The sequence below is a fragment of the Streptomyces sp. NPDC051452 genome (assembly GCF_044454765.1).
GTDB lineage: Bacteria > Actinomycetota > Actinomycetes > Streptomycetales > Streptomycetaceae > Streptomyces.
Window position 1 is genome coordinate 1 of sequence record NZ_JBITEB010000002.1, and the last position, 115343, is coordinate 115343.

At 73.7% G+C, this 115343-nt stretch carries 68 protein-coding genes, 1 tRNA gene and 1 riboswitch (1 of these 70 running past the window's edge); of the genes, 14 read left to right on the top strand and 55 right to left on the bottom strand.

The window, feature by feature from the left end:
* From ACIBA9_RS05415 to ACIBA9_RS05490, 16 genes are all read right to left on the bottom strand, one after another.
* Positions 1-1512 (bottom strand): type I polyketide synthase (locus tag ACIBA9_RS05415; protein ID WP_399360028.1); only part of this gene is annotated, 1512 nt, incomplete at its 3' end.
* 14 nt (positions 1513-1526) lie between these two features.
* Positions 1527-10043, bottom strand: a complete 8517-nt coding sequence (locus ACIBA9_RS05420; RefSeq protein ID WP_399360029.1) for a type I polyketide synthase — start codon at positions 10041-10043, stop codon at positions 1527-1529.
* 148 nt (positions 10044-10191) lie between these two features.
* The gene (locus tag ACIBA9_RS05425) at positions 10192-11307 is read right to left on the bottom strand and encodes a zinc-binding dehydrogenase (protein ID WP_399360030.1); all 1116 of its coding nucleotides are present in this window, start codon (positions 11305-11307) and stop codon (positions 10192-10194) included.
* Positions 11304-12113: a phytanoyl-CoA dioxygenase family protein gene (locus ACIBA9_RS05430; protein ID WP_362157999.1), complete on the bottom strand. Its 810-nt coding sequence runs from the start codon at positions 12111-12113 to the stop codon at positions 11304-11306. The genes ACIBA9_RS05425 and ACIBA9_RS05430 overlap by 4 nt, the downstream gene beginning before the upstream one ends.
* A gap of 105 nt (positions 12114-12218) precedes the next feature.
* Entirely contained in the window at positions 12219-12959 is a 741-nt protein-coding gene (locus ACIBA9_RS05435) for an SDR family oxidoreductase (RefSeq protein ID WP_362158002.1), read from the bottom strand.
* 4 nt (positions 12960-12963) lie between these two features.
* Positions 12964-13806 carry a proline hydroxylase gene (locus tag ACIBA9_RS05440; protein WP_399360031.1) on the bottom strand — a complete coding sequence of 281 codons (843 nt, stop codon included), beginning with the start codon at positions 13804-13806 and terminating at the stop codon, positions 12964-12966.
* A gap of 116 nt (positions 13807-13922) precedes the next feature.
* On the bottom strand, positions 13923-14729 hold the full coding sequence (locus ACIBA9_RS05445) for a thioesterase II family protein (protein WP_399360032.1): 807 nt from the start codon (positions 14727-14729) through the stop codon (positions 13923-13925).
* Complete coding sequence (gene panD / locus ACIBA9_RS05450; protein ID WP_362158010.1) at positions 14726-15142, bottom strand: aspartate 1-decarboxylase; 417 nt, start codon at positions 15140-15142, stop codon at positions 14726-14728. Before panD ends, ACIBA9_RS05445 begins: the two co-directional genes overlap by 4 nt.
* A 67-nt stretch (positions 15143-15209) precedes the next feature.
* Positions 15210-15410: an MbtH family NRPS accessory protein gene (locus ACIBA9_RS05455; protein ID WP_362158013.1), complete on the bottom strand. Its 201-nt coding sequence runs from the start codon at positions 15408-15410 to the stop codon at positions 15210-15212.
* Positions 15407-16306: a methyltransferase domain-containing protein gene (locus ACIBA9_RS05460; protein ID WP_362158016.1), complete on the bottom strand. Its 900-nt coding sequence runs from the start codon at positions 16304-16306 to the stop codon at positions 15407-15409. Before ACIBA9_RS05460 ends, ACIBA9_RS05455 begins: the two co-directional genes overlap by 4 nt.
* Before the next feature lie 36 nt (positions 16307-16342).
* Positions 16343-20779 (bottom strand): amino acid adenylation domain-containing protein, encoded by a 4437-nt coding sequence (locus ACIBA9_RS05465; RefSeq protein ID WP_399360033.1) that lies wholly within the window; start codon positions 20777-20779, stop codon positions 16343-16345.
* Complete coding sequence (locus ACIBA9_RS05470) at positions 20776-23868, bottom strand: type I polyketide synthase (protein WP_399360034.1); 3093 nt, start codon at positions 23866-23868, stop codon at positions 20776-20778. The genes ACIBA9_RS05465 and ACIBA9_RS05470 overlap by 4 nt, the downstream gene beginning before the upstream one ends.
* Positions 23861-30520 carry an amino acid adenylation domain-containing protein gene (locus tag ACIBA9_RS05475; RefSeq protein WP_399360035.1) on the bottom strand — a complete coding sequence of 2220 codons (6660 nt, stop codon included), beginning with the start codon at positions 30518-30520 and terminating at the stop codon, positions 23861-23863. Before ACIBA9_RS05475 ends, ACIBA9_RS05470 begins: the two co-directional genes overlap by 8 nt.
* Complete coding sequence (locus ACIBA9_RS05480) at positions 30517-32754, bottom strand: acyltransferase domain-containing protein (RefSeq protein ID WP_399360036.1); 2238 nt, start codon at positions 32752-32754, stop codon at positions 30517-30519. The genes ACIBA9_RS05475 and ACIBA9_RS05480 overlap by 4 nt, the downstream gene beginning before the upstream one ends.
* Before the next feature lie 17 nt (positions 32755-32771).
* The gene (locus ACIBA9_RS05485; protein WP_399360037.1) at positions 32772-33200 is read right to left on the bottom strand and encodes an ester cyclase; all 429 of its coding nucleotides are present in this window, start codon (positions 33198-33200) and stop codon (positions 32772-32774) included.
* Between the two features lie 384 nt (positions 33201-33584).
* A complete protein-coding gene (locus ACIBA9_RS05490; protein WP_362158028.1) occupies positions 33585-35159 on the bottom strand; it encodes an MFS transporter in 1575 nt (524 codons plus the stop codon).
* Positions 35160-35382: 223 nt separating this feature from the next.
* Between ACIBA9_RS05490 and ACIBA9_RS05495 the strand changes: the two genes are divergently transcribed.
* On the top strand, positions 35383-36390 hold the full coding sequence (locus ACIBA9_RS05495) for an AIR synthase-related protein (protein ID WP_399360038.1): 1008 nt from the start codon (positions 35383-35385) through the stop codon (positions 36388-36390).
* A gap of 104 nt (positions 36391-36494) precedes the next feature.
* Here ACIBA9_RS05495 and ACIBA9_RS05500 read toward each other — a convergent pair whose 3' ends face one another.
* On the bottom strand, positions 36495-37931 hold the full coding sequence (locus ACIBA9_RS05500) for an MFS transporter (protein ID WP_399360039.1): 1437 nt from the start codon (positions 37929-37931) through the stop codon (positions 36495-36497).
* 275 nt (positions 37932-38206) lie between these two features.
* Between ACIBA9_RS05500 and ACIBA9_RS05505 the strand changes: the two genes are divergently transcribed.
* The 4 genes from ACIBA9_RS05505 to ACIBA9_RS05520 all read left to right on the top strand — a co-directional run bounded on the left by ACIBA9_RS05505 (position 38207) and on the right by ACIBA9_RS05520 (position 46300).
* Positions 38207-39235 carry an AfsA-related hotdog domain-containing protein gene (locus ACIBA9_RS05505; protein ID WP_399360040.1) on the top strand — a complete coding sequence of 343 codons (1029 nt, stop codon included), beginning with the start codon at positions 38207-38209 and terminating at the stop codon, positions 39233-39235.
* 10 nt (positions 39236-39245) lie between these two features.
* Complete coding sequence (locus ACIBA9_RS05510; protein WP_399360041.1) at positions 39246-42065, top strand: BTAD domain-containing putative transcriptional regulator; 2820 nt, start codon at positions 39246-39248, stop codon at positions 42063-42065.
* A gap of 111 nt (positions 42066-42176) precedes the next feature.
* Positions 42177-44555 (top strand): ATP-binding protein, encoded by a 2379-nt coding sequence (locus ACIBA9_RS05515; RefSeq protein WP_399360042.1) that lies wholly within the window; start codon positions 42177-42179, stop codon positions 44553-44555.
* Positions 44552-46300, top strand: coding sequence for an AMP-binding protein (locus tag ACIBA9_RS05520; RefSeq protein WP_399360043.1), 1749 nt, complete (start codon positions 44552-44554; stop codon positions 46298-46300). The genes ACIBA9_RS05515 and ACIBA9_RS05520 overlap by 4 nt, the downstream gene beginning before the upstream one ends.
* A gap of 719 nt (positions 46301-47019) precedes the next feature.
* Here the strand turns inward: ACIBA9_RS05520 and ACIBA9_RS05525 are convergent.
* Together ACIBA9_RS05525 and ACIBA9_RS05530 are read right to left on the bottom strand one after the other, a co-directional pair.
* The gene (locus tag ACIBA9_RS05525; RefSeq protein ID WP_399360044.1) at positions 47020-47979 is read right to left on the bottom strand and encodes a hypothetical protein; all 960 of its coding nucleotides are present in this window, start codon (positions 47977-47979) and stop codon (positions 47020-47022) included.
* 310 nt (positions 47980-48289) lie between these two features.
* Positions 48290-51283, bottom strand: a complete 2994-nt coding sequence (locus ACIBA9_RS05530) for a LuxR C-terminal-related transcriptional regulator (protein WP_399360045.1) — start codon at positions 51281-51283, stop codon at positions 48290-48292.
* 442 nt (positions 51284-51725) lie between these two features.
* Here ACIBA9_RS05530 and ACIBA9_RS05535 point away from each other — a divergent pair, with 442 nt between their 5' ends.
* Complete coding sequence (locus tag ACIBA9_RS05535) at positions 51726-52391, top strand: 4'-phosphopantetheinyl transferase superfamily protein (RefSeq protein ID WP_362158051.1); 666 nt, start codon at positions 51726-51728, stop codon at positions 52389-52391.
* Between the two features lie 56 nt (positions 52392-52447).
* Here ACIBA9_RS05535 and ACIBA9_RS05540 read toward each other — a convergent pair whose 3' ends face one another.
* Entirely contained in the window at positions 52448-52657 is a 210-nt protein-coding gene (locus ACIBA9_RS05540; protein WP_399360046.1) for a hypothetical protein, read from the bottom strand.
* 197 nt (positions 52658-52854) lie between these two features.
* On the opposite strand from ACIBA9_RS05540, the gene ACIBA9_RS05545 reads away from it, so the two are divergent.
* Positions 52855-53928 carry a LuxR C-terminal-related transcriptional regulator gene (locus tag ACIBA9_RS05545; protein WP_399360047.1) on the top strand — a complete coding sequence of 358 codons (1074 nt, stop codon included), beginning with the start codon at positions 52855-52857 and terminating at the stop codon, positions 53926-53928.
* Here ACIBA9_RS05545 and ACIBA9_RS05550 read toward each other — a convergent pair.
* The 8 genes from ACIBA9_RS05550 to ACIBA9_RS05585 are packed head-to-tail and all read right to left on the bottom strand — an operon-like array spanning position 53900 to position 64938.
* Positions 53900-54751 (bottom strand): 4'-phosphopantetheinyl transferase family protein, encoded by an 852-nt coding sequence (locus ACIBA9_RS05550; protein WP_399360048.1) that lies wholly within the window; start codon positions 54749-54751, stop codon positions 53900-53902. The two genes, ACIBA9_RS05545 and ACIBA9_RS05550, sit on opposite strands and share 29 nt — an antisense overlap.
* Positions 54748-54897, bottom strand: coding sequence for a phosphopantetheine-binding protein (locus ACIBA9_RS05555; protein WP_362158061.1), 150 nt, complete (start codon positions 54895-54897; stop codon positions 54748-54750). Before ACIBA9_RS05555 ends, ACIBA9_RS05550 begins: the two co-directional genes overlap by 4 nt.
* Positions 54898-54940: 43 nt before the next feature.
* Positions 54941-56959 carry an HAD-IIIC family phosphatase gene (locus tag ACIBA9_RS05560; protein WP_399360049.1) on the bottom strand — a complete coding sequence of 673 codons (2019 nt, stop codon included), beginning with the start codon at positions 56957-56959 and terminating at the stop codon, positions 54941-54943.
* Positions 56946-57962, bottom strand: coding sequence for a 3-oxoacyl-ACP synthase III family protein (locus ACIBA9_RS05565; protein WP_399360050.1), 1017 nt, complete (start codon positions 57960-57962; stop codon positions 56946-56948). The genes ACIBA9_RS05560 and ACIBA9_RS05565 overlap by 14 nt, the downstream gene beginning before the upstream one ends.
* A gap of 1 nt (position 57963) precedes the next feature.
* The gene (locus ACIBA9_RS05570; RefSeq protein ID WP_399360051.1) at positions 57964-61041 is read right to left on the bottom strand and encodes a type I polyketide synthase; all 3078 of its coding nucleotides are present in this window, start codon (positions 61039-61041) and stop codon (positions 57964-57966) included.
* Positions 61041-61331 carry an acyl carrier protein gene (locus ACIBA9_RS05575; protein WP_399360052.1) on the bottom strand — a complete coding sequence of 97 codons (291 nt, stop codon included), beginning with the start codon at positions 61329-61331 and terminating at the stop codon, positions 61041-61043. Before ACIBA9_RS05575 ends, ACIBA9_RS05570 begins: the two co-directional genes overlap by 1 nt.
* Positions 61332-61360: 29 nt before the next feature.
* Complete coding sequence (locus tag ACIBA9_RS05580) at positions 61361-63124, bottom strand: acyl-CoA dehydrogenase (protein ID WP_399360053.1); 1764 nt, start codon at positions 63122-63124, stop codon at positions 61361-61363.
* Positions 63121-64938, bottom strand: a complete 1818-nt coding sequence (locus ACIBA9_RS05585; RefSeq protein WP_399360054.1) for a fatty acyl-AMP ligase — start codon at positions 64936-64938, stop codon at positions 63121-63123. Before ACIBA9_RS05585 ends, ACIBA9_RS05580 begins: the two co-directional genes overlap by 4 nt.
* Before the next feature lie 335 nt (positions 64939-65273).
* Between ACIBA9_RS05585 and ACIBA9_RS05590 the strand changes: the two genes are divergently transcribed.
* The gene (locus ACIBA9_RS05590; protein WP_399360055.1) at positions 65274-66071 is read left to right on the top strand and encodes a DUF4097 family beta strand repeat-containing protein; all 798 of its coding nucleotides are present in this window, start codon (positions 65274-65276) and stop codon (positions 66069-66071) included.
* Positions 66072-66161: 90 nt separating this feature from the next.
* Here ACIBA9_RS05590 and ACIBA9_RS05595 read toward each other — a convergent pair.
* Positions 66162-66248, bottom strand: a tRNA-Leu gene (locus tag ACIBA9_RS05595).
* Positions 66249-66640: 392 nt separating this feature from the next.
* Between ACIBA9_RS05595 and ACIBA9_RS05600 the strand changes: the two genes are divergently transcribed.
* Together ACIBA9_RS05600 and ACIBA9_RS05605 are read left to right on the top strand one after the other, a co-directional pair.
* Positions 66641-67411 (top strand): ABC transporter ATP-binding protein, encoded by a 771-nt coding sequence (locus ACIBA9_RS05600; protein ID WP_399360056.1) that lies wholly within the window; start codon positions 66641-66643, stop codon positions 67409-67411.
* The gene (locus tag ACIBA9_RS05605; protein WP_399360057.1) at positions 67411-69939 is read left to right on the top strand and encodes an ABC transporter permease; all 2529 of its coding nucleotides are present in this window, start codon (positions 67411-67413) and stop codon (positions 69937-69939) included. The genes ACIBA9_RS05600 and ACIBA9_RS05605 overlap by 1 nt, the downstream gene beginning before the upstream one ends.
* A 62-nt stretch (positions 69940-70001) precedes the next feature.
* Here the strand turns inward: ACIBA9_RS05605 and ACIBA9_RS05610 are convergent, their stop codons facing one another.
* The 14 genes from ACIBA9_RS05610 to ACIBA9_RS05675 form a co-directional block, all read right to left on the bottom strand.
* Positions 70002-71303: a class I SAM-dependent methyltransferase gene (locus ACIBA9_RS05610; protein ID WP_399360058.1), complete on the bottom strand. Its 1302-nt coding sequence runs from the start codon at positions 71301-71303 to the stop codon at positions 70002-70004.
* Positions 71304-71559: 256 nt separating this feature from the next.
* On the bottom strand, positions 71560-72942 hold the full coding sequence (locus ACIBA9_RS05615) for an NAD(P)/FAD-dependent oxidoreductase (protein ID WP_399360059.1): 1383 nt from the start codon (positions 72940-72942) through the stop codon (positions 71560-71562).
* A gap of 502 nt (positions 72943-73444) precedes the next feature.
* A complete protein-coding gene (locus ACIBA9_RS05620) occupies positions 73445-74386 on the bottom strand; it encodes an exopolyphosphatase (RefSeq protein ID WP_399360060.1) in 942 nt (313 codons plus the stop codon).
* Positions 74383-74922, bottom strand: a complete 540-nt coding sequence (locus tag ACIBA9_RS05625; RefSeq protein WP_399360061.1) for a DUF501 domain-containing protein — start codon at positions 74920-74922, stop codon at positions 74383-74385. The genes ACIBA9_RS05620 and ACIBA9_RS05625 overlap by 4 nt, the downstream gene beginning before the upstream one ends.
* A 28-nt stretch (positions 74923-74950) precedes the next feature.
* Positions 74951-75427: a septum formation initiator family protein gene (locus ACIBA9_RS05630; protein WP_362158111.1), complete on the bottom strand. Its 477-nt coding sequence runs from the start codon at positions 75425-75427 to the stop codon at positions 74951-74953.
* A gap of 99 nt (positions 75428-75526) precedes the next feature.
* Positions 75527-76813 (bottom strand): phosphopyruvate hydratase, encoded by a 1287-nt coding sequence (gene eno / locus ACIBA9_RS05635; RefSeq protein ID WP_362158114.1) that lies wholly within the window; start codon positions 76811-76813, stop codon positions 75527-75529.
* Between the two features lie 363 nt (positions 76814-77176).
* Positions 77177-77905 (bottom strand): transglycosylase family protein, encoded by a 729-nt coding sequence (locus ACIBA9_RS05640; protein ID WP_399360062.1) that lies wholly within the window; start codon positions 77903-77905, stop codon positions 77177-77179.
* Between the two features lie 4 nt (positions 77906-77909).
* Positions 77910-78082, bottom strand: a riboswitch (cyclic di-AMP (ydaO/yuaA leader).
* A gap of 182 nt (positions 78083-78264) precedes the next feature.
* Complete coding sequence (locus ACIBA9_RS05645; protein WP_399360063.1) at positions 78265-79359, bottom strand: transglycosylase family protein; 1095 nt, start codon at positions 79357-79359, stop codon at positions 78265-78267.
* A 123-nt stretch (positions 79360-79482) separates the two neighbouring features.
* Positions 79483-80805, bottom strand: coding sequence for a cytochrome P450 (locus ACIBA9_RS05650; protein WP_399360064.1), 1323 nt, complete (start codon positions 80803-80805; stop codon positions 79483-79485).
* On the bottom strand, positions 80802-81857 hold the full coding sequence (locus ACIBA9_RS05655) for a nucleoside triphosphate pyrophosphohydrolase (protein ID WP_399360065.1): 1056 nt from the start codon (positions 81855-81857) through the stop codon (positions 80802-80804). The genes ACIBA9_RS05650 and ACIBA9_RS05655 overlap by 4 nt, the downstream gene beginning before the upstream one ends.
* Before the next feature lie 114 nt (positions 81858-81971).
* Positions 81972-82622, bottom strand: a complete 651-nt coding sequence (locus ACIBA9_RS05660) for a SurA N-terminal domain-containing protein (RefSeq protein WP_399360066.1) — start codon at positions 82620-82622, stop codon at positions 81972-81974.
* Between the two features lie 158 nt (positions 82623-82780).
* The gene (locus ACIBA9_RS05665; protein ID WP_399360067.1) at positions 82781-83404 is read right to left on the bottom strand and encodes a hypothetical protein; all 624 of its coding nucleotides are present in this window, start codon (positions 83402-83404) and stop codon (positions 82781-82783) included.
* A 23-nt stretch (positions 83405-83427) separates the two neighbouring features.
* On the bottom strand, positions 83428-83799 hold the full coding sequence (locus tag ACIBA9_RS05670; protein WP_399360068.1) for a hypothetical protein: 372 nt from the start codon (positions 83797-83799) through the stop codon (positions 83428-83430).
* A 43-nt stretch (positions 83800-83842) separates the two neighbouring features.
* Positions 83843-84673, bottom strand: coding sequence for a glycoside hydrolase domain-containing protein (locus tag ACIBA9_RS05675; RefSeq protein WP_399360069.1), 831 nt, complete (start codon positions 84671-84673; stop codon positions 83843-83845).
* 504 nt (positions 84674-85177) lie between these two features.
* Between ACIBA9_RS05675 and ACIBA9_RS05680 the strand changes: the two genes are divergently transcribed.
* Positions 85178-85546, top strand: a complete 369-nt coding sequence (locus ACIBA9_RS05680) for a hypothetical protein (protein WP_399360070.1) — start codon at positions 85178-85180, stop codon at positions 85544-85546.
* A 118-nt stretch (positions 85547-85664) separates the two neighbouring features.
* Here the strand turns inward: ACIBA9_RS05680 and ACIBA9_RS05685 are convergent, their stop codons facing one another.
* From ACIBA9_RS05685 to ACIBA9_RS05725, 9 genes are all read right to left on the bottom strand, one after another.
* Entirely contained in the window at positions 85665-86396 is a 732-nt protein-coding gene (locus ACIBA9_RS05685) for an SMI1/KNR4 family protein (RefSeq protein ID WP_399360071.1), read from the bottom strand.
* A gap of 108 nt (positions 86397-86504) precedes the next feature.
* Complete coding sequence (locus ACIBA9_RS05690) at positions 86505-87044, bottom strand: hypothetical protein (protein ID WP_399360072.1); 540 nt, start codon at positions 87042-87044, stop codon at positions 86505-86507.
* Between the two features lie 190 nt (positions 87045-87234).
* The gene (locus tag ACIBA9_RS05695) at positions 87235-87399 is read right to left on the bottom strand and encodes a hypothetical protein (protein ID WP_399360073.1); all 165 of its coding nucleotides are present in this window, start codon (positions 87397-87399) and stop codon (positions 87235-87237) included.
* Positions 87400-87501: 102 nt separating this feature from the next.
* Positions 87502-87816: a hypothetical protein gene (locus ACIBA9_RS05700; protein ID WP_399360074.1), complete on the bottom strand. Its 315-nt coding sequence runs from the start codon at positions 87814-87816 to the stop codon at positions 87502-87504.
* Positions 87817-87977: 161 nt separating this feature from the next.
* Positions 87978-99026 (bottom strand): LamG-like jellyroll fold domain-containing protein, encoded by an 11049-nt coding sequence (locus ACIBA9_RS05705; RefSeq protein WP_399360075.1) that lies wholly within the window; start codon positions 99024-99026, stop codon positions 87978-87980.
* Between the two features lie 247 nt (positions 99027-99273).
* The gene (locus tag ACIBA9_RS05710; protein WP_399361214.1) at positions 99274-100026 is read right to left on the bottom strand and encodes an HNH endonuclease family protein; all 753 of its coding nucleotides are present in this window, start codon (positions 100024-100026) and stop codon (positions 99274-99276) included.
* A 326-nt stretch (positions 100027-100352) separates the two neighbouring features.
* Entirely contained in the window at positions 100353-103886 is a 3534-nt protein-coding gene (gene mfd / locus ACIBA9_RS05715; RefSeq protein WP_399360076.1) for a transcription-repair coupling factor, read from the bottom strand.
* Positions 103887-104049: 163 nt separating this feature from the next.
* Entirely contained in the window at positions 104050-106632 is a 2583-nt protein-coding gene (locus ACIBA9_RS05720; protein ID WP_399360077.1) for an ABC transporter permease, read from the bottom strand.
* Entirely contained in the window at positions 106629-107417 is a 789-nt protein-coding gene (locus ACIBA9_RS05725) for an ABC transporter ATP-binding protein (RefSeq protein WP_399360078.1), read from the bottom strand. The genes ACIBA9_RS05720 and ACIBA9_RS05725 overlap by 4 nt, the downstream gene beginning before the upstream one ends.
* A gap of 277 nt (positions 107418-107694) precedes the next feature.
* Between ACIBA9_RS05725 and ACIBA9_RS05730 the strand changes: the two genes are divergently transcribed.
* Positions 107695-109191, top strand: coding sequence for an MFS transporter (locus tag ACIBA9_RS05730; protein ID WP_399360079.1), 1497 nt, complete (start codon positions 107695-107697; stop codon positions 109189-109191).
* Between the two features lie 31 nt (positions 109192-109222).
* Here ACIBA9_RS05730 and ACIBA9_RS05735 read toward each other — a convergent pair whose 3' ends face one another.
* The 3 genes from ACIBA9_RS05735 to ACIBA9_RS05745 all read right to left on the bottom strand — a co-directional run bounded on the left by ACIBA9_RS05735 (position 109223) and on the right by ACIBA9_RS05745 (position 114170).
* Complete coding sequence (locus ACIBA9_RS05735; protein ID WP_399360080.1) at positions 109223-110110, bottom strand: cellulose-binding protein; 888 nt, start codon at positions 110108-110110, stop codon at positions 109223-109225.
* A gap of 342 nt (positions 110111-110452) precedes the next feature.
* Entirely contained in the window at positions 110453-113110 is a 2658-nt protein-coding gene (locus ACIBA9_RS05740; protein WP_399360081.1) for an SUKH-4 family immunity protein, read from the bottom strand.
* Between the two features lie 7 nt (positions 113111-113117).
* A complete protein-coding gene (locus ACIBA9_RS05745) occupies positions 113118-114170 on the bottom strand; it encodes an SMI1/KNR4 family protein (RefSeq protein ID WP_399360082.1) in 1053 nt (350 codons plus the stop codon).
* Positions 114171-114433: 263 nt separating this feature from the next.
* Between ACIBA9_RS05745 and ACIBA9_RS05750 the strand changes: the two genes are divergently transcribed.
* Together ACIBA9_RS05750 and ACIBA9_RS05755 are read left to right on the top strand one after the other, a co-directional pair.
* Positions 114434-114949: a YwqJ-related putative deaminase gene (locus ACIBA9_RS05750; RefSeq protein ID WP_399360083.1), complete on the top strand. Its 516-nt coding sequence runs from the start codon at positions 114434-114436 to the stop codon at positions 114947-114949.
* Positions 114950-115073: 124 nt separating this feature from the next.
* Positions 115074-115343 carry the 5' portion of an SUKH-3 domain-containing protein gene (locus tag ACIBA9_RS05755; RefSeq protein ID WP_399360084.1) on the top strand. 225 nt of this gene lie beyond the right edge of the window, so 270 of the gene's 495 nt are visible here — the first part of the coding sequence; it begins with the start codon at positions 115074-115076; the stop codon falls past the right edge of the window.

The window sequence follows — 115343 nt, forward strand, 5'->3', positions numbered from 1 at the left end:
CAGCAGCCGTGCCGCCTGCGCCCGCAGCGCCTCCTCGCCCCGCGCCGACACCGGCCACACCCACGGCGCCGACTCCAGCACCGGCACCGGCACCGGCACCACGTCCGACCCCTCGGCCGGCGCCGGTGCGGGCGCCTGCTCCAGGATCACGTGGGCGTTGGTACCGCTGATACCGAAGGACGACACGGCGGCCCGCCGCACCCGACCCGCATCCGGCCACACCCGCGCCTCGGTGACCAGCTCCACCGCACCCGCCGACCAGTCCACATGCTCCGACGGCTCGCTCACATGCAGCGTCGCCGGCACCACACCGGCCCGCAACGCCATCACCATCTTGATCACACCGCCCACACCGGCAGCCGCCTGCGTATGCCCGATGTTCGACTTCAACGACCCCAGCAGCAACGGCCGGTCCACCGGACGCCCCTGCCCATACGTCTCGATCAACGCCTGCGCCTCGATCGGATCACCCAGCGTCGTCCCCGTACCGTGGCCCTCCACGGCGTCGACGTCCTCGGGGGTGAGGCCCGCGTCGGCGAGCGCCTGGCGAATGACGCGTTCCTGGGCGGGGCCGCTGGGGGCCGTCAGTCCGTTGCTGGCGCCGTCCTGGTTGACCGCGCTGCCCCGGACCACCGCCAGCACCCGGTGGCCCGCGCGGACCGCGTCCGACAGCCGCTCCAGGACCAGCACGCCCGCGCCCTCGCCCCAGCCGGTGCCGTCCGCGTCGGCGGAGAACGCCTTGCAGCGGCCGTCGGGAGCGAGGCCGCGCTGCCGGGAGAACTCCAGGAAGATGGTGGGGGACGGCATCACCGCTGCGCCACCTGCCAGGGCCAGCGAGCACTCGCCGCGCCGCAGCGAGCGGACCGCCATGTCCAGGGCGACCAGCGAGGAGGAGCAGGCCGTGTCGACGGTGACCGCCGGGCCCTCCAGGCCGAGGGTGTAGGCGACCCGGCCGGAGGCGACGCTGGAGGAGCCGCCGGTGACGCCGTAGCCCTCGTACTCCTCGGGCAGCGGGCCGATGCGGGCGGTGTAGTCGTGGTACATCAGGCCGGTGAAGACGCCGGTGGCGCTGCCGCGCAGGCCGGTGGGGTCGATGCCCGCCCGCTCCAGCGCCTCCCAGCTCGTCTCCAGCAGCAACCGCTGCTGCGGATCCATCGCCGTCGCCTCACGCGGCGAGATACCGAAGAAACCCGCGTCGAACTCCGCCGCCGACCGCAAAAACCCACCCTCGCGGACATACGACCTACCCGCCCGACCCGGCTCCGGATCGTACAGACCCTCCAGATCCCAGCCCCTATCCTCCGGAAAACCACCCACCGCGTCCGCACCCGACACCACCAGACGCCACAAGTCCTCCGGCGAACGCACCTCACCGGGGAACCGGCACCCCATCCCCACGATCGCGATCGGCTCACCCTCGCGCTCCTCCCGCTCGCGCAGGCGCTGCCGGGTGAGGTGGAGGTCGGTCGAGACCTTCTTCAGATAGTCGCGGAGTTTGTCCTCGTGAGACATCCGGCCAACGCTCCTCATGAGATGCCGAGTTCGCTTTCGATGAACTTGAAGATTTCGTCGTCGCCCGCCGACTCCAGCTCCGCCAGGACGGCGTCCGGTTCCGGCCCGCGCGGCGTGGACCCCGCGGGCTGCGGCGGCTCGGGGGGCTCGGTGGGGGCGAGCCGGTCGAGCACACGGTCGGCGACCGCGGCCGGGGTCGGGCAGTCGAACAGCAGGGTGGTGGGCAACCGCAGGCCGGTGGCGGCGTTGAGGCGGTTGCGCAGCTCGACCGAGGTGAGCGAGTCGAACCCGAGCTTGGAGAAGGCCCGTTCGGGATCGACGGCGTCGGGGCCGCCGTGGCCGAGCACCAGCGCGGCGCACTGCCGGACCAGGTCGAGGACGGTGTGCCGGCGCGTCTGAGCGTCCAGGCCGCGCAGCCGTTCCGCGAGGCCCGCCGGCCCCTCGGCCGGCGCGGCCGGCTGCCCGGCGTCCCGTTCGGCGCGGCGGGCCGGTGTCCGCACCAGCCCGCGCAGCATCGGCGGGACGCCCCGGTCGGTGGCGGCGGCCCGCAGCGCCGCGATGTCGAGGGCGGCGGGCACGAGCAGGGGATCGTCGCCCGCGAGCGCCGTGTCCAGCAGCCGGAGTCCCTCGGTGGAGGAGAGCGGTGCGACGCCGGAGCGGGACATCCGGGCGAGGTCGGTGTCGGACAGCCCGCCGGTCATGCCGCTGGCCTGCTCCCACAGGCCCCAGGCGAGCGAGACCGCGGGCAGTCCCTCGGCCCGGCGCCGGTGGGCGAGGGCGTCCAGGAAGGCGTTGGCGGCGGCGTAGTTGGCCTGGCCGCCGAGGCCCAGGGTGCCGGCCACGGAGGAGAACAGCACGAACGCCGACAGGTCCGCGTCCCGGGTGAGCCGGTGCAGCTGCCACGCCGCGTCGACCTTCGGGCGCAGGACCCGTGCCAGCGCGTCGGGGGTGAGCGCGGGCACGGTGGCGTCGTCGAGCAGTCCTGCGGCGTGCACGACCGCGGTGAGCGGATGCCGGGGGTCGATGCTCCGCAGCGTGTCCCGCAGCGCCACCGGGTCGGCGGTGTCGCAGGCGACGACTCGGGCCTCGGCCCTCAGTGCGGCCAGTTCGGCGACCAGGTCGCCGGCGCCGGGCGCGGCGGCGCCCCGACGGCTGGTCAGCAGCAGGTGCCGTACGCCGTGCGCGGTGACCAGGTGGCGGGCGACCAGCACGCCCAGGGTGCCCGTGCCGCCGGTGACCAGCACCGTGCCCTCGGGGTCGAGGGGGCGGCGGGCCGGGGCGGCGGAGGGCTCGGCGGGCGTGAGGCGCGGCACGAGGGCCGTGCCGTCGCGCAGGGCGAGCTGCGGTTCGTCGAGGGCGAGCGCGGTGGCCACCGCCCTGGGCAGGTCGGCGGTCGAGGCCCGGTCGGTGTCCAGCAGCAGGCAGCGGCCGGGCGCCTCGGTCTGCACCGTGCGCAGCAGGCCCCACGCGGTGGCCGCCGCGAGCGCGCCGGCCTCGTCCTTCGGGTCCGTGGCGATGGCGCCGGAGGTCACCGCCACCAGCCGGGTCCCGGCCAGCCGCTCGTCCGCGAGCCACTGCTGGACGGTCGCCAGCAGCCGACGGCTCAGGGTGTGGGCGGCCCGGACGGGGTCGGTGTCGTGATCGCTGCCGGTGCCGGTGTCGGTGTCGTCGGTGAGGGTGACGAGCAGCAGCTCGGGTGGGGCGGCGCCCGTGTCGAGGGCCAGGGTGAGGGCGGCCGGGTCGGCGTAGGCGACGGTGTGCGGCAGACGCGGTTCGGTGTCCGCGCGGCCCAGGAGCGCCGCGGTGTCCGTCGGGTACGGTGCCGCGCCGAGCGGTACGGGCGTCCAGTCGACGGTGAACAGGGCGTCGGAGCGGTGCGCGAGGCCGGCCAGGCGCCGCGGGTCGACCGGGCGCATCACCAGGGCGTCGGCGGTGAGGACCGGACGGCCGGCCGGGTCGGCGACCGACACCGACACCGCTCCGTCGGCGGTCGGCGCCAGCCGGACCCGCAGGGTGCCGCCGCCGAGGGCGTGCAGGCGCACTCCGGTCCAGGCGAACGGCAGTGGGGGCCCGCTCGCGGTGTCCGGCTCGGCGGCCGGCAGCAGGCCCACGGCGTGCAGGGCGGCGTCGAGCGCGGCCGGGTGCACGCCGAAGCCGTCGGCCGCCGGTGCCGTGGCGTCCACCGTGACCTCGGCGAACACCTCCTCGCCGCGCCGCCAGGCGGCCGTGAGGCCCTGGAAGGCGGGACCGTACTCGTAGCCCTGGGCGAGCAGGTCGGTGTAGCGGCCGGTGAGGTCGAGGGGGGTCGCGTCGGCGGGTGGCCAGACGGTGGCGTCCGGTGTCGCGGGCGGTGCGGCGGTCAGCCGGCCTTCTGCGTGCCGGGTCCAGGGGCGCGCGGTGGCCTCGCCGGAGGGCTGGGGCCGGGAGTGCACGGAGACCGGTCGGCGGCCCTCCGGGTCCGGGTCGCCCACCAGGACCTGGAGCTGTACCGGGGTGTCGTCGGGGAGCACCAGGGGCGCCTGGAGCACCAGTTCCTCGACGGCAGGCAGCCCGACGGCGGCACCGGCGTGCAGGGCCAGGTCGACGAAGGCGGTGCCGGGCAGCAGCACCGTGCCGAGGACGGCGTGGTCACGCAGCCAGCGGTGTTCCCGCGGCGGGATCCGCCCGGTGAAGACCGCCGGGCCCCCGTCGGCCAGGTCGACGCGGCCGCCGAGGAAGGGGTGTCCGGCCGTCTCCAGGCCGAGGTCGCGCGGGACGGTGGGGCGCCGGGCGGGCGTCAGCCAGTACGGGGTGGACTCGAAGGCGTACGTCGGCAGGTCCACGGGCGCCGGGCGGTGACCCGGGTGCAGGGCGCCGAAGTCGACGGGGCAGCCGCGTACCCATGCCTCGGCGGCCGAGGCGGCGAACCGGCGCGGCCCGCCGTCGTCCCGGCGCAGCGAGCCCACCGCGAGCAGCGGTTCGGCTCCGGTGGCGGCCTCCACCGTCTCCTGGACGCCGGCCGACAGCACGGGGTGCGCGGCGGCCTCCACGAAGCAGCGGTGCCCCTCGGCGGCGAGCAGCCGCACGGTCTCCTCGAAGCGGACGGGGGAGCGCAGGTTGCGGTACCAGTAGGCGGCGTCGAGGGGCTCGTCGGTGACCCGGCGGGCCAGGAGGGTTGAGTAGAAGGGGATGTCGGGCGTGCGCGGGGTGACGGGCGCGAGCTCGGCCAGCACCTCCCGCTCGATCGCCTCGACATGGGCCGAGTGCGAGGCGTAGTCGACGGGGATCAGCCGCGCCCGGACGCCGTCCGCCTGGCACTGCTCCACCAGGGCGGTGACGGCCTCGCGCGGGCCGGAGACGACGGTCAGGCCGGGGCTGTTGTACGCGGCGACGCCCACTCCGCCGCCCACGGCGGCGACGCGGCGCCCGGCCTCGGCGGCGGGCAGGTTCAGCGAGGCCATGGCGCCGTGTCCGGCGAGGCCGCGCGCGATGACCCGACTGCGCAACGCCACCACCCGCGCCGCGTCCCGCAACGACAACGCACCCGCCACACACGCCGCCGCGATCTCACCCTGCGAATGACCCACCACCGCCGCGGGCTCCACACCCCACGACCGCCACACCGCCGCCAGCGACACCATCACCGCGAACGACACCGGCTGCACCACATCCACCCGCTCCAACCCCGGAGCACCCACCCCCTGCCGCAGCACATCCGACAACGACCAGTCCACGAACGGCGCCAACGCCGCCTCACACGCCTCCACCGACCGACGGAACACCGGCACACAGTCGAGGAGCTCACGACCCATCCCCGCCCACTGCGCACCCTGACCGGGGAACACGAACACCACACCGTCACCGGGCTCGGCGGCGACGCTTCCGGTCAGGACCGTGGCGCTCTGTCTGCCCTCCGCCAACGCCCGCAGACCGGACTCCAGTTCGGCGCGGTCGTCGCCCAGGACCACCGCCCGCCGCTCGAACGCCGACCGCGTCACCGCCAGCGCGTGTCCCACGTCCACCGGCGACCACGACTCACCCGCCGCACCCGCCGCCCACCACCCGAGCAACCGGGCCGCCTGCGCCCGCAACCCCTCCTCCGAACGCGCCGACAGCGCCAGCGCGGCGGTGGGGTGGGCGGGTTCCGGGGCGATGGGGGCCGGGGCGGGGTCGGGGGCCTGTTCGAGGATGACGTGGGCGTTGGTGCCGCTGATACCGAAGGAGGAGACGGCGGCCCGGCGGGGGCGGCCGGTGTCGTACCAGGGCCGGGGCTCGGTGACCAGTTCCACCGCGCCCGTCGACCAGTCCACGTGGGGGGTGGGCTCGGCCGCGTGCAGGGTGGGGGGGACCACCGCCGCGCGGACGGCCATCACGGCCTTGATCACTCCGCCGATGCCGGCGGCGGCCTGGGTGTGGCCGATGTTGGACTTCAGGGAGCCCAGCAGCAGCGGCCGGTCGGCGGGCCGTTCGCTGCCGTACGTCGCCAGCAGCGCCTCGGCCTCGATGGGGTCGCCGAGCCGGGTGCCGGTGCCGTGCGCCTCCACCAGGTCGACGTCGGCGGGGGCCAACCCCGCGTCGGCGAGCGCCTGGCGGATGACGCGTTCCTGGGCGAGCCGGTTGGGGGCGCTCAGGCCGTTGCTGGCGCCGTCCTGGTTGACCGCGCTGCCCCGGACGACGGCCAGGACGGGGTGCCCGGCGCGGACGGCGTCCGACAGGCGCTCCAGTACCAGCACGCCGACGCCCTCGCCCCAGGCGGTGCCGTCCGCGTCGGCGGAGAACGCCTTGCAGCGGCCGTCCGGGGCGAGGCCGCGCTGCTGCGCGAACTCCACGAACATGCCCGGCGAGGCCATCACGGCCGCGCCGCCGGCCAGGGCCAGGGACGACTCGCCGGTGCGCAGTGAGCGCAGCGCCAGGTGCAGGGCGACCAGCGAGGAGGAGCAGGCGGTGTCGACGGTGACCGCCGGGCCCTCCAGGCCGAGGGTGTAGGCGATCCGGCCGGAGGCGACGCTGATCGTGTTGCCGGTGAGCAGATGTCCCTCGGTGCCCTGCTCCGGCTCGTACAGCCGCGGGCCGTACTCCTGGGCCATGGCGCCTACGAAGACGCCGGTGCCGGTGCCGCGCAGGCGGGTGGGGTCGATGCCCGCCCGCTCCAGCGCCTCCCAGCTCGTCTCCAGCAGCAACCGCTGCTGCGGATCCATCGCCGTCGCCTCACGCGGCGAGATACCGAAGAAACCCGCGTCGAACTCCGCCGCCGACCGCAAAAACCCACCCTCGCGGACATACGACCTACCCGCCCGACCCGGCTCCGGATCGTACAGACCCTCCAGATCCCAGCCCCTATCCTCCGGAAAACCACCCACCGCGTCCGCACCCGACACCACCAGACGCCACAAGTCCTCCGGCGAACGCACCTCACCGGGGAACCGGCACCCCATCCCCACGATCGCGATCGGCTCACCCTCGCGCTCCTCCCGCTCCTCCCGCTCCTCGGGGTGGGTTGCGGGGGCCGGGACGGTGGAGTCCGGGGCGTCGGTGCCCAGTTCGGCCAGGAGGTGGTCGGCCAGGGCGCGGGGGGTGGGACGTTCGTAGACCACGGTGGTGGGCAGGGCCAGTCCGGTGGCGGCGCGCAGCCGGTCGCGCAGTTCGACCGCGGTGACGGACTCCAGGCCCTGGCTCTTGAAGGGGACGGCGGGTTCGACCGCGTCGGGGCCGTCCAGGCCGAGCACCGCGGCGGCGGCGGACCGGACCAGGCGCAGCAGGCGCCGCCGTTCCTCGGCGGGGTTCGCGGCGGCGCGCCGGGCGGTCGGGGAGGGCTCACCGGCGACGGCCGCGGTGCCGGTGGCGGCGTTCGGGTCGTCGGTGGCGGCCGCCGGACCGTCCGCGCTGTCGCCGGCGACGGCCGTTTCCGGTTCGGGCAGGCCCGCGAGCCAGTGCCGCCGGCGCTGGAAGGGGTAGGTCGGCAGGTCCACGATCCGGCCGCCCGCCAGGTACGGCGAGAGGTCCACCGGCAGGCCGAGGGTGTGGGCCTGGGCGAGGGAGCGCAGCAGCCGGTCGGGGCCGCCGTCGTCCCGGCGCAGCGAACCGGTCACGGCGACCGCGCAGTCGCGCCGTTCGGCGATGTCCTGGACGGCGGAGGTGAGGATCGGGTGGGCGCTGCACTCGACGAACGCGGTGCGGCCGTCGCCGAGCAGTGCCTCGACCGTCTCCTGGAAGCGGACGGTGGAGCGCAGGTTGCGGTACCAGTAGGCGGCGTCGAGGGGCTCGTCGGTGACGCGGCGGGCCAGGAGGGTGGAGTAGAAGGGGATGTCGGGCGTGCGCGGGGTGACGGGCGCGAGCTCGGCCAGCACCTCCCGCTCGATCGCCTCGACATGGGACGAGTGCGAGGCGTAGTCCACGGGGAGGCGGCGCACCCGGACGCCGTCGCCCTCCAGCGCGGCGGCGAGTGCGTCGAGGGTGCCGGGGTCGCCGCCGACGACGGTGGCGGCGGGGCCGTTCACGACCGAGATCTCGGCGCCGGCGTACCGCTCCTCGCGCAGCAGGGCGGCGACCCGGTCGGCCGGGAGGGCTATGGAGGCCATGGCGCCGTGTCCGGCGAGGCCCCGCGCGATGACCCGGCTGCGCAACGCCACCACCCGTGCCGCGTCCCGCAACGACAACGCACCCGCCACACACGCCGCCGCGATCTCACCCTGCGAATGACCCACCACCGCCGCGGGCTCCACACCCCACGACCGCCACACCGCCGCCAGCGACACCATCACCGCGAACGACACCGGCTGCACCACATCCACCCGCTCCAACCCCGGAGCACCCACCCCCTGCCGCAGCACATCCGACAACGACCAGTCCACGAACGGCGCCAACGCCGCCTCACACGCCTCCACCGACCGACGGAACACCGGCACACGATCGAGCAGCTCACGACCCATCCCCGCCCACTGCGCACCCTGACCCGGGAACACGAACACCACACCGGTGTCCGCACCGGCGACCGTGCGGCCACGGACCACGGCGGCCGAGTCGTCACCATCGGCCAACGCCCGCAGACCGGACTCCAGTTCGGCGCGGTCGTCGCCCAGGACCACCGCCCGCCGCTCGAACGCCGACCGCGTCACCGCCAGCGCGTGCCCCACGTCCACCGGCGACCACGACTCACCCGCCGCCCACCACCCGAGCAACCGGGCCGCCTGCGCCCGCAACCCCTCCTCCGAACGCGCCGACAGCATCAGCGGGACGGTGCCCGGCGCCTGGGGTGCCGGGGCGGCGGGCTCGGTGGCGGGGGCCTCGGACAGGATCAGATGGCAGTTGGTGCCGCCCATGCCGAAGGAGCTGACTCCCGCGTGGCGGAGCCGGTCCGGTCGGGCCGGCCAGGGCACGAGGGCGGTGGGGACGGTCAGGCCGAGCCGGTCCAGTGGGATGTCGGGGTGCGCGGTGCGGTGGTGGAGGGTGGCCGGGAGGCTGCCGTGGCTCAGGCACAGCGCCGCCTTGACCAGGCCGACGATGCCCGCCGCGCCCTCCAGGTGTCCCACGTTGGTCTTCGCGGAGCCCACGGCGAGCGGGCCCGCGCTCCCCCGGTCGGCGCCGAGGACCGCGCCCAGTGCGGCGGCCTCGATCGGGTCGCCGACGGGGGTGCCGGTGCCGTGCAGCTCGACGTAGCCGATGTCCTCGGGGGCCAGGTCCGCGCGGCGCAGGGCGGCCCGGATCACGTCCTCCTGGGCGGCCTGCTCGGGTGCGGTGAGGCTCGCGCCGCCGCCGTCGTTGTTGACGGCGCCGGCGCGGATGACACAGTGCACGCGGTCGCCGTCGGCCAGGGCGTCGGCCAGCCGCTTGAGGACGACGACGGCGCCGCCCTCGCCCCGGACGTAGCCGTTGGCGCGGGCGTCGAAGGTGTGGCAGCGCCCGTCCGGTGACAGGGCGCCCATGCGCTCCATGGCGAGGGTGCTCTCCTCGGCCAGGATCAGGTTGACACCGGCGGCGACGGCGAGGGTGGACTCACCGCGCCGCAGGCTCTCGCAGGCCAGGTGCACCGCCACCAGCGAGGAGGACTGGGCGCAGTCGACGGTCAGGCTCGGACCGCGCAGGCCCAGGAGATAGGAGACACGGTTGGCGACCATGGCGCGGTGCAGCCCGGTGGTGGTGAGACCGGAGGCGGCGGCGGGGCCGCCGCGGCGCACCAGGGTGGCGTAGTCGTCGTTGATGATCCCGGCGAAGACTCCGGTGCGGGTGGTGGCGAGGGCGGCCGGGACGATCCGGGCCTCCTCCAGCGCCTCCCAGGTGAGTTCGAGCATCAGCCGCTGCTGCGGGTCCATCGCGGCGGCCTCGCGCGGGGAGATGCCGAAGAAGGCCGCGTCGAAGGCGTCCTTGTCCGCGACGCGACCGGCCCGGCGCCCGGTGCGCTCGTCCCGGGTGACCGCGTTCGTGCCGCTCGCCAACAGGTCCCAGAACTGGCGCGGGGACGCGGCGCCCGCGACCCGGCAGGCCATGCCCACGACGGCGACGGCCTCGTCGCCGGTGCCGTGCTCGGGGCTCACGGTCCCCTCGTGTGTACGCATCTGAACTCGTGTCCCCTTGGCTGTCGTGGGCTCGGCCGCCGTCGTGGCTGTGGCCGCTGTCGTGCACCGGTTTGGCCGTGCGCCGGTGTGTCGTGCACCGGTTGGCCGTGCGCCGGTCTGGTGTGGGGGGTGTCGGGAGGGGCCGGGGTCAGCCGGCCAGGACCGCCTTCAGGACCGTCTGGTCGGCCACCGCGCGCAGGGCCGCCTCGTGCTCGGCCAGCGGGAAGGAGGTGACCAGGCCGCGCAGGTCGAAGCGGGCGGTGAGGGCCGGCAGCAGCCGTACGTACTCGGTGAGATGGGCCCCGGTGAACGCCCAGGACCCGACGACGTCCAGCTGCCGGTACACGATCTGGTGGGGGTTGAGCGGGGTGTCCCCGGCGTCCGTGTACTGGCCGATGATCAGGTACGAGCCGCCGCGCCGGGCGAGGGTCAGTCCCTGGGCGACCGCCGCGGGCACGCCCGCGCACTCGATCACCAGGTCGGCGCCCCGGCCACCGGTCTCCGCGCGTACTCGGTCCAGCGCGGCCTCGACGCCGCCCGGCCCGGTGATGTCGACGTGCACGTCACCGATTCCGGCCTTGGCGGCGAGGTCGAGCCGGCCGGCCGGCCCCCCGACCACGACGACCTTCGCCGCGCCCGCCAGCTGGGCGAGCGCCGCGGCGGCCAGGCCGACGGGGCCGGCGCCCTGGACGACCACGGTCTCCCCGACGCGCACCGGGCGCCGTTCGTACAGGGCGTGCACGACGGTCGGGCCGGCGCAGGCGAAGGCCATCGCCGCGAGCGGGTCGACGCCGTCGTCGAGCCGCACCACGGTGGCGCCCTCGTGCAGCACGATGGCCTCGGCCCAGGCGCCGGCAAGTTCAAAGCCGTCGGCGAGGGCCCGGTTGACGCCGTAGGTGCGCCGGTTCTCGCACAGGGTCGGCTCGCGGTGCAGCCGGCAGGGCACGCAGGTGCCGCAGGCGATGGAGGAGGCCCACATCACCGTGTCGCCGGTGCGCAGTTCGGTGCCGGCCGCGTCCCGGGCGGGGGTGCCGGGTCCGAACTCCGTGACGGTGCCGAGTCCTTCGTGGCCCAGGACCAGGGGGGTGGGGATGGCCAGGTGGCCCTGCTGGAGGTGGAGGTCGGTGCCGCAGATCCCGCCGTACCGGCAGGTGACGACCAGGCCGCCGGCGGGGGCCGCGGGCACGTCGAACTCCCGCAGGACCAGCGGCTCCCGGAACCGTTCGAGGACGACGGCGCGGGCTCGTTTCCCGGTGGGGCTCATACGAGGGCCCCTTCGAGCGCGTCGAGGAAGGTGGTCCGCAGCGGGCGCAGCGGTTCGGTGTCGCGGCCCACCACGTAGTCGGGGCGCGGTTCGCCGGACCAGCTGGGCAGGTTGGCGGTGTCGTTGTAGGTCAGGATGGCGAGCCGGCGCGGGAACGGTGACATGTTGGGCGCGGAGCCGTGCACGATCTCGGAGGAGAACAGCACCACCGAGCCGGCCGGTCCCTTCGGGCTGACCATGCCGCGCTCGGCGACCAGTGCGGAGAGCTGTTCGGTGGTGAGCGCGATGTCGTCGGGGTCGAGGTGCTGCTCGGTCCGGGTGGCGCGGCGGCTGTCGTTGACGAGGCCGGAGCGGTGCGAGCCGGGCAGGAAGATGACGGGGCCGTTGAACTCGTCGACGTCGTCGAGGAAGAGGGCGACGTTGACCTGGCTGGGGGCGGGCAGGTTGTCGGCGATGCGCCAGGCGACGTAGTCCTGGTGCCAGGCCCACTTCTCGCCGCCGAAGCCCGGCTTGGCGTTGATCTTGAACTGGTAGACGTACACGTCGTCGGTGAGGAGCTGCCGCACCGGCTGGAGCAGCCGCGGGTCGCGCACCAGGCCGGCGTACTCCGGCTGGCGCTGGTGGGAGGCGTAGACGGCGCGGACCCGCTCGCCGTCCTCCTCGACCACCCGCTGCGGGCCGGGGAGGGCGGCGTCCCGCTCGTAGGCGTCGCCGAGCAGGGTGGCCTCGTCGGTGGACAGGAGGGAGTCCAGCAGCAGGAATCCGTCCTCGTGATAACGGTCGATCTGTTCCTGGGTCAAGCGCATGGGAATCCTCTCCGGACATACCGGAAGTGTGTGGGGAATGAGCGTCGGCAAGGGCCGGGAATCGCGGCGGGCGGGGCGGGGTCGGGCCCTTTGGGCCGGGCCCCGCTATCCCATGAAGTTGCCGCCGTCGACGACGATCTGCTGGCCGGTGACATAACCGCTTTTGGCGGTCACCAGGAATTCCAGGGCATCGGCGACTTCCTGGGCCGTTCCGATGCGCCGGGCGGGGATCGTGCGCAGGACGTCCGCGCGGCGGGCGGGGTCGTCGAGCCGGTAGCGCTCCACGACCTCGGGGGTGTCGGTGAAGCCGGGGAGCAGGGCGTTGACCCGGATGTCCGGGGCCAGTTCCAGCGCCAGGCACTTGGTCAGCTGCAGCAGTCCGGCCTTGGCGGCGCAGTAGTTCGCGCCGCCCGTCCTCGGCCGGATCGCGGTGGTGGCGCCGATGTTGACGATCGTGCCGCCGCCGGCCGCCCGCATCGCCGGGGCCAGCGCCCGGGTGAGCCGGAAGGGGCCGGACAGGTTGACCGCGAGGACCTCGTCCCAGTCCTCGTCGTCGAGGTCGAGGAAGGGCCGGTCGCGGTTGACGCCCGCGTTGTTGACGAGCACGCTCGGGGCGCCGCCCGCGGCGAGGATGCGGGCGCAGCCCTCCCGCACCCGCTCGGGCCGGGCCACGTCCAGACGTACGGGTTCGATCCGCCCGCCACCGGCGGCCGCCGCCCGGTCGGCGGCGGCCTTGTCCCCGCGGTAGAGGGCGTAGACGTGGTGGCCGAGGTCGGCGAGGCGCAGGCTCAGGGCGAGTCCGATGCCCCGGGTGCCCCCGCTGACCACCGCTGTGCGTGGTGCCATGGCGTCAGGACCAGTAGCTCAGGGTGCCGTCGGCGGTGACGCCGAGGAAGAACGACAGGGCGACCCGGCGGCCGGGGCCCTCGTTGCCGCGCACCGCGTGGTAGTTGCGCGGGTCGAAGAACACCGCGTCGCCGGCGCCCGGGGTGACCACGACGCTCGGCTCCGTCCGGGCCAGTTCCTCCGCGTAGCCGTAGCCGTCGCGGTGGGCCTCGTCGCCCGGCAGCCAGCGGCGGCGGAAGATCTCGGTGGAGCCTCCCGCCTCGGGCACCGACAGGTACCAGTTGAAGCCGAGCTGGGTGATGACCGGCTCGTCCAGGGTGCCGGGCATCTCGCGGCCGATCTCGTCCCAGTGCATCTTCATGCCGCCGTTGGTCTCGCGGATCATCCCCGCGTACATGGCGCGGCCGTCGGCGGTGGCGGGCCGCATCCGGCCGCCCCAGGCGCGGCGGACCCGGTCCACGGCCAGGGTCAGCGGGTCGGTGCCGTCGAGGAGGGTGGAGCGGTGGCGGGCGGACTCCTCGGCGTCGCGCCAGTAGGCGTCGCCCAGCCCGTGCGCGTCGTAGTGGTCGTAGGCGGCCGGTCCCAGCTTGGGGATGCGCGGGACGACGATCTCCTCGTCGTAGGAGCCCATGGGGCAGGTGTCGAGGCCGCGCAGTACGCTCGCGCATTCCCCGGCGGTGCCGAAGTTCCGGACGACGACGGCGCCCAGGGTGCCGGCGGCGAGCCGGACGAGGTGGTCGCGCGTCAGTTTCTCGGGCGATTGAACGGTTTCCACGTCGAAGAGGACGTAGATGGGGGTCTGGTTACTGCTGACGTTTTCCCGCGCTGGGGCGGTGGCTGTTCCCACGTCTTCTCCAGTTGATTGCAAAAGGAACAGGGTTTTTCTCGTCGAGGCGCCGTCTTGTTCTTCGTTGAATCGACGGTACGAGGGGGCCGTCGGGGGTCCACACCCCTATCCGTCCCCTAACCCCCGAGCAGGGCGTCCACGTGCGCGGTGACGGTACTGAGCACAGCGGCCCGCCCGTCGCCGAGGTAGAAGTGGCCGCCGGGGAAGACTCGCAGCGCGAAGTCCGCGGTGGTGTGCTCGCGCCAGGCCGCCGCCTGCTCGGGGGTGACGCGCGGGTCGCTGTCGCCCAGGAGGGCGACCACCGGGCAGCGCACGACGGCCCCGGCCTCGGGGGTGTAGGTCTCCACGGCGGTGAAGTCGGCCCGGACGGCGGGCAGGACCAGCTGGGCCAGCTCGGGGTCGTCCAGGACGCTCGTGTCGGTGCCGCCGAGCCGGCCCAGCTCCGTGATCAGGGCGGCGTCGGACAGCCGGTGGATGCCGTCGTCGCGGCTGAGGGCCGGTGCCCGGCGGCCGGAGGCGAGGAACAGGTCGGGCGGGCGGGACGCGCCGGCGCGCTCCAGGTGCCGGATGGTCTCGAAGCCCACGACGGCGCCCATGCTGTGCCCGAAGAACACCAGCGGCCGGTCCGCGGGCACGGCCGCCGCCAGCTCCGCCGCGAGGGCGCCTGCGAGCGCGCCGACGTCGGTCAGACACGGTTCGCGGTGCCGGTCCTGACGGCCCGGGTACTGCACGGCGAGCACGTCGTAGCGGGCCGACAGGGCCTCGGACCAGGTGTAGTAGAAGCTGGCGGAGCCGCCCGCGTGCGGGAGGCAGACCAGGGTGGCCTCGGCCCGGGCCGGCCGGCCGTGGTAGCGGCGCAGCCAGGGCCCGGGGTGGTCCAGCGGCAGGGTGCGCCCGGCGGCGGGCAGTCCGGCGTCGATCACGAGGTGACGAGGTCGCCGCGCAGCAGCGAGGCGCCGGCCGGGACCTCGGCCGGGTCGGAGCCCTGGTGGATCGCCCGGTTGCCGCGGTCCACGAACACCACGTTGGGCTTCAGTTCGCGGGCCTCGGCGTCGGTGACGGTGGCGTAGGCGATGACGATGACCAGGTCGCCGGGGCTGATCAGCCGGGCGGCGGCCCCGTTGATGCCGAGGACGCCGGTACCGCGCGGGCCCTCGATGACGTACGTCGACAGCCGGTTGCCGTTGTCGATGTCGACGATGTCGACCTTCTCGCCGGGCAGCAGGTCGGCGGCGTCCATGAGGTCGGCGTCGATGGTGACGGAGCCGACGTAGTGCAGGTCGGCCTGGGTCACCGTGGCGCGATGGATCTTGGACTTGAACATGGTCCGGTACATCGGGTTCGTCTCCTTGTGTCCTTGTGTCCGGGTGTCCGGGATGGTCGGGCGGGGGTGCGGGCGCGGTTCAGGCGGCGTCCATGCGGCGGCGCAGGCTCGCGGGGCGCAGGTCGCTCCAGTCGGCGGCGATACGGGTCAGGCACTCGTCGCGGCTGCCGGTGAAGCCGAGCGTGCGCCAGCCCGCGGGGGGCGTGCTGTCGGCCGGCCAGACGGAGTACTGGTCCTCGTCGTTGACGACGACCGCCCAGCCGGTGCGGACGGCGCTCATCGGGCGTCACCGCCCGGCTTGGTGCCGGAGAACATGAAGAACACCAGCATCATGGAGGCGTCGGGCCGGGCCACGAACTCGTCCATGGCGTCCGCGACGATCTCGCAGGGCCGCTCGGCCGCCGGGTTGACCGCGACCATGGCGTGGGTGCGGGAGCGGATGTCCAGCTGCGGGGCCAGGACGTCCATGCCGACCTCCTCGCTGGAGATGGCGACGGCCTCGACCTTGATGTCGGTGAAGCCCGCCGCCCGCATCAGCTGGCCGAGCTCCCGGCCGATCAGCCGGTTGCCACCCCGGCTCGCCTGCAGGGCGATGCGCAGCCGGACGACCTCGTCGAACTCGGGCAGGTCGGGCTGCGGGTGCAGCAGCCCCCACAGGGCGTCGTCGACGTCGACGACGACGAGCCTGCCGCCGGGCCGCAGCACGCGGTGCGCCTCGGCGAGCGCGTCCGGGGTGCCGGGGACGTGCTGGAGGACCAGCCGGGCGTGCGCGAGGTCGAAGGAGTCGTCGGGCAGTCCGCTGTCCAGGACCGAGCCCTGGACCAGCTTGAGCTGGCCGGGGTGGGCCGGGGTGAGGTGGCCGCGGGCGTGCTCGATCAGGTCCTCGTTCAGCTCCAGGCAGGTCACGGAGCCCCGCGGCACCTCTTCGAGGAGGCGCTCGGTGATGTAGCCGGGGCCGGAGCCGATCTCCAGGACGTCGGCGTCGTCGGTGAGGCCGAACTCGCGCAGGATGCGGGCCTCCTTGTTCCAGGAGGCGGCGACCTGCTGGCGCAGCCGGTGGATCTCGTTCTGCGGGGCGTGGTGCTCGCCGGGCTGGTAGTAGGAGGACGGGCGCTCCGGGTCCGCGCCGGGGGTCTCGGAGAGGGCGGCGTCGGAGGGCGGGGTCACGGTGGTCATGGGTCTTCTTTCCGGTACGGAGGGTGGGTGGTCTGGTCAGCGCGGGGCCGGCAGGTAGCCGGACTCGGCGAACCAGCCGAGGTAGGTGCGGATCAGGTCCGCGTCGAGCGGCGGGCAGACGATGCCGGTGCCGGCCAGGTGGGCCCGGGTGGCGTCGTCGGCGAAGCGGACGGCGCTGAAGCCGGCGCCGGCCGGGTCGAAGAGGCTGAGCAGCGGGTAGGCCGCGTTCCCCGGGTCGCTCTTGATCCGCTCGACCCAGTCGGCGAGCGGGATCTCCGCCAGGGGCCAGCCGAAGTCGCGGACGTGGTCGAGGAGTCGGCCGAGCGGCACCGGTGCGGTGTTGACCTGGTGGTGGACGCCGCCGAGGGCCTCGGGCCGCCGGGCGACGGCGACGATGGCGCGGGCCACGTGGTCGACGGGCACCAGGTCGGCCTCGGCGCTCAGCCCGGCCGGGGCGGCCCCCGCCTGGACGCAGCCCTTGACGACGCGCCACAGCAGGTCGTCGCTCTGGCAGGCGCCGGTGACGGTGTGTCCGGAGATCCGGCCGGGCCGGTGCACGGTGACCGGTAGGCCCCGCTCCCGGGCCAGGGCGACGAGCTGCTCGGCGACCCACTTGCTCTGCGTGTAGCCCTGGCGGAGCAGCTCGGGCGGCCCGGCGACCGCGCTCTCGCCGAGGGCGGCGCCGTCGGCCGGGGGCCCGGCGAAGACGCCGACGGTGGACACGTGGTGCACGGCGGCCCGGCCGGAGGCGGTCGCCAGCCGCAGCACCTCGCGGGTGCCGTCGACGGTGGCGGCGCGCAGCTCCTCGTAGGGCAGGACCAGGTTGACGGCGGCTCCGGCGTGGTAGACGGCGTCGATCCGGTCGGCGAGCGCCCGCCAGGCGGGGTCGGGCAGACCGAGGCGGGGTGCGGCCAGGTCGCCGGCGAAGGCGCGGACGCGGTGGGCGCGCGCGGGGTCCGCCAGGCCGTACCCGGACAGCACCTTCTCCAGCCGTCGCCGGGCGCTCGTGTCGTCGTCGGCGCGCACCAGGCAGTGCACGGTGGCGTCGGTGGCGCGCAGCAGCTCGGCGAGCAGGAAGGCGCCGAGGAAGCCGGTGGCGCCGGTGAGCAGGATGTCCCGGTCGCCGCCTGGACGCGCCGGGGCGGGGAAGCCCGCGATGCCGTCGTCGAGCCGGATGTCGGCGCGCATCGCCTCCACCGGCGCCGGCGCCGGACCGCCGGCCGGGCCGCCCGCCTCGTCCAGCACGGCGGCGACACCGGCGACGGTCGGCTCGGCGAACAGCACCCGCAGCGGCAGTTCGGTGGCGAACTCCTCGCGCAGCCGGAACACCAGCCGGGTCGCCAGCAGTGAGTGGCCGCCCAGGTCGAAGAAGTTGTCGTGGGCGCCGACGGCGTCCAGGCCGAGCAGTTCCCGCCACACCCCGGCGACCCGCTCCTCGGTGGGCGTGCGCGGGGCGGTGAAGGCGGTCCGCGTCGCGGTGCGCACCGGCTCGGGCACGGGCAGCCGCTTGCGGTCCACCTTGCCGTTGACGGTCAGCGGCAGCGCGTCCAGGACGACCACGGCGGTGGGCACCATGTAGGCGGGCAGCCGGTCGGCGAGGTGGGCGCGCAGTACGGCGGCGCTCTCCTCGGGGCTGTCGCCGACGGCCGCGCCGGGCTCCAGCGTGACATAGCCGTACAGGCGCAGCTCTCCGTCGCCGCCGGGCTGGGGCTGGACGACGGCGGCGTGCACGTCCGCGTGGTCGAGCAGGGCGGCCTCGACCTCTCCGGTCTCGATGCGATAGCCGCGGATCTTGACCTGGTGGTCGGCGCGGCCGACGTACTCGAACTCGCCGCGGGCGGTCAGCCGGGCCAGGTCGCCGCTTCGGTAGAGGCGTTCGCCGGGCCGGTCGGAGAAGGGGTGCGGCACGAACCGGTCGGCGGTCTTGCGCGGGTCGCCGAAGTAGCAGCGGGCGAGCCCCGGACCGCCCACGTACAGCTCGCCGGTGACGCCGATCGGCACCGGCTGCAGCAGCTCGTCGAGGGCGTACAGCTCCATGTCGGGCATGGGCCGGCCGATCGGGCTGCGCCGGTTCAGCCGGACGTCCTCGGCGGTCATCTCGCGGATGGTGACGTGGATGGTCTCGGTGATGCCGTACATGTTCACCAGGCGCGGCGAGCGGTCGCCGTGGCGTTCGAACCAGCTGGCGAGGGTGCCGGACTCCAGGGCCTCGCCGCCGAAGACGACCGAGCGCAGCGGCAGTTCCTCCGGCCGGTGACGGGCGTCCACGGCGGCGAAGTGCACGAACGCGGACGGGGTCTGGTTGAGGACCGTGACGCCCTCCTCGCGCACCAGGGCGTAGTAGGCCTCCGGGTCGCGGGCGGTCTCCACCGGGACGACGACGAGCCGGCCGCCGTGCAGCCAGGCGCCCCACATCTCCACCACGGAGACGTCGAAGGCGTAGCTGTGCAGCATCGGCCAGACATCGTGCTCGCCGAAGTCGTAGGCGGGCGTGGCGGTCATCGCGGCGAACATGCGGGCCACGGTGGCGTGGCTGACCTGGACGCCCTTGGGGGTGCCGGTGGAGCCGGAGGTGTAGATGACGTAGGCGGCGTTGTCCGGGGCGAGCGGGGCGGGGTCACGTGCGGGGACCGGACGGGCCGGATCGGGGAAGGGCGCCCCGGGCTCGTCCAGCACCAGGAGATGGCCCTCGTAGGCGGGCAGCGCCGCGCGCAGCGACGCGTGGGTGAGCAGCACGTGCGGGGTGGCGTCGGCGAGGATGCGGGCGAGCCGGGCGGGCGGGTAGAGCGGGTCCATGGGGACGTACTGGCCGCCCGCCTTGAACACGCCGAGGATCGCCACCGCCGTGTCCAGGGAGCGGTCCAGGAACAGACCCACGCGGGTCTCGCGCCCGACCCCGGCCGTGCGCAGCCGGACGGCCAGCGCCTCGGCCCGGGCGTCCAGTTCGGCGTAGGTGAGGTGCTCGCCGCGGCAGCTGACGGCCACGGCGTCGGGCCGCCGCCGGGCGTGCCGGGCGAACGTCTCGTGCAGGCACTCGGTGACCGGGAAGTCCTGGGCGCGGCGTCCCACCTCCAGGACCCGGCGGCGCTCGGTGCCGCTGAGCAGCGGCAGCCGGGCCAGTGCCGTGTCCGGTGCGGCCACGGCGCCCTCGAGGAGCGTGACGTAGCGGTCGACGAGGCGTTCCGCGGTGCCGCGCTCGAAGAGGTCGCTGTCGTACTCCAGGGTGGCCGTCCAGCCCTCCGCGCGCCGGCCGACGATCAGCTGGAGGTCGAACCGGGAGGTGCCGTTGTGCGTGTCGACGGTGCGCACGTCCAGGCCGGGCAGCTCCAGGGCGGTGGTGGTGGCGTTCTGCAGCACGAACATGGTGCGGAACAGCGGGGTGAGGTGGCTGCCGCGGTCGGGCCGCAGCTCCTCGACGATCTTCTCGAACGGCAGTGCCTGGTGGGCGTAGGCGCCCAGCGCGGTGGAGCGCACCCGGCGCACCAGGGTGGTGAAGTCCGGGTCGCCGGACAGGTCCAGGCGCAGCGGCAGGGTGTTGACGAAGAGCCCGATCAGCTCCTCGGTGTCGAGGTCGGTGCGCCCGGCGATCGGGGTGCCGACCAGGATGTCCGGTTCGCCGGTGCACCGCTGCAGCACGGCGCCGTAGGCGGCGAGCAGCACCATGTACGGCGTGACCCCCCGGGACTTGGCGAACTCGGCCACCCGCGCCACGAGCGGCTCGGGCAGGCCGCGCCGGACCCGCGAACCCCGGTAGCCGGGTTCCTCGGGGCGCGGGCGGTCGGTGGGCAGGTCCAGGGTGGGCAGCGCCCCGGTCAGCCGCTCGCGCCAGTACGCGAGGTCGCCGGCGAGTTCACCGGCGTCGAGGCGCCGGCGCTGGCGCACCGCGAAGTCGGCGTACCGGGCGGCCGGTGGGGCGGGCTCGGGATCGCCGGTGCCGGTGACGAGCCGGGTGTAGGCGGCGCTGAACTCTCGTACCAGCACGTCCAGCGACCAGCCGTCGCACACGATGTGGTGGACGGTCAGCGCCAGGACGTGCTCGTCGTCGGCGAGCCGGGCGACGGCCGCGCGCAGCAGCGGGGGCCGGTCCAGGGCGAACGGTTCGGTGGCCTGTTCCCGCAGCCAGCCGCTCAGGGTCCGCTCGTCCCCGGCGGTGAAGTCCACCAGCGGGACGTCCGGTTCGGCCTCCTCGGGCGGCAGCACGCGCTGGCCGGGGCTGCCCTCGTCGACCCCGAAGGAGGTGCGCAGCGTCTCGTGGCGGCGCACCACGGAACGGAACGCGGCGCGCACCGCGGCCAGGTCGAGCCGGCCGGTGAGCCGGACGGCCAGCGGGATGTTCTGCAGCGCGGTGCCCGGCACGAGTTCTTCCATGAACCACATGCGCTGCTGGGCGAACGACAGCGGTTCGGGCACGCCGGGTGCCCGGTCCGTGCCGGCGGCCGGGTCGGCCGTCGTCTCGATGGTCTGGGTGGTCACTGTTGCACCGCCTCGGCAGTGTCGTCGGTCTGGGCGCGGACGGCGAGTTCCGCCATCCGCCGTACGGTCGGTTCGTCCAGGAACTCCTCCAGCGGCAGCTCGGCGCCGAAGAGCCGGGCCGCCCGGGAGAGCAACTGGGAGGCGTTGAGGGAGTCGCCGCCGAGCATGAACAGGTCGTCCTCCGGGCCGATGCCCTCGATACCGAGCAGCTCCTGCCAGAGCGCGACGATCCGGGACACGGGGTCGGCGGGGTCGGTGGTCTGGTCGTGGGCGGCGGTCCGGCCGGGGGCGTGAGGGGTGACGGGGGCCGGCTCCGGGTGCGGGTCCGTGGTGGACGCGGGCGGGGTGGACGCGGGCGGGGTGGCGGGCCGCGCGGTGACGGCCGGGACGGCCGGCGAACCGGCGTCCGGGGCGGCGATCCAGTGGCGGCGGCGCAGCATCGGGTGACCGGGCAGGTCCGCCACGCGCGGCCGGATACCGTCCGCCGTCTCCGGCAGGGTGACGGGCACCCCGCGCGCCCACGCCTGGCCGACGGCCTGGAGCAGATGGCGCCGGTCGGAGCCGGACTGCCGGGCCCCGCGCAGCGTCGTCACGGGCCGTACGGCGGGACCGGCGACCCGGGCGGCGAACCGGCCCAGCGCCCGGCCGGGGCCGAGCTCCAGCAGTACCGCGTCCGGGGCGGCGGCGAGCACCTCGGACACGCCGTCGGCGAACCGGACGGCCGCCCGGGCCTGCCGGGCCCAGTAGCCGGGGTCGGTCGCCTCGGCGTCGGTGATCCAGGTACCGGTGACGTCGGAGATGAACGGGATGTCCGGGGTGCGCAGCGGCACGGTTTCGACCAGCTCCGCGAACGGTCCGGTCATCGGGTCCAGCATCGCGGAGTGGAAGGCGTGCGAGGTGACCAGCCGCTTCGCCTCCACCCCGCGCCCGGCGAGCCGTTCCCCGGCCGCGCGCACCGCCTCCTCGGTGCCGGACAGCACGCACCGGCCGGGCGCGTTGAGCGCGGCGATGCCCAGGTCCGGTCCGGTCAGCGCGGCGGCCTCGGCCTCGTCGAGGTCCACCGCCAGCATGGCGCCGCGCGGCAGGTCGGCCATCATCCGGCCGCGGGCCGCGACCAGCCGTACCGCGTCCGGCAGGGTGAACACCCCGGCCAGACAGGCGGCGGTCCACTCGCCCAGGCTGTGCCCGAGCAGGGCGACGGGGCGCACACCGCGCGACTGCCACCAGCGGGCCAGGGCGTACTCGACGGCGAACAGCGCCGGCTGGGCCAGCCGGGTGTCGACCAGCGGGTCGGCGGCGCCGTCGGCGGGGGGCCCGCCCAGCAGGGCGGGCAGCTCGACGCCCTCGGCGACGAGCAGAGCCGCGACCTCGTCGACGTGCCGGGCGAACTCCGGTTCCGTGCGCAGCAGTTCACCGGCCATGCCCTGGTACTGGGTGCCCTGGCCGGGGAAGAGGAACACGGCCGGGGTCTCGCCCCGCGCGTGCTCCGTCCCGGCCCGGCGCAGTGCGGCGGCGGCCTCCTCGGGGCCGGCCGCGACCACCGCCGTACGGTGGGGGAAGCGGCGGCGCCGGTGGGCGAGGGTGTGGGCGGCGTCGCGCAGCCCGGCCGCCTCGGTCCGCTCCAGCGCGTCGGCGAGCCGGGCGGTGGCCTCGGCGAGAGCGGGCGCGCTGTGCGCGGAGACGACGATCAGCTGCTCCCCGGCGTCCGGGGCGTCCGTGGCCCAGGGGGCGGGCGGCTGCTCCAGGACGACGTGGGCGTTGGTACCGCCGACGCCGAAGGAGCTGACCCCGGCCCGGCGCGGTCCGCCGTCGGCCGTCCAGCGAGTGAGCCGGTCGACCACGGCGAAGGGCGACTTCTCGCTGGTACGGGGGTTGCGGCGCCGGTAGTGCAGGCTCGGCGGGAGCACACCCTCGCGCACCGCGAGCACGGCCTTGATCAGGCCGATCACGCCCGAAGCGGCGTTGAGGTGACCGACGTTGGTCTTCACCGAGCCGATCGCCACGGTGCCCGGGGCGAGCCCCTCGGGGGCGAACACCTCGTCCAGGGCCGCGAGTTCCACCGGGTCGCCGATCGCGGTGCCGGTGCCGTGCGCCTCGACGTACCCCACGGTGGCGGGGCTGACGCCGGCCGCTGAGTAGGCGTCGTGCAGCACCTGGACCTGGCCGTCGACGCTGGGGGCGGTGTAACCGGTCTTGCGGGCGCCGTCGTTGTTGACGGCAGCGCCCAGGATCACCGCGTGCACCCGGTCGCCGTCGGCGAGGGCGTCCGAGAGCCGCTTGAGGGCGACCACGCCGACGCCGCTGCCGAAGACCGTACCGGCCGCGTCCGCGTCGAAGGCCCGGCAGTGGCCGTCGGGCGACTGGATGCCGCCGGTCTCGTAGACGTATCCCCAGTCCTGCGGCAGTTTCAGCGAGACGCCGCCGGCCAGTGCCGTGTCGCACTGGTAGTCCAGCAGGGCGCGGGCCGCCTCGGCGACCGCGACCAGCGAGGTGGAGCAGGCGGTCTGGACGGTGACGGCGGGCCCGGTCAGGCCGAGCCGGTGGGCGACCCGGCTGGTCAGGTAGTCCTTGTCGTTGCCGTGCAGCAGGGCCGCCGGGTACTCGCCGAGCAGCTTGTCGCGGCCGAGGCCGGGCAGGACGTTCAGCACCAGATAGGAGTTGAAGGACGTGCCGCCCCATACGCCGATGCGGCCGTCGGCCCGCTCCGGGTCGCATCCGGCGTCCTCCAGCGCCGCCCAGCACTGCTCGAGGAAGAGCCGGTGCTGGGGGTCGGCCAGGGCCGCCTCGCGTGGGGTCAGGCCGAAGAAGGCCGCGTCGAAGTCCTCCGCCCCGCGCAGCGGCGCGACGGCGGGCACATAGCCGTCCGGGGCGCCCTCGGGCACCTCGGTGCGCTCGACGGACTCGATCCCGCGCACGAGGTTGTCCCAGAACCCGGCCGCGTCGTCGGCGCCCGGGACGCGACAGGCCAGTCCGACGACAGCGATCCGCTCGACCTCGTCGCCCTCCCCCGGCCCGCCGGACTCGTCGAGTCTTCTGCCGGACTCGCCGAACTCGTTCATCTTCTCCCTCGGTTCCCCCGGTTCAGCCATCTGCCTGTCCCCTTCTCATGCGGCGCCGGCGGTCGGCGGCCCGGCGGGCCCGCTCGTCCGCCTCCCGGCGGGCGGCTCCCGCTCCCGGCGGCGGCCCCGCCGGGTCCGTGGCGGCGGTGAGACCGTCCAGGTGGCGGGCGAGCGCGGCGAGCGTGGTGTGCCGCATCAGGTCCACCACCGGTACGTCCACGCCGAATTCGGCACGCAGCCGCAGTTGCAGCGCGACCAGTTGCAGCGAGTGGCCGCCGCGGCCGAAGAAGGTGTCGTCGGCGCCGATGTCCGCGGCGCCGAGCAGTTCCCGCCACAGGTCGCGCACCCGCCGCTCGGTCCCGGTCGCCGGGCGGCGCGCCGGGCCGGGGCCGGTCGCGGGTGCGGCGAGCGTGTGCAGGCGGGCCACGTCGATCTTGCCGTTGGCGGTGAGCGGGATCGCGTCGACGACGTCGACGCGGGCCGGCACCAGGGCGGCGGGCAGGAGGGCCGCGAGGTGTGCGCGCAGCTCGGCGCCGGGCACGGGAGCACGGGTGGTCGCCCACGCCGCGAGCCGCATCCCGCCGGTCGGGTCCGGTACGGCGGCCACGACGGCGTCGGTGACCGCGGGATGGTCCCGCAGGCAGTGCTCGACGCCGGCCGGGTCGACCCGGTGACCGCGCACCTTCACCTGCCGGTCGGCGCGGCCGGCGAACACCACCGTGCCGTCGGGCCGGTACCGGCCCAGGTCGCCGGTGCGGTACAGCCGTACTCCCGGCCGGCCGGCGGGGTCGGTGGCGAACCGGCCGTCCGGGTCGCCGTCCAGGTAGCCCTCGGCCAGGTGGGCCGAACGGACGACGATCTCGCCCGGTTCTCCCACGCCGGCCGGTTCCGTCCCGCGCAGCACCAGCAGCTGCGTGCCGTCGACGCCGCGGCCCAGCGGTACGGCCTCGTCCGGGGCCGGGTCGCCGACCGGGCACCAGGCGGGGGCCTGCGGGGTCTCGGTGGCACCGTAGAAGGCGACCATCCGGGCGTGCGGGGCGAGCCTGCGGACGATCGCCGTCTCCCGGCCGGTGAGCGTGTCGCCGCCGAAGAACACGTACCTCAGGTCGGGCAGACAGCCGTCGGCGAGGCCGCCGAGGAAACGGGCGGTCGGCGGGGTCAGATGCAGCACGGTGACCCGCTCCCGGCGCAGCCACGCGCCGTACGCCTCGGGTGCGGCCAGATCGGCGGCGTCGGGGATGTGCAGCCGGGCTCCGAGCGCCAGCGGGACGAACAGGTCGCGCAGCAGCGGATCGTGGCTCAGCCCCGAGGTCAGCGCGAACCGGTCGGTGTGGGAGACCTCGAAGGTGCGGATGTACCAGTCGACGAACCGGCCGAGCGGCCCGTGCGCCCCGACGACTCCCTTGGGCACTCCGGTGGTGCCCGAGGTGAAGGCGAGATAGGCGATGTCCTCCGGCCGGGCGGCGGGGGCGCCGGCCGGTGTGCCGGAGGCCGGGGGCGGGGCCGGGGTCGAGGGTGGTGGTGCGATCGTTCGGGTGATGGCGGGCGGTGGGCTCAGTGGCTCGGGGTGGTCCGCTCCCGTCTCCAGCCAGGCTCGGGCTCGCAGCGCCTCGGCGATCGCGGTCCGGCGCCGGGCCGGGTGTGCCCGGTCCAGCAGCGCGAACGCGGCACCGGAGCGCAGGGCGGCCAGGACCGCGACGACGAGGGCGGGCCCGCGTGCCGCGTGGATGGCGGCCAGGTCGCCGCTGCCGAGCCCGTCCGCGCGCAGGTCGGCGGCGAGGGCCCGCACGGCGTCCTCCAAGGCGCCGTAGGTCAGTTCGCCGCCGCGGTGGCTGACGGCCACGGCGGTGGGGCGCTCGGCCGCCGTCCGCGCGGCCCGCTCGTGCACCGCCCCGGTCCACGGCCCCGCGGGCAGTGGCGCGCTCGGGTCGGGCAGCGCGGCGGAACGGGGCAGGCGCAGGTCGTCCAGCGGACGGTCCGGCGCCTCGGCGGCCGCGGCCAGCAGCGCCTCGAACCGCTCCAGGAACCGGGTCGCGGTGTCGGCGTCGAAGAGGGAGGCGTCGTATGCCAGGTCCAGGCCGAGGGTGCCGTCGGCGCCGGGCCGGACGTAGAGGGTCAGGTCGAAGCGGGCGCTGAGGTCCTCGCTCTCCACCAGCCGGCTGCGCACGCCCGGCACCGGGGGCAGCGAGTCGTCGAGGTTGAGCATGTTGAACAGCACCTGAAAGACGGGGGTGCGGCGCGGATCCCGCTCCACCGCCAGCCGTTCCACGATCCGCTCGAACGGCACCCCCTGGTGGGCGTCGGCGTCCAGCGCGGCGCCGCGCACCCGGTGCAGCAGCTGCCGGAAGGACGGGGCGCCGGTCAGGTCGGTGCGCACGGGCACGGTGTTGACGTACAGGCCGACGCCGTCCTCCAGGTCGCGGCGCACCCGTCCGGCCACCGGCATGCCCACCACTACGTCGTCCTGGCCGGACCAGCGGGCGAGCAGCGCGTTGTAGCCGGTGAGCAGCGCCATCGACAGCGAGGCGTCCTCCTGCCCGGCGAGCGCGCGCAGCCGTTCGGCCGTTCGGGCGCCGAGGACGCGGCGGGCCCGGGCGGCGGGCCGCACGTCCTGGTCGCGGCGCGGCCGGTCGGTGGGCAGCCGCAGTTCGGCGGGGGCACCGCTGAGCGTGTCCACCCAGTGCGCCAGCTCGGCCGCGCCCTCCTCGCTCTCCTGCCGACTCCGCTGCCAGGCGGCGAAGTCGGCGTACTGCACGGGCGGCGCGGTGAACGGTACGGGGTCGCCCTGGACCCGGGCGGTGTAGCAGGCGACGAGTTCGCGGGCCACCAGCCGCATCGACCAGCCGTCGGCGGCGATGTGGTGCACCGCCAGCTGGACGACGTGGTGGTCGTCGGCCAGTCTCAGCAGCTGGGTGTGCAGGGGCCCGCGGCCTAGGTCGAAGGGGCGCGCGGTGAAGGCCGCGGTGTGTTCGGCCCGGGCCGCCGCACGGCTGTCCGGGGCGACCTGGGACAGATCCACGAGCGGCAGCGCCGGCTCCGGGCCGGCTTCGGTGACGACCTGCCGGGGGGCGCCGTCGACGGTCACGTAGACCGTGCGCAGCACCTCGTGCCGCCGGATCACGTCGTGCGTCGCGGCGCGCAGGGCGTCGGTGTCGACGGGCCCGTGCAAGTGCAGTTCGCCCGCGATGCGGTAGGCCAGCCCGCCGGGCCGCAGCTGCTCGACGAACCACAGCCGCGCCTGCGCGGAGGACAGGGGCAGCCCCTCGGGGCCGCGCGGCAGCGCCACAAGCCGGTGCGGGGGCTCGGTGCCGGGCCCGGCGGCTCCGGACGCGGCGAGGGCGTCGATGCGGGCGGCGAGGCCGGACAGGACGGGTGCGTCGAACAGGTCCCGCAGCGGGAGTTCGACGCCGGTGCGCTCGTGCAGCCGGGCGGCCGCCCGGACGGCGAGCAGGGAGTGACCGCCCAGTTCGAAGAAGTGCGTGTCCGCGCCGATCCGGTCCACGCCGAGCAGTTCGGCCCACACCTCGGCGACCGCGCGCTCGGTGGGGGTGGTGGGCGGGCGCAGCGGCTCGCCGGGGTCCTCGGCGAGTTCCTCGGGTGCGGGCAGCAGCGCGCGGTCCACCTTGCCGTTCGGGTTGAGCGGGAAGGTGTCCAGCAGGAACAGATGGGTGGGGATCATCGCCGAGGTGAGCCGCTCGGCGAGGTGGGCGCGCAGCCCGGCGACGGTGGCGGGTTCGGCCGCCGACGGCTCCCGCAGGGCGTAGCCGGCGAGGGTGAGCCTGCCGTCCCGGCCGGGCCGGGCCAGCACCACCGATTCGCGCACGCCCGGGTGGCTGTCCAGGGCGTCCTGCACCTCGGCCGGTTCCACGCGCACACCGCGGATCTTCACCTGGTGGTCGGCGCGGCCCAGGTAGTGCAGCCGGCCGGTGCGGTCGAAGCGGACGCGGTCGCCGGTGCGGTAGACCCGGGCGCCCGGGGTGGCGGAGAACGGGTGCGGCACATAGCGGTCGGCGGTGAGGTCGGGCCGGTTCTGGTAGCCACGCGTGACGCCCGTGCCGCCCAGGTACAGCTCGCCCACGACACCGGCCGGCACCGGCCGCAGCGCGGCGTCGAGGACGTACAGCTCGGTGCCGGGCAGGGCGCGGCCGATGGGCGGCACCTGGCCGTCGGGCTCGCACACCTCGGTGGTGCACAACACGGTGATCTCGGTCGGGCCGTAGGCGTTGACGATACGGCGGCCCGGCGCCCAGACACGTACCAGGTCGGCGGATATGGCCTCGCCGACCGAGGTCAGTTCGGTGACCGTGCTCAGGTCGGCCGGGTCCATGGTGGCCAGCACCGACGGGGTGGCGCTCAGCGTGGTGATCCGCTCCCGGCGGACCGTGTCGGCCAGGGGTGGTCCGGGGCGCAGCCGCTCGCGGGGGGCGACGACCAGGGTGGCGCCGGTGGTCAGCGCCATCATCCATTCCCAGGTGCTGACGTCGAAGCTGATGGAGGCGTTCTGCAGCACCCGCCGGCCGGGGGCGGGCGGCATGGACGCGCGGTGCGCCAGGTCGAAGTCGACGAGACCGGCGTGTTCCACCATCACGCCCTTGGGGCGGCCGGTGGAGCCGGAGGTGTAGATGACATAGGCGAGCCGGCCGCCGTCCGGTCCGGGCAGCGCGGGCGCGTCGGCGGGCGGCTCGGGGATGTCGTCCAGGTACAGCACGGGCACGTCCACGGCCGGAAGCCGGTGCACCACCGCGCGCTGGGCGAGCAGCAGCGCGACCGCGGAGTCCTCGATCATGTACTCCAGGCGCTTGACCGGGTAGGTCGGGTCCAGCGGGATGTAGGCGCCGCCCGCCATCAGCACGGCGAGCAGTCCGACGAAGAGGCGCGGGGTGCCGTCGCCGGTGAGGCCCACCTTGACCTCGGGGCCGACGCCCCGGGCACGCAGCACCAGCGCCAGGTCCCGTGCCTGGTCCACGAGTTGGCGGTAGGTCAGTTCCTCGTCACCGCAGGCGACGGCGACCGCGCCGGGGGTGCGGCGAGCCTGCTCCACGACCAGTTCGTGCACGCCCCGGTGGGCCAGGGCCGCCGGGTCGCCCGGCCGGCTCCACTCGGTGAGCACCTGCCGGCGCTCCTCGGGCGCGAGCATCTCCAGGGTGGTGTGCGGGACGTCCGGGCGGGCGGCGCAGGCGGCGGCCAGGGCGCGGAAGTGCCGGCCGAGGTTCTCGGCGGTACGCGGCTCGAACAGGTCGACGGCGTAGCGCAGGGAGCAGCTCACCCGCCCGTCGACCTCCTCCGCGAACACGGCCAGGTCCTGCTCGCTGCCCTGCACCGCGACCGGGTACGGCGTCATCTCCAGGTCGCCGACGCGCAGCCGGGCGCCGGCGGCGCCGGTGGCGAACAGGGACAGGCCCTGTTCGGAGTGGACGGAGGTGGATTCGTAGTAGAAGGCCACGTCGAACAGGCCGGTTCCGGCGTGGTCCCGGGAGACCTGCTGGGCGACCAGCGGGTAGGGGTAGTCCTGGTGCTCCATCGCGTCCAGCGCGGTCTCCCGCACCTGCTCCAGCAGGTCGCGGAAGGATGCCCGGGGGGCGATGCGGGTGCGGAGCACCATCAGGTTGGCGAAGTAGCCGACGACTTCCTCGAAGGCGGGCCGGCCACGGCCGGTGGCGACCGAGCCGAGCCAGACGTCCTCCTGGCCGGTGTAGCGGTGCAGCAGCAGGTTGAACACCGTGAGGACGGCCGTGTAGAGGGTGCCGCCGGAGTCCCGCGCGAGCTCGCGGAGCGCTGCGGTGACGTCCTCGTCGAGGGTGAAGGCGTGCACCTGGGTGCGGTGGCCGGGACGGGCCGGGCGCGGCCGGTCGAGGGGCAGTTCGAGCCGGGGGATCTCGCCGTCGGGACCGGTGTCGAGCGTGCGCGCCCAGTGTGCGGCGCTCGCCCGGCCGCGCGGTCCGGCGACGAGTTCGCGCTGCCAGCGCACATACTCCGGGTAGTCGGCGGCGGGCGTCGCGAGTCGCACGGGGTGGCCGGCGCGGACCGCCGGGTAGGCGTGCTGGAGGTCGCGCAGGATCAGCGAGAACGCCCACAGGTCGGCCGCGATGTGGTGGGTGCCGATGAGCAGGACGTGCCGGTCGGGGCCGAGCCGCAGCGCCTGGCAGCGCAGGAAGGCGCCGGCGGACAGGTCGTAGGGCCGCTCGACGAAGGCGGTCACGGCCGCGTCGACGTCCGTGGCGGCCCGGCCGGTGAGGTCCCGCTCGGCGAAGTCGACGCGGACGCCGGCCCGGACGCGCTGCACCAGCTCCCCGCCCTCCTGCAGCACCGCGGTGCGCAGCACGGGGTGGTGGTCGAGGACGCTCTGCAGCGCGGCGCACAGTGCGGTGGCGTCGAGCGGCCCGCTGGTCTCGGCGGCGAAGCACAGGTTGTAGGCCGGGCTGCCGGGGTGCATCTGGTCGAACAGCCACAGCGCACGCTGCCCCTCGGACACGGGGTGCACGGCACACGGGGCGGTGTCCGTCGGCTGGGCGGTGCCTGTCGTCGTCCGGGCGGTGCCGCTGGGCTGTGCGGCCACGCGCGGTTCCTCGGTCCCTGTCCTGCGGGTCGCGGCGCGCTGGAGCAGGCGTTCTCTGAGCAGGGCGCGGCGTACGTCCGCCGGGTCCGGGGTGCCGGGCGTGGCCGGTGCCTGATGTGTCGTCATATCTCACTCGCCGCGTCGTCGGCCAGCCTGCCCAGCAGCGAGTCCACCTCCTCCGGGGAGAGCGCGTCGAGGTCGTCGAGCAGCCGCTCGATGTCCGCGGGATCGTCGAGGTCGGGTCCCGGCCCGACGGCCCCGGGGGCGGAGCGCGCCGGGGCGGTGCCGGGCCCGGCGTCCGGTGTGTCCGTCAGCCAGTCGTCCAGGTCCGCGGCCAGGTCGGCGGGGGTGGCACCGCGCAGCAGTCGTACGACGCTGATCTCGGCGCCGAAGACCGCCGCCACCCGGCGGCGCAGTTCCAGGCCGATGACCGAGTCCACGCCGAGCCGGTTGAGCGGCTTGAGCGGCGGCACCCGGTCGACTCCGGTGCGCAGCATCGCGGCGGCGGCCTCGCGCACCCAGTCGGTCAGCAGCGTGAGCCGGGTGGCGGGGTCGGCGGCGCGCAGGGCATCCAGGTCGAGGGCGGCCGCCTCGGTGGTACCGGCCGCCGCGGGGGCGGGCGCGGTCACCGGGTCGGCGGCGGTGTGCCGGTTCCGCCAGGCCGAGCGGGCGATGTGCAGCAGGGGGCGGCCCGCGGCGTCCAGCACGGTGGTCCGGGCGGTGCCGTCGGCCATCCGCGCCACGTGCACCCGGTCGCCGGCGACGGTGTCGTCGTAGCCGGTGACGTCGCACAGCTCGATGGGCGCGTGGGCGCCGAGGACCGCCGCGGTGATCCGCACCGCCAGTTCGAGGTGGGCGCGCCGGCCGGTGCCGGTGCCCGGCCGCAGCCGGACGAGGACGTCGTCGGCGTCCTGCGCGGCGGAGGCGACGGCGGTGTCCGCCACGTACCGCCGCGCCGTGCAGCGGGCGGTCAGCTCGGCCGGGTCCGGCAGCGTCGGCACGGTCCCGGTGCCGGGGCGGGCGGTGGCGAGCCGCAGCCAGCCGGTGCCCGGTGTGCGGGCGTACACGGCGGCCGTGTCCGCGCCCGGGGCGACCGGGGCGGCGACCACGGAGGCGGCCTCCGGCGCGAGGTCGTCGGTGCTGTCCCAGGTGACGGTGGCCGTGGCCACGCCGTCACCCGGTACGGCCGCACCCAGCGCGGTCAGTGCCTTGGCCGCCGCCCGGGCGGCGAACTGCGCCTGCCGGCCGCGCAGTGCGGGGGGTGGGGTCTCGGCGGTGACGGCGGTCAGAAAACGGACGCGGTGCCCGCCCGCGGGCGCGGCGGCCCGTACGGCCCCCGTGCGACGCAGCTCCCACAGGGTGCGCAGCACGTTCTCCTGCTCGCCCTCCCCGCGCCGCAGCGTCGGCAGCACCAGCGGGGTGACGCCGCGGTGGGCGCAGCAGTCGGTGAGGGACGGCCCCAGCGTGGGGTGCGGGCCGATCTCGACGAAGGTGCGGCAGCCCAGCTCCAGCAGGGTGTCGACGGCCTGGACGAAGCGCACCGGCTCACGCAGGTTGGCGGCCCAGTAGTCGCTGTCCGTACCGCCGTCGAGCAGGGTGCCGGTCACGGTGGACACCAGCCGGCCGGAGGTGGGGCGCGGCACGAGGAGGCCACGGGCGGCCTCGGTGAACTCGGTGCGCAGCGGCTCCAGGAAGCGGCTGTGGAAGGCGATGTCGCCGGGCAGGGTCCGGGCGAACACCTCGCGGCCGGTCAGCTCGGCCACGATCGCCTCGACCGTGCCGGCGTCCCCGGCGACGAGTGTGGACTCGGGGGCGTTCCAGGCGGCGACGTCCGCGCCGCCGCCGTACACCGCGATGAGCGCCTCGGCGCGTTCGGCGTCGACGCCGAGCAGGGCGGTGCGCCCGGTGCCCACGGCCTTGCGCATCAGCTCGCCGCGCAGCCGGGCCAGGTGCAGTGCCTCCGGCAGGTCGAGGGCGCCCGCGGCGGCGGCCGCCGCGATCTCGCCGAGGCTGTGGCCGACGAAGTGGTCGGCCACCAGCCCCCGTTCGGCCAGCAGCCCGGCCAGTGCGATCTGCAGCGCGACCAGCGTGGGCTGGAGGACCGCCGGGTCCGCCAGCCGCGACTCCCCCTCGGATGCGGCCAGTTCGCCGAGCAGGGACCAGCCCGTGGCGCCGAGCAGGACGTCGTCCGCCGTCTCCAGGACCGCCCGCACGGACGGTTCCCGGGCCATCAGGTCGCGCCCCATGCCCAGCCACTGGTTGCCCTGCCCGGAGAAGACCAGGGCGGTGCGGCCCCCGGCGGGGCCGTGCGGTGCGTCGGCCGCCACCCTCGCGTGGCCGGCCGGAGTCGATGTCGTCACCGGTGCGCTCCGGACCCTCAGTCGCCGTCGATGACGGTGAGGGCCTGCTGCGGGTCCCAGTAGTTCTGGGCGCGGAAGATCTTCCCGTCCTTGAACTGGGTCTTTCCGGTGTAGGTGAGGGTGAAGGTCTTGCCGGTGGGCTCGCGGTCGAAGATGTAGCCCTGGTGGGTCACGGTGGTCTTCCAGGCGAGGTGCACCACGTCGTCCTCCCAGCGGGTGACCTGGGCGCTGTAGTGCGGGGCGAGCTTCTCGCGGACCTCGATCAGACCGGCCTTGATGCCCTCCAGGTCGGTGCCGTCGTTCTCCAGGGCCAGGGCCGTCTCATCGGTGAAGTGACGGAATTGCGGGTGGATGAATTCCTCGAGGAGTTCGTCCTTGTGCCCATTGAGTACTTCGTCGACATAGCGCTGCAGAACGACTTCCAGCTCTTCCTGGACCTGCGTCATGAGAAGGGTTCCCTTCGAACGATTGTCTGCCCGATCGACGCTATGGGCCCGTGCGATCCGGCAGCACCCCTATCCGTCCCCTACCCCTGCCGAGGGCACCCCCGCACCCCTGCGTCACCCGCTCTGAGCTGCGGTTTCTCCGACCGATCCGGGGCCTGCCGGCGAACCGGTAGATCGCGTTCCAGCCAAGCACCGGAAAACCGGCGGACAAGGGACGCACAGAAACGCGACAGAGAACACCGATGAACACCGATGAGGAAAGACGGAGGAGAACAAACGGCGACAGGAGTTTGCGCGGTGGGCCGGGAACGCGAAAGGCAGACCGCCCACGCGCGGTTGGGCGCGTGGGCGGTCTGCCCATGGGGGGTGGCGCTGTTCAGCGGTTCAGGCGGTGGTCTCCCGGGCGAGCGGGCTCTGCGCCGGCGCGGTCCCCGGTTCCCCCGCGCCCGGCTCCCCCGCACCCTCGGGTGCGGCCACCAGACGTGGCAGCAGGACCGCGGCGAGCACCGCGCCGAGCACGGCGACGCCCGCGCACACCGCCTCGGAGGCCGTGAAGGCGTGTGCGAAGGCGGACTTGGCCGCGCTCACGGTGGCCTCGGCGGAGGCGTGCGGCATGGTCTTCGCCGTCCGCAGCGCCTGGTCCAGGGAGTGCGTCGCGGGCGCCGGCCCGGTCAGCGGGTACGTCGCCGCGTAGCGCGCGGCCAGCACGCTGCCGACGACCGCGACGCCGAGCGCCGAACCCATCTCCTGGACGGTGTCGTTCATCGAGGACAGCAGTCCGGACTGCTCGGCCGGTCCGGCGCTCATCAGCACGTCGTTGACGAGCGGCTGCGCCAGCCCCATGCCCGCGCCGACCAGGGCCATCGCGACGACCATCGCGGCGTACCCGTGGCCCTTGGTGAACAGGGCGAACACCCCGTACCCGGCGGCCAGGACCAGCAGCGCGACGACGACCGCGGCGCGCACCCCGACCGCCTTGGACAGAACCGGTGCCAGCGGGGAGCAGATCATCAGGGCCACCGCGACCGGCAGGATGGCGGCGCCCGCGAGCAGCGGCGAGTAGCCGAGCACCAGCTGGAACTGCTGGGTGATGACGAACAGGCTGCCGCTGAGCGCGAACATCAGCACGGCCATGGTGCCGCTGGAACCGAGGAAGCGCTTGTCGCGCACGACCGTCAGGTCGACCATCGGATGCCGGGCGGTCCGCTGGCGCAGCAGGAACAGCCCCATGACCACCACACCGCCGACCAGCCCGGCCAGCACCTTGGGCGACGACCAGCCGTAGCGCGGCTGCTCGATCACCCCGTAGACCAGGGCGGCGATGCCCACGACGGACAGCACGGTGCTGAGCGCGTCGAGCGGGCGGGCCGCCGGATCGGTGGACTCCGGGACGAGCACGGCCGCCCCGAGCACGGCCAGGGCCACGACGACGACGTTGACCAGGTACAGCGAGCCCCACCAGAAGTGCTCCAGCAGCGCACCGCCGATCAGCGGCCCGGTGACGGCGCCCAGCGCGGTCACCGCGCCCCAGATGCCGATGGCCTTGGCGCGCTCCTCCTCGGAGAAGACGTGCACGAGGATGGAGAGCGTGCCCGGCATGAACGCGGAGGCGCCGGCGCCCATCGCGGCGCGGGCGGCGATGAGTTCCCAGGAGTGGGTGGAGAAGGCCGCGGCGACGGAGGCGATGCCGAACAGCACGAGACCGGCGACGAGCAGCTTCTTGCGCCCGTAGCGGTCGGAGAGGCTGCCGGCCATCAGCAGCAGTCCCGCGAGGACGAGCGAGTAGGCGTCCACCATCCACTGCAGCTCACTGGTGCCCGCGTCCAGTTCTCTGCCGAGTGTGGGCAGAGCCACGTTGAGAATGGTCGCGTCGATCGACACGACGAACACCGCGACGGCCAGCACGGCGAGAATCGCCCACCTGCGCGGGTGTCCGCGACTGGCTCCCTTGTTGTCCACCACAACTCCTCACGCGCGGCACGGGAGCGCCGCTCGACGACGGTCTGTCGTCACGACGGTAGGAGGGGGACGACGACCGGGACAACGCCCGCACGCGCGTTTTAGGGGACCCCTAACCTTGCCGTCCCGGGGGCCGTACGGGGTCCGCGCCGCCCGCGCCCGCGCCTACGGTGGGACCGCAAGGGCCGCCCGCCCGCGGCCCACGGGGGGGAGGGGAACGTCCATGGCGGCCAAGGCAGCGCTCGCGACGGCCGCGGGGGCCGGGGATCAGGTGGCACTGGGCGACGACCCGGGTCTGCTGTTCACCGCACTCACGCCTCCGACTCCCGGGCCGGCGGCGGCTGCCGCTCTGGACGGCGTGCCACCCGATGGTGGTGGGCCCGTCGTCGTCACGCGTACGTTCGTCTGCGACCCGCCGTTCTTCGGGGGCGCCGACATCGCCCGGCTCGCCGTCTGCGGGGCCGTCAACTCCCTTGCCTCGCAGGGCGCCGAGCCCCGTCTGGTCACTCTGGGGCTGACCGTGGAGGCAGGGCTGTCCCGGCGCCGGCTCGGCGAACTCGCCCGCTCGGCACGGGACACGGCCGCCGAGGCGGGAGTCGCCGTGGCCGGTGTGCACGGGCGGGTGGTGCGGGCGGGGGACGCCGACCAGGTGTACGTCACCGCCACCGCCGTCGGCACCGCGCGTCGGCCGCCCACCGGCCCGGCCGGCAGCCTGCCCGGCGACCGTGTCGTGGTGAGCGGCCCACTGGGTGACCACGAGGCCCATCTGCTGTCCCTGCGCGCCGGATCCGGCCACGAACACCACGTGTCCAGTGGCTGCGCCCCGCTCGCGGACCTCGTCGGGGCGGCCTTCACCGCGACGGACGGCGGGGTGCGGGCGGTCACCGAGGTGACCGAGGGCGGACTCGCGGCCGTCCTCGACGAGGTGGCGGTGGCGGCAGGGGTGTCCGTGGAGATCGACGAAGCGGCCCTGCCGGTGCGGCGGATGACCCGTCTCGCCCTGGACGACCTGGGCGTGCCGGCCTGGGCTGCGGCGAGTCCGGGCACCCTGTGCCTGGTGGTGGCGCCGGACGCGGTCCCCGAGGTCCTGACGGCCCTGCGCGCACACCGCCGGGGTCGTGCGGCGGCCGTGGTGGGCACCGTACGGCGGGAGGCCGAGACCCGGCTGCTGACGCGCACCCCGGGCGCCCCCGCACCCGCCCGGCCCGTCCCGGCGGCCCGCCTCCTGTGACCGCGCCGGCCACCTCGCGGCCGGGCCCCGCGGCCCCGGCAGCATCCGGAACAGAGACCCTGGGGCCTGCCGTCACGGGGCGGACGCGAAGGTGACGACGAGCCCTAGTCCCGGCCCCCGGTGCCGGATCCGGCACGCGGCGGGCGAGAGCCCCGCAGGGACAGGGTGGCCGCGGTGGTGGCCAGGAGCGGTAGCAGCGCCAGGCCCACCAGGATGCCGAGGCGGCCCGCGCCCGTCTGGTGGGCGGCGTGCCCGGTGCCGGAGGAGACGTAGCCGAAGGCGGCCAGCACGAGACCGTAGGCGAAGGGCGCGAGCGCCAGTCCGGCCGTCTCCCCGGTCGCGAACAGCCCGGACAGCACACCGTGGTCGCGGCCGCCGGTGCGGGCGGCGTCCGCGGCGAGACGGTCCGGCAGCAGGCCGTAGAGGAAGACGAGCTGCCCCGCGTGGCCGGTGCCCGCGAGGGCCATCGCCGCGAGCAGGAACCCGGGCGGCACCACGGGAGCTACCAGGAAGCCCAGGCAGCCGACGGTGAACACCGTGCCGGCCAGCGCGTACGCCCGGTGCGTGCCCAGCCGCGCGCCGAGCCGTACCCACCAGCGGGCGGTGACCAGGTCGGGCACGACGAAGGCGGCCACCAGCGCCCCGGTGAACGCCGGTTCGCCGAGCACCTGCCGCGCGGCGTACGGCACGCCCGCCAGCAGCACCCCGGTGGCGAGCGCCTGCGCCGTCCCCGCGCCCAGCAGTGCCCGGAACGACCGGTCCCCCCGGACGAGGTCGAGCCCCCGCCGGAGCGACACGGACACACCGGAGCGGACGGTGTCGCCGGCGCGGGTGGGGACGGTGTCGGAGACGGGGGTGGTGTTCGGTCGCCGGGTGGTCAGGGCCAGGCCCAGTGTGCCGACCGCGATGAGCGCCCCGCCGAACCAGCCGGCCCAGCGGTAGCCGGCCGCCGGGCCGCCGGCCGACACCAGGGCGGGACCGACGGCGCCCACGGCGAGCGCGGCGACGCCGAGTCCCGCGACCCGGCCGGCGGCCAGTCGTACCCGGTCCGCGGGGCGGACGGCGAGGTCCGCGGGCAGCGCCGCGTACGGCGCCTGGAAGCAGGCGAAGGCGGTCGCCGCGAGCAGGAAGCCCGCCTCGCCGAGCCACGCGCCGGCCGTGCCGTGCGCCACTTGGGCGAACATCAGCGCGCAGGCCAGAGCCATCGCCGCCCCGCCGTACAGCATCAGGCGGCGCCGGGACGCCGCCCCGTCGCCGAGGCCGCCCAGCACCGGATTCAGCGCCGCCGCCCACAGCTTGGGGACGAGCACCGCCGCACCGGCGAGCGCCGCGCCGACGCCCAGCGTGTCGGTGAGGTACGGCAGCAGCAGCAGTCCGGGCAGTGTGGTGAACGTGCCCGAGGCGAGCGCCCCGACGGCGTACCCGGCCCGTGCCCGGGCGGGAACGCCGTCGCGTACGGCCGTACGCCTCGCGCGCGGCACCGTCGTCCGGCCGGCACCCCGCTCCCCGGTCCGCTTTCCCGGCGCGGCAGCTGTGGTCATCGTCAAGCCCTTCGTCGACCGCGGCCGGCCGTCCGGCCCGCCTGACGGACCCCCCGGCCGGCCGAGGGGGGATACCGGCCGGTGGGTCCTGGCATTCGACTGTCCGGGCACCGGCCTGGATTCCGCTAAAGGACCGCGCGCCGGCGCCGCGCCGCCCGCTCTCCGCCGCAGTTGCGGCCATGCAACTTGCTGCCACCGGAGGGCGCTGGCGACCGGCTCGGCGCGTTCCGCACGCTGAGGGCCAGGCGTGTTCGGGGCCGAGGCCAGGGGGAAGCATGACGGAATCCATGACGGTGTGGCGCGGAGCGGACACCCGTGACGACACCCCGCCCGACCCGGTGCCGTTCGGCACCGGCCGCCACCTCATCCACTGCCCGGTGTCCTGGGACAACTGCCTGGACTCCCCCGGTGTGGGCGAGGAGCACTTCGTCCTCGCCGACCTGCTGCCGCACGACCACCCCCTCTTCAACGACGGCCCCGTCCACTTCCACGACGTGCAGGTGGTCACCGAGTCGGTCCGGGAGATCGGGGAGTTCGTCGGGCACCGCTACTTCGGCGTGCCGGCGGAGCGCCCCGGGCTGTTCTACCGCTACGACCTGCGGCTGACCGACCTCGGCGCCTGGCGCGCCGGACCCGGGGGCGGCTCCCGGCTCAGCACCCGGCTGCGAGCCGTGCCCACCCATGTCGTCAACGGCGTGCCGCGCGGGGTGGACTTCCACACGGAGGTGAGCATCGACGGCACCCCCTGCGCGGTGGGCTCCGCGGGCCTGGTCTTCCTCGCCCCCGCCCTGTACCGCAACCAGCTGGCGTTCGCCCAGCCCCTCACCGACGGCACCGACGGACACCGCGTCGACGGGCACCCGGTCGCGCCGGGCGGTGGCACGCGCCGCGTCCCGGCCGCGGAGGTGGGGCGCACCGCGGCGGACAACGTCCTGGTGAGCGACCCCGAGCGGCTGCCGTCGGGCCGCCTGTGCACCTGGGTGCGCACCGACGGGGTCGGCGCGGTGTTCGCGGGCCCGGGAGGCCGGCTGCCCGGGCTGCACCTGCTGGAGGCGCTGCGGCAGAGCGCGCTGCTCACGGCCGGCCGGCGGCACGGCCTCGCCGTCGCGCGCTGCACCCTGGCCGACTCGCGGGTGCACTTCCGCGGCTCCGCCGAGGCGGGACCGCCGCTGCGCTGTGTCGCGGTGCCGGGCGAGGCCCGTCCCGACACGGTGGGACGGGCCAGGGTGCCGGTGACACTGACCCTGTCCCAGGGCCGCAAAACCGTCGCCGAGGCCACCGCCGTCGTGGCGCAGGATCTCTGAGGGCCGAGTGATGAGGTTCCGGATCCTGGGCCCGCTGGAGCTCACCGGGGACCCGGACCCGGCCTCCGCCGGCCCGCACACGCCCGGCCCGCCCAAGCTGCGCACCGTACTGGGGACACTGGTCGCCCGCGCGGACACGGTCGTGTCCGTCGAGACGCTGATCGACGAGCTGTGGCCGGACGGCCCGCCGCGCACCGCGCTGACCACCCTGCACGTCTACGTCTCGCAGATCCGCAAGGCCCTGTGCGCCGCGAGCCCCCGGCAGGGGCGTGCGCTGCTGGTCACCCGGCGGCCCGGCTATCTGCTGCGCACCACCGGCGACGACGTCGACGCCACGGTCTTCGAGCGGCTGCGCGCCGAGGGCCGGGCGGCGCTCGCCGGTGACGACCTCCCGCGCGCGGCACATCTGCTGCGGCGCGCCGAGGAGTTGTGGCGGGGCCCTCTGCTGTCCGGCACACCGCACGGCCCGGTGCTACGCGCCGTGGCGGCCCGGCTGACCGAGGCCCGGCTGGAGGTCTCGGAGCTGCGCGTCGCCGCCGAGCTGCGGCTCGGCCGCGATCGTGAGGTCCTGCCGGACCTGGTGGCGTTGACGACCGAGCATCCGCTCAGGGAGGAGTTCCACGCCCAGCTGCTGACCGCGCTGCACCGCACCGGACGCCACGCGGAGGCCCTGCACGCGTACGCCCGGCTGCGCGGCCTGCTCGCGGAGGAGCTGGGCACGGAGCCCGGTCCCCGACTGCGCGCGCTGCACCAGCGCCTGCTGGCCGAGGAAGACGCGCCGGCGCATCCCCGCGGGCCTCGGCAAGACCAGCCGGGCCCCTCTCGCACCCGAGCACCCGAGCGGCCCCGGCACGGCCGCCCGGAACCCTCGCACCCCGACCGGCCGGACGCCTTTCACCCCGACCGGCCGGACGCCTTTCACCGCGACCGACTGGACCCCCTTCACCCCGACCGACCGGACGCCCTTCACCCCGACCGACCGGACGCCCTTCACGCCGACCGACCGGATCCCGTTCACGCCGACCGACTGGACCCCCTTCACGCCGACCGGCCGGGGCGGCACCCGCACACCGGCCGTCCGACGCGGCGAACGGCCCTTCCGGGTGGCGGCGACTCCGGCACGACGGCATACCGCCTCGCCCATCTCCCCTGCCTGGAGACGCCGTTGGTGGGCCGCGACGAGGAACTCGACGCGGTGGAGAGCCTGCTGCGGGACAGCACGCCGGGCGCCTGGACCGCCGTCACCGGGCCCGCGGGCTCGGGCAAGACGGCCCTCGCGGTGGCCGCCGCGCGCCGGGTCGCCGACGCCTTCCCCGGCGGGGTCCTCTGCCTGGACCTGCGCACGGCCTCCCGGCGCCCGCTGACCACCGAGGAGGCGGCCCGCCGCCTCCTCGGCCAGGCGGCCTCCGCCACCACACCGGCGGACACCCCACTCGCCCCGACGGCCCACCCCGACCCCGTCACGGAGCTGAGGGCGTTGACGGGCCGACGGCGGCTGCTGCTCGTACTCGACGGGGCCGTCTCCGTGGCGCAGGTGCGTCCGCTGCTGCCCTCGGCCCCCGGCAGCACGGCACTGGTCACCGCGCGGCCGGCGGTGACCGGCGCCACCGGGGCACGGCAGATCCCGCTGGGCCCGCTGAGCCGGGCGGCGACCCGGCGGATGCTCGCCGCGGCCGGCCCCGACATCGCGAACGAGGTGGGCGAACTGTGCGGCCGGCTGCCGCTGGTCCTGCGAGCCGCAGCCCTCGCCCTCGCGGCCCGCCCGCACTGGGACGGCCCGACCCTGTCGGCCCGGCTGCGCGAGGAGGCCACCCGGCTCGACGTCCTGCGCGTCGGTGAAATCGACGTACGACAAAGGCTGTTGGAGGAGTACGCCGAACTCCCGGCGGACCTGCGCCGGGCGGTGCGGCTGCTGGCCCTGCCGCCGGGCGCGTTCTCCCCGGCCGTCGCCGCGGCCGTGCTCGATCGCGCCCCGGGCCCCGCCGCGCTGCTGGTGGACGCGCTCGCCGACCGGCGGTTGCTGCTGCCCGACGCCGCGGACCGGTACGTCCTGCCGGAGCCGACGCGGCTGCTGGCCGCCGAACGGCTGCGGGCCGAGGAGCCGGCGGACTCGGTGCGAGCGGCCACGGCCCGGATGTGCGAGGCGTACGCGACGGCCGCCGCGCGGCCCGGCGGCGCCCCGCGCACCGCCGAGGGCACACGTGAGCTGGCCAGGGTGCTGGGCATGGCCCACGCGGCGGGACTGTGGCCCGTGGTGCTCCGGCTCGCGGAGGCACTCGCCGCGCCCCTGGAACGCAGCGCCGACTGGCCGGTGTGGGCGACGGCCCACGGCCTCGCCCTGGACGCGGCCCGGCGCCACGGCGACGAGCGGGCGACGGCCCGCCTGTTGTGCTCGCTGGGCGATCTGGCCTGGCAGCAACGCGATGACGAGCGGGCCGCCGAACACTACGGGCAGGCCGCCGCACTCGCGGCGGCGGCCGGACTCCTCGACGAGCGGGCCCGCGCCCTCGCCGGTCTCGCCGAACTTCGCCTGGAACGCGGCGAGTCGGGCCATGCGGCGGAGTTGCTGCGGGCGGCGCCGGAGCCGGACGGGGCCGTGGGCCGCTACGAGGTGCAGCGGGTCAGGGCGCTGGTGGCGCTGGAGACCGCAGGCGCCCCGGCCGCGACCGGACCGCTCACCGAGTGCGTGGCTCTCGCCGCCGCGCTGGGCGACCGCCGTCGCGAGGCCCACGCCCGCCGGGCGCTGCACTCCGCGCAGGGGCCACCGCGCGCCTTCGAGGTGCGTCCGGGGGTGTGGCGGCTGTGGCCGGACCGCCCCGTCCCGGCCTGACCGCCCCTGCGGCCGCCTCGACCTCCAGGGGCCCCAGGGACCCGGAGCCCCGGAGTCCCGGAGCCCCCGAACGCCGGAACGCCGGGAACTCACCGACCACGAGGAGTGAACATGCTGCTGTCCCATGGAGCACGGCCGGACTCCGCGAGCGGGCCGTACCGTCCGGTCGCCCCCGCCCTGATCGGACGAGAGAACGAACTACTCACGGTGGAGGAGCGGTTGCGTGCCCCCGGGGCACGGCTGGTCACGCTGACCGGACCGGCCGGCGTGGGCAAGAGCCGGCTGGCCGTGGCCGCCGCGGAGGCGGCCCTGGACGCCCGGCAGGACCCGGTCCCCGGCGAGGGCGTCGCCGGGGTGTTCCTCTGCGATCCGGCCGAGCCCGGCGCGGTCGCCGCGGCGGCCGCGCGGGCCCGGGCCGCCCCCGGCCGGGCCCTGTTGCTGCTCGACGGCTGCGACCACGAGGGCCGCCCCGGCCCGCGGGACGTGGCGCGTCTGCTCGCCGACGCCCCCGGCCTGACCGTGCTCGCGACGGCGCTGGAGCCGCTCGGGGTCTACGGCGAGCAGCTGGTCCCGGTGGCCCCGCTGCCCGTGCCGTCGGCAGCGGGGCACATGGACGTCGAGGAGCTGCGCACGGTGCCGGCGGTGGAGCTGTTCGCGCTGCGCGCGGCCGAGGCACGGCCGGGCTTCGCGGTCACCGAGGAGAACGCGGAGGCCGTCGCGGGCCTGTGCCGGCTGCTGGGCGGCCTGCCCGTCGCACTGGAACTGGCGGCCGGCCGCACCCGGTTGTACGAGCCGGCCACCCTGCTCGCACGGCTGCGCGAACGCCCGGACCAGTTGTACGGCGGCCCGGCGGGCGCCCCCGAGCGGCACCGCTCGCTGACGGCACTCGCCGAGTACGGCTGCCGTGGCCTCCCCGCGCGCGAGAGCGCCCTGCTGGACCGGCTCGCGGTGTACCGGCCGGGGTTCGGTGCGCATGTCTTCGAGCGGGCGGACGAGCCGGTCGTGGACGCCCTGCTCGACCGGGGCGTCCTCGCGCTGGTGGACCGGGGCGGGGCGGAACCGCGCTACGCGGTGCGCGAGCCGGTGCGCTCGTACCGGTGCGGTGAACTGGAGGCGCGGGGCGAGCTGGACGCGGCGCGGGACGAGCACGCCGACCGGTACGCCCGGCTGGTGGCGGCGGCCGCGCCCCGGCTCGCCGGTACCGAGCAGGCGCACTGGCTCGCCGCCCTGGCCGCCGAGATGCCCAACGTGCTGGCGGCGCTGGAGCGGCTGCACGCCCGCGGCGATCTGGAGCGCGCCGCCGCGCTGGTGGCCGCGTGCCGGGAGCCGTGGCTGGCGGCAGGACCGCTGCGTGAGGGCCTCGCCTGGTGCGACCTCCTGGCGGCGGGGGGCCTGCCCCAGGCGGCGACGGTACGGCTGACCGACCTCGGCGGTGCGCTGACCGCGGCACTGGGCGACGCGGCGGAGGCGGTACGACGGCACCGTACGGCGCTGGTGGGCTGCAAACGACTGGGGGACCGCAGGCTCACCGCGCAGGTCACGGCCCATCTGGGGGCGGCGCTGCTCGCCACGGGCGACGCGCGCGGCGCGCTGGCCTCGCTGGAACCCGCGGTGGCCGCGCTTAAGGCCCTGGGGGCGCCCGGCCCGGCGGCGCGCGCGACCACCGCACTGGCCGCGGCCCACCACGCTCTCGGCCGCGCGCGGCGCGCGGACGAACTGCTGCGCCAGGCGCTGGGGACACTGCGCCGCCTGCGCGATCCGCGCGGCCTGGCCGAGGCACTGCGACTGTCGGCGGAGCTGAGCACACCGGTGGCGACGGGGACGCAACGGCCCCAGCCCCCCACCCCGGCCGAGCCGGACGCGGGGTCCGGCCCGAGCGGCCCCGGCGACGCCGCCCCCGCGCCCGGCGCACCCGGCGACGACGAAGCCGGGGCCGATGCCGGCCTGCGGGAGGCGCTGGCGTTGTGCCGGGACACCGGTGACCTGGTCGCCCTGGCACCGGTGGTCGAGGTCTTCGCGCTGCTGGTGCTGCGGCGCACCCCCGCGCAGCAGCCGCGGGTGGTACGGCTGCTGGTGGCCGCGGACGCCCTGCGGCAGCGCACCGGCGCGCGGCCGGCGGCCACGCACGCCGCGGCGCGCGAGGAGGCGCTGGCCGGCCTGCGCGCCCGGCTGGGCTGGACGTCGTACGCAGTCGCCCGGGCGGAGGGCCTCGCGCTCGGCCCGGACGGGCTGGTCGACGAGGCGCTGTCGTCGCCGGCCGCCCCGCCCCGGGAGGCCGCCGGCCCGGGCGCCGGGCGGGGTGAACAGCCGCTCACGCCCCGCCAGTTGCAGGTGGCGCTCCTCGTCTCCGAGGGGCTGACGAACCGCCAGATCGCGGCTCGGCTGGGCCTGTCGGAGTGGACGGTGGTCAACCACGTCCGGCAGGTGATGCGCCGGCTCGACTGCGCCTCCCGGGTGCAGGTCGCCTGGGCGATCGGGAAGTGGACGTGAGCGCGACCGGCCCGGCGGCACCCGTCGCTCCCGCGCCGTCGGCACCCGTGTGGACCGTGCCGGGACCGCCCGAAGAGGTCGCCCGGTCCTACCGGGCCCAGGGCTGGTGGCGGGCGACGGAGACCTTCGCCACCGATCTGCGCCGGGTGGCCGCCCGCCACCCCGAGCGCACCGCGCTCGTCCAGCACCGCACCATCGCCTCCGGCGAACGGCACCTCGTGGAGCTGAGCTACGCGCGCCTCGATCTGTACGTCGACCGTTTCGCCGCCGCGCTCGCCGCGCTCGGGGTGCGGACGGGCGATCCGGTCGCCTACCAGCTGCCGAGCCGCTGGGAGACGGCCGCCCTGTTCCTGGCCTGTGTGCGCCTGGGCGCGGTCGCGGTACCGGTGCTGCCCGGCTTCGGCGGGCGCGGCCTCGGCCGGCTCCTGGCCCTGTCCCAGGCCCGGGTGTGCGTGGTGCCGGACGAGTGGGAGGGGGTGCCGTACGCGGAGCTGCTCGCCTCGTTGGCGCCCGGCCTGCCCTGGCTGCGCCACCGGGTGGTGCTGGGGGCGGCGCGCCCGACCGGCGCGGTCGACTTCGTACGGCACTTCCTTCGCACCCCGCACGAGCGGGGCCCCTTCGGCCGCCGCACCCCGCCGGCCGACGCCGCACACCGGGTGTGTCTGATGGTCGGCGTGGCGGACGCGGGCGATTCCTACCGAGCTGTCCTGCACTCGCCGAACACCTTGCACGCCGGCTGCCGCGCCCTGGGCGCCCCCGCGGGCCCGGGCGCCCGACCGCACGGCGCCGTCTCCTACTCGGCGCTTCCGCTGACGTCGCTGGCCTCGCTGCTGTACGCGGTGTGCCGACCGCTCACCGTGGGCGGCACCGGCGTGCACCAGGACGTGTGGACGGCCGAGGGCTGTCTGGACCTGATGGCCGCGAGCGGTGTCGAGCACGCCTTCGCCGCGCCCGCGCAGTGGGCCGAGGTGCTCGCGGCGCAGCGCGGCGCGCCCCGGCGACTGCCCCGGCTGCGGTCGGCGATGTCCGGGGGCCGGACCCGCACCCCGCCGGAACTGCTGGGCGCGCTCCCGGAGGCGCTCGGCGCGCCGGTGCGGGCGGTGTGGGGCACCCCCGAGCTGGGGCTGGGCAGCGTCGCCCGGGGGGACATCCCGGCGGAGCGGGCCGGGGAGAGCGACGGCGTGCCGGTGGCGGCCCTGGAGATCTCCGCGCTGCCGGGCCACGACCGGGGACCGGACGCCGCGCCGGGACTGCGGGTGCGGGGGCCGTCCGTGTGCCTGGGCGTCCTGCGGGCGGGGTCGTCCGCGCCCGTGCCCGCCTGGGGGGAGGACGGGGGCTGGGTCGACGTCGGGGACCGGGGCCGGGCGGACGGGTTGGGCGGGATCCGGGTCACCGCGCGGGCCGAGCACCGTGGCGGGGCGTTCTTCCTGGTGCCGGTGGACCGCGTGGAGTCCGCCCTGCTGGCCCATCCGAAGGTGCGGGAGGCGGTCGTGGTGCCGTGGACGGACGCCGAGTTCGGGGAGCGGCCCTGCGCCGTGGTGGTGCCCGCCACCGAGGACGCGCCGCCGGCCCTGCTCGAACTGCGCGAGCACCTGGCCGCCCGGGAGGTGCCGGCCACGGCTCTGCCGACCCGCCTGGAGCTGGTCGGTTCACTGCCCCTGGACGACCGGGGCGCGGTCCGCCGCGACGGCCTGCGCACCTGGCTCGAACGACTCCGCCCGGGCCGACCCCGCGGCAGCACGTGAGACCGGCCGGCGGCGTCGGACGTACGGCCGCGCGCGCCTGTCGCCTCAAGACCGCCTGCCCAGCCCAAGTGCTCCGCCCACCGCGCCAGTTCGGGTGCCAGGGGGCGGGCAGCGCGGCCGGGCGCCCGGGCGCCCGGGTGCCAGGGCGCGAGCCTCGGCGGACTGGCGGTCCCCGGCGTCGGGTCACGAGCCAGGAACCCGCGCAGCCGCCAGGCCGGTGCCCCCAGGGGCGTACGGCCGCGCGCCGCCGCGGGACGGCTCTCGCCTTAGGACTGCCCGGCCGCACCCAACTGCTCCGCCCAGCAAGCCAGTTCGGCATGCCAAGGGGCGGCCAGGGCCGCCGGGCGCAGAACCCGGGCGGCCTCCTCGACGAGTTCCCGGGCACGAGCCTCGGCGGACTGGCGGTCCCCGGCGTCGGGTCACGAGCCAGGAACCCGCGCAGCCGCCAGGCCCGTGCACACGGGTGCGTACGGCCGCGCGCGCCGCGGGGCGGCTGTCGCCTCAGGACCGCCTGGCCGCACCCAAGCGCTCTGCCCACCGCGCTAGTTCGGCATGCCAAGGGGCGGGCGGGACCGCCGGGCGCAGAGCCCCGGCGGCCTCCTTGACGAGTTCCCGGGCGGACTGGCCCCCCGGCGTCGGGACCACAAGCCAGGAACCCGCGCAGCCGCCAGGCCCGCACGGGTGCGTACGGCCGCGCGCGCCGCGGGACGGCTCTCGCCTCAGGACCGCCTGGCCGCACCCAAGTGCTCCGCCCACCGCGCCAGTTCGGCATGCCAGGGGGCGGGCAGGGCTGCCGGGAGCAGAACCCGGGCGGCCTCCTCTACGAGTTCCCGGGCGCGGGCCTCGGCGGACTGGCGGTCCCCGGCGTCGAACAGGACATCCCGCAGCAGTTCCGCCTCGTCGTCGTAGCCGGGGCCACCGGCCAGGAAACCCCGCAGCCGCCAGGCCGCGTGCAGCCGAGCCCCGTACTCGGCGTAGCTGCCCACCAGTTCGGGCCGGCCGGCGAGCAGGGCAGCGAGGCGCAGCGGGTGGTGGACGGCGTAGGCGCCGGCAGCACACCCGGGCGAGCAGCTCAGGGCGAGGCAATCGGTCGGCCAGGGATCGTCCTGGTAGGCCGCGGCGGCGACGGCGGTCTCGTACGCCCCGAGCACGCGCTGGGTGCGCAGGCTCTCCCATTCCCGGCGGGCCGCCCCGGACAGCGCCGAGGCGAGCCGGTCGGCGTAGCCGAGCGCGAGGTCCCCGGCGAGTACGGCGCTGGTGTCGCCGAACCGGCGTGACTCCCCGCGCCAGCCGTTGCGCTCGTGCTCGGCGGCATGGCTGACGTGCAGCGTCGGCAGGCCCCGGCGCAGCGCGGCGCCCTCCCGGGCGTCGGCGCGGATGGCCAGGGCTGCGTCGAGGAACTCCAGACAGGCGGCGGTGTCCACCGCGATGGCGGCGTCGGGGTCGCCGCCCGCCGCCAGGTAGCCGGTGAGGAAGAGTCCGGCGCGGACCCGGTCCCCGCCGGAGCGCACCACCGCGGCGACATCGCTGACCAGCGCCGCCGCCCGTCGGCCCTCGGTGGCCCGGCGCCGGTGTTCCTCCGTGAGGAGGCCGCCGATGCGCTGGTCGACCTGCTCCAGCACCCGGTCCCGTACGGCCGCGCGGTCCGCGTCCTGTCCCGCGGGCAGGTGTCGGGTCATGTCGGTCCCCCTTCGGTGGTGTCCCCTTCCTCCAGCGTGCCCGCCTGGTGTCGCGCCGGGCCTCGCGGCGCGCAACGTGGCGCGGATCCGCCGCACTGTGGCCGGGAGCGGTGGCAGGACCCTGCCGGATGCCGCGCCATGCCGCCGGACGCCTGCCATAGGCCTGCCATGGGCCCGCTACAGGTCCGCCGTGGCCTGCGTAACGGCTGCCCTGCGGCGGGAGCGGGGTCGTCGGAGGGTGTGCGGGGAGGGGGATGGGGTGCCCCGGCGGCCGTGGGAGTCGGCCGTCGGGGCGTCGACGCGGGGCCCGTCAGGCCTCGGTGACCAGCAACTGAAGCTCTACCGGCAGCTGTTGGCGGCTGGTCACACCCAGTTTCCGGTACGCCCGGGTGAGATGCTGTTCGACCGTGCTGACGGTGATGAACAGCTTCCCGGCGATCTCCCGGTTGGTGTCACCGCGTACGGCGAGGGCGGCGACCCGGCGCTCGGAGTCGGTGAGCCGCTCGGCGAGTTCCGAGGAGGACGCCGTCGGAACGGTTCGGGCCGCCCGCGTGGGCGCCGGCCCGGACGACTCCACCGTGTCCCGCAACGGGCGGGCGCCGCACTCGTCGGCCAGGTGCCAGGCGGTCCGGTTCACCATGGCGGCCCGTGCGCTCTCCCCGCACTCGTGCAGGGCCCGCCCGAACTCGACGAGCGTGCAGGCGAGTTCGTAGCGGTCACCGGAACGGCGCAGTGCCTCGGCGGACCTGTCCAGCAGCGTCTTGCGGCGCCGTGGGTCCTGGAGGGCGGCGCGCCGGCGCAGGGAGATGCCCTGCACCCACGCGTCGGTGGCGTCGGGCAGCGCGAGCTGCTGGGTGACGAAGCGCTCCGCCTGCCGGGTCTCCCCGAGGCCGAGCAGCGCCTCGGCGGCGTCGGTGCGCCAGGGCAGCACCACGGGCCGGTCCAGTCCCCAGCGGCGCATCCGTCTGCCGATCTCCAGGAAGTCGCCGAGCGCGGCGTGGTAGCGGCCGGCGGCCAGGTGGAACCGGCCCCGGGCGCGCAGATAGGAGAGCACGGGTACGGCGGCCTGGGCGGAGTCGGTGAGGGGGCGGGCCAGTTCGGCGGCCGCCATGTCGGCATGGCCCCGGGCGAGCAGGGCCTGCGCCAGGATCCCGACGGTGCCGGTGGCGGCCGTGCCGCCCGCCGAGCGGGGCAGCGCCGCGAGGGCGGTGCGCGCGGCGGTCTCGGCGCCCGCCAGGTCACCCTGGCGCAGCAGCGCCTCGGCGTGCACGGTACGCACCAGCGCCGACCAGCCGGGCGCGGCACGGCGCTCGGTCTGCTCGGCGAACTCCGCGCACCAGGGCAGGGCGCGGGCCGGGCCGCCGAGATAGACCAGCGTGCGCAGGGCCCCCAGGACGGGCTCGATCGCCGTGCAGCCGACGAGCGCCGCCCGCAACTGGTCCTCGGCCGCGCCGACAGCGGCGGCGCCACCCCGTTCCGCCAGCCCCCAGGGCCCGGCGCCCAGCGCCCCCGCCCGCCCGCTGCGACCACCGTCGCGGCCGGCCGGGGGCCACAGGTCCGCCGGGACACCGGGTACGGCGGGTACGGCGAGCGCGGCCGACACGGGAGCCACGGCCGGCGCGGTGAGCACACCCGGACCGCCGGACCCGAAGGGCTCGACCGGCGCGGCGACCGCGGCCGGACCGGCCACGGCATGCCGCCGGGCGCCGTCGGCCCGCTCCGGCACCGGGCCACCGCCGTACCCGGGCTGCCGGGGCGCGAGGGCGACCGCGCCCGCGGCCCTCCTCCCGTCACCGACGCGCGCCACCGCACCGACGGCACCGCTTCCCGCGCCCAGGACAGCGACGCCTCCGCCACAGCCCACCTCCGCACCCACACCGGCAACGGCTTCGGCACCCAACCGCCCGAGGCCCGCCCCGGCCCCGCTCCCGGCGCCCGGGTCGGCGTCGGGCAGCAGGTCGCGTATCTCCTGGGCCTCGTCGAGCCGGCCCTGGCCGACGAGGAGTCCGGCCAGGGTGGTCAGGTTCTCGGGGTCCAGGTTTCCGGTCCGGGCCTCCTCCAGGACCTCGGTGAGGCGCGATTCCGCGTCCTCGGGGTCGATCCGGGCGGCGGCCTCGGCGCCGCGCAGGGCGTTGTCGGCGCGGCGCCGGGGTTCGGTGAGCCCCTCGCCCGCCAGGCGCAGACAGTCCAGGGCGCGCCGGGTCTGGCCGGCCGCGAGGAGTTGCGCGGCCGCGCTCTGCAGCACCGGTACGGCCCATGGCGCGCTCGCGTCCCAGGCGGCCACGAGCCGTTCGGCGACCTCCGGGGCCGGGGCGCCGCCCTGGCGTACGACGGTGGCGGCCCGCCGGTGCAGGGCCGTGCGCTCGGCGTGGGGCGTGGCGTCCAGGACGGCGGCACGGGCCACCGGGTGCCGGAACCGGTCCCCGTCCAGCAGGGCGGCGGCGGCCAGCGCGTCCAGGGTCCGCGCGACCCCGGCGACCGGCTGCTCCAGCAGGGCGGCGACGGTGTCGGCGCAGGCGTGGGCGTCCAGTACGGCCACGGCCTGGGCCACCGCGCGCGCGTCGGCGCCGGCCCGGGTCAGACAGGTGAACACGGCCTGCCCGTAGGCGCCGTCGGCTCCGGGTGCCCGGCCCGCGCCGCCGGCCGGGAGGTCTTCCAGCGCCGCCCGCAGCAGCAGCGGGTTGCCGCCGCTCATCCGGTGGGCCAGGTGCCGGTGTCCGGTGTCGGTGACGTCCGCCTCGTCCAGCAGTGTGTCCACTGCCCCCCGGCTCAGCGGTGCGGGCCGCAGCCGCGACAGCCGTGGCAGGCGCAGCAGTTCGGTCTCCAGCACCGGGTCGGGGACGGGGGCGGGCAGGGCGCGCGCGAGGACGAGCAGGATCCCGGCGCTGCGCGAGGCGCGGGCCAGGTGCAGGAGATGGGCGCGGGAGAGGTCGTCGGCGTGCTGCCAGTCGTCCACGCAGACGGTGACCGCGGCGGTGGCGCACAGTCGGCGTACGGCGGCGCCGAACAGCTCCATGGACTCCAGCAGGCCGCCGTGGCCCCGCTCGTGGCGCGGGACGGACAGTCCCGGCGGTCCGCTGGCGGCGAGCTGGGCGAGCACGCCCAGGGGAAGCCCGCGTTCGGCCGCGGCGCCGCTCGCGCGCAGCACGACGCCGCCTCGCGCGGCGGCGCGGTCGATGGCCTCGGAGATCAGCTCGCTCTTCCCGCAGCCGACCGGCCCCTCCACCAGGACCACGGTGCTGTGGCCCTTGGCGCAGGCGCTCAGCGCGCGTTCCAGAGCTTTGTGTTCCGCTGCTCTTTCCATGATTTTCACGCAGCGCCCCCCGCGATCACGTAATCACCTTGCCCGGACATACCCCACGCCGGTTTTCTGCCGGAAATAACGCCATCCGAGAATTGTGCAATTCATTCTAGACCGGCCGATCACGCCCGGACGGTGTCCGGAAGCTGCACGACAGCAATTCACCGGCGCCTTCCGGCCAGGCGCCATCTCCCGGAGGAAATTCCCCCGCGCCGGGCCGTCCGGCACGGCCTATGGCAAGCGCATGGCAAGACCTCGTCCGCACCTCGGCCGGTACCCGGCAAGGAGGCGTGCCGCGGTGGGCCCGGTCGGCAGCCATCTGTCGCGCGGACCCCTCCCCCGGCGCCCTTCGCGCCGCCCGGGGCCTTCCCGGCTCGCCGCAGCGGCGGTGCCGCTCGAAGGCTGGAGTCAGCCCCCTTACGGCCCCGAGCGAAGCGAGGACCCCATGCTGGCCGACCTGCTGCCGTCGACCGTCACCGCGGTCGAGGTGCGGACCGATCCCGTGGCCGCGACGCTCTTCCCCGAGGAGGAGGCGCACATCCGGGGCGCGGTGCCCAAGCGGCGTGCCGAGTTCACGGCGGTGCGCTGGTGCGCCCGGACGGCGATGGCCGACCTGGGGCTGCCCCCGGCCCCGGTGGTGCCGGGCCGGCGCGGCGCCCCGGTCTGGCATCCGGAGCTGACCGGCAGCATGACGCACTGCGCGGGTTACCGGGCGGCGGCCCTGGCCCGGCGCGAGGACGTCGCCTCGGTCGGCATCGACGCCGAGCCCAACGCGCCGCTGCCCGAAGGGATCCTGGAGGAGATCTCGCTGGGCCCGGAACGGCGGCAGGCGGCGGCGCTGCTGAGCGCCCGTCCGGAGATCGCCTGGGACCGGCTGCTGTTCAGCGCCAAGGAGTCGGTCTTCAAGGCCTGGTATCCGGTGACCGGGCTGGAACTGGGTTTCCACCAGGCCCTGATCACCTTCGACCCCGTCGGGGAGTTCCGGGCGCGGCTGCTGACCGGTGCGGGCGGCGCCGACGCGCCGCGCGGCTTCACGGGCCGGTTCGCCGTCGAGGACGGCATCCTGGCCACGGCGATCGCCCACCTCGCGCACGCGCCGGTCCCGGCATGACGCGGGGGCCCCGGTCCACTCGCCCGGGGCCCCCGCGGCCGTCCCGCACGCGGGGATCAGGTCCAGCGGTCGTCCAGCGGCCGCAGGAGACCCTCCGTCAGGGAGCCGGCCTGCACTCCGGCGCCCACCGTCACGGCGATCCCCGCGGCGGCGTCCGGGCGGTCCGGGGCGGCCTGGGCGCCGCCGGTGGCCAGCAGTGCCGCCGCGCAGGCTCCGAGCGCGACGACGGCCACTTCGCGCCCTATCCCGCGGAAAGAAATCCCCATGTCTGATCCCCCATTTGGTAATGACATCTCAAAAGGACAGCAAAGGACGTTGTTTGAGACTTCTACAATCTTTGCCCCGCCCCCGGTCCCTTCCGACGAACTCAAGGTTGCCTTCCAAGGCTTCTCGGAGCCAAGCGCAGCGCGGTGGCGTAAAGTTGCATGACAGCTAATTCGCCGAACTGGGGGGAGCGGCACGAATGGCCGGAAGCGAATATTCCGCCCTGGGTTTCGCTGAGCTGGACGACCTGAGCGCGTCGGCGTACGGCCAAGCAGTACGACTGGGCCGGTTCGACCGCGCGACGATCGCCGAGCTACTGGGCCTGACCACCCCCGACGCCGAGCGCGCAGAACAGGTGCTGCGTCATCTGCGCCTGCTGCAGCCCATGCCCGGCGACCCCGCGGTCCTCGTGCCGGTGGGCCCCGACGTGGCCGCCGCCGACCTGGTGGGCGCGGCCGAACGCCAGGCGCGCGAACTCCAGCAGGCGGTCACCGAAGTCCGCACCAAACTGCTGTCCCTGACACCCCTGTACTTCGAGGGCAGACGGGAGCGCAACCGGGTGGAGGCCTTCGACCTCATCCGGGACGCGGCCCTCGTCCAGTCCATGATCGACGAGCGCCGTCAGCACTGCCGCGACGAGGTGCTCATCATCCAGCCCGGCGGCCCCCGCCCCTCGGAGGTGCTGCCCGCCGCGCGCGAGTCGGCGCAGGAGCTGCTGGACCGCGGGGTACGCATGCGCACGCTCTACCAGCACACGGCCCGCAGCGACCTGCCCACCCGCGCCTACGTCCGGGACGTCACCGCGGCGGGCGCCGAGGTCCGCACCGCCGACGAACTGATCGACCGGCTCTTCATCTACGACCGTGAGATCGCCTTCCTGCCCGAACGCAGCTCCCCCGACCAGCCGCCCGGCGCCGCCGTCGTGCGCGAACCCACCCTGGTGTCGTTCCTGTGCCAGGTCTTCGACTACCTCTGGGACGGCGCCACCCCCTTCGAGCCGGAGACCGGCAAGGCTCCCACCACCGGGGACGACGTCAGACACGCCATCCTGCGGCTGATGGCGAAGGGCTACAAGGACGAGATGGTCGCCCGCCGGCTGGGCATGTCGGTGCGCACCTGCCGCCGGCACATCGCGGAGATCACCGAGGAACTGGAGGCGACCAGCCGCTTCCAGGCCGGCTACAACGTGGCCCGGTCCGGCATCCTCGGCGACTTCCCGATCGCCCTGGACACCGGACGGCCCGTCACTCCCGCCGACCCAGCGTGTCGTTGATGGCGTCCACACAGTCCTGGTCCAGCATCGTGGCCACGTCCATCTCGGCCGAGCTGCCGAACCCGGCGTCGTAGACGGCCGCGCTGACGCAGTAGGTGTCGTCGATGACGAAGCTGCGAAAGCCCCACTCCTCGCCCGTGCCCACCGTGCCGTCCGGACGCTGCACCTGCACCGGACGGCCGTCCGGGCCGAAGCCGAACTCCGTGAAGCGGAAGTTCATTCCCTGCCCGATGGCCTTGCTGTAGGCCTCCTTCAGCGTCCACAGCCGCACCAGACTCGGGTTGCGCTCCCGCTCCTCCAGCGCCGCGAGCGTGATCAGCTCGTACGGGGTGCACACGTGCCGGCCGAGCCCGCCGCCGTACATCTGCCGGTCCATCCGCTCGGCGTCCACCCCGATCAGCCCGCGGGTGGTCAGGCCGACCAGCAGCACGTCGGCGGTATGGCTGAGACTGATGTCGATCTGGTCGTAGCCGCGCAGATAGGGCCGCCCGGTCGGGCCGTAGGCCAGTTCCAGCTGCTCGGGGTCGCTGCGCAGGACGGCGCCGGCCGCGTACTTGAGGAGCAGACGTGAGGCCGCGTAGCGGCTGCGCACGTCCGCGTGGGTCAGCTCCAGATAACGCGACCAGTCGTGGCCGAGCACCTGGCGCAGCGAATCGTTGCGGGGCACCCGCGCGCCCAGCCGCGACATCCGTGCCCACAGCAGCGCCGAACCGCTCTGCCGGAGGTCCGTCCTGACCTGGTCCCAGGCGGCGTCGGAGCAGTCCGCCACCTCCACCGGAACGGTGAGCGGCGGCCCCACGGCCGAGCCTTGGGGGACTCTCATCCCTGCTCCTTCACACATGCGTGGATATCTTCGAACGTCCTGGCCTCAAGGAGTGGTCGGATGGACAGCCTGCGGCCGGTCGCCTCTTCCAGCGCCGTGACCAGGCGCAGCAGCAGGACCGAGTCCCACTCGGGCACATCCGCCATCCGCGTGGCGGCACCGCGCCCCCGCAGATCGATCGAACACTCATCATGGAGCAGTCGCAGAAAATCGTCGAGGCAGCCAAGATCCATGGGCATTCTTTCCAGCCGTGTTCGCGGTCATTCGGATGTGCGCGGGTGTCGTGGGAATCGTGGCGAGATCGTGCCGATAGCTGGTACCCGCCGCGTCGGACTTACGTTCGGTGAATCCGAGTTCGGGGTAGAAGGTGCGCGCCGCCGCGTTGTTCCTCGTCTCGGTGAAATCGGCCCGCACCTCACGGCAACCGGCCTCGCGGGCCCGGGCGAGCACGTCCACCAGGCACGCCCGCTCGATGCCGCGGGCGAGCACCCGGCAGCTCAGCCAGACGTTCACCACCTCCAGCAGCGGGCCGGTCCGCCGGGTCAGGACCGCGCCGACGAGCCCGTGCTCCCCGAACCGGTCGGCCGTCCGCGCCACCAGCAGCCGCGTGCCGTCCGCCCCGCGGGCCGCCGTGGCGACCTCCGCCTCGGTCAGCCGTACGCCGGTGAGGTTGAACCGGTTGGTGCGCTGGGTGAGCTGGGCGATCCGGGCGTACTCGTGCGGCCGCGGGGGCCCGAGGTCCACGGTGGTGTCGAGGTCGGCGAGGTACTCCTCGGCGGTCGCCGCGGCCGCGCGCAGCCTGCCCCGGCGTGCCTCGGCCCGGTACCCGGCGCCGCGCGCCCTGTCCTCCTCGGTGAGGCTCGGCTGGTCGAACCAGCCGTCCGCCAGCAGCTTCCCGGGGTGCAGGGAGGGCTCGTCGTCGAGGCGGACCACGGCGACCTCCGGCAGGGCGGCGCGGACCCGGGCGCATTCCGCGGCGGAGTCGTCGGCGAAGACCAGCGCGTCGGTGCCGATGCCCAGCCGGTCGGCTATCTCCCGCAGCGCCTCCTCCTTGGGCCCCCACCCGGCGGCGATGTGCGCGAAGTCCTCCTCGCGCAGCCGCATGTCGGGATGCCCACGCAGCACCCGGCGCACCTCGTCGGGGTCGTTGCGGCTGCTCACCGCGAGCAGCACCCCCTGCGCGCCCAGTTGGGCGGCCACGCGCTGGAAGGCGCCGAACGCCTCGCCCCGCCCGGTGCCCGCGGCGGCGATCGCGTCCGGGCCGTCCTCCGCCAGCACCCCGTCCCACAGCGTGTGGTCCAGGTCCAGCACCAGGCACTTGCGGGTCATCCCGCGCAGCGCCCGCGCCAGATGGGCCACCTCCCGGGCGTACCCGGCGAGCAGCCCGGCGCCCAGCTGTGCCCCGGTGTGGTGGGCGAGCCGCGCGTCGTTGAGCGGACCGCCCTCGGTGAGCAGCGGATCCAGGTCGATCACCGAGACTCCCGGGATCTCCTCGGACAGCCTCAGCAGGGAGGCGTTGAACTCCCGCCACAGTGCGCCGAGTCGGGCCCGGGACCGCAGATCCACCAGACGCCGGCTCCAGGTCGCGGGCAGCGGGAGGGTGTTGAGCACCACAGGCCCGGCCGCGCGCTCCGCGTGGCCGGCGGTGACGCGGCGCACCAGGTCCAGTGTCTCCGCGCAGGCGCGCGCCACGTCGTCGGGCCGCCACACCCCGGGCACCCGTCCGAAGACCGTCCCGGCGTCCAGCAGGCACAGCGTCAGATCGGGGCGGGCTCCGCCGAACCCCTCGTCGGCGCACGTCAGTTCGCTCACCCACGCGCCGTGGTCGCCGAGCACGGGGCGCAGCAGGATGCCGTGGCGGGCCAGTTCCGCGGTGAGCGGGTCGAGCACCGGTGCCACCGTCGACTGGCCGGTGACCGCCACGGTCAGCACGGGCGTGCCGGGGTGCCGCGCGAGCACCCGGTCGGGATCCACCCCGGACAGCAGCCGTCCCACCCTGCGCAGCGCCACCGGGTCGTCGCCCACCTCGTGCCGGGCGAGCAGGGCCGCGACCGTGTCGTACGCCGTCTCCAGCCGCCGTTCGTCGCGCAGCAGCCGCAGCAGGCCCAGCGCGTCCGCACCCGGGTCGGCACGCCCCGCCGGTGCCGTGCCCGCCGATGCCGTGCCCGCCGGTGCCGTGCCCGCCGGTGCTCGTTCACAGCTTCTCAAGGCCCGCCCCCGTTCGGATCCACTTGCTGGACTCCACCGCCAGGACGAGTGCCCGCTCGCCGGGGCGGGCGGTGGCCGCGAGCCGGTCGAGCTGGTGGAAGGGCAGCGCGTTGCCGGTGTTCCCGGTGTCCGTGACACAGCTGATCTCGCGCACCCCGGGCAGTTCCAGCCGGTCCAGGATGCGCCGGGTCATGTGCCGGGACAGCTGGGGCGGCAGCACGTAGTCCAGGTCCGCCGGCTGCCACCCGGCCACGTCCAGCGTCTCCCACATGGCCTCGGCGGCCATGTCGGGCACGTACTCCTCGATCGCCTTGTAGTCCTCGCTGACCGCGGGGCCCTCGGGGGCGCCGTCGCCGGGGCCGTACCAGTGGACGACCTGCCCGGGGGGCCGGCCCAGGCCGGTGAACCGGTGCAGCACCCCGCGCACCGCCAGCCGGTCGCCGCACGGCCGCGCGGTGAGGACGGCGGCTCCGGCACCGTCACCGAACAGGACGTAGTTGACCAGCTCACCGGCGGGCCTGCGGGCCGCCCCGGGACGCAGGTCAAGATGGCGGTGGGTGACGTCGCCGCCGATGACCAGTCCGGCAAAGGCGCCGGCCGCGATCAGGGCCCGCCCGAGTTCCATGGCCTGAAGCGCCCCGGAGCAGCCGGCCTGCACCTGGTAGGCCGGCAGATGGCCGAGGCCGAGGAGGTCCGCGACCTGGGTGGCGGTGGTCGGCAGCAACTGGTCCGGGGTCGCCGTGGCGAGGAGCAGGAAGTCGACGTCGGCCGGGTCGAGTCCGGCGCGCTCCAGCGCCTCGGCCGCGGCCCGGGCACACAGCGAGGCCAGCGTGCCGAGGGTCTCGCCGCTGTCCAGGTCGCGGGCGAAGTGCCGGGACCTGGTGCCGACGAACAGGTCGATCCACTCCGCGCTCAGGCCGAGTGCCCGGCCGAGCGTGGCGTTGTCCACGGGCTCGCCCGGCAGGGCGGTGCCGGTACCGGCGATGAACGCCGTGGCCGTCATGTCACTCACCTTCCCGTCCGCCCGCCGTCCGCGCCGCGACGGCGGCACCGAGGCGGTCCGCCGGTCCGGGCGGGAGCAGGCCGGTCAGATGGCCGGCCAGCGTCTCCACGGAGCGCAGCGCCGGGATCAGATCCGGTACGGACAGCTCGCCCAGTGCGGGCAGCCGGGCCTCGATCCGGTCCTTGAGCTGCATGATCATCACCGAGTCGAAGGCGAGGTCCTCGTAGAACCGGGCGCCGCCCGTCAACTCCGCCACCGGATGACCTCCCACGTCGGCCACGGCCGCCACCACGGCGGCCAGAACGGCGGCACCGCCGGACACCTCCCCGCCGGCACCCGGCGCCGCCACCGGGTACCCGCCGCCGTCCCCGGCCGAGGCCCGGCCGGTCCCACGGACCGAGGGGCGGGGGGACTCGGGGAACGCGGTGTCCGGCTCGGGGGCGACCTGCGGGAAGCGGGAGCGGTCGTCGAAGACGTAGGGGGCCAGACGCTCCGCCCTGCGGTGTTCCGGCGCGTACAGCGCGTCCCAGTCGGGGTCGAGTCCGGCGCGGTACAACGCGGCGATCACGTCGGCCAGTTCGAGACCGGAGGCGGCGGGACCGGGGCACGGGTGCAGGAAGTCCACGCCGGTGCCGAAGCCGCACCGCGCCGCCAGTGGCAGCAGCTGCGGCCGGGGCCCCAGCTCCAGGAGATGGGTCGGCGCGCTCTGGCCGACGAGCGCGGCCAGGGCGTCCGCGAAGAGCACCGGCGCGGCGGCCTGCGCGGTCCAGTACTCGGCGTCCAGCGGTTCGTCGCGCAGCAGGCGCCCGTACCGGGTCGAGGCGAACGGCACCTGCGGCCGGTGCGCCTCGATCCCGGCCGCCGACTCCCGCAGCCGCGGCAGTACGGGGGCGAGCGCCGGGGAGTGGAAGGCGAACGGCACGTCCAGGAAGCGGACCCGCAGGCCCTGTTCGCCGAGCGCGTGGGCGGCCCGCTCCAGCGCCGGGCGGCTGCCCGACAGCACGGTGTCGACGGGGCTGTTGACGGCCGCGAGGACCAGCTCCGGTGCGCCCGCGAGCAGCGCCTCGACTCGGTCCCGGTCGCCGCGCACCGTCAACATGCCACCGTCCGGCGGGAGTTCGGCCATGAGTGCCGCCCGGCCGGCGACCAGTCGGGCCGCGTCGGCGAGGTCGAGTGCCCCGGCGGTCACGGCGGCGGCGTACTCGCCCACGCTGTGTCCGAGCACGGCCGCCGGGCGTACACCGAGTCCGGTCAGCGTGCGGGAGAGGGCGTACCCGACCGCGAACAGCGCGGGCTGCGCGAGGTGGGGCCCGGTGATCCGCTCGTCGCCGCCGAGCAGCGCCTCGCGCAGCGAGTGGCCGGTGTACGGGGTGAGGGCGGCGTCGGCCTCGTCGAAGTGCCGCCGGTAGGCGGGGACGTCGCGGTACAGCCCGGCGGTCATGCCGGGGTACGGGCTGCCCTGCCCGGTGAAGAGGAACCCGACGACCGGCGCGGCCGAGGGCCGCCCGGCCGCCGGTGCCACGGCGGGCTCGGTGGCGGCCCGCCGCAGCGCCCCGGCCAGTTCCCCGGCGTCGCGCGCGGTGGTGGCGTACCGGTAGGGCAGGCCGGTCTTGGCCCGGTTGCTGCTCCAGCACAACGCCGCCACCGGCCGCCCGTACCGCCCCACCGCCTTCGCCTGCGCCGCGAGGTTGCGCCGCAGCGCGTCGGCCGAGTCGGCGGTGACGGTGAACACCCCGGCGGCCACGGGCCGCCCCGCCCCGGCGGGTGCCCGACCCCCCTCGCCCGCGCCCCGCCCGGACGCCTCCCGTCCGCCCGGCCGGGAGGGCGCCGGGGCCGGGGCGGGCGCGGAGGCCAGGACGACGTGGGCGTTGGTGCCGCCCATGCCGAAGCTGCTGACGCCGGCGAGGGTCTCGCCGCGCGGCAGCCGCAGCGGCGACTTCAGTAGCCGCAGGCCCCGTTCGGCCAGCCGCAGCCGTGGGTTCTCGCGGTCGGCGAAGCGGCTCGTCGGCACGACCCGGTGATGCAGCGCCAGCGCGGTCTTGATCAGCCCGGCGATTCCGGCGGCGCCCTCGGTGTGGCCGATGTTGCCCTTCACCGAGCCGATGGCGCAGGGCTCGGCCCGCGGCACGCCGTGCACCGCGCCCAGCGCCGCGCACTCGATGGCGTCGCCGAGCACCGTCCCGGTGCCGTGCGCCTCCACGAAGCGCACCTGGTCCGCGCCGACCCCGGCCCGGCGGTAGGCGGCCCGCAGGACCTTCTGCTGTGACCAGCGGCTGGGCGCGGTGACCCCGTTGCTCCGTCCGTCCTGGTTGACGGCGCTGCCCCGGATCACCGCGTACACCCGGCTGCCGTCCGCCACGGCGTCCTCCAGCCGGCGCAGCACCACCGCCCCCACCCCGTCGGCCCGGCCGATACCGTCGGCCCCGGCGGAGAACGGCTTGCACCGTCCGTCCGGGGCGGCGAGCCCGAGCTGCTGGTAGACCAGGCCCAGCGTCGGGGAGAGCACCAGGTTGACCCCGGCCGCGACGGCGGCCGAGCACTCGCCGGTCAGCAGCGCGCCCACCGCGAGGTGCACGGCGACCAGCGAGGAGGAGCAGGCGGTGTCCACCGCGAGGCTGGGCCCGGTCAGGTCGAGGTGGTAGGACACCCGGTTGGCGATCATCCCGGCGCTGCTGCCCGCGCCCAGCTGGGGGGTGGGCGCCCGCCCCCCGGCCAGGGTCAGCCGGCCCCACTCGCCGCCCATCACCCCGACGTAGACACCGGTGTCGCTGCCGGCCAGCGCCGTCGGGGAGATCCCGGAGTCCTCGATCGCCCGCCACACGCACGGCAGCAGCAGCCGCTGGTGCGGGTCCATGGCGGCGGCTTCGCGCGGCGGTACGGAGAAGAAGGCGTGGTCGAAGGCGTCGATGCCGTCGGCGAAGCCGCCCCGGTCGATCCCCGGGTGCGCGGCCGCCTCCCAGCGTCCCGCGGGCAGTTCACCCACGGCGTCGGCCGAGCCCAGCAACAGCTCCCAGTAGGCGTCGGCGCCTTGGGCGCGCGGGAAGAGGCAGTCGATGCCTACCACCGCGATGTCCCCCATCAGCGGGCTCCGGGGGCGAAGACATCGGCGTACGCGGCCGGCAGATGGGCCAGCAGCCGAGCGACGGTGGGGTGGTCCCACAGCAAGGTGGGGTCGGCCTCCACGCCCCACTCGTCCTCCAGGTCGCCGCACAGGCTGAGCGCGACCACCGAGTCGGCGCCGTACTCGGCGAGCGGGACGGTGGGGTCGATCGTCTCGGCCGGCCGGTGCAGATAGTCGGCGAGCCGGTCCAGCAGCCACTGTTCGAGCAGGGTGCGCGGGGCCGTGGGCCGGTGCGTGGATGCGGTCATCGTCCAACTCCTTCGCGGGTCCCGCGGGGTCAGCCGCTCACGGGGGTGGTGTAGAGGTCGTAGCTGATCTGGGCGCCGTAGCGGAGCTGCACCTCGTGCCGGATCCGGGCGGCGCACCCCTGCGGCAGGTCGGCGACGCGCAGCCCCAGCCGCCGGGCCACCCGGTGCAGGGCCGCCGCCGCCCAGGACGCCTCGGCCAGGAACGGGTCGCCGCCCCGCCCGGCCTGCCGCCACACGCCCAGCACCGCGGCGGCGGCGAGCAGCAGCGCGTACCGGTCGACCAGCGCGAACCCGGCGGCCGGCCAGACGCCCGGACGGCCGCCGCGCGCCAGGGTCCGCACCCGCTCGCGCAGTTCGGACAGCTCCGCCACCAGGGCCCGGGCGTATCCGGTCAGGGCCCGCTCGGCCGGGTCGGCTCCGGGGGCCTCGTCGGCGATCAGCGGCAGGCAGGCGGTGAGCGCCTCGTGTCCGCAGGCCAGGCTCAGCCGGTCGGCCGGCAGCGGCGGCACCGGGTCCCCGGGCCGGAACAGGGCGCCCGGCGGTGGCTCGGCGCGCAGCCAGGAGGTGCGGGCGAGGCTGGACAGCTGGGGGATGACCGTGGCCTGGCAGGCGGCGGTACCCGCGTGCCCGAGGCTCAGCACGGGGACGTCCCTGACGTGCTTCTGGAAGATCCCCAGCGAGCCCTCGCGGCTGTAGATGCCCGAGCCGAGCACGGTCGACAGGTCGTACATGGTCTCGATGAGCACCTTGGGCAGCAGGTACTTCAGGGCGGCCGAGTAGACGCTGGTCTCCTCGGGCAGCAGGTGCAGGGCGCGCAGCGCGAACACCGCGAGGCTGTCGTACAGCAGCAGGTTGACGAAGGCGCCGGTGGTGGAGGCCGAGGCGCGGGCGGCGTCGGTGGCGCGGCCGGGGCGGGCCGGCGAGGTACGCGACTGCTCGAACATGACGGCGGTGCGCAGCACGGTGTCGACGGCCGCGACCGCGCAGGACGCGATGACCGTGCGGCTGAGCTGGAAGGACCGCAGGGCGGTGGCCACCCCGCCGCCCTCCGGGCCGAGCAGCGCCGTGGCCGGTACGGGGCACTCGTCGAACTCGATCCCGGCGAACCGGCAGCCGCGCAGGCCGACCGCGACCCGCCGGGGCAGCAGTGCGGCGCGGTCGGCGGGCAGTTCGTCCGGGCGCAGCAGCAGGGTGGAGTGGCTGCGGCTGCCGGGTTCGTCGCCGGTGCGGCAGAACAGCACCAGGGCCCGGGCCCGCTCCAGGTTGTTGATCAGCGGCTTGACGCCGCCGAGCACCAGGCCGTCCGGGGTGCGGCGGGCGGTGACCCCGCTGCGGACGTAGTCGTTGCTGTGGGCGGTCTCGTGCTGGGCGATGGCCGCCTTGCCGCCGTCGAGGAGCACGTCGGCGAGCCAGGCGCGCTGCCGCGTCGTGCCGGCCAGCCACACGTCGGAGGCGGCCATCCAGCTGGTCATCCCGTAGCCCATGGCGAGGCCGACGTCCCGGCGGAAGACGGGCCGCACGACGCCGACCAGGTCCTCGTACGACTCGAGCCGGCCGCCGAGTGCGGCGGGCACGAACTCGGCGGGCACGGCGAGGGAGTCGAGCAGTTCCTCACCGGCGTCGAAGCGTTCGGCGAGCCGGTCGGCCCCGAGCAGGGCGGCGTAGCCGTAGGGGTTGCCCGGGTCGGCGGGGTCGCCCAGCGCCGCCTCGACGCGGCCGGCCCGCGCCCGGCCGTCGGGGACCGCCGGGAGCGTCGCGGCGGCGCCGCCGTACCCGGCGGACGGCTCGCTCACCACCGGCCGCCCCCGCCGGCCGGTTCGGGTGCGAGCAGGTCCTCGCCCAGAGCGGTGTGCCGGGCCCGCAGCCGCTCGTCCAGCGCGGGTTCCAGCACCCGGTGCGCACTGGCCAGTTCCCCGGCGAGGAACAGCCGGCGGGTCTCGGCGCGCCGCACCTTGCCGCTGGTGGTGCGGGGCACGGTGCCGGGGCGCACCAGCAGCAGGTTGGCGAGCGGCACGTTGCACTCGGCGCCGACGGCCTCCTGCACCCGCCGCACCAGGGCGTTCACCCGGGCGGTGTCGGCCAGGTCGGCGCGCGCCTCCTGGACCACCACGAGCTGTTCGCGTCCGGCGAGGTCGACGGAGAACGCCGCCGCGGCGCCGGGCCGCAGGGCCGCCGCCGCCTCCCGTACGACCCACTCGACGTCCTGCGGGTAGAGGTTGCGGCCGTTGAGGATGATCAGTTCCTTGAGCCGGCCGGTGACATGGAGGCGGCCGTCGGCCAGGACGCCGAGGTCGCCGGTGCGCAGGAAGCCGGTCCGCCCGTCGCTCAGGGTCGCCCGGAAGGTCTCCTCGCTCTCCTCGGGGCGCTTCCAGTAGCCCTGGGCGACGCTGTCGCCGCGCAGCCAGATCTCCCCGACGGTGCCCGCCGGCAACTCCGTGCGCTCCTCGGGGTCGACGATCCTGACGTCGTACCCGGTGACCGGCCCGCAGTCGACCAGCTCGCGCGCGGCGGCGCCCTCGGGCACCTCGGCCAGCCGTCCGCGTTCCAGCGTCCCGGGGTCGGCCGGGCGGGTGTTCCAGGGCTCGCCGGGTGTGCCGCCGGAGACCAGCAGGGTCGCCTCGGCCAGCCCGTAGCAGGGGTACACCGCCGAGGCCCGCAGTCCGGACACGGCGAAGTGCGCGGCGAACCTGCGCAGGGTGGCGGGCCGTACCGGCTCGGCGCCGTTGAGTACCAGCCGCCAGCCGGACAGGTCGAGAGAGGCGGCCTCCTCCTCGGAGATCCGGTCGGCGCACAGGTCGTAGCAGAAGTTGGGGCCGCCGCCGAGGGTCACGCCGTAGGTGTCGATGGCGCGCAGCCAGCGCATGGGCTGCCGGACGAAGGCCTCGGCGGGCATCTGCACGGACAGGGCGCCCAGCCAGAGGGGGTGCAGCAGATGCGCGATGAAGCCCATGTCGTGGTAGTGCGGCAACCAGCCGCCGAAACGGTCCTGCGAGGTGGTGCGCAGGGTCTGTCGCAGCAGCCGCTGGTTGTCCATGAGGTTGCGGTGGGAGACCATCACGCCGCGTGGGTCGCGCACCGAGCCCGAGGTGTACTGCAGGAAGGCCAGGTCGTCGGGGCGGGTGCGCACCGGCCGCCAGGAGTTCGCGTCGCCGAGTGCCGGTCCGTCGGTGGCGACGCACTCGACGCCGTCCCGCAGCGCCCCGGCCAGCCAACGGGAGACCTCCGGCGCGCTCGCGGCCTCGGTCAGCACCAGGCGGGCCCCGGTGTCGTCGAGCATCGACCGCACCCGGTCGGCGCGCCGGCTCCGGCTGCCGCCGCCGTCGGGCAGCGGCGCGGGCACGGCCACCGCGCCCGCGTACAGGCAGCCGGCGTAGGCGCTGAGGAACTGCGCGGTGGAGGCGTACAGCAGCAGCACGGGCGTCCCCTCGGCCCGTCGCTCCTGGAGCATCGAGCCGATCCGGCGGGCCCGCAGGTCCAGTTCCCCGTACGTCAGCCGCAGGGGGCTGACCGCCGCGCCCCGGTGCCGCAGCTCGACATGGGCCTCGGCGTCGGGCCGCTTGGCCGCCCGCTCGCGCAGCACATCGGTGAAGGTGGTCAGGTTGGGCATCGCTCCCCCTCGCGACGATGACCGCCGCACTCCCCCGTCCGGAGCCGGCCAACGTGTCTGTCGTGCATGGTCGAAGCCGTCCCTAAAGGACCGCTTGGACCGACCGCGGCGAACCGGGCGCGGGCGCGCGGGGGCGGTGGACCGGGACGGTGACCGGGGACCGGGCGCCGACCGCCCGCGCCGCTCCCCCCGACCGGGGGTTATCCCCACCCCGGATCCGGGAGCGGCCCGGATCCCCCCTGGAGGCGGGTCCGTATACCTTCGAAGCGGCTTCGCGGGCCGGATCCGGTCCAGGGTGTGAAGCGACTCGCAGACCGTTTCAGGGGGAGTTCGTCGTGGCCGGTACACGTGATCGTGGAGAGGACCGCAAGTGGGGGCGCGCCGCCGGCGTCGGGGGTGTGGTGCTGGCGGTCGTCGCCCTCGCCACCGCGTGCGGCGCGTCCGCGGCGGATGACAAGCACCCCGAGCACCGTTCCTTCGGGCTGCACGGCCGGACCCTGACCGTCGACTCGGACGACTCGGCGCTCGATCTCGTCGTGTCGGACTCGGTGAAGTCGGACGAGGTCCAGGTCACCCGGTGGTTCCAGGGCCGCGTCACCGTCGGCGGGAAACCGAAGGTGACCTGGGCGATGAAGGACGGCGACCGGCTCGTCCTGCGGATGAGGTGCTCGGGCGTGGTCGCCGACTGCTCCGCCCGGCACCGGATCGTCGTGCCGCGCGGCGTCGCCGTGACGGTGCGGGACGGGGACGGCGGCGTGAACGCGCGCGGCTTCGCCGAGGCGCTGACCGTCCGTACGGCCGACGGTTCGGTACGGGTCATCGACTCCTCGGGGCCGCTCGACCTGCGCAGCGCCGACGGCTCCATCCAGGCGCTCGGCGTGGCCGCGCGGAACGTGCGCGCCCGCAGCGAGGACGGCTCGGTACGGCTCGAACTGTCCGCCGTACCCGACCTGGTGGACTCCCGCACGGCCGACGGCTCCGTGTCGATCGTGCTGCCCCGGGCCGGCTACCGGGTGACGACCGGCAGCCACGACGGTTCGGTCCACGTGGCCGTGCCACGCGACGACTCCAGCACACACCGCGTCTCGGCCCACACCGGCGACGGGGCGATCACGGTACGAACCGCCCACTGACGACGCGCTCGGCGAGGCGTCCCGTTGATGGTCGGGCGGGGGCGGCCGTGTGGCCGCCGGGGCGGCTCGTGCGGCGTACGGTGAACAAGGTGGTGCCCGGAGCCGGACTTGAACCGGCACGCCCGCGAAGGGGCAGCGAGGTTTAAGCTCGCCGTGTCTGCATTCCACCATCCGGGCAGGCCATAGGCTCCGCTGCGAGTGTTCCGAGCCTATCGGGAGGCATCCCCCGGACAGCCGTCGAGCGGATCTATGTTGTCTTATTTTATTGGCGTCTGAGGGTGCATCAGCCCACGGAACAGGCCATCCGCACTTGCCAATAGCGTGGCGGGCCACGGGTGCGGCCACACCGGAAATGACGGAATTTCACCTACCGAACGAGGGCGTCCCACCTGTTCTCGGTACGACCGGTGTCAGGGGCGCCCGTCCTCCCCAGGTATGACACGGGCCCGCTCCGTCCGACCGGAGTCGCCCCCCGGAACCGGAACAGCGACTGACTCCACGGCCCCGCGCGGCCGGGACGATGGATGAGTCCCCATGAGCAGACGCCGTCCCGACAGGAGCACTTCCCCGTGACCACCACACCCACCGACGCCCGGACCACCGCCGTGGCCGCACGCGCCACGGAGCTGTCGAAGATCTACGGGCAGGGTGAGACCCGGGTGGTCGCCCTGGACCGGGTCTCCGTCGACTTCCGCCAGGCCGAGTTCACCGCGATCATGGGGCCCTCCGGCTCCGGCAAGTCGACGCTGATGCACTGCGTGGCCGGTCTCGACACCTTCTCGGAGGGGTCCGTGCGCATCGGTGACACCGAGCTGGGCTCCCTGAAGGACAAGCAGCTCACCAGGTTGCGCCGGGACAAGATCGGCTTCATCTTCCAGGCCTTCAACCTGCTGCCCACCCTGACCGCGCTGGAGAACATCACCCTGCCCATGGACATCGCCGGGCGCAAGCCCGACAAGGCGTGGCTGGACCGGGTCATCGAGATGGTCGGGCTGTCCGGGCGGCTGAGCCACCGGCCCTCCCAGCTCTCCGGCGGCCAGCAGCAGCGCGTCGCCGTCGCCCGCGCCCTCGCCTCCAGGCCCGCGATCATCTTCGGCGACGAGCCGACCGGAAACCTCGACTCGCGCTCCGGCGCCGAGGTGCTCGGCTTCCTGCGCAACTCCGTGCGCGAGCTGGGGCAGACGGTGGTCATGGTCACCCACGACCCGGTCGCCGCGGCCTACGCCGACCGCGTGGTCTTCCTCGCGGACGGGCGGATCGTCGACGAGATCCACGCCCCCACGGCCGACGCCGTCCTCGACCTGATGAAGCAGTTCGACGCGAAGGGCCGTACCAGCTGATGTTCCGCACCGCCCTGCGCAACGTCTTCGCGCACAAGGCACGGCTCCTGATGACCGTGCTCGCCGTCATGCTCGGCGTGGCCTTCGTCTCCGGGACGCTGGTCTTCACCAACACCATCTCCGACGCCTACCAGAAGAGCTCCGCCAAGGGCTTCGACCGGGTCGACGTCGCCGTACGGCCCCAGTACCTGGACTCCGAGGGCGACAAGGTCGGCAAGCGGGCCGAACTGACCCGGGCGCTGCTGGAGAAGGCCGCCCACGTTCCGGGCGCCGCCTCCGCGACCGGGGTCGTCACCGGCTTCACCGCCGTCGCCGACCGGGACGGCACCCTGGCCGGCGGCGACTGGCAGTCCGCCGGCGGCAACTACTGGGGCGCCAAGGACGACCGGTACCCGCTGGTCGGCGGGCACGCCCCGCACGGCAAGGACGAGGTACTGCTGGACTCCAGGACCGCCGAGCGTGCCGGCTACCACGTCGGCGACACCGTGCGCCTCTCGGTCGACGGCCCCGTCCTCACCCCGACCGTCGTCGGCATCTTCACCACCGACGACGGCAACGTGGCCGCGGGCGGCAGCCTCGCCCTGTTCGACACACCCACCGCGCAGGCCCTGTTCGGCAAGAAGCGCGGGTACGACGAGATCGACGTGCGGGCCGCAGCCGGCACCGGCCAGTCCGCGCTCAAGGCCGCGCTCGACAAGGCCCTGCCGTCCCGTCTGGTGGAGACCACCACCGGCAAGCAGCTCGCGGACGACCAGGCGCGCGCCATCTCCGCGTCGATGAGCGGTCTGAAGCAGACCCTGCTGGTGTTCGCCGGGATCGCCCTGTTCGTCGGCACGTTCATCATCGCCAACACCTTCACCATGCTGGTCGCCCAGCGCACCCGGGAGCTGGCCCTCATGCGGGCGGTCGGCGCCTCCCGCCGCCAGGTCACCCGCTCGGTGCTCATCGAGGCGTTCGCGGTCGGCGCGGTCGCCGGGGTGAGCGGTCTGGCCGCCGGTATCGGTATCGGCGCGGGCCTGCGCTCCCTGCTGGTCTCCTTCGGCGCGAGCATGCCCGACGGGCCCCTGGTGATCAGCCCGGGCACGGTCGTGACCGCGCTCGCGGTGGGCGTCCTGATCACCATGCTGGCCGCCTGGCTGCCCGGCCGCCGGGCCGCGAAGATCCCGCCCGTCGCGGCCATGAGCAGCGTGCACGCCCCGGCCACCACCAAGTCCCTGGTACTGCGCAACACGCTCGGCGCACTGTTCTCGGCGGCCGGCGTCGCGGTGGTCCTCGTGGCGACGACGATGAACGCGGACTCCGCCCAGGGCCCGATGGGCCTTGGTGCCGTACTGCTGATCCTCGGCGTGTTCATCCTGACCCCGCTGCTGTCCCGCCCGCTGATCGCGGCCGCGGCGCCCGTGCTGCGCGTGTTCGGGGTCTCGGGCAAGCTGGCCCGGCAGAACTCGGTGCGCAACCCGCGCCGTACGGCGGCCACCGCCTCCGCGCTGATGATCGGTCTGACCCTGATCACCGGCATGACGGTGATGGCGGGCAGCCTGCAGCAGGCGATCGACAAGATGGCCGGCTCGGCGATCCGCGCGGACTACGTCGTCTCGATGGCGGGCGGCGGCCCGCTCTCCCCGGACGTGGCCAGGAAGGTCGCCGCCACCGACGGCGTCACCGCCAGCAGCCCGCTGCGCGGCGGCGAGACCCGGATCGACGGCCACAGCGAGTACGTGACCGGCGTCGACGGCGCGTCCATCGGCAAGCTGACGGACCTGAAGGTCGAGGACGGCTCCTTCACGGTGGACGGCACCCGGGCCGTCGTGGACCAGGACCGGGCCAAGGAGTACGGCTGGAAGCCCGGCTCCCGGTTCACCGTGCACTTCCAGGACGGCGCGGCCCGCAGGCTGACGGTCGCCGGGATCTACGAGGGCAACGACATGATCGACGGGATCATGCTGGACAACAGGGTCCTCACCCCTCACCTGACCGACGTCTCCGACCGGCAGGTCATGGTCAAGACGGCGGACGGCGCGTCGGACGACGCCAAGCACGAGCTGGTGAAGGCCCTCGGCGCCAACCCGGCGATCAAGATCCAGGACAAGAAGGACATCTCCAACGAGATAGCCAAGATGTTCACGCTGATGCTGAACATGGTCTACGGCCTGCTCGGCATGGCGGTGATCGTCGCGGTGCTCGGTGTCGTCAACACCCTGGCGATGTCGGTCTTCGAGCGCTCCCAGGAGATCGGCATGCTCCGGGCGATCGGCCTGGACCGCACGGCGGTCAAGCGGATGGTGCGCCTGGAGTCCCTGGTGATCTCCCTGTTCGGCGGTGTGCTCGGGATCGGTCTGGGCGTGTTCTTCGGCTGGGCGGCCGGTGAACTGCTGGGCACGAAGATGCCGACGTACGAACTGGTCCTGCCGTGGGGCCGGATGGCGGTCTTCCTGCTGCTGGCGGGCGTGGTCGGCATCCTGGCCGCGCTGTGGCCGGCCCGGCGCGCGGCCCGGCTGAACATGCTGACGGCGATCAAGGCCGAGTAGCGGCCGGTGGTACGACGACGGGCCCCGCCCCGCCCTCGGGCGAAGCGGGGCCCGCTGTCGTGTCAGCCCTTCCAGACGCGGGCGCGCAGGGACAGGCCGGACCTGCCGGACTCCGGGGTGCGGATCGCCAGGACCTGGTTGACGCCGATGCGGTTGTGTTCGAAGGCGAGCGCGGAAGCGGCCATGTACAGCCGCCAGACGCGGGCGCGGCCGGGTCCGCAGAGCCGGGCCGCCCGGTCCCAGTCGGCCTCCAGCCGGGTGACCCACCGGCGCAGGGTGAGGGCGTAGTGCTCGCGGATGGACTCCACGTCACGCACCTCGAAGCCGGCGCGCTCCAGCTGGGTGACGGTGGTGCCGAGCGGGGCGAGTTCACCGTCGGGGAAGACGTAGGCGTCGATGAACGGGTCGACCTCGTACGAGGACTCGTCGCGCTGGGGCCGCCGGGCGATCTGGTGGTTGAGGAGCCGGCCCCCCGGCTTGAGCAGCGCGTGCAGCTGGACCGCGTACTCCAGATAGCGTTCGGCGCCGACGTGTTCGGCCATGCCGATGGAGGAGATCGCGTCGAAGGGGCCGTCCATGACGTCGCGGTAGTCCTGGACGCGGATCTCCACCCGGTCGGTGAGGCCCTCGTCGGCGACGCGCTTGCGGGCGTAGGCGGCCTGTTCCTGGGAGAGAGTGATCCCGACGACGCTCACGCCGTGCTCGCGGGCCGCGTGGATGGCCATGGAGCCCCAGCCGCAGCCGACGTCCAGCAGCCGCTGTCCGGCCGTCAGGCCGAGCTTGGCGCAGACGAGTTCGAGCTTGTCGCGCTGGGCCGACTCCAGGGTGGGGTGCTCCTCGGCGGCCGCCCAGTACGCGCAGGAGTACACCATGGAGGGGCCGAGGACGATCTCGTAGAAGTCGTTGCCGACGTCGTAGTGGTGGCTGATGGCCCGTTTGTCGGTGCGCCGGGTGTGCAGTTGCCGCCGGGGTCTGCGGACCTCCTCGCGGGGCGGGGTCGGCGGGAGGGGAGGTCCGGCGAGTCTCAGCAGGTCGCGAGCGGCGGCCCGGACCTGCGGATCGCGCACCGCCTGGGCCAGCGTGCGGGCGTCCTCCCCGCGCTCCCAGACCAGCCCGGCCACCAGGTCCAGTGTGGTGTAGAGGTCGCCCTCGATGTCCAGATCCCCCGCCACCCAGGCCCGGGCCAGGCCCAGTTCCCCCGGTTTGAACAGCATGCGGCGCAGGGCGCGGCGGTTGCGGAACACGAGCGCCGGCGCGTCCGGCGGTCCGTCCAGGGATCCGTCCCACGCCCGCACCCGCATGGGCAGCGGCGTTCCCAGCACCTGCTCGGCAAGACTCCTGAGCCGCGACGCGGCGTCGGCCATGGCGCACACCTCCAAGACGACGATCCCGGATGTCCGTTCACCACGTAAACACCGCGCGGCGCTCAGCGCAGTCCCGCAAAGGAGTTACAACTGGGCAAAAAAGGCTGTACAGGGCACGCACTTTGCGCGCGCTCCGGCCGGCGGACAACGCCGAAGGACCTCCCGCACCACGGATGGCGGGAGGTCCTTCGAAGGGTTCGGCGACCGCGGGCCGGGGGTCACCGGCCGTGCGGCCGACCGGTGGTCCGGCCGGGCGTCAGGAGGCCTTGGCCTTCTCCTCGGTCTTCGCCGGGGCGGCGACCGGGGCGGGCTTGGCGGCCTCGTAGAACTCCTCGCGCGGGTTCTCCATGGCGCCCAGGGAGACGACCTCGCGCTTGAGGAACATGCCGAGGGTCCAGTCGGCGAAGACGCGGATCTTGCGGTTCCAGGTCGGCATCGCCATACCGTGGTAGCCACGGTGCATGTACCAGGCGAGGCGGCCCTTGAGCTTGATCTTCATCTTGCCCATGACGATCATCGCCACGCCCTTGTGCAGGCCGAGACCGGCCACCGCACCCTTGTTGGCGTGCTCGTACTCCTTCTGCGGGAAGCCCCGCATGCCGGAGATCACGTTGTCGCCGAGGGTGCGCGCCTGGCGCAGCGCGTGCTGGGCGTTCGGCGGGCACCAGGCGTTCTCGTTGCCCGCCTTGCGGCCGACGAGGTCCGGAACCTGCGCGTTGTCACCGGCGGCCCAGATGTAGTCCGTGCCCTTGACCTGGAGCGTGGGCTCGCAGTCGACGTGGCCGCGCGGGCCGAGGGGCAGGCCGAAGCGGGCGAGGGCCGGGTTCGGCTTGACGCCGGCGGTCCACACGATCGTGTTGGAGTCGACCTCGAGGCCGTTCTTCAGCACCACGTGGCCGTCGACGCAGGAGTCCATGGAGGTGGAGAGGTAGATCTCCACACCACGGCTCTCCAGGTGCTCCTTGCCGTACTGGCCGAGCTTGGGGCCGACCTCGGGCAGGATCTTGTCCGCGGCGTCGACGAGGACGAAGCGCATGTCCTCGCGGGAGACGTTCTTGTAGTACTTGGCCGCGTCCCGGGCCATGTCCTCGACCTCGCCGATGGTCTCCGCGCCCGCGAAGCCACCGCCGATGAAGACGAAGGTGAGCGCCCTGCGGCGGATCTCCTCGTCGGTCGTGGAGTCGGCCTTGTCCAGCTGCTCGAGGACGTGGTTGCGCAGGCCGATGGACTCCTCGATGCCCTTCATGCCGATGCCCTGCTCGGCGAGGCCGGGGATCGGGAAGGTGCGGGAGACCGCGCCCATCGCGATGACCAGGTAGTCGAAAGGCAGCTCGTACGCCTCGCCCACCAGGGGGGCGATCGTGGCGACCTTGCGGTCCTGGTCGATGGTGGTGACCCGGCCGGTGAGGACCTCCGCCTTCGGCAGCACGCGTCGCAACGGGACGACGACATGGCGAGGGGAGATGTTGCCGGCGGCGGCTTCGGGGAGGAAGGGCTGGTAGGTCATGTACGACCGGGGGTCGACGACCGTGACGGTCGCCTCGCCGTAGCGCATCTTCTTGAGAATGCGCCGAGCTGCGTACAGGCCTACGTACCCACCGCCTACTACGAGGATCCTGGGACGCTCCGTGGTGCTCATGCCATCGAGTATCCACCCGCCTCAGGGGGGCTGCTCGTGCGCCCCTTCACAAGGTCCGACAGGGCCTGTGTTATCCTCCGCGACCCACGTGACGCAGGTCATGTCGCGCGAGGGGAACCCGGGGGCGGTTCGACCCGTTGTCAAGGCCGCGTGAGCTGCTCTTCCGGGCCGTTCGGCCCCTTGCGGACACCCCCGGCGCGGGGCTCGCGACACACCTCGGAAACATGCGCGCAACGCCCTCGCGAAGACGATTCGAAGGCCGTCAGGACCCCGGACGGGTCAATCAGGGCCCTCTGACCCCCCACTCGGACCGAATCTCTTGTGAAGAACTTCACGAACTTTCCCGACGGCACGTCACCCGGGCCCCCGGACGCCCCGCTCACACGTTATCCAACCTGCTCACCGGAGGCTACTCACGGGTAGTAAAACAACGGCCCTCCGGCGCCGATGGCCTGGGGCGACCGGCACCGGAGGGCACGTTCTCTTGCGCCTTCGTCCGTGCTTACGCCACCGACCACGCGATGCCGTCGAGGATGTCGTGTTCGCTCACCACGACCTCTCGGGCCCCGGTCCGCTCCATGATCGAGAGCAGCACGAGGGCCCCCGCGCCGATCACGTCGACCCGGCCCGGGTGCATGGCGCCGATCGCCGCGCGCTCGGCGTGGGTGGAGCGCAGCAGCCAGTCGGTGATCTCCCGGACGCGCTCGTAGGGGACGCGGGAGTGGTGGATGCGCGCCGAGTCGTACTCGGGCAGCTCCTGGGCGATCGCGGACACGGTGGTGACCGAGCCGGCGAGGCCGACCAGCGTGTGCGCCTCCCGCAGCGGTACCGTCCGCTCGGCGAGGTCCAGGGCGGCCTCGATGTCGGCCCGCATCGCGGCGACCTGCCGCTCGGTGGGCGGATCGCTCACCTCGCCGTCGTGCACCAGATGCCGTTCGGTCATCCGCACACAGCCGACGTCCACGGACCGGGCGGCCCGGACGTGGTCGTCGCCGACGACGAACTCGGTGGAGCCGCCGCCGATGTCCACCACCAGATAGGGCTTGGCCAGGTCTTGGCGACCCGTCAACTCCTTGGTGGCACCCGTGAAGGAGAACTCGGCCTCCTGGTCACCGGTGATCACCTCCGGCTCGACGCCGAGGATGTCGATCACACCCCGCACGAACTCGTCCCGGTTCTCGGCGTCCCGGGAGGCGGAGGTGGCGACGAAGCGAAGCCGCTCGGCACCGTGCTCCTTGACGACCTCGGCGTATTCGCGGCAGGCGGCGAAGGTCCGCTCCAGCGCCTCGGGGGCGAGCCGGCCGGTGCGGTCCACCCCCTGGCCGAGCCGCACGATCGTCATCCGCCGGTCCAGGTCGACGAGTTCGCCCGTCGCCGGGTCGGCGTCCGCGACCAGCAGGCGGATGGAGTTCGTACCGCAGTCGACGGCGGCGACACGGGTCACCGGGCGTCCTCCTCGTCGGGGCCGTCCGCGCTCACGCAGGGGCCCTTGCTCCACCACTGCGGCAGCATCGCGATCGCCTCGTCGCCGAGCGGGTTCACCCCGGGGCCCGCGGCCAGCGAGTGGGCCACCAGGACGTGCAGGCACTTCACCCGGTCCGGCATGCCGCCCGCGCTCGGGAAGCCCTCCAGGACCTCGATCTCGTCCCGGCGCCGGATGTAGTCCTCGTGCGCGGCCCGGTAGGCGGCGGCCAGCTCCGGGTCGGTGCCCAGCCGTTCCGTCATCTCCTTCATGACGCCGTTCGCCTCCAGCGTGCCGATCGCCGAGGCGGCGCGCGGGCACGTGAGGTAGTACGTCGTCGGGAAGGGCGTGCCGTCGGGCAGCCGGGGCGCGGTCTCCACGACGTCCGGCTGTCCGCACGGACAGCGGTGCGCGATGGCCCTCAGGCCCCGGGGCGGGCGGCCCAGCTGCTGCTTGAAGGCCTCGACGTCCGCTTCGGTGGGCTCGGTGCGCGGAGTGGGCGGCGGGGGCGTATGCATGACTGCTCTTCGAAGGCTTTCTGTCGGTTCACTGGTCGGAGGCGTCGGACTTGTCGACCCCGTCCCAGACGTTCGCGTACCAGGGCCGGTGGGCGGCCCCGAGGTCGGCGCGGGACTGCCGGGCCGCGCCCGGGTCGACGACCACGTACCCGGTCTCGCCGGGCATCACATAGTGCAGCCTGCGCCGGATCTGCTGCTCGGCGTAGGCGTCGTCCTGCCAGCGCGCCTTGAGGTCGCGCAGCTGCTCGACCCGCCGTCGGGCCTGCTCCTGCTGCCGCTGGAGGTCGGCGATCTGCGCACGCTGGGAGACGTACTGCCGCATCGGATAGGCGAGCGCGACGACCAGCGAGCACAGCACCAGCGCGAGCAGCGCCGCGCGGCCGGTGAGCCGGGAGCGGCGGGCCTGCCGCTTGGTCTGGGAGCGGTAGACCCGGGCCGCCGTCTGCTCGCCGAGCAGCCGCAGCCTGGTCGCGGTGGAGAACCGGTCACGGTCCTTCACGGCCATCTTCCCGCCTCCCGTTCACACACGCGCGTACGTCCCCGGACACGGTACGGGACCGGGTACGGGGACGTACGTACGACTGGCTAGGACTAGCCCGGGCAATCAGCCCTTGAAGCGCGGGAAGGCCGAGCGGCCCGCGTACACCGCGGCGTCGTCGAGGATCTCCTCGATGCGCAGGAGCTGGTTGTACTTGGCGACTCGGTCCGAGCGGGCCGGGGCGCCGGTCTTGATCTGGCCGCAGTTCACCGCGACGGCGAGGTCGGCGATGGTGACGTCCTCGGTCTCGCCGGAGCGGTGGGACATCATGCACTTGAAGCCGTTGCGCTGGGCCAGCTCGACGGCGTCCAGGGTCTCGGTCAGCGAACCGATCTGGTTGACCTTGACGAGCAGGGCGTTGGCGGAGCCCTCCTCGATGCCGCGGGCCAGGCGCTCGGGGTTGGTGACGAAGAGGTCGTCGCCGACGATCTGGACCTTGTCGCCCAGCTTGTCGGTGATGACCTTCCAGCCGGCCCAGTCGTCCTCGTACAGCGGGTCCTCGATGGAGACGAGCGGGTACGCGGAGACGAGCTCCTCGTAGTACTCGGTCATCTCGGCGGCCGAGCGGGACTTGCCCTCGAACTCGTACTTGCCGTCCTTGTAGAACTCGGACGCGGCGACGTCGAGCGCGAGCGCGATCTGCTCGCCGGGCACGTAACCGGCCTGCTTGATGGCCTCGAGGATGAGGTCGAGGGCGGCGCGGTTGGACTCCAGGTTCGGGGCGAAGCCGCCCTCGTCGCCGAGGCCGGTGGACAGGCCCTTGGTCTTCAGCACCTTCTTGAGGGTGTGGTAGACCTCGGCACCCCAGCGCAGCGCCTCGGAGAAGGACTCCGCGCCGATCGGGGCGATCATGAACTCCTGGATGTCCACGTTGGAGTCGGCGTGCGAGCCGCCGTTCAGGATGTTCATCATCGGAACGGGCAGCAGGTGCGCGTTCGGGCCGCCCAGGTAGCGGAAGAGCGGCAGGTCCGACGCCTCGGAGGCGGCGTGCGCGACGGCCAGGGAGACGCCCAGGATGGCGTTGGCGCCGAGGGAGCCCTTGTTGTCGGTGGCGTCCAGGTCGAACATGGCCTGGTCGATCAGGCGCTGCTCGGTGGCGTCGTAGCCGACCAGCTCCGGGCCGATCTGCTCGATGACGGCGAGGACGGCCTTCTCGACACCCTTGCCCTGGTAGCGGTTGGGGTCGCCGTCACGGAGCTCGATGGCCTCGAACGCGCCGGTGGAGGCGCCGGACGGGACGGCGGCACGACCCGTGCTGCCGTCGTCGAGGCCGACCTCGACCTCGACCGTGGGATTGCCTCGGGAGTCCAGGATTTCCCGGGCTACGACGACGTCGATGGACGGCACGAGCATCTCCTTCTTGGGATGTGACGCTGGAAGTGCGGGGCGGTGTGCCTTACGGCTGTGCCTTGCGACTAGAGCCTAACCGTCCCGGGGGCGTCGGCCAGCGACCGACCGTCCCGTGGACAGGGGAACCGTACCCATTGTTTCCGCACGGAACAAAGGGGGGTGCGGGTGAGGTCTGGCCGAAGACAACGGAAACGCACGGGGAGACGGGCCGGAAAGCGCAGGGAGACGAAAAGACCCCGCCCCGGCGCGTACGGGGGAACACGCGCCGGGGCGGGGAGCCCGCGGGGACGGGCGGTCGGCCCTCACCAGGCCGTCAATAGGGGGCAGGCCAGGTGAGGGCGCTGTGGTTCCTGCGGGAGCGGACCGTCACTTCAGGTGCAGCTGCTGGCCCGGGTAGATGAGGTCGGCGTGCTCGACGATGTCCTTGTTCAGCTCGAACAGCTTCGCCCAGCCACCCTTGACGCCGTGCTTCTCGGCGATCGTGCTGAGGGTGTCGCCCTGGACGACCTTGTACTCGCCGTCGCCCTTCTTGACCTTCTCGCCGGTCGGGGTGGTGACGGTCTTCTTCGCGGCGGGGCGCTCGACGGAACGGGTGGCGGCCTGGCCGTCGGTGGAGCGGGTGATGGTGCTCTTCGACGTGGTGCTCTTCGAAGCGGTGGTGTCGTTCGACGACGAGGAGCCGCCGCTCGACGAGGTGGTCGTCGAGCCGGAGCCGTTGTTCGGGGTGCCCGACAGGCCGGTGCCGCAGACCGGCCAGGCGCCCTTGCCCTGCGCGGCGAGGACCTTCTCGGCGACGGCGATCTGCTGCGCCTGGCTCGCCTTGTCGGCGGTGGCGGCGTACTGCGTACCGCCGTAGGCGGCCCAGGTGGAGGCGGAGAACTGCAGACCGCCGTAGTAGCCGTTGCCGGTGTTGATGGACCAGTTGCCACCGGACTCGCACTGGGCGACCGTGTCCCACTCGGAGGTGGTGGCCGCGGAGGCGTTGCCGGCCGCCATCAGCGGGGCGGCGACGGCGGCGCCGGTGACACCGGCCAGCGCGACGGCGCGGATGGCCTTGGACGGACGACGGTGCTTGCCCTTGGTGGAAAACAGCATGAATCGATCCCCTCACCGACGCCTGCGAGGTGAGCTGTCGGGTTCGGGCCGGTTGAGTTGCCCGGCCGCACTCCCGCTTGCGCGGAGTGCGGCTCCACCCCTAGCCGGTCCCAGCTCAACTGCTGGTGCCGGCGCCTACCTTGGGTCCCCCGCTCCTGCCTTCGGCGCTTGACGCGACGACTGTTCCCGGGCAACCGCTGGCAGGATTCGGCGTTGCGACTGCCGGGGCTCGTGGTGACGAGCGATCTCGACCGTAGACAGGCGATCGACGGAATTTCAAAGACGATCAGGGCTTCTGAGACTCATCCCACACTTTCACCAAACCGGACATCACTCATGAATCCGGGCGTCAACTCCCGCTACTTTTCGCCCGTTTCGGCAGCGACTTCCAGGGTCTGACCGGCACTGATGTGGTTCGGGTCGCCACCGAGGGCCTTCTTGTTGTCGGCGTAGAGCGCACGCCATCCGCCGTCGACCTCAAGGGAGTCGGCGATGGAGGCGAGGGAGTCGCCTTCGCGGACCGTGTAGGTGCCCGGCTCGCGGGAGGCGTGACGGCCGGAAGCGATCCCGCCCTGACTCTTTGTCACGTTTTCGTCCGCGCTCGCACCACGGTGACGTCCACCACTACTGAGGGCACCGGTGTCGACGAGGCTCCAGGAACCGGCGCTCTGCCGGTAATTGTCCGAGTTGTCGATGCCCGGTTCGGCCGTCGGCGAGCTGTCGCCCCCACGCGTGCCACCCGAGTCGGGCGAAGCGGACTTGTCGGACCCGAGGGTGCCCGCACCCTTCGACCCGGCACCCGCGCCGGAGTCCGTGGCGCCGCCCTTGCCGTGGCTCGGCGCGCCCGGCGTGGCGCCCGGACCGCCGGCGGAGCCGGAACCCTCGTGGGAGCCGGTGTCGGAGCCCTTCCCGGACCCGTCCTTGGAGCCGGAACCGGACTCGGAGTGCGACGAATCCGGCGCATCGGACGAGTCGGAGCCGCCGGAGGGAGTGGAGGGGGCGGCCGATCCGGTGGTGTCCCCCGAACCGCCGGTGTCACCGGAGCCGCCCACCCCCGGGTCGACGTCCACGGGGGCCGAGTTCGAGGTGAGACCGGACAGCAGGGCGCAGGTGGCCCAGGGGGTGGTGCCCTGGTCGGCGAGGATCTTCTCGGCGACGGCGATCTGCTGCGAGCGGCTGGCCTGGTCGGCACTGTCGGCGTACTGGTCGCCGCCGTACTTGTCCCAGTCGTCCTGCGAGATCGACAGGCCGCCGTAGTACCCGTTGCCGGTGTTGGCGCTCCAGGAGCCTCCGCTCTCACACTCGGCCACCTTGTCCCAGGTGGTGCCGTCGGCGGCGTGGGCGCTCGCGGCACCCAGCAGCGGAATGGCGATGGCGGAGCCGGTCACCCCGGCCGCGACGAGCAGTGCCGGGGCCTGACGGGGGCGACGGTGTCGGCCGTTCCCGGAGAGCATGCGGAAGCCTTTCGTGCGACAGCGGGGCCGGCGCGGCGGATGATGCCCTCGCCGCGCTGATGGGTGAACGTATAGGCAGACGATCACTTGTCACAAGTTCATGCCGCGCAGATCACGTGAAGATCACATTGTTGAAGACCCGTCATATTTGCCGTCGTCGGGCTCGTCGCGAGCCGGAGTGAACTCCACGGGCAGGGTGCGCAGGCCCCGCATGATGAGCCCGCCACGCCAGCGCAACTCGGCCGGGTCCGCCCCGAGCCGCAGGTCGGGCAGGCGGGTGAGCAGGGTCGCGAGGGCGGTCCGGCCCTCCAGCCGGGCGAGCGGGGCGCCGAGGCAGTAGTGGATGCCGTGGCCGTAGCCGAGGTGCTGGTTGTCCGTGCGGGCGAGGTCCAGCACGTCCGGGCCGGCGAACCGCCGCGGGTCCCGGTCGGCGGCGGCGAGCACGACGAGCACCGGGTCGCCGGGAGCGATGTCCTGCCCGCCGATGCTGAGCGCCTCGGTGGCGAACCGCCAGGTGGCCAACTCCACCGGCCCGTCGTAGCGGAGCAGTTCCTCCACGCCGGTGGCCAGCAGCTCGCTCTCCCCGCGCGCCAGGGACTCCTGGAGGAGCCGACGCTGCCCGGGGTGGGTGAGCAGGGCGTAGGTGCCGTTGCCGATGAGGTTGACGGTCGTCTCGAAGCCGGCGAACAGCAGGATGAAGGCCATGGCGGCGGCCTCGTTCTCGGTGAGGTGCTCGCCGTGGTCGGAGGCGCGGATGAGGGCGGAGAGGAGGTCCTCGCCGGGCGTCGGCGTGGCGGGCAGCGTCTCGCGCTTCCTGTGGATCAGCTCGGCCAGATAGCCGCGCATCTTCTTCACCGACCGGGCGACCCCGCCGCGGGGCCCGCCGCCGTGCCGGATCATCATGCCCGCCCAGTCCCGGAAGTCGTCCTGGTCCTCGCCCGGGACGCCGAGCAGGTCGCAGATGGCGTAGATGGGCAGCGGGAAGGCGAACTCGTGGATCAGGTCGGCGGAGCCCCGCCGGGCGAAGTCGTCGATGAGCCGGTCGGTCAGCTCCTGCACCCGGGGCGCGAACTCGGCGACCCGGCGCGGGGTGAACGCCTTGCTGACGAGTCTGCGCAGCCGGGTGTGGTCCGGCGGGTCGATGTTGAGCAGATGCGTCATCAGCTCGGCCTTGCGCTCGCCGGGGATACCGGTCTTCCCCTTGGCGTGCGCGGGCTCGTCGTGATGCGCCGGGTTCTTGCTCAGCCGCTGGTCGGCCAGCGCCTGCCTGGCGTCGTCGTACCGGGTGACCAGCCAGGCCTCCACCCCGCTGGGCAGCCGGGTCCAGCGCACGGGCGCGTGCTCGCGCAACCAGGCGTAGGCGGGGTAGGGGTCGGCGGCGAACTCCCAGGTGAAGAGGTCGGGCGCGGGGGCCGGTGGGGTCGCGGGGCGGGGCTGGTCACTCACCCCTCGACGGTATCCGGCCGTGCCCGCCCGGCCTGCTCGGGTGCCGTGCCCTCCGACGCCCGTATCGCATCCCGGTACGCCCGGGCCGCCGCTCTCAGCGCCGCCTCCGGGTCGACGCCGGCCGCCTCGGCGCGGACGGCGAGCGCGAGCAGTTCATAGCCGACGCCCTCCCCCCGCGGGAGGGGCACGTCCAGACCCGCGGTGCGGGCACGGGAGGCGAGTTTGGCGGCGAGGGCGAGACCCGGCTGGCCCAGGGGGACGCCCTCGGTGACCGAGGTACGCCGCTTCTCCTCCGCCTTGGTGCGCAGCCAGTGCTCCTTGACGTCCTCGGGGGTCTCGGCGCGCTCGTCGCCGAACACGTGCGGATGGCGGTGGATGAGCTTGGCGACGATGCCGCCGGCCACGTCGTCCACGGAGAACGGCGCGTCCGGGTCCTCCTCGGCGATACGGGAGTGGAAGACGACCTGGAGGAGGACGTCGCCCAGTTCCTCGCGCAGTTCCTCGCGGTCGCCGGCCTCGATCGCCTCGACCAGTTCGTACGCCTCCTCGATGGCGTACTTGGCGAGGCCCTGGTGGGTCTGGCGGGAGGACCACGGGCATTCGACGCGGATGCGGTCCATGACCTGGACCAGGTCCAGGAGGCGGGCGCCGGGCAGGTCGTAGGAGGCGGGCAGCAGCTCCAGCTCCGGCATCGCGACCCGTCCGGAGCCGGCCAGCCGGGCCAGGCCGTCGGTGAGCGCGGTCTCGCCCTCACCGGTCGCCACGACCACCACCGTCCGCCCGCCCGCACACGCGTCGACCAGCTCCCGCGCGGTGGGAGAGCTCTCCTGGAGGGCTATCCCCGCCTCGCGCAGATACGGCAGCTGCGGATGCGCGCCGTCCGCGCACACCACCGTGTCGGCCGCGCGCAGGGCCTGCCAGGCGGGCCAGGACAGCAGGCCGGGGGCGACGCGGTGGCTGGTGGTGAGCAGGACGACGCGGCCCTGACCGGGACCCTGGGCGGGATCGGGGCCGGGACCGGAGCCGGGGGCTTCGGGGCTGGATACGTTCACGCTCCGAACGTAACCCACGGCGCCGCCGGGCGGATTCCGTTGTCCACAGGGCTGGGAGGATGGTGTGATCGTATGACCGTCCGGCAGCACGGTCCCCGGCCCTGGCGGCAGCCCTTAAGCCGTCAGCGGCTGCTCGGGAGCCGACGTGACCTCTCGGACCCACGGTGTCCTGGCGTCCACCCGGCTGCTCTTCTGGACGTCCCAGGCGCCGTAGCGCGGGTTGAGGTCGACGTGGAGCTCCTTGGAGGCCTTGGACAGGGCCTTCCAGAAGGGAGGCTGCGCGGTGTCCGTGCCGAGCTTGGCCGCGAGCTTCTGCGCCTCCAGCTGGAGGCGCAGGTTGTCGTCGAGACGCGCGGGCGCGATGCCGTACTTCTGCAGCCAGGCCGTCCGCAGGCCCTTGGCCCCGCCGGCCTGCTGCTCCAGGCCCGCGCGCATCTGCTGGATCTCCTTGCGGGTGACGGAGACCCCCGCGTCCCGCGCGGCACGGTGCAGCACCCGGTCGAGGACCATGTTGTGCAGGGTGTCGCGGGTGAGACCGCCGGTGGAGGAGACGACCTGCTCGTACTGCGTCTCGTCGGACACCTCGGCCCGCTGGGCCTTGCGAACCTCGTTGACCCGGCTCTCCAGCTGGGAGACGGTGATCCGCTGTCCGCCGACGACCGCGGCCGTGCCCGGATGCGCGTCGTTTCCGCAGGCGGTCAGGACGGGTGCCGCGGCGGCGAGCGCGGCGGTGAGGACGAGCGCGGTGCGACGGCGGCGGTGCAAGGAGACCTCCAAGGGAGCTTGTGCGGCGGTGCACAAAGTCTTGCGGTGATCGATGGTAGGCAGTGGCCAGGCCGCGGCCAACCCATTCGACCAACGATTCCCCGGGGGTTTCGGGTACTGCCCGCGGCGCGGCCCTTCGCCGCCGTCGGCCCCGGCCCTCAGGCCCGGTCGTGCACCGCCCGCTCGACGGCCGCGGCCACGTCGTCCCGCAGCCCGTCGCCGGCCCCGACCGTGGTGACGTTCGCGCCGGCGCGCCCACCGCCGACCAGCACGAACCCGACCTTGCCGTACTGCGGCGCGGTCTGGGCCGCCGCCGTGACCTCGGGCTTGCCGACGGCGAGGACGACGTCGCAGGAGCGCTGCAGCATCCCGTTGAGGAACGGCCGCGCGTTGCCGGTGCTCTGCTCGCCGGTCACCTGGGCGTAGCTGACGCGGGCGTGCGTCTCGCGGGAGGCGTCCTGCATGCCCTGCCAGACGTCGGCGGCGGCGCCCGCGGTGATGCCGTTCTTGCCGGTGAGCAGACAGGCGTCGGTCTCGGTGTAGTGCCGGGCGCGGGTGTCGGGGATCGGCGGGCGGTCGTCGTGCCCGGAGAGCAGCACACCGGTCACCACCAGCGCGCCGACGACGGCCACCGCGCCCGCCGCGAGGGCGATGGTGCGCCCGCTCAGCGTCCGCAGCCACGCGACGGCGGCCCGCCCCACCACGGCGAGCCGGCCGCCCTTGGACGACCCCGCCGCCTTCGCCGGACGCGCCTGCGTCACCTGTCTGACCTGCTTGGCCACGTCGTCCTACCCGCTCTCTTGCCTCACGCCGGCGTCGGCCGCCGGTTCTTGCCGTCTTCCCCCGGATCAGGGGCGGCCGGGGACCGCCGTGGCCACGCCGTCCACGCGTGCGCCGAGGCGCCCGCCGTGGACAGCAGGATCAGCAGCAGGTCGGCCGCGAACAACGCACCGTGGGTGTCCTCCGGCGTCAGCGCCAGATCGGTGGCCCAGGCCGTGAGCACCGCGCTGAACGCCAGGAAGGGCCACCAGCCGGCGCCGCCGCGCCCCCGCAGCGCCATCACCAGGGAGGGCACGGGGCACAGCAGACCGAGGCTGACGACGGGGAGCGCCGCGAGCCCCGCCCGCACGAGGTACGGCCGCGGTCCGGCGGCCCTGACGATGGTACCGATCCTCACTCCCGCAGTCCCTTCCGTGGTGTCGCGGTCGTCGGTGCGCGGGTCAGCCGGTGATGGCGACCGGCGCGTCCCAGGTGTCGCGGTCGACGGTGAGGGTGACGCCGCCGCGCGTCTCCTTGCTGTTCACCTTGTACTGGTGGGCCCGGCTGTGGTTGGTGAACTGGCTCGTACCCCAGGGCCAGTCGGTGGTGGTGGTCTCCTTGCCGTCCCACAGGGCGTACCAGAGGTTGCCCGGCAGGTCGGTCTTGTCGCTCGCGGTGGCGATCGCCTTGGCGCTGGAGCTGGTGAAGCCGTAGAAGCCGGCCCGGTAGGTCTTGGCGCGCAGCTGCTTGCCGAAGGAGCGGACGTACGTCAGCACGGCGTCGTTGCACGACTTGTTCGTCGTGTCGTACGGCTCCATGTCGAGGTAGATCGCGCTGCCGGCCTTCATGCCGAGCGCGGAGGCCTTGGCCACCGCGTCGTTGGCGTCGCTGGTGCCGAGGGAGGCGGCGGTGGAGGGGGTGAGCTTCTCCGGGTTGGAGCCGGTCTGGCAGGACGGCTGGGCGCCGACGTAGATCGGGATGAGCTTCCAGCCGAGGGAGCTGACCGACTTCACCCAGGAGGCGGTCAGGTTGGGCTGGGAGCAGCCGCGGTTCTTGCCGCCGACGTAGACGGCCGCGCCGCCGTAGTACTTGTCGGTGTTCCAGGCCTTCATGGCGGTGAGCGAGGGCGCGGTGCAGGTGTCGAAGGCACGGCCGGTGAACGTCTTCTGCGCCGGCCAGGTGGTGGCGGCCATCGAGGTCTGCGCCGCGATCCCGGCGCCCGCGAGGACGGCGGCCCCGACCGCTCCCCACGTGATGTACCTGCGCATCTTGGACTGCCGGTGCTCGGCCATCCCCACCCCTAGATCTCTGTGCGTGCGCGCGTGTGGGCGCGCGTGCGTGTGGAGCGGCGTACGTCGGCGGCTGCGCGGCGTACGTCCGCTGGAAAGTGCTGGCCCCCTGGTACGGCGCGCGTGAGCTCGTCCTGCCAACACTCGCCCCGGCGCCTGAAGCGGATCGCAAAGTAACCGACGAGGCTTCTGTGAACGGGAAACGGAGCCTCTGGATCAGCACATGAATGCCTCAAGCAATGGCAAAGAGCGCCGTGTCACGGGTGACGGATACCGCGAAAGTCCCACAACTCGGTGATCTTGAGCGGCTGTTGACCGTCCCGACCTGTGCGTGAACTGTGCGCCCACCTCGCGTCGCAGGGTCCGGTGCCCTGACGGAGCGGATCGTGGCGTCCCTGAAGGCGGGGCCCCTGAAGGCGGGGTCCGCCCGGCGGTCCTCCCGGCAGGTGCCTTTAGTCCACCCCGGTGACCTAGTCTTTGCCCCCTGTGCTGCCTTGGGGGGTAGAGATGGAAAAGCGTCTGGAGGCCGGCTGGTTCCAGCGGATCGCCTGGTCGGTCCTGGCCTGGGGCTCGCTGGGCCTGCTGGTCTGGGTCCCGTTCCTGTACGTGGCGATACGCCGCCGACGGGGCTCGGACTGGGGGGCGTTCGCGGCGTTCGCGCTCTACGAGTGCGTGACGTTCCCTTGGGCGATCTGGAAGACGAACCAGAGCGATCCGGTGCTCGGTGGCGTCTTCCTGCTGTGCCTGCTGGTGGCGACGGCGTTGCTGCTGTTCGCCGTCTTCGACCGGCGGCCGCCCGAGCAGCGGGTCCCGCCGGTGTACGGCACCCCGACACCGGCCCAGGGCCACCCGTACGGCAACCCGTACGGGCGGTAGGGGCGTCGGGGGCACGGGTCGCGCGAGGACCGGCTGATACGGCAGCGGCGCCGCTTGCCGCGGCGGTTTCGGTTCGACCTGCACGACGCACCGACCCGCGTCCTTGACGAGCGCGCGGTCAGCAGACCCACGGCCCAGGGAGCTCCGCACGAATGGTTTCGAGATCGGCGGGCGTGCGTCCACGCGCGTGAATCCAGGACTGGTCCTCGATGCCGTCCCGGCGCATCAGTCGGCCGGGAGCCGCGTACCAGCGCACCGGCGAGTCGTCCTCGCTCGCCCACATGGGATGGTCGGGCAGGTCCACCCGCGCGTAGCGAGCGTGGAGGTTCGGTATCAGGGCGTCCGGGAGCTCGCAGGCGTCGTAGAGGCTGTCGGCTCTGTCGGCCCCGAAGAGCGACTCGCTCAGCACGAGTTCCACCCAGGCCGAGGACATCCGATCGAGGAAGGGAATCCAGCCCTCGCGTGATTCCACCACCACCGGTGGATCCTCCCGCTCGATCTCGTCCAGCGGAATCCCCCAGTACGCGCAGTCCTGGTTCTCGCGCCGGAAGATCAGAACACCGTTCAAGGCGTCATCGACGTAGAGCTCGGTCGGCCGGAGCAGAGGGTCCTGCTGTCGGGTCAGGTCGTCCCGTCGGCCGAAGAGCTCAAAGCCCTCACGCAGGGCAGCCGGCAGCTCGAAGCCCAGATCAGCCTCCGCAGCCGCCAACTCGTCCTCGACGCACCCGGCTTCCGACCGCAGGGGGCAATCCGTCCATGCGTCGGCGTACCAGCGCACGAAGTCCCACGCCTGCGAGCGAGTCCGCACCCCGCCTCGCAGCACCACCGACACGTCAAGGCCGTCCAGCATGCCGAGGACGCTACCGCCTCTCCACGACCCGACCGTGCGGGAGGCACGAGCGGCCCAGCCTCGTGCTCGTTCGCGACTCGACCCACCGACGACATGAGATGCCTCATCTCACCGCGCTCCGACCACCCTGTCGTATGCCTGGTCGTACAGATCCGGCGACATGGTCAGCATCCCCTGGCCGTCCACGGAGAAGGCGCCGCTGTCGAAACAATTGTTGAAAACGGCCACCATCTGCTCGACCGTCGAGAACTCGATCTCCGTGGGTTCACCGACGAGAACTCCCGCGACCACGGCCTCCTTGCCGGGAGACCACACGGCCGCGTAGAGATCGCCGCCGGCGCTTCCCAGCAGCGGCACCCAGTGCTCGCCCAGCACCTCGTCACCGGTGTAGGCGGACCGCAGACGCACCCCCTCCTCCAGGGACACGGGGCTGTATCCGGGGATCACGTTGACCTGGTCCTGTGTCTGCCCCGGCACTACGGCGACGCCATCACACCAGCCGAACCACCGGGCCACCGAGTCCGGAACGGGCCCCCCAAGCACCGCCGAGACACGCTCGGCGTCCACCCCCGGGACCATCCACGACACCACCGGCCTGTTCAGGTCCCGCAGACGAGTCCCCAGCCGTTCCAGCTCGGCATCCAGCATTCCCAGCACGCTCCCTGGTTGCTCCGCACGTAGTACGGATGTACGTCGGCACCACCTTGAGTCATCGATGCAAACGTCCCTGCACCAGGGGCAGCCGACCACGGCGAGGGCGTCGAAGGCGGACAGGCGGCGGCCTACGGCCCGGTTCACACACTCGTACGCCCAGCCTACGGAAGTTACGCTACGCCCTTCAGAAGAACCAAGTTCCAGAAATCAGGGCCCGCATGGATTGCGCAAATCCGTCGCCGACGTATCGCATTCCGGCATCGCCAGCGGGGAACGCGCCTCCATCACTCGCGATCAAACCCAATTCTTCGGTGGCGAACGTAGAGCCAATGGGCTTCTTCTGCGTCAAGTTCTACGCTCACCTCCATTTCGCGATACGTCCACGAAATGGAGGCCGCCCATCCGAAGCCGGCGGACTTGGTAACGTACACGCAACTCCTGCATAGACCTGCTAGGCAAGCCTGAAGTCACTCCGGATAACACCGTACTCCGCAGGGGTCACCAAACAGGTGTAGTGACGCCCCACAAGAGTTGATGAATCAATGCCCAGTTCTTCTGCAAGCTCGACTGCCCCCGTCTTGTTGGTTTTGGACGGGTTATCGACGGCTTGATAGTGGGCCACAGCTCCCCGCACCTCTACAACGACGTACTCGACCCGATTTCCAGGCTCGGCCGACGTTGGGAAGTCATGTTCCTGAGGCGAGTGTTGCGCATCCAGCGGTCGGCCACACAGTCCGCAGATTCCTTTTTCCTTCGACACAGTCATGACTGCTATGGTACCGCCCTCGAGCGCCACCCGTGAGCGAGCCGGCAAACCGAATAGAGGCCCCTGCCGGAGGGACTTCGACTTTTGGTCGATGCACTCCGGCAGGGGCCTCCGCTTCCATCAGCTATCGCCGATTTCTTGGGATCCGAAACAGTCGGCCATCAGTCATCCGACGACCACATATTCATCCCACCCTTCCCATTCGGCCAATGATACTCGAATGTGGCACCCGTATCTTCGGCGGAAGCCCTCATCTGGCCCTGACAGTTTCCACAGGGCGGCTTGGTGCCAGTGATTTTCACCCATCCGCCGTCAGGGACAGGACTAGCCGCGAAGAAGGGGTCATCCACAATGACGTGGTCGCCGATCATTGGGGCACCGCCAGCTGCTCTGGCCGCCCGGTTCTCCGTGTGGACCGCCTGACGTGCCCTTCCGACGCCGATGCTTGCTTCCTCGGGAGTCGTAGCTCCACTGCGCAGGGAATACGAGTCGATCATGTTTCCGTCTGCGTCATGAACTGTCACGTTTGCGAAATGGGTGTTCTTGGTGACGGGGCCGCAGACCTCCGGGAGGTTCGCGTTGTGGACCAGCAGCAGCACCCCGTCCGCCGCCACGTAGTACGTGTGGAGGGAGCCGATGGTGAGGTCGTACGTCGTGGTGTTCGCGTGGTAGAGGCGGACGCCGGTGACCTCGGCCGTGCCGGTCGGCGTCTGGAGGACGTCGCCATGCCTCAGGTCCTTCGCTTCTACGAAGGCCGACTGGGTCTCGTCGTAGAAGGGGTGGTGGAAGGTCGTCGTCAGATGAGCTTCCCGCGCGCTGGCCTTCGTGGCCTGCGCCGACGACACCTGACTGACCGCCGCCACCGGCTTCTGCGCGTCACCATGGCCGTGACCGGCCGCCAGGGCGCCCAGTACCGCCGCCGAGGCCGCCAGGCCGAACGCCGCCTTCCGAGCCACCTTCTTGGCTACAGACCTGGTTGCGGCCTTCACCGACTTCTTGCCCGTGCTCTTGACCGTCAGGTCCACGAAGTCGTGGTCCGTGCGCGTCACGATCACGTCGGTGACCTTGTTGGCCTCGGTGCCGGTCGCGCCGGGCACCGAGTTGCCGATCGTGTCCCCGACCTTGATCTGGTCGATGGCCTTCGTCGTGCCGTCGGCCATCAGGACGGGGGTCGCCCCGGTGAAGCTGTGCGGCCCGCCGATCCGGCAACTCGGTCCGGATTCCTCGGCGGCACCGCCGGGCTCGTCCGAGTGCGACTGGGTCCGTGTCTTGGCCCCCTGCGACTCCGCCACCGACGCCGCTTCCTCCGTGGCGTCCGCCGCCCCGGACTCGCCTGCCTCCGTGGCTGCCTTGCCGAACAGGCCGCCGACGACCTTCATCGCCTTCGGGGCCGCCTTGGCCAGGAGGGAGCCGCCGACCTTGCCCAGGAGGCCGCCGGCCGCGCCGGCGACCGCGCCCTCGACCGCCGAGCCCGCGAACGCGCCCGCGCTGCAGTCGTCGCCGCCGTTCTCCGCGCACGCGAAGCCCTGCTCGACCAGGGAGCCCGCCGCGCCCGCGGCCGCCGCGCAGCCGATGGAGCCGACGCCGGCCGTGACGGCCTCACAGCCCGCGAACACGGCCGTGGAGACCACGAACGAGGTGATCGCGGCGGCGTGGTGCTTGACGAACTTCGCGGTCGCCTTCGCCGCCTTGACCGTGGCGTGGTAGGCGGTCCTCGCCGCGTGCGCCACCGCGTGAGCGGCCTTCTTCACCGCGTGGGCGACCTTCTTGGCGGCCTTCTTCACCGCGTGCACCACACGGTGCACGGCGCGCGAGATCTTGTGGTAAGCGGAGTGGACCGCGTGGACCACCCGGTGATACGCGTGTCTGACCTTCCTGACCGCGTAGTGGTAGACGCGCCGGACGACCCGCACGGTGGCGTGGTAGACGTCCCGCACCCGGTGCACGATCCGGTGAGCCGCGTGCTTGACCGCGTGGACGATCTTGCGGGCCGCGTGCTTGACCGCGTGGTAGATCTTGTGGACCGCCCGCTTGATGGCCTTCTTGGCGTGGTGCACGACCTTCTTCGCGCCGCAGACCACGTCGTACCAGGAGCAGTTGCCCGACTCGTCGGTGCCCGCCATCGGGTTGTCGTCGACGTAGGCGAAGGGGTTCGCCGCCACCGAGTTGGGGACCGCGTCCAGCGAGATGCTGTCCTTGTTCAGGAACTGCCCGGTGCCGGGGTCGTACCAGCGTGACGCCGTTCCCACGTCGCCCGTGCCGGGCTCCGTCCAGCCGGACTGGAAGCCGAGCCGGCCCTGGATCGTGTTGGTCGGTGAGACCACCTTGCCCAGCGGGTCGTAGGACGCGGAGCCCGCCAGCGAGGTCGCCCCCGCGGCGAAGGTGCCCACCACGTCGCTGTGCTGGTCGGTCAGGGCCAGCACCCCGGTGCCGCCCGACGGCTTGATGCCGACGACGCCGCCCGCCGGATCGTAGGTGTAGGTGTTGTCGCCGTCCGAGGCGATCGTGTTGTCCGCGCCGGAGTAGGCGAACGTCCGCGTCGAGCCGGGCGTCGAGGTGTCGCGGTCGGTGATGTTGCGGCCGGTGGCGTCGAGCGTGTACGCCTGGGTGCCGGCGACGATCTGGCCGCCGAAGGCGTCCGTCTTGTACGCCACCGTGCCGCCGGTCGTCGACGACTCCTGCGTCATGCTGCCGCGCGCCGAGTAGTCGTAGGTGTGCACACCGTCGGACGTCAGCTCGTCGCGGGCGTCGTAGGTGTAGACGTCCGAGCCGTTGCGGATCCGGTTGCCCGAGGCGTCGTACTCGTACGACGTCGCCTTCGTGCCGTTGTCCCAGGACGTGAGGCGGTTGGCCCAGTCGTAGCCGTAGGTGTTGGTCGAGGCGCCCGAGACACCCGCCGTCTTCTTGTAGGTGAGGTTGCCGTTCTTGTCGTAGTCGTAGTTGAAGCTCGCCAGGGTCGTGCCGCCCTGTGCCAGGACGTCGCTGGTCAGCTCGTGCGCGCTGTTGTAGCCGAAGGTGCGGGTCTGGCCGGTCGAGCCGTACTTGACCGTCTTCAGTTCGTTCAGCGATCCGTACGAGTACGTCAGCTGGGCGCCCGTGGCCGCGTCGTTCAGGGTCGACAGACGGCCGGCCGTGTCGTAGCCGTAGGTCGACGTGCCCGCAGCGTCCGTCCGCGAGGTCATCGCGCCGTCGTCGTTGTAGGCGAAGCTCGAGGAGCCCGCCGAGCCCGACGCCGTCAGCAGGTCGCTGCGGTCGTCGTAGGTGAACGCGTCGTGGGTGGCGTCCTGGTGGTCGATCGCCCCGGTGATGCCCGCCGCGTCGGTGTCCGCCGACTTCACCCGGCCGGCCGGGTCGTAGTCGAAGCTCCGCGTGGCCGTGGCCGCGTCGGCGCCGGTGCCGGACATCGTCTTCAGCTGGCCGTTGACGTCGTACGTCATCACGGTCGTGACACCGCCCGGCAGCGTCACGTTCGTCAGCCGGCCGTCCGCGTCGTAGGCGTAGGTGGTGGTCGAGTCGGCCGCCGAGGTGTACTTCGCGGTGGTCGGCTCGATCACCTTCTCCTGCTGGCCCCACGGCGTGTACCCGTAGCGCCAGGAGTTGCCGCGGCCGTCGGTGAAGCGGGTCCGGTTGCCGGCCGCGTCGTAACCGAAGGTCGTGGTGATCGACGTTGCGGCGTCGACCGGCTGGATCTCCTGGGTGATGGTGCCGGCCGCGTCGTAGGTGAAGTGGCTGGTGTGGCCGTTGGCGTCCGTGGCGGCGGTCATGTTGCCGACGCCGTCGTAGGCCTGGGAGGTCTCCCAGAGCTTGGTGCCGCTCGGGTCGTAGGACCGGGTGGCGGTCGGGTCGCCGTCGGCGTTGTACTCGGACGTGGTGTAACTGCCGTCCGCCAGCGTCGTCTTCGCGGAGTTGCCCGCGAAGTCGTACTCGAAGCGGGTGGTGTTGCCCGCGCCGTCGGTGACGGCGGTGGTCTCACCGGCCCGGTTGTAGGCGTACGTCGTCGTCACACCGCCCGGGGAGGTGCTGGAGGCGGCGTGGGCGCCGTAGGGGTTGCCCGGGGTGACCGCGTAGGAGGTGGTGGACGTCAGCGTCCGCGTGGACGGGTAGCGCTCCAGCGTCGTCTGTGTCAGCTGGCGGCCCAGGAAGTCGTACGTGGCCTGGGTCTGCGCGCCGGTCGGGTCCGTCGCCGACAGCTGCTCGCCGTTCGGGTCGTAGACCGCGTGCGTCTTGGTGCCGTCCGGCGCGGTGGTCTGGGCGAGGTTGCCCAGCTGGTCGTACAGGTACGACGTGGTCTTCCCGCCGGGCGTGGTGACGGAGGTCTGGTTGCCCTCGCTGTCGTAGGTGTAGACGGTCGTGCCCGCGTTGGGCGAGGAGCCGCCCGCCGGGGTGTAGGGCGGCAGGGTCTCGGAGACCTTGTTGCCCTCCGCGTCGTACGCCGTGCTGGTCACCAGGCCGTTCGGGTCCTGCTCCTCGACGGCCTCGCCGAAGGTGTTGAAGCCGCTGGTGGTGACCGGGCGGACGGTGGCCGCGGTGGTGCCGTCCGGCTCCGCCTGGACGGCGGGCGCGGTGGTGACCGCGAGGTTGCCCGCCTCGTCGTAGGAGTAGTCGGTGGTGTGCTGCTCGGCGTCCGTCATGGACGTCGGCAGGCCCCGCTTGTCGTAGGCGTACTTGGTGGTCTGCGCGTCGGAGGAACCGACCGTGCCGCCGCCGCGGCCCTTGCCGTACAGCGAGGACACCTCGGAGGCCGACAGCGCCCGCTGGTACACCTGGACGCCCGAGACCGCGCCGGGCAGCAGGTCGCTGCTGGCGCCGGCGTACTTGTCCTGCCCGATGGTGAGCGGGCCGGTGGCGTTCCACGGGGTGGTGTTGGTGCCCGAGCCGGACAGCGCGCCGTTGACGTACAGCTTGATCGCGCCGGAGGCGGAGTCGTACACACCCACCAGGTGCGCCCAGGCTCCGGTGGTCGGCACGGCCGTGGAGTAGGCGGCCGGGAAGGTGGGGCTCGCGGCGTCCTTGCTGGTGTCCAGCATGCTCCACATCGGCGCGCCGGTGTGCGCGTAGTTGTACTGGAGCATGAACGCGCTGTTGGTGGTGCCGGTCTGCGCGACGACCGCCGCGTTGTGGGTCGGCAGCGAGCTCATCTTCACCCACGCCGACACGGAGTACGACGTGGAGGTGTCCAGGACCGGGCCGTTGGTGCTGATGCCCTGGGTCGAGGACGTGCCCGCGAGGTTCGCGGCGTCGTCGCTCCAGGTGACGCCGGAGGCGGTGGCGGAGTTCCCGGTGCCGGAGGCGTCGGTGACATGGGTGCCGGAGGACTGGTCGAGCTTCCACCAGCCCGCGGGGTGACCTGAGGCGTCCCCGTACAGCGTCTCGCTGAGCAGGTTGCCCATGTCGTCGTAGGTGCTGGTGGTGGTGCGGTCGTAGCCGGAGGCGTCGTGGTCGTTCTCGGTGGCGACCTCGTCGTCCGGGGTGTACGACAGGGTGGTCACCCGGTCCACGCCGGTCGGGTCCAGCTCGGTGGACGTGGTCCGCGAGGCGGCGTCCACGGTGTACTTGGTGACCGTCTCGCCGTTGTCCGTCGTGGACTGCAGCATGTTGCCGGCCGCGTCATAGGCGTCCGACTCCAGCACGTAGGTGCTCTTGCCGTCGGGGCTGGTCCGCTTCACCGTCGAGGTCAGACCGTCGTCGGTGTAGGTGTACGTGGTGGTGTCGCCCATCGCGTCGGTGATCGACGCGAGCCGTCCGGCCGGGTCGTAGGCGCGGGAGGACTCGGTGAGCAGGGCCGGCGCCGTGGGAGCGGTCGGGTCACCGGTGTACATCACGCCCTGCGTGAGCAGGTTGCCGTTGTCGTCGTAGGTGTACCGCGTCTCGTTCCCGGCGCTGGTGACCTCCTTGGTCTTGTTGCCGGAGGTGTCGTAGGAGTACGTGGTGGTGTTGCCGTAGGAGGCGTTGGCGGAGACGTTGGCGTCGGACTCGGTCAGTACGTGGTCGTAGCCGTCGTAGGTCCACGTCTGCGCGCGGGAACGGTCGCCGCCGCTCGCGTCGGAGACGGTCTGCGAGGTGGTGTTGCCGTCCTCGTCGAAGACCGTGCTGGTGACGGCGGCGTGCGTGGCGCCGGTGACGCGGTCGGTGAGCTGCGGGTCGTGCTCCTCGATCACCTGGCCGGCCGCGTCGTACTTGTACGACGTCACCAGGCCGTCGGGGTAGGTGTCGGAGACGACCTTCTGGGTGGTGACCTGGCCGAGGCCGTCGTAGGTGTAGCGGGTGACCAGGCCGACGGCGTCGGTGGTGGAGGCCACGTCGCCGTTCTTGAAGTACGACACCTGGTTGACGGCGCCGCCCGGGCTGACCGTCTTCACCGGCAGGCCCTTGGGCACCACACCGCCGTCGGCGGAGGGGTAGGCGCTGGTGCCGTCGCTGTAGACGGTCGTGGTGGTGCGGCCGCCGGGGAAGCCGGGCACCGCGGGGCCGGTGATGGCGGTCTGGTTGCCGTCCGCGTCGTAGGTGTAGGACGTCAGGTAGGTGGTGTCCGTGGCGGACGAGGACCGGCCGTCGCGCTCGGTGACCAGCTGGTCGTTGCGCGGGTCGGTGGTGGTCAGCTGCGCCGTGGTGTCGTCCGGGTAGTACGTGTAGTACTCGGTGTTGCACTTGTTCGCGGCCTGGTCCTGGCAGGACGTGGAGGAGACCACGTTGCCGCGGACGTCGTGGCCGGTGACGGTCATCGCCCCGTTGGGGTCGGTGACCGTGTGCTCGAAGCCGGAGGTGTCGTAGCCGAAGCTCGTCTTGTCGCCCAGGCCGTCGGTCTCGGTCAGCGCGCGGTTGCCGTTGGTGACGTCGTAGGTGTACGTCAGCGTGGAGTTGGTCGGCGAGGTGACCTTGACGGTCTTGACCGGCAGCAGGCCGGTGGAGTTCTTCGCCGCCTGGAACTGCTCGGCGACGTCCTCCGCGGAAAGCTCCGAGCGGTAGAGGGCGACCTCGGCGATGGAGCCCTTGAAGTAGGTGGCGTAGCCGGTGTTGTCCGAGGTGTTGTGGTGCGCCTCGTCCGGCCAGTTGCCGCCGAGGTAGCCGGCGCCGACGTAGGTGTTCGGCTGGCCGGACATGGCCGCGGCGCCGCTCTGGCTGCCCACGAGGGCTCCGTCGAGGTACAGCGACTGGCTGCTCGCGGAGGTGGAGATCACCGCGTGGTGCCACTTGCCGTCGGTGACGGTGGCGGTGGAGGCGAGCGGCTTGGTGGAGCCGCCGGAGAAGTAGAACTCTCCGTTCAGTTTGCCGCTGCTGCCGACGTACAGGATCGGCGTGTACGCGGTCGCCGTGGTGCCGCCGCTGGTCAGCGGGTCCTTGGACGCGGCGAGCAGGACGCCGTTCGCCGTGGAGGTCTTGAACCACAGGCCGGCCGACTCGGCGCCCGAGCCGGGCACCGAACCGCTCGGCAGGGTCACCGCGGACGCGGTGCCGTCGAAGGCGGCCGCCTTGTGGTCGCTGAACGGGCCGGAGCCGCCGAGGGTGACCGCGTTGTAGGTGCCGTCGCCGCCGCGCACCTCGTCCACCGCGGCGGACGCGCCGGCGGCCTCACCGAGGCGGAAGTACTGGCGGGGCGCCCCGCCCAGCACCGCGCCCCGGTAGGTGTCGCTGGAGCCGGTGACGGTGGGGGTGCCGAGCTTCCACACGCCGCCGTTCTCGTCGGTGAGCTGGTTCAGCGTGGTGGAGTCCGGGTCGTACGACATGGCCGCGAAGGTCTTGCCGGACGGCCGGGTGACGGTGTCGAGCAGGCTGGTGCCGTGTGTGCCGTAGGTGTAGAGGGCGTTCACGTCGGCGGTGACGAGCGGGCGGCCGTACCAGGCGACGTCGGCGATGGAGCCGTTGAAGTAGGTGGCGTAGCCGTCCGGCTCGGTGGTCGAGTGGTGCGGGTTGTCGGGCCAGTTGCCGCCGAGGAAGCCGGTGCCGAGGTAGTTGAACGACTGGTTCTTGCCGAAGGCGACCGCGCTCTTGATGGAGACGGTGCCGCTGCGCGAGCCGACCTTGGCGTTGTCCAGGTACAGCGTCTGGGAGTTGCCGGCGGCGGACAGCACCACGTGGTGCCACTTGCCGTCGGCGACGGACGCGGTGGACACGATCGGGTTGATGCCGCCGCTGTACCAGAACTCGGCGTTCAGCTTGCCGTCGGTGCCGACGTACACCGACGGGGTGTAGAAGCCGGCGGCCTGCCCGGAGCCGATGGGCTGGGAGGCGTAGGAGTAGAGGACGCCGGGCCCCTGTGAGGTCTTGAACCACAGGGATATCGCGCCGGAGTCGGTGTCGTTGCCGAGGTTCTTGGGCAGCGAGACGTCGGAGCTGGTGCCGTTGAACGTGGCGGCCTTGGCGGTGGAGCCGGTCAGCGGGCCGGTGCTCTGGCCGAGGGTGACGTTCTCGTAGGTGGCGTCGGTGGTGCCCTCGTTGTCGAGGACGGCGTCCTTGGCGCTGGTGCCGGAGGTCTCCGACAGCGGCCAGAAGGTGTGCGGGTCCAGGTCCAGGGCGGCGTTGCGGTAGCCGGAGCCGGAGTCGTAGCCGTAGGTGGTGCACTTGGTGGACGACAGCGGCGAGCACACCTGGGTGAGCTGGTCCCCGGTGTAGCCGTACGTCCAGGTCTGGGCGGTGGTCGTGTCACCCGGGGTGACCGGGTCGGTGACCACGCTCGACACGTGCGCGGCCTGGGCGCCGGAGGGGGTCTGCCAGGTCAGGGACAGGGAGCGGCCGGAGACGGCGGAGGCCATCTTGGTGATGTGGCCGCCGGTCCAGGTGAGGTTGACAGACCGGCCGTTGGCGTCGGTCACGGAGGTCAGGCCGTAGCCGCCGGAGCCCAGGGACTGGGTGAAGGTGTAGAGGGTGTCGTCCTTGTCGGTCAGCGTGTAGCCGCCGGTGACCGACTTGAAGGTGGCGAACCGTCCGTTGCCGGGCGTGAAGGTGCCGTCGCCGTTCTTGCCGTAGCCGACCTGCGAGCCGTCCGGGTAGGAGACGACGACGCTGGAGACCGCGCCGGAGGCGGTGTACTGCTCGGTGGCCCGGGAGTCGAAGATGCTGGACCAGCCGGCGCCGAACGCGCCGGTCCAGCGCGGGTCACGGGAGTTGTAGTCGCGCTCGACGTCCAGGGACGGACCGACGGTGGAGATCGAGGCGTCGGTGTCGGAGGTCGTGTAGTTGCCGATGGAGCCGTCGAAGCCGTGGTCGCTGCTGTTCTGCGACAGCCCGGAGGTGATCACGGGCTGGGGGACCTGCACGGACAGCGCGTACAGGTCGGCCGGGGAGTACAGCTTGGTGGTGGCGTCGTACGCCTGGACGGCCCAGGTGTAGGACTTGCCCCAGGCGAGGGTGCCGGCGGGCACGGTCCAGTCGCCGGTGGCGATCAGGCCGGAGTCGGCGAGCTTGGTGGCGCCGGTGGCGTCGAAGACCTGGAACTTGTACTGGTTGTTCTCGCCGCCGCTGGAGTTGGCGCCGCCGGCCCACGCGGTCAGCTCGGGCTGGGTGGTGCCCACGACGGCGTTGTCCTGCGGGAACTGCTCGTACAGCTGCGGCGCGGTGTTGCCGGTGTAGGTGACCGACAGCACCGGGCCCTTGCCCGGGTCGTTGAAGGAGCCGAACTGCTTCCAGTGCAGGGTGTCGGTGGTCGCGGCGTACACCGCCAGGCCGTAGTCCTTGCTGGTACCGCTGAACCAGCCCTGGATGGCGGAGGTGGACAGCGGGACGCTCACGGAGTCGCCCACGGTGCGGTCGGCGGCGGTGTTGGCGCACGCGTTGGGCACGCTGGGCGTGGCGTTGCCGATGGAGGAGCCCTTGGCGGGGCCCGGGTAGGCGGTGACGGACTCGGGGGTCCAGGCGCCGGTGACCAGGGCGACGTCGAACCGCTCGGCGGTGCAGGTGGAGGCCCAGGTGTCGAAGAGCTTCAGGGAGGCGGAGGTGACGGTGGCGCCGCTGCCGTCCCAGGCGGTGTCCCAGTGGTTGACGAAGCCGATCGCCGAGTGGGTGCCGGAGTCGTAGGAGCCGATCTTGAGGGTCTGCTCGTAGGAGTGGTCACCGGCCGCGCCGGACTCGGCGTAGGTGGTGGTCCAGCCGTCGCTGACGGTGGGGTCGACGGTGACCGGGAAGACGCGGCGCGGGTCGTGCAGCCAGCGGCTGTCCAGGGTCACCTTCAGGGCGTAGCCGTCCTTGGAGTGGACCAGCTCGGTGGTGACGTCGTGGGTGGTGGTGGGGTCGCCGGAGCGGCGGTTCACCTTCGCGTCGTACGCGTACGCCGGGGGTATGCGCTCCCGGGTCTTGCCGGTGGCGTCACGCAGGTCGGTCCAGCCGTTCCTGCCGTGCTGGACGGGGGTGAGGCCCTTGAGGGTGAGCGGGAAGGTCCAGGAGTTGCCGGCGTCCGCGGAGCGCAGGACGACCGACTCCTTCACACCGGTGGCGGTGGGGGACACCGACAGGTCGGTGGCGTCCAGGACGTCGCCGTAGGTGACGGTGGAGCCGTGCGCGGAGCCCTTGACGGGGGCGGCGTCCTTGAGCGCGTAGGCGACGCGGTGCCCGGAGTCGGTCGCGAGGGAGGCGAGGGCCGGGTCGGTGGCCTTGGCGGCGAAGTCCACGGCGACCGAGTTGGCCTTCTCGTGCCAGCGGCCGTCCGGTCCGGCGCGGACGTCGACGTCGATCGGCGCCCAGCGGCCCTTGTCCGCCTGGTAGTTGACGGGCGTGGGGGACATCTGGCGGGTGGTGGACCCGTCGGCGTTGCGGTAGACCGTCGCCGTCCGCGTGGACTTGGCGGCGTCCCGCTTGCTGGTCCTGGCGTTGAAGACGCCACCGTGCCCGCTGCGGCCGCTCTTCACGGCCGGCTTGTGCGGGTGGTAGGCGGACAGCTCGCCGCGGCCCTTGCCGGGGGCGTGCCCCGCGCCGCGGTGCGCGGCGGTGGCGTCGGCGGAGACGTGGTGCCGCTTGCCGGCGGCCGTGCCGGACGACTGGTGCGGCAGCTTGCCCCAGTGCGGGTCCGTGAACCAGGACGCGATCGAGGACAGGCTCATGCTCGGCAGCTCGACGCGACCCAGTTCCAGACCCTCGGCGAGGGCCTGATCCGTCGTCAGCGCCAGTGCCAGTGCGGTGAGCACCAGGATGGCGACCGAGCGCCGCGCACGGCGGGCACGGCGTAGGGGGCGCGCTGTCCGCGCGGGGCGCGGGCGGCGGCTGAGCGGCCACAGAGGCACGGCTTCGACTCCAGCGATCAGGAACGATACAAAACGCGCTGATCTTGCCTGCTGTGAACATCTTGTAGACAGGTTCAAGAGGTGATCTTGTGCTTACCTTGACCGCCTCTTGCTGAACCTGACCGGTTTGCTAGCCACCGTCCGTTTGCAACTTGTAAACGCCTTTACCGGGCCGTCATGGTCTCCGTATCGTTTCTTCACCTGATGGTTACTCACATGGAGGCCCTGCTAACGCTGCCGGCGCACCTCAGCCGGCGCACTGCCTCAGCATCGCCTCCTTGTCGGACGACGTGACCGGCAGGTCGTACTTCAGGGAGACCTGGGCGACGCGGACCGAGTAGGAGCACCGGATCCGCTGGTTCGGCGGAAGCCAACTCGCCGGGCCTGAGTCGCTCTTGGCGCCGTTGGTCGGGCCGTCCACGGGGATGAGGTTGAGCGGGTCGTTGGCGATGTCCTCCCGCTTGCCCTTCGGCCAGTGGGCGGCGCCCATCTGCCAGTCGTAGGACAGCGGCATCACATGGTCGATCTGCACCGTGGTGGCGTGTGACTTCGTCCAGGCGATCGTCTTGGCGGTGTACGGATCGTGCAGGGTCATCGAGACGACGACACAGTTGGACCCGCTGCGGAAGCGAACATCCTCGCCGTCACGTTTCAGCAGGTCGTTCCGCGAGTCGCAGCCGTTGTGGGCGAAGGGTACGTCACCCGGGGCGGAGTCCATCCAGGCATAGCCGAACTCGGCGCGGGCGTAACCCGTCTTGGGGCCGCGCCCCTTCGTGGCCACCTTCTTGATCAGGGCGCGGGCCCTGGAGCGGTCCCCGGCCGAGGTGATCGCCGCCAGCCCCGGCTTCGTCCCGTCCGGGTTGTCCAGCGGGCTCACGGCCCGGCCGTCGCCCGCGGGTGGCCCGGCCGGGCCGGCCGAGCCACCCGCGGCGGGTGTGGCCACGTCCTTGCAGCCGCCGAGCGCGAGCCCCGACGTCAGCAGCACGGCGGACGCCACCAGAACGCGCCTGCCTCCGCCGCGCCCCGTATCCCTCAGACGCGTCACGATGCGCCCCCCTTGTTCGCCCTGGTCCGCCCCCGGATACGGGCGGATCCTCCCGGCCCCCACGGTATCCGCCACCGCGTCGACGGCAGACGGGCCCCGAAGGAGTGATACAGGGTTAAGAGGTGCCCCGTCGGGCTCACTTGACGCACCGGGATCGAGGACCGGGGAGCATGGGCGGCGGACGTGTGCGCCGGCTCACACCGACCACGCGTCCGCCACCTACGACTCGGAGCCGGAAGCCACGGCCCCGAAGCCGGGGACCAGGCCCCGGGGGCCGAGGGCTACGACCCCAGGACCGATGCCAGGAACTCGCCGACCCAGCCCAGCAGTTCCCGGCCGACCAGCGGCTTGCCGCCGACCTTCGCGGTCTTCGGGCGCGGGACGAGCACCTGGTGCGCGGTCGGCTTGATGACCGTGCCCGGATACAGCCGCTTGAGCCGCAGCTCCTGCGACTCGCGCAACTCCACCGGCGCGAAGCGGATGTTGGTGCCCTGCAGCACGACCTCGCCCACACCGCACGCCCGCGCGAGCATCCGGAGCCCGGCCACCAGCAGCAGGTTCTCCACCGGTTCGGGCAGCTTGCCGTAGCGGTCGGTCAGTTCCTCGCGGACGGCCTTGACGTCCTCCTCGGAGTTGGCGGAGGCGATGGCCCGGTAGGCCTGCAGGCGCAGCCGCTCGCCGGGCGCGTAGTCGTGCGGGACGTGCGCGTCGACCGGCAGCTCGATCTTGACCTCGAGCGGTGCCTCCTCCTCGATCCCGCCCGTCTCCAGCTGCCGCCGGTAGTCGGCGACGGCCTCGCCGACCATGCGGACGTACAGGTCGAAGCCGACGCCCGCGATATGGCCGGACTGCTCGCCGCCGAGCAGGTTTCCGGCGCCGCGGATCTCCAGGTCCTTCATCGCCACGTACATGCCCGCGCCCATCTCCGTGTGCTGGGCGATGGTCGCCAGCCGCTCGTGCGCGGTCTCGGTGAGCGGCTTCTCCGGGGGGTAGAGGAAGTAGGCGTAGCCCCGCTCCCGGCCCCGCCCCACCCGGCCGCGCAGCTGGTGCAACTGGGACAGGCCGAAGGTGTCGCCGCGCTCCACGATCAGTGTGTTGGCGTTGGAGATGTCGATACCGGACTCGACGATCGTCGTCGACACCAGGACGTCGAACCGCTTCTCCCAGAAGTCGACGACGACTTGTTCGAGGGCCGACTCCGACATCTGGCCGTGGGCGGTGGCGATGCGCGCCTCGGGGACGATCTCGCGCAGCCGGGCGGCCGCGCGGTCGATGGACTCGACCCGGTTGTGGATGTAGAAGACCTGGCCCTCGCGCAGCAGCTCGCGACGGATGGCGGCGCCGATCTGCCGCTCCTCGTACGGGCCGACGAAGGTCAGCACCGGGTGCCGCTCCTCGGGGGGCGTGGTGATGGTGGACATCTCGCGGATGCCGGTGACCGCCATCTCCAGGGTGCGCGGGATCGGGGTCGCGGACATGGTCAGCACGTCCACGTTGGCGCGCAGCTTCTTCAGCTGTTCCTTGTGCTCGACGCCGAAGCGCTGCTCCTCGTCGACGATGACCAGGCCCAGGTCCTTGAACTTGGTCTCCGAGGAGAACAGGCGGTGGGTGCCGATGACGACGTCCACCGCGCCCTCCCTCAGTCCCTCCAGGACGGCCTTGGCCTCGGTGTCGGTCTGGAAGCGGGAGAGCGCCTTCACGTTCACCGGGAACTGGCCGTAGCGCTCGGAGAACGTGCCGAAGTGCTGTTGCACCAGCAGGGTCGTCGGCACGAGGACGGCGACCTGCTTGCCGTCCTGTACGGCCTTGAAGGCGGCCCGTACGGCGATCTCGGTCTTGCCGTAGCCGACGTCGCCGCAGACCAGGCGGTCCATGGGGACCGTCTTCTCCATGTCCTCCTTGACCTCCGCGATGGTGGTGAGCTGGTCGGGGGTCTCCGCGTAGGGGAAGGCGTCCTCCAGCTCGCGCTGCCAGGGCGTGTCGGTGCCGAACGCGTGGCCGGGGGCGGCCATGCGGGCGCTGTACAGCTTGATCAGGTCGGCGGCGATCTCCTTGACGGCCTTCTTCGCGCGGGCCTTGGTCTTCGTCCAGTCCGCGCCGCCGAGCCGGTGCAGGGTGGGCGCCTCGCCGCCGACGTACTTGGTGATCTGCTCCAGCTGGTCGGTCGGGATGTAGAGGCGGTCGCCGGGCTGGCCGCGCTTGGCGGGCGCGTACTCCACCACGAGGTACTCGCGCGTGGCGCCCTGGACGGTGCGCTGCACCATCTCGATGTAGCGGCCGACGCCGTGCTGTTCGTGGACGATGTAGTCGCCCGGCTCCAGGGTGAGCGGGTCGATGGTCTTGCGGCGGCGGGCCGGCATACGGGCGCCGTCGCGGCCGGCGGTGCGCTGCCCCGACAGATCGGTCTCGGTGAGCACGACGAGCTTGAGCGCCGGGTCCACGAAGCCGAACTCGATCGATCCGCAGGAGACGTGCACCACGGCGGGGCTCAGCTCACCGAGGTCGGCGTCCAGCCGGGCCGCGATGCCCTCGCCGCCGAGCACCTCCACCGTGCGGGAGGCCGGGCCGTGGCCCTCGGTGACGAACACCGCGCGCCAGCTGTCGGCCAGCCAGCCCTTGGTGTCGGCGAGGGCGCGCGCGGTGTCGCCGCGGTAGGTCTCGGGGGCGTGCATGCCGAGCTTGAGGGTGTCCGCGTCGAGCTCTTCGTCGGCGGCGAACGGGGACACCGTCCACCACATCATGTCCAGCTCGCGCGCGTGGTCGCGGACGTCGGCGATGGACCACAGGGAGGCCGCGCCGACGTCGATCGGGGCTTCGCCGCCGCCGGCGGTGGCCGCCCAGGACGCCTGCAGGAACTCCTGGGAGGTGGCCACCAGGTCGGCGGCGCGGGTGCGGACCCGCTCGGGGTCGCAGACGACGGCCATGGCGCCCTTGGGCAGCACGTCGAGCAGCAGCTCCATGTCGTCGACCAGGACCGGGGCGAGGGACTCCATGCCCTCCACGGCGATACCCTCGGCGATCTTGCCGAGCAGTTCGCCCAGCTCGGGGTGGTCCTCGGCGAGGGCACGCGCGCGGGCGCGGACGTCGTCGGTGAGCAGCAGCTCGCGGCACGGGGGCGCCCACAGCCCGTGTTCGGCGACTTCGAGGGAGCGCTGGTCGGCGACCTTGAAGTAGCGGATCTCCTCGACGTCGTCGCCCCAGAACTCGATGCGCAGGGGGTGTTCCTCGGTGGGCGGGAACACGTCCAGGATGCCGCCGCGCACGGCGAACTCGCCGCGCTTCTCGACGAGCTCCACGCGCGCGTAGGCGGCGGCCGCGAGGGCCTCCACGACCTCGTTCAGGTCGGCGGTCTCGCCGGCTCTCAGCGCCACCGGCTCCAGGTCGCCCAGGCCCTTGACCTGAGGCTGGAGCACGGAGCGCACGGGGGCGACGACGACGGAGACGGGGCCGGTCTCGGGGTCGTCGGGGCGGGGGTGGGCGAGGCGCCGCAGGACGGCGAGGCGGCGGCCGACGGTGTCGCTTCGGGGGCTGAGCCGCTCGTGCGGGAGGGTCTCCCAGGAGGGGTACTCCACGACGCCGTCCGGCGGCAGCAGCGAGCGCAGCGCGGCCGCCAGGTCCTCGGCCTCACGGCCCGTCGCGGTCACCGCCAGCACCGGGCGGCCGGCCTCGCGGGCCAGGGCGGCGATGGCGAAGGGCCGGGCCGCGGGCGGGCCGACGAGATCGACATGCGAGCGGTTGCCGTCCGCGGCCGCCAGTATCGCTTCCGCGAGGGCGGGGTCCTTGACGACGGCGTCGAGCAGACCGTGCAGGCTCATGGGGCTTTTTTTCCGTCCAGGGGTGGGCAACGCAAGCAGCCCGGTGCGGGTGGCAGCCGGGGGTGTCCAGCGTACGACGCCACGGCCGGCGGCGCGGGTGCCTGTGGACAACCCCCGCCGCCGGCCGCCGGTGCCGCCGTGACCCGACCCCTCACCCGAGCCGCTAGTCCGTCGCGATGGCCTTCAGGATGTTCATCCGGGCCGCCCGGAACGCCGGGACCAGCGCGGCGAGCAGGCCCACGAAGGCCGAGCCGACGAAGACGGCGGCGATGGTCGGCCAGGGGATGTCCAGGACCTTCAGGCCCTCCAGCGCCAGGAGCTGCTGGGCGGTCACGCCCCAGCCCATGCCGAGGCCGAGGCCGAGCAGGGCACCGAAGACGGCGATCACCACGGACTCCAGCCGGATCATGCGGCGCAGCTGGCGGCGGGAGAGGCCGATGGCCCGCATGAGGCCGATCTCCCGGGTCCGCTCGACCACGGACAGCGCCAGGGTGTTCACCACACCGAGGACCGCGACGATGATCGCGAGGGCGAGCAGCCCGTAGATCATGTTCAGCAGCTGCCCGATCTGGTCCTTCAGCGCCTTCTTGTAGTCGGTCTGGTCGCGGACGGTCAGTTCCGGGAAGTCGTGCAGCGTGGACTTCAGCGCCCGGTAGGCGGCCGCCTGCCGACCGTCCTGGGCGGAGGCGAAGACCAGCAGGTCGAGCGGCATCCGCTGGGCGGGCACGTACCGGGAGGCGGTGGCGATGGAGGCGTACATCGCGCCCTTGTCGATGACGACGTCGTCGCTGGTGATCGCGCGGACCGTCAGCTTCGCCGTCCGGCCGTCCCGGAAGTCGACCGCGACGGTGGAGCCGAGCCCGATGCCGTGCTTCCTGGCGAAGCCCTCGAAGACGGACATCGAGTCGGGCCGGTAGGCGTCGGCGAGCCGGCCGGCGACCGTCTTGGTGCGCAGGTCCCGCGCGTACGTCGGGTCGGCCGCCTTGATCGTCTTCTTCCTGGTGACCTGGCCGTCCGGAGTGGTCAGGTCGGCGTCGAGGATCCTGTACTCCGTGACCCGGGCCATGCCGGGCGTGTCCTTGACGGCCCGCACCGCCTGCGGCGGGATGAGAACCTGCTCGTTGTCCCCCTGGATGATGAAGTCCGTGCCGACGGTCTTGTCCAGCTGGTCGGTGGCGGAGGCCACCATGGAGGAGCCGACCACCGACAGACAGGCCACCAGGGCCAGGCCGATCATCAGGGCCGCCCCGGTGGCGCCGGTGCGGCGCGGATTGCGCAGGGCGTTGCGCTCGGCCATCCGGCCGACGGGGCCGAAGACCCGCAGCAGCACCGCGCCGAGGACGCGGACCAGGCCGCCGGCGAGCAGCGGCCCGATGATCACGAAGCCGACCAGGGTGAGCACCACGCCCAGGCCCAGCCAGCCCGAGCCGGCCTGGGCCTTCTCGGCGCGGGCGGCGACGTACAGGCTCCAGCCGCCCGCGCCGGTGAGGACGAGACCGAGCACGGCCCGGATCGCCCCCGCCCTGACGTCGCCCGGGGTCCCCGCGTCGCGCAGGGCGGCCATCGGGGAGATCTTCCCGGCGCGCCGGGCGGGCAGACAGGCGGCGAAAACGGTGACGACCACGCCGAGGAGCAGGCCGAGCGCGGGGGTCGTCCAGGCGACGGTCAGATCGTCGGTGGACAGGTGCATGCCCATCCGGCCCATGAGCTTCATCAGGCCGATCGCGATGCCGACCCCAGCGCCGACGCCGAGCGCGGAGCCCAGCACACCGAGCAGCAGCGCCTCGACGAGCACGGACCGGTTGACCTGCTTGCGGGAGGAGCCGATGGCGCGCATCAGGCCGATCTCCCGGGTGCGCTGGGCAACCAGCATGGAGAAGGTGTTGATGATCAGGAAGATGCCGACGAGGAAGGCGATCCCGGCGAAGCCGAGCATCGCGTACTTCATGACGTTCAGGAAGCTCTGGACGTCCTTCTGGTTGGCGTCGGCCACCTCCTTGGCGGTCCGCACCTGGTAGCCGTGCCCGAGGACGGCGGTGACGTTCCGCTTCAGCCGTTCGTCGGTCACGCCCTTGCCTGCGGTGACGTCCACGCCGGTGTACACACCGGTCCGGCCGACGAGGATCCGCTGGGCGGTCTCGATGTCCAGGTAGAAGAGCGCCGCGCCGGGGTTGGTGACCTTGAAGGCGGCGATGCCGGACACGCGCGCGTGGTGCGTGCCCAAAACGGTGATCACGCCGATCTCGTCGCCGAGCCTGAGATGGTGCTGTTCGGCCGTGTCGGCGTCGACCATCACCTGGTCCGGGCCCCGGGGCGCCGTCCCGGAGCTGATCCGCATGGTCCGGGCGTCGTTGCCGGTCCAGCTGCCGACGATGGTCGGCGCCCCGCTGTCGGGCGAGAGCTTGTCCTTGTCGGCGTCGACGACGGTCGCCGAGGTGGAGACCACCGTGCCCTGCGCCGACCGCACACCCTCGGCCCCGCGGACCTTCCCGACCACGGCGGCCGGCAGGACCGGCGGTCTGCCGGTGGGGGAGGTGGTCTCGCCGGTGTCGGAGGAGCCCTTGGCGCCGACCGTCACGTCCGGGGCGGTCGCCTGGAACAGGTTGTCGAAGGTGGTGTTCATCGTGTCGGTGAACACCAGGGTGCCGCACACGAACGCCACCGACAGCAGTACCGCGACCGCCGAGAGCGCCATACGGCCCTTGTGCGCGAGGAAGTTGCGCATCGAGGTCTTCAGCACGGTCATGACGTACGCCCCCGGGCGTCGAAGTCCTTCATGCGGTCCAGGACCTGGTCGGCCGTCGGCTGGTGCATCTCGTCGACGATCCGGCCGTCGGCGAGGTACAGGACGCGGTCGGCGTAGGAGGCGGCGACGGGGTCGTGCGTGACCATCACGATGGTCTGGCCGAGTTCGTCCACCGAACGGCGCAGGAAGCCGAGGATCTCCGACCCGGCGCGCGAGTCGAGGTTTCCGGTCGGCTCGTCCCCGAAGATGATCTCCGGGCGGGCGGCGAGGGCGCGGGCCACGGCGACGCGCTGCTGCTGGCCGCCGGAGAGCTGGGTCGGCCGGTGCCCGAGGCGCCCGGCGAGCCCGACGGTCTCCACCACCCTCTCCAGCCAGGCCCGGTCCGGCTTGCGGCCGGCGATGTCCATGGGCAGCGTGATGTTCTCCATGGCGTTCAGCGTCGGCAGCAGGTTGAACGCCTGGAAGATGAACCCGATCCGGTCCCGGCGCAGCCGGGTGAGCTTCTTGTCCTTCAGACCGGTGATCTCGGTCTCGGCCAGGTGGATCCGGCCGCTGGTCACGGTGTCGAGCCCGGCCAGGCAGTGCATCAGGGTGGACTTGCCGGACCCGGACGGGCCCATGATCGCGGTGAACCGGCCGCGTGCGATGTCCACGTCGACGTGGTCCAGGGCGACGACCCGGGTCTCCCCGGACCCGTACGCCTTCACGACCTGCCGCGCCCTCGCGGCGACGGCCGTACGCTCTCCAGTCGCCCCGTGCCTGGGGATGGTCACAGCCGAAGTCACGGTAGGTCTCCTCTGTCGGTGGGCGGTTGCCGAGTCCCTGTTGGGCTACGTCCATGAGTCTCGCCGTCGGCGGTGGGGCGGCGCGCTGGTGCGGAGCCCCGTCTTTCCGGGGGGAAAACCCCACCCCCGCCGGTACGGCCGGGCCCCCTTGGGGGGAGCCCACGCCCTTCCCCGCCGGCGTGGTCGAGTCCGGTACGGCGTGGGAAGGTTCGTACGGAAGACGGGTGCAGGGGGCACGGGACGGATACCGGCAGTGGGCACGGGGAGGGGTTTTCCGGTGGGGAGTACGACACCCGCGATACGCGGCAAGGCGACACGACGGCAGGACGGCGCGCGACGTGGGGCGGTCGTCGCCGCGCTGATGCTGGCGATGGCGCTGGCGGCGCTCGACTCTGCCGTCGTCTCCACGGCCGTCCCGCAGATCGTCGGCGACCTCGGCGGATTCTCCGTCTTCTCCTGGCTGTTCTCCGGTTATCTGCTCGCCGTGACCGTCACGCTGCCGGTGTACGGCAAGCTGTCCGACACCTTCGGCCGCAAGCCGGTGCTGGTGGTCGGCGCGGTGGTGTTCCTGCTGGGCTCGCTGCTGTGCGCGACGGCCTGGAACATGGGGGCGCTGATCGCGTTCCGGATCGTGCAGGGCCTGGGCGGCGGGGCGTTGCAGGGCACCGTGCAGACGCTCGCCGCCGACCTGTACCCGCTCTCGGAGCGCCCGAGGATCCAGTCCAGGCTGTCCACGGTGTGGGCGGTGTCGGCGGTCGCCGGGCCGGGACTCGGCGGGGTCCTCGCCGCCTACGCCGACTGGCGCTGGATCTTCCTGGTCAACCTGCCGATCGGCGCCGCCGCGCTGTGGCTGATCGTGCGCCATCTGCACGAGCCCGCCCGAAAGAGGGCCGCCCGCGCGCGCGTCGACTGGGGCGGCGCCCTCGCGGTGTTCGCGTGCGGCGGGGTGCTGCTGACCGCGCTGGTGCAGGGCGGGGTCGCCTGGCCATGGCTGTCCGCGCCGTCGCTGACGCTGTTCGGCGCGGGCCTGGCGCTGGTCGCCGTGGTGGTGGCGGTGGAGCGGCGGGCCGCCGAGCCGATCATCCCGGGGTGGGTATGGCGGCGCCGTACCATCGCGGCCGTCAACCTGGCGCTCGGCGCGCTCGGACTGCTGATGGTGGCGCCGGCGGTGTTCCTGCCGACGTACGCGCAGTCGGTGCTGGGCCTGGCGCCCGTGGCCGCCGGGTTCGTGCTGTCGGTGTGGACGCTCAGCTGGCCGCTGTCGGCGGCGCTGAGCCAGCACGTCTACCGGCGCATCGGCTTCCGGGACACCGCGCTGCTCGGCATCGGCCTGGCCGCGCTGATCCTGTGCGCGTTCCCGTTCCTGCCGTACCCCGGATCGTGGTGGCAGCCGACACTGCTGATGCTGCTGCTGGGCGGGGCGCTGGGTCTGTTCCAACTGCCGCTGATCGTGGGCGTGCAGTCGACGGTGGGCTGGTCGGAGCGGGGCACCACGACCGCCTCCGTCCTGTTCTGCCGGCAGACCGGGCAGACCCTCGGCGCGTCCCTCTTCGGCGCCGTCGCCAACGGGGTGCTGGCCGCGCGCCTCGGCGGCACCGGCGACCTGGACTCCGTCACGCGCGCGCTGGACGCCGGTACGGCCCCCGACGCGACCCGGCGGGCCATCGCCGGGGCGGTGCACGCGGTGTACCTCGGCGCGGCCGGAGCCGCGGCACTGGCGTTCCTGGTCCTGCTGCTGGTGGCGCCCCGCTCGTTCCCGGTGCTCGACGAGTGAACGGTGGCGCGGCCGGGGGCGCCGGCCGCCGCTACTCCATGGCGGGCCGGCCGGTCAGCGAGATCAGGCTGCTGCGCACGTTGTCCATGTGCGCCCGTACGTCGTCCCACATCTCACGGTGCTCACGCAGCACCTGCTCCGTCTCCCGGACGACGTTCTCCTCGCGCACGCGCGCGTCGGCGACGATCTCGGCGGCACGCGCCTCCGCCTCCTCCTGAGCGCGGCTCGCGTACTCCTCCGCCTCGGCGAACTCCCGCTCGGCCTCGGCCAGCTCGCGCTCCGCCCGGCCGACCCGCTCGGCGAGCGCGGGATCGAGCGTCTCCAGGTCGGCGGTGTCCTCGCGCTCGGCCAGCGCCCACCGCTCGGCGTGCTCCCGGGACTGCTCGGCGAGCATGGCGGCGGTGGCCTGCCGTGCCTCGCGCACCGCGGCCAGGGCCTGCCCGCGCCGCTCCTTCACCTCGCGCCGGGCGCCGACGCGGAGGTCCTCGGCCTCGGCGCCCGCGGCGAGGAGCAGCCGGCGGGCCCTGTCGTCGGCGTCCGCGCAGAGCGCGTCGGCCGCCTTCCGCGCCTCCTGGAGCAGGTTTTCGGCGTCCGCCTCGGCCTGCGCGACCTGCTCGCGCGCCGCACGCAGGGTGCGTTCGCGGAGGTCGGCCGCCTCCTCCAGCACGAACTGGAACAGGCTCCGCGCGCCCTCGCCGAGCGTCTCGTACTCCTGGGGCGTGAGCCGGGAGACGACGTCCCGCATCCGCGCGGCCTCCGCCCCCATGTCCTTGGCGAGCACGGTCAGACGCGCGGCCCGTTCCCAGGCGGCGTCCCTGTCTTGCGACAGTGCCTCCAGGTAGGCCTCGACCTGCTCGGGGCGGTAGCCGCGCCCCCGGACCGTCACGAAGTCGTGCGGCGGCATCGCTGCGCTGCTCACCCTGGGAACCCCTCTCCACCGGACATACACGACAGGACGGTTCGCGCACATCTTGATGGATCGGACGTAAGTGTGCATAACGCGACACTCCGCAGCCACCTCCCGGCGAGGCGGCCGCACTTCAGGGGTGGAGTGGCGGGCCCCCTGGCACCAGGCACCGGCGGACACCGGCCGGCCCCGCGCCAGACCGTCCCGGGTGCCGGCACGGCACGGCGGACGACACGGTCGGCGCGGCCTTCTCCCACGGTGGCCGAGGACGGCCACCACCACCCGTTCGGCGGACCGACGCACCGGCCGGTCCGCCACCGGCCCGGCCAGGAGACGTGTCCCGGCCGGCGAGCGTCAGAGCAGGCCGTCCCACATCTGCTCCAGCAGCACCGACCACCAGCTCTCCGGGGAGCCGAGCGCCGCCGGGTCCAGCGAGGCCAGCTGCCCCTGGAAGTCCACGGTCCAGCGGCCCGCCTGCTCCTGGTTCAGCCCGTACCGCAGACGCCACATCCGGCCCAGCAGCGCCAGACAACGCGCGAACTCCGGCAACCCGCTGTTCACGAACTGCGGCGGCACCGGAGCACCGCCCGGACCCGCCTCCACCGGCACGGCCACGATGTTCGCCGTGCCGTACTGCACACAGATCGCCTTGCCGAAGTCGGTGCCCATGACGAGGTACGACCCGGCGTCCGCCGCCGGCGCCACCCCGCGCTCGGCCGCCAGCTCCGCCAGCGTCGGCACCGGACGGCCCGGTTGCGCCTGCGCCCAGAAGAAGGGGCCCATGTCCAGCGGCAGCCCCGCCACGACCAGCGTGTGCGCCACGATCGGCGGCACACCCTGCCGCGACACCGCCTGCTGCTCGAACCGGAAGACCCCCGGCCCGAACGCGCCCGCCAGCTCCTGCGCGATCGCCTCCGGCGGGATCGCCGGCGCGGCGGGCACCGGCGGCAGCGGCGCCCGCAGCGGCGCCGGCCGCGCGGGACCGTCGGCCACCTGGTGCAACTCGCCCTGGTGCGCCAGCAACTGCGCCATGCCCTGCTGCCGGCTCGCGTGATCCGTGCCGTACGGCGCGATGCTCGCGATCCGCGCCTGCGGCCACTGCTCGCGGATCATGCGTGCGCAGTAGGCGCCCGGCAGCTCGCACGACTCCAGTTCGGTGTGCAGCTCCAGCACCTGGTCCGGCGGCACGTTCATCGCGCGCAGCTCGTGGAAGATCTGCCACTCCGGGTGTGGTGTGCCCGGTGCCGAACGCCGGATGAGCTGCTGCTCCGAACCGTCCTGCGCCCGGTAGCGCAGCACCGCCTGGTAGCCGGGGCCGACCGTCGGCTGCCCCTGCTGCGGATACCCGTACGCCGGCGGCCGCCCCGGCACCGGCGCACCCGGCGGCATCGGCTGGGGGGCGCCCTGCGCACCCGGCGGCATGCCGAAAGCGCCGGGGGCGGGCGGCGGGGGCACGCCCGGGCCGGCCGCGGGGGGCGCGGACAGCACGGTCTCGGCATGATGCACGGCACCGGGCGCGCCGGGGCCGGGTACCGCGGCGGGCGCCCCGGGGGGCTGCGGAGCGCCGGGTCCCGCGGGCGCGCCAGGGGCGTTCGGGACGCCCGGAGCGCCCGGAGGCCGCGGTGCGCCGCCGCCCATCCGGCCGGGGTCGGCGAACACCGTGGCCGCGTGATGCACGTTGCCCGCGGACGCGTCGGACGGCCCGTCAGGTCCCTGCGGCGCCTCGGGGCCGAGTGCCGACACGAGCTGCGTCGGCACATACCCGCCCGCGGGCGCGCCCGGCGGGGGCGGGACAGGCGCGCCACCCGGGCGCGCGCCCGGCGCACCGGGAACGCCCGGCGGGGGCGGCGGCGCACCCACACCACCGCGTGGCTTCCTCGGCGGCGGCGCCGCCTTGCTCGTCGCGGCGTCCGCGATGTCCCCGGCGTTCGGCGCGAGACGCCGCTCGGCGGCGTCCGGCCCCGCCGCGGGCCGCGGCGCGTCCGCGACACCGTCCGGCGCCGGCGGGTAGCCGTACCCGGGGAAAGCCTGTACGGCGGCCGGACCCTGCGGGTAGCCGTACGTCGGGGCGCCCGGCGGCGGCGTACCCGCGACCGCGGGCCCCTGCGGGTAGCCGTACGGCGGCGTTCCCGGCGGCGGCGGAGGCACGCTGCCCGCCGGCGCACCCGGCGCACCCGGCGCACCCGGCGTACCCGGCGCGTTCGGGGCGGGCGCGGGAACCGGGGCGCCGCCCGGGGAAACCTCCTGCGCTCCCGGAGCGTCGACCGCCGGCGCGACGGCCGTCCTGGGCAGCTGACTGCCGCCCGGCAGCAACGCCGTCCTGGCATCCGGCACAGCTGCCGGCGGCCCTGCGGCCTCGCCGTCCGAATCGCCCAACGGCGGTGAGAACACCGTCGCCGGCAACGGCACGGACCGGTCGTCCTCGCCGGCGCTCGCGTTCGTGTCCGTACCCGCCCAGGGCGTCGCCCCGGTCGGCACGTCCGCCGGTACGTCCGCCAACGGCGCCCCGGCCCGCGTCTGCGCCAACCCCGCCCCATGGGGCGGGGCTTCACCATCGGATCCCGCACCGGAACCGGCATCGGCCTCCGCGCGCCCACCGTCGGCGCCGCCCCCGTCCGCCGGCCGCCGGTCGGCGAGGCCCAGTTTGTCCGCCGCCTCCTGCAACCACTCCGGAGGAGACAGCAGGAAGGACGTCTGGTTCAGGTCGACACGGGCCGCGGCGGCCGCCGGCACCGCGTCGCGCGGCTCGTCCGGCCGCCCGTACTCCTCCTCGTACCGGCGGATCACCTCACCCACCGGCAGCGCCGGCCACAGCGTGGCCTCCCCGCTGTCCCGGGCGATGACGAGCCGCTGCGCACCCGCGTCCGAACGCGGGCCCTCCGCACGGTCCTCGCCCCACACCACGAACCCCAGCTCGTACTCCCGCACCCGCACCTCACGATGCTGGTAGGCGGGGACGTCACCGTTGATCCACTCCTCGGCGCGCTCCTGCGCCTGCGCGTAGGTCACCATCGCCAGCTCACTCCCCCACCGGGCCGGAAGACGCCACACCGGAGGACACCCCGGAGGCCACCGGGACGACCTGGACGAAACCGCCGTCCACCATCAGATTCGCCACCGTCTCCAACTCCGGCGGATCACCGGCCAGCCGGGACAGGAACACGTCGAAGTCGTCGGCGCACGGCAGCAGCAGACGCTCCACCCGCTCCGCCGGCGACCACGACGGATCCACGTCCCGCACATCGTCGTACGCGCAGAACCACACCGAACCGACCCGCTCGCCCTTCACCTTCACCGCGAGCAGACCACCCTGCACGAACGCGACACCCAGAAAGTCCTTCGTCAGGTGGTCGCGCAGACACTTGTTGACGTACACCAGGTCGTTGACCGCGGCCTCGTCACGCACCGTGAAGAACGGCTGGTCCAGCAGCAGCCCCAGCTCGGCGAAGAGCGCCGTGCCCACCGGCGCGCAACCGCCCGCCGCCTTCAGGAACGAACGGTAGGCGCCGGGCAGCCGGAAACCGAGGTCCTCCTCGACACCCTGCACCTGCCCCTCCGTCACCGCCACACCCGACTTCGGCAACCCGAAATGCGCCGGCCGCGTCTCCTGCAACGGGCGCGTCCCCCGCTTGGCATGGTCCACCGGCGCAGTCGCCACCCCACCGTGGTGCCGCAGCAACGCCTTCACCTCGACCGGCACCAACTCCAGCCGCCGCGTCCCCGCCACGTGATGCCACGTCCAGCCGTGCGGCGTCGCCACGTCCGCCACCGTGTCCCACAACTCGTGCCCCGCCGCCGCCAGCGCCGCGTTCGCCGACACGAAGTCCGTCAGCCGCAACTCGTCGACACCGAAACCCTCCGGCGGCTCGGCGACCTCCACCGCCACGCGCGCGTACGCCGAGAAATCCGGGTAACCGTGCTCGTCCACCCGTACCCCTCTCGGGTGACGTGCCGCCCGGACCGGATCCGGGAAGTGCACCACCTGCCCGGCGTAGGCCGCGTTCGGCGGCGCGGCTTGTGCCCCGGCCTGACGGCTGGGCGGTGCCCCCAGCCCGACCCGACCTGTCGTCATGGCGGTTGCCCCCTGCGCGGTTCTCTCTGGCCTGAACGGCGGTGTCCTTCGCGGATGGCGACAGCCTATGCGGTACACGAACCCCGGTCACCGGCCCGCCGCATCCCCACGGACACCACCCCTCCGCTTCCGTGACCAGCCGTCACCCCACGGTCACCACCCCACCCTCCCCGGGCGTGTCGCGGCGCCCCAGCTTCCGCACCAGCCACGGCATTTGGCACCCTGTGTCCTTCGGGGGGATGCCCGGGGAGGGGAGAACGACGATGAACACCATGCGGACCGGAGGTACGGACGTGCGGGCCGGAGACCCTCGCATCGACTGGAGCGGCACCGACACACGCCCCGCCCCCGCCCTGCGCCACCGCCGCGACGGCATCCTGCCCACCGTCGCCGCGGCCCTCTCCGTACGCGGCACCACCCTCACCGGCACCGCCGCCCGCGGCGAGGAACCCCCCACCCTGCACCCCCTCGTCCAGGACTTCCTGGACACCCTCACCAGCGCCCAGCGCGACCGCTTCACCGGCCGCTGCGCCGAGACCATCCTCATCTCCCGGCAGGTCACCGCGGCCGACGCCGCCCGCAGCAAACGCGCCACCCGCAGGCCCATGACCAACAGCGAAGCGCGCAAAGCACTCAAACACGCCAAACTCACCGCCCGCCGCATACGCGAGGACGGCGATCCCCGCCACGGCAGCTTCGCCACCCCCTGCCGAGCCTGCACCGCCCTCAGCGCCCACTTCGGCGTCCGCATCGTCGACCCCACGGCGACCGACGACTGACCGGCCCCGCCCGACCGGCGACCCACCGCACAACACCCGCCGGCCCACGGCGACCGACCACCAAGCACCCCCACGACCCGACGACACCCCGCACCACCAGGCCGGCACGACGAACGAAGAGCAGATGCACCCCGACCGCACCTCCACCACGCGCTTCCCCGTACCCGTCGACGCCGCCCTGCGCGGCGCCGGCTGGCAACCCGGACGCTGGGACATAAAACAGGCCGAGATCTGGGCGGACACCCTGCGCGAGCACTCCTCACCCGCCGGACACCGGCACACCGTCTTCCCCGCCGCCGTCGAGGCCTGGGCCGAATTCGGCGGCCTGCGCATCACCCCCGCCGGACCCGGCCGCCAGATCGCCCCCGCCACCCTCCACCTCGACCCGCTGCAC

Coding starts and splice junctions, on each gene's coding strand:
- ACIBA9_RS05570 (WP_399360051.1), bottom strand. CDS start 61,041: ATGGGGGACATCGCGGTGGTAGGCATCGACTGCCTCTTCCCGCGCGCC.
- ACIBA9_RS05550 (WP_399360048.1), bottom strand. CDS start 54,751: ATGAGAGTCCCCCAAGGCTCGGCCGTGGGGCCGCCGCTCACCGTTCCG.
- ACIBA9_RS05500 (WP_399360039.1), bottom strand. CDS start 37,931: ATGACCACAGCTGCCGCGCCGGGAAAGCGGACCGGGGAGCGGGGTGCC.
- ACIBA9_RS05610 (WP_399360058.1), bottom strand. CDS start 71,303: ATGGCCGACGCCGCGTCGCGGCTCAGGAGTCTTGCCGAGCAGGTGCTG.
- ACIBA9_RS05540 (WP_399360046.1), bottom strand. CDS start 52,657: ATGGGGATTTCTTTCCGCGGGATAGGGCGCGAAGTGGCCGTCGTCGCG.
- ACIBA9_RS05485 (WP_399360037.1), bottom strand. CDS start 33,200: ATGACGCAGGTCCAGGAAGAGCTGGAAGTCGTTCTGCAGCGCTATGTC.
- ACIBA9_RS05575 (WP_399360052.1), bottom strand. CDS start 61,331: ATGACCGCATCCACGCACCGGCCCACGGCCCCGCGCACCCTGCTCGAA.
- ACIBA9_RS05690 (WP_399360072.1), bottom strand. CDS start 87,044: ATGCTGGATGCCGAGCTGGAACGGCTGGGGACTCGTCTGCGGGACCTG.
- ACIBA9_RS05425 (WP_399360030.1), bottom strand. CDS start 11,307: ATGAGCCCCACCGGGAAACGAGCCCGCGCCGTCGTCCTCGAACGGTTC.
- ACIBA9_RS05535 (WP_362158051.1), top strand. CDS start 51,726: ATGCTGGCCGACCTGCTGCCGTCGACCGTCACCGCGGTCGAGGTGCGG.
- ACIBA9_RS05615 (WP_399360059.1), bottom strand. CDS start 72,942: ATGAGCACCACGGAGCGTCCCAGGATCCTCGTAGTAGGCGGTGGGTAC.
- ACIBA9_RS05630 (WP_362158111.1), bottom strand. CDS start 75,427: ATGGCCGTGAAGGACCGTGACCGGTTCTCCACCGCGACCAGGCTGCGG.
- ACIBA9_RS05585 (WP_399360054.1), bottom strand. CDS start 64,938: ATGCCCAACCTGACCACCTTCACCGATGTGCTGCGCGAGCGGGCGGCC.
- ACIBA9_RS05750 (WP_399360083.1), top strand. CDS start 114,434: ATGAACACCATGCGGACCGGAGGTACGGACGTGCGGGCCGGAGACCCT.
- ACIBA9_RS05700 (WP_399360074.1), bottom strand. CDS start 87,816: ATGACTGTGTCGAAGGAAAAAGGAATCTGCGGACTGTGTGGCCGACCG.
- ACIBA9_RS05495 (WP_399360038.1), top strand. CDS start 35,383: ATGGCGGCCAAGGCAGCGCTCGCGACGGCCGCGGGGGCCGGGGATCAG.
- ACIBA9_RS05745 (WP_399360082.1), bottom strand. CDS start 114,170: ATGACGACAGGTCGGGTCGGGCTGGGGGCACCGCCCAGCCGTCAGGCC.
- ACIBA9_RS05525 (WP_399360044.1), bottom strand. CDS start 47,979: ATGACCCGACACCTGCCCGCGGGACAGGACGCGGACCGCGCGGCCGTA.
- ACIBA9_RS05720 (WP_399360077.1), bottom strand. CDS start 106,632: ATGACCGTGCTGAAGACCTCGATGCGCAACTTCCTCGCGCACAAGGGC.
- ACIBA9_RS05515 (WP_399360042.1), top strand. CDS start 42,177: ATGCTGCTGTCCCATGGAGCACGGCCGGACTCCGCGAGCGGGCCGTAC.
- ACIBA9_RS05625 (WP_399360061.1), bottom strand. CDS start 74,922: ATGCATACGCCCCCGCCGCCCACTCCGCGCACCGAGCCCACCGAAGCG.
- ACIBA9_RS05680 (WP_399360070.1), top strand. CDS start 85,178: ATGGAAAAGCGTCTGGAGGCCGGCTGGTTCCAGCGGATCGCCTGGTCG.
- ACIBA9_RS05640 (WP_399360062.1), bottom strand. CDS start 77,905: ATGCTGTTTTCCACCAAGGGCAAGCACCGTCGTCCGTCCAAGGCCATC.
- ACIBA9_RS05430 (WP_362157999.1), bottom strand. CDS start 12,113: ATGCGCTTGACCCAGGAACAGATCGACCGTTATCACGAGGACGGATTC.
- ACIBA9_RS05475 (WP_399360035.1), bottom strand. CDS start 30,520: ATGACGACACATCAGGCACCGGCCACGCCCGGCACCCCGGACCCGGCG.
- ACIBA9_RS05675 (WP_399360069.1), bottom strand. CDS start 84,673: ATGGCCGAGCACCGGCAGTCCAAGATGCGCAGGTACATCACGTGGGGA.
- ACIBA9_RS05740 (WP_399360081.1), bottom strand. CDS start 113,110: ATGGTGACCTACGCGCAGGCGCAGGAGCGCGCCGAGGAGTGGATCAAC.
- eno (WP_362158114.1), bottom strand. CDS start 76,813: ATGCTCGTGCCGTCCATCGACGTCGTCGTAGCCCGGGAAATCCTGGAC.
- ACIBA9_RS05470 (WP_399360034.1), bottom strand. CDS start 23,868: ATGGCTGAACCGGGGGAACCGAGGGAGAAGATGAACGAGTTCGGCGAG.
- mfd (WP_399360076.1), bottom strand. CDS start 103,886: ATGAGCCTGCACGGTCTGCTCGACGCCGTCGTCAAGGACCCCGCCCTC.
- ACIBA9_RS05530 (WP_399360045.1), bottom strand. CDS start 51,283: ATGGAAAGAGCAGCGGAACACAAAGCTCTGGAACGCGCGCTGAGCGCC.
- ACIBA9_RS05435 (WP_362158002.1), bottom strand. CDS start 12,959: ATGGCACCACGCACAGCGGTGGTCAGCGGGGGCACCCGGGGCATCGGA.
- ACIBA9_RS05545 (WP_399360047.1), top strand. CDS start 52,855: ATGGCCGGAAGCGAATATTCCGCCCTGGGTTTCGCTGAGCTGGACGAC.
- panD (WP_362158010.1), bottom strand. CDS start 15,142: ATGTACCGGACCATGTTCAAGTCCAAGATCCATCGCGCCACGGTGACC.
- ACIBA9_RS05685 (WP_399360071.1), bottom strand. CDS start 86,396: ATGCTGGACGGCCTTGACGTGTCGGTGGTGCTGCGAGGCGGGGTGCGG.
- ACIBA9_RS05420 (WP_399360029.1), bottom strand. CDS start 10,043: ATGCGTACACACGAGGGGACCGTGAGCCCCGAGCACGGCACCGGCGAC.
- ACIBA9_RS05455 (WP_362158013.1), bottom strand. CDS start 15,410: ATGAGCGCCGTCCGCACCGGCTGGGCGGTCGTCGTCAACGACGAGGAC.
- ACIBA9_RS05555 (WP_362158061.1), bottom strand. CDS start 54,897: ATGGCGGATGTGCCCGAGTGGGACTCGGTCCTGCTGCTGCGCCTGGTC.
- ACIBA9_RS05565 (WP_399360050.1), bottom strand. CDS start 57,962: ATGACGGCCACGGCGTTCATCGCCGGTACCGGCACCGCCCTGCCGGGC.
- ACIBA9_RS05645 (WP_399360063.1), bottom strand. CDS start 79,359: ATGCTCTCCGGGAACGGCCGACACCGTCGCCCCCGTCAGGCCCCGGCA.
- ACIBA9_RS05460 (WP_362158016.1), bottom strand. CDS start 16,306: ATGACCACCGTGACCCCGCCCTCCGACGCCGCCCTCTCCGAGACCCCC.
- ACIBA9_RS05605 (WP_399360057.1), top strand. CDS start 67,411: ATGTTCCGCACCGCCCTGCGCAACGTCTTCGCGCACAAGGCACGGCTC.
- ACIBA9_RS05510 (WP_399360041.1), top strand. CDS start 39,246: ATGAGGTTCCGGATCCTGGGCCCGCTGGAGCTCACCGGGGACCCGGAC.
- ACIBA9_RS05505 (WP_399360040.1), top strand. CDS start 38,207: ATGACGGAATCCATGACGGTGTGGCGCGGAGCGGACACCCGTGACGAC.